The following is a 115343-nucleotide window of genomic DNA, read 5'->3' on the forward strand; positions in this document are numbered from 1 at the left end:
GACAAACGTTTTGCCGGCGTCGGGAGATGCGTCGGTGATGAAACTGCTGAACACACTATTGGGCTTTGAGACAACAGGCCCGTGCCCTCTTTGGGGGGTGGCATTCCGTTGGGGGTGTCGGCGTGTTGTTGCCTCACACTTTGGTGGTGGGGTGTGGTGTTTGATTTGTGGATAGTGGTTGCGAGCATCTAGCACGCAAAATGTGTGGCGCCGGCCTTTGAGGTGGGTGCTGTCTTTTTGTGTGTATTGATGTGCAATTTCTTTTGAAACTCATTTTTTGGTTTTTGTGTTGTAAGTGTTTAAGGGCGCATGGTGGATGCCTTGGCACTGGGAGCCGATGAAGGACGTTGGAGGCTGCGATATGCCTCGGGGAGCTGCCAACCGAGCGTTGATCCGAGGATGTCCGAATGGGGAAACCCAGCACGAGTGATGTCGTGTTACCTGTATCTGAATACATAGGGTGCAGGGGGGAACGCGGGGAAGTGAAACATCTCAGTACCCGTAGGAAGAGAAAACAAAAGTGATTCCGTGAGTAGTGGCGAGCGAAAGCGGAGGATGGCTAAACCGTATGCATGTGATACCGGGTAGGGGTTGTGTGTGCGGGGTTGTGGGACCTGTTTTTCCAGTTCTACCTGGCTGGAGGGTAGTGAGAAAATGTCGTGGTTAACGGAAGTGGTTTGGGATGACCTGCCGTAGACGGTGAGAGCCCGGTACGTGAAAACCTGACATCTGCCTTGAACAGTGTTCCCGAGTAGCAGCGGGCCCGTGAAATCTGCTGTGAATCTGCCGGGACCACCCGGTAAGCCTGAATACTTCCCAGTGACCGATAGCGGATTAGTACCGTGAGGGAATGGTGAAAAGTACCCCGGGAGGGGAGTGAAATAGTACCTGAAACCGTGCGCTTACAATCCGTCAGAGCCTTCGACTTTGTCGTGGGGTGATGGCGTGCCTTTTGAAGAATGAGCCTGCGAGTCAGGGACATGTCGCGAGGTTAACCCGTGTGGGGTAGCCGCAGCGAAAGCGAGTCTGAATAGGGCGTATCCAATCCAGAGGGGTTGGTGTAGTGGTGTGTTCTGGACCCGAAGCGGAGTGATCTACCCATGGCCAGGGTGAAGCGCGGGTAAGACCGCGTGGAGGCCCGAACCCACTTAGGTTGAAGACTGAGGGGATGAGCTGTGGGTAGGGGTGAAAGGCCAATCAAACTCCGTGATAGCTGGTTCTCCCCGAAATGCATTTAGGTGCAGCGTCACATGTTTCTTGTTGGAGGTAGAGCTACTGGATGGCCGATGGGCCCCACAGGGTTACTGACGTCAGCCAAACTCCGAATGCCGACAAGTCCAAGAATGTGGCAGTGAGACGGCGGGGGATAAGCTCCGTGCGTCGAGAGGGAAACAGCCCAGATCGCCGGCTAAGGCCCCTAAGCGTGTACTAAGTGGAAAAGGATGTGCAGTCGCGAAGACAACCAGGAGGTTGGCTTAGAAGCAGCCACCCTTGAAAGAGTGCGTAATAGCTCACTGGTCAAGTGATTGTGCGCCGATAATGTAGCGGGGCTCAAGTACACCGCCGAAGCCGCGGCAGCCAAACTTGTTTGGCTGGGTAGGGGAGCGTCCTGCATCCGGTGAAGCAGCAGAGTGATCTAGCTGTGGAGGGTGTGGGAGTGAGAATGCAGGCATGAGTAGCGAATAGGCAAGTGAGAACCTTGCCCGCCGAAAGACCAAGGGTTCCTGGGCCAGGCCAGTCCTCCCAGGGTGAGTCGGGACCTAAGGCGAGGCCGACAGGCGTAGTCGATGGACAACGGGTTGATATTCCCGTACCCGTGTATGTGCGTCCATGATGAATCCATTGTGCTAACCATCCAAAACCGTCGTGACCGATCCCTTCGGGGTGAGGCGTTGACGGGGCTGCGTGGGACCCCGGTGGGTAGTAGTCAAGCGATGGGGTGACGCAGGAAGGTAGCCGTACCAGTCAGTGGTTGTACTGGGGTAAGCCGGTAGGGCGAAACGTAGGCAAATCCGCGTTTCATGTGCCTGAGAGGTGATGCATAGCCGTTTGAGGCGAATTCGGTGATCCTATGCTGCCAAGAAAAGCCTCTAGCGAGGACATACACGGCCCGTACCCCAAACCAACACAGGTGGTCAGGTAGAGAATACTAAGGCGTACGAGTGAACTATGGTTAAGGAACTCGGCAAAATGCCCCCGTAACTTCGGGAGAAGGGGGACCCCCATATCGTCAAGGCTTTTACGGCCGGCAGCGGGAGGGGGTGGCACAAACCAGTGAGAAGCGACTGTTTACTAAAAACACAGGTCCGTGCGAAGTCGCAAGACGATGTATACGGACTGACGCCTGCCCGGTGCTGGAAGGTTAAGAGGACCCGTTAACCCTTCGGGGTGAAGCGGAGAATTTAAGCCCCAGTAAACGGCGGTGGTAACTATAACCATCCTAAGGTAGCGAAATTCCTTGTCGGGTAAGTTCCGACCTGCACGAATGGCGTAACGACTTCTCAACTGTCTCAACCATAGACTCGGCGAAATTGCACTACGAGTAAAGATGCTCGTTACGCGCGGCAGGACGAAAAGACCCCGGGACCTTCACTACAACTTGGTATTGGTGCTCGATACGGTTTGTGTAGGATAGGTGGGAGACTGTGAAGCTCACACGCCAGTGTGGGTGGAGTCATTGTTGAAATACCACTCTGATCGTATTGGGCCTCTAACCTCGGACCGTATATCCGGTTCAGGGACAGTGCCTGGTGGGTAGTTTAACTGGGGCGGTTGCCTCCCAAAATGTAACGGAGGCGCCCAAAGGTTCCCTCAACCTGGACGGCAATCAGGTGTTGAGTGTAAGTGCACAAGGGAGCTTGACTGCGAGACATACATGTCGAGCAGGGACGAAAGTCGGGACTAGTGATCCGGCACCTCTGAGTGGAAGGGGTGTCGCTCAACGGATAAAAGGTACCCCGGGGATAACAGGCTGATCTTCCCCAAGAGTCCATATCGACGGGATGGTTTGGCACCTCGATGTCGGCTCGTCGCATCCTGGGGCTGGAGCAGGTCCCAAGGGTTGGGCTGTTCGCCCATTAAAGCGGCACGCGAGCTGGGTTTAGAACGTCGTGAGACAGTTCGGTCTCTATCCGCCGCGCGCGTCAGAAGCTTGAGGAAATCTGTCCCTAGTACGAGAGGACCGGGACGGACGAACCTCTGGTATACCAGTTGTTCCACCAGGAGCACCGCTGGATAGCCACGTTCGGACAGGATAACCGCTGAAAGCATCTAAGCGGGAAACCCCCTCCAAGACCAGGCTTCTCACCCTTTTAGAGGGATAAGGCCCCCCGCAGACCACGGGATTGATAGACCAGACCTGGAAGCCCAGCAATGGGTGCAGGGAACTGGCACTAACCGGCCGAAAACTTACAACAACCAACAAACACCAATGTTTGATGAGTTTCAGTAAGACGCACATCTGTCTCGCAACCACACCACAAAACACACCCACACTCACTTTGTGTGCGGACGTGCAACCCACGCCCCACCACCAAAACACAAAGATTCACACTCACAAACGAGTGAATAGAGTTACGGCGGTCCATAGCGGCAGGGAAACGCCCGGTCCCATCCCGAACCCGGAAGCTAAGCCTGCCAGCGCCGATGATACTACCCAGTCGGGTGGAAAAGTAGGACACCGCCGAACACAAATTAAGAATCGCCCCCCACGTTCTACGTGGGGGGCGATTCGCTTTTATTTTCAAATCCCGCCGTCGAAATTCGAGCGAAATTCGGACGGTATTCATGGTGATATTCGATGCACCGGCGCCGGCATGATTATGTCGGCGCAGGCCCGTGCCAGTATCCTTTGCGAGAAGGGCGGGTAGAAAGGCACACGTGGTCGGAGACAGACAGGGCGGCGCAGAGCGTCGTCCGCGGCGTGCATCGAACGACCGCACATCGAACAATTCAGGTCATCACCGCCCCCGCGATCAACGGGGCAGGGATCAGCACGCAGGTGCGCCCCGCCAGTCCGGCCCCGGCCGCGCCCGTCCGGTCCAGCCCGGCGATGACGCCGAGCCGAGAAATGACGGCCCAAAGCTGCCTTCCGATGTCGAAGCCAGAGAGCTGGCGCCTGATGTGCGCCGGGAGCTGGTGACACTGGACAAGGCCACCGCCGATTTCGTTGCCCGCCATCTCGTCATGGCCGGCAAGCTGCTGGATGAGGATCCCGACGCTGCTCTTGCCCACGCCCGCGCCGCCCGCAGCCGGGCAGGCCGGATCGCGGTGGTGCGTGAGGCGGTCGGTATCGCGGCCTACCACAACGGAGATTGGGCTCAAGCGCTCGCCGAGTTGCGCGCGGCCCGGCGTATGGGCAGCAAGTCGGCCCTACTGGCGATGATCGCCGATTGCGAGCGCGGTGTCGGTCGGCCCGAACGGGCCCTGGAACTGGCGCGCAGTGACGAGGCCGTCGCGCTCACCGGTGAAGACGCTGACGAGCTTCGGATCGTCACGGCTGGTGCGCGTTCCGACCTCGGGCAGTTCGAGCAGGCGTTGGCGATTCTGTCGTCCCCGCCGCTGGACCCGACCAAAGTGGGGCCGACTTCGGCCCGGCTGTTCTACGCATACGCCGACACCTTGTTGGCCCTCGAACGGGGTGACGAGGCCCTGCAGTGGTTCGTCCACGCCGAGCAGGCTGATATCGAGGGCATCACCGACGCGGAAGACCGGATCGCGGAGCTTTCCTGACGTGACCACGCTTGCACGGCAACATGATTGCCTGCTGCTCGATCTCGATGGCACGGTGTTCCGTGGCCACGAGCCCACTGCCGGTGCGATAGAGAGCCTGGCCGGTCTCGATGCCCGGCTGCTGTATGTCACCAACAACGCGTCGCGTGCCCCAGAGCAGGTTGCCGGGCATCTGCGGGAGCTCGGCTTCGTCGCTTCGGCCGACGATGTGGTGACCAGCGCGCAGAGCGCCGCACATCTGCTTGCCGGCCGATTGGCCACGGGTTCGGCGGTTCTGGTCGTGGGAACGGATGCGCTCGCCGGCGAGGTGAGCAACGCCGGACTGAAGCCGGTCCGGATGTTCGACGAGGGACCCGTCGCAGTGGTGCAGGGGCATTCGCCGAGCACCGCGTGGCCGGATCTGGCCGAGGCAGCGCTGGCCATCCGCGCCGGAGCGTTGTGGGTGGCGGCGAACGTGGACCTGACCCTTCCTTCGGAACGTGGACTGCTTCCGGGCAACGGCTCGATGGTGGCCGCACTGCGCGCGGCGACAGGGCAGGAGCCACTGGTCGCGGGCAAGCCCCAACCGACTCTGATGCACGACGCGTTGAGCCGCGGAACGTTCACGACCCCGCTCGTGGTGGGCGATCGGCTCGACACCGACATCGCCGGCGCCGTCGCGGCCGGACTGCCGAGCCTGATGGTCCTCACCGGCGTCAGCACCGCGAGCGAGGCGGTGCACGCCGTTCCCGCCGAGCGTCCCGGATATCTCGCGCCGGACCTGCGGGGCCTGCATGCCGATCCCGAGTCGCTGCGCATCGGGCCCCATCCGGCCTGGCGGATCGACGTCGACACCACCACAGTCACGGTGCACGCCACCGGGCAGGATCCCGCCGACGAGCTGTCGGTGGTACGGGCGACGGCGCACGCGATATGGACGGCCGAGGCGAACCACCGGCCATTCACGGTGGAGGCCGGAGACGACACGGCGCGACAGGCGCTGCAACGTTGGTCGTTGCTGTCGGCACCGATCGACTAGCGTGAGTGGCGCTATGACTATCGATCCCGACCAGTTGCGTGCTGAGGTCGCCCAAGTGCTGGCAGGCGTGCCGGATCCGGCGGGTGATCCGTCCGCACTCGAAGGCATGGACATCGACGTGGTGGCTGCGCGGCTCGAGCAAGCCCACGATCTGCTGGTGCAAGCCCTTGAATCCGTCGACAGGGGGCAGCCGAGCGGACCGCAGGCGACCGGAAGGTGAGCGCCGGTGGCGCGGCGCGCCCGCGTTGATGCCGAGCTGGTGCGACGTGGTCTGGCCAGGTCTCGCCAGCAGGCAGCCGAGCTGATCGAAGCCGGCCGGGTGCGGATCGATGGCATGCCGGCGGCAAAACCGGCCACGGCCGTCGCGCCGGATACCAACATCACCGTGATCGCCTCCGAGGAACGCAGCTGGGTATCGCGGGGCGCGCACAAGCTGATCGGTGCGCTCGACGCGTTCGACGTGACTGTGGAGGGCCGGCGCTGTCTGGACGCCGGAGCTTCGACCGGGGGCTTCACCGAGGTCCTGCTCGACCGTGGGGCCGCCGAGGTCGTGGCCGCGGACGTCGGATACGGCCAACTGGCCTGGCCATTGCGTTCCGATGAACGCGTACAGGTGCTGGAACGCACCAATGTGCGCGAGTTGACCCCCGAGGCGATCGGCGGACCGGTACAACTGATCGTGGCTGACCTGTCGTTCATCTCGCTGGCCACCGTCCTTCCCGCGCTGACCGCCTGTGCGGCTGCCGACGCGGATATCGTTCCGATGGTGAAACCGCAGTTCGAGGTCGGCAAGGATCGCGTGGGCGCGGGCGGTGTGGTGTCCGATCCCGAGTTGCGCATCGACGCGGTGTGCACGGTCGCCCGCAAGGCGGCCACATTGCAGTGGCATGCTGTCGATGTGACGGCCAGCCCGCTCCCGGGACCATCCGGCAATGTCGAGTACTTCCTGCACCTGCGTGCTCACAGCGACCGCCCACTGGACGGCGAGTCGCTCGAACTGGCAGTGCGGCGGGCGGTCGAGGAGGGCCCGCAATGACGGCTGAACGCACGATACTTCTGGTCGTACACACCGGCCGGGACGAGGCGACCGAAGTTGCCCGCCGGGTGGAAAAGGTGCTCGGCGACAACGGCATTGGTCTGAAGGTGCTCTCGGCGGAGGCTGTGGACCGCGGCCCGCTGCATCTGGCGCCCGACGACATGCGTGCCCTCGGCGTCGACATCGAGGTGGTGGACGCGGACGAGCGTGCGGCCGAAGGCTGCGAAATGGTGCTGGTACTCGGCGGGGACGGCACGTTCCTGCGCGCCGCCGAGCTCGCTCGCAATGTCGAGATCCCGGTGCTCGGAGTCAATCTGGGTCGCATCGGATTCCTGGCGGAAGCCGAGGCCGAGGCCATCGATCACGTTCTCGAACGTGTCATCGAGCGTGATTACCGCATCGAGGAACGGATGACCCTCGACATCGTGGTGCGGGTGGGAGCCGATGTGGTGAACCGCGGCTGGGCACTCAATGAGGCCAGCCTGGAGAAGGGGCCCCGGCTAGGGGTGCTCGGCGTGGTGCTGGAGGTCGACGGCCGCCCGGTGTCGTCTTTCGGCTGCGACGGGGTGCTGGTGTCGACGCCGACGGGTTCCACCGCTTACGCGTTCTCGGCAGGCGGCCCGGTGCTGTGGCCGGACCTGGAGGCGATCCTGGTGGTGCCCAACAATGCTCACGCGCTGTTCGCCAGGCCGATGGTGACCAGCCCTGTGGCCAGTATCGCCATCGAGATCGAAGCCAGTGGCAACGATGCCTTGGTCTTCTGCGACGGGCGTCGCGAGATGGTGGTGCCGGCCGGTGGCCGGCTCGAGGTGACCCGCTGCGGTACGCCGCTGAAGTGGGTGCGGTTGGACTCCGCGCCGTTCACCGATCGGTTGGTCCGCAAGTTCAGGTTGCCGGTCACCGGATGGCGAGGACAGTAGATACCTGTGCTGTCAGAGATCCGTATCGAGTCGTTGGGCGCGATCAGCGCCGCCACCGCGGAGTTCGACCGCGGCTTGACGGTGCTGACGGGTGAGACCGGCACCGGTAAGACCATGGTGGTGACGAGCCTGCACCTGCTGGGCGGAGCGCGGGCGGACGCGACCCGGGTGCGGTCGGGTTCCGACCGCGCCGTGGTGGAAGGTCGCTTCAGCACAATCGAACTCGGTGAGGACGTGTCCGCGCGGGTCGAGGAGATCCTGGATACCTCCGGTGCCGAGCGCGACGACGATGGCAGCGTGATCGCGGCCCGCTCGGTCAGTCGGGCCGGGCCGTCGCGGGCGTACCTCGGCGGGCGCAGCGTGCCGGCGAGATCCCTGAGCAACTTCACCGCCCAGGTGCTGACGTTGCACGGCCAGAACGACCAGTTGCGGTTGATGCGCCCCGACGAGCAGCGCGCGGCGCTGGACCGGTTCGCCGAGGTGGACAAGCCGCTGATCCGCTACCGGCGCATCCGCGACGAGTGGCTGACGGCGCGTCGTGATCTGGCCGACCGACGTCGGCGAGCCCGGGAACTGGCCCAGGAGGCCGACCGGCTGAGCTTCGGAATCCACGAGATCGACGCGGTCGCACCGCAACCCGGTGAGGACGAGGCGATCGTCGCCGATATCCGCCGGCTCTCGGAACTCGATGCGCTACGCGAAGCCGCCCATACCGCCCGCTTCGCGTTGGCCGGCGAGCTCGACGAGGCCACGCCGGAGTCCGCCTCGGCGGCCGACGGCGTGGGTCGCGCGCAGGCGGCACTCGAGTCCACCGACGATTCCGCACTGCAGTCACTGGCCGTCAGGTTGGCCGAGGCGATGGCGGTGATCGGCGACGTGTCCGGCGAACTCGGTGACTATCTGTCCGAATTGCCCAGTGATGCCAGCACTTTGGAAACCAAACTGGCGCGGCAGGCCGAGCTGCGCACGCTCACCCGCAAGTACGCCGCCGATATCGACGGGGTATTGGAGTGGTCTCGCGAAGCTGCCGAGCGATTGGCGCAGCTCGATGTGTCCGAGGAGAGCCTGGCCGCCATGGATCGCAAGGTTGCTGAGCTCGAGGCACAACTGATCGCGGCGGCAGGCGAACTCACCAAGGCCCGCACCAAGGCCGCCAAGGGACTGGCCAAGGCGGTGACAGCGGAACTGACCGGGCTGGCCATGGCCAACGCCGTGTTCACCATCGGGGTCGCTCCGATGACGGCGCGGGCCGACGATTCTGCACCGGTGACCATGCCCGACGGCGAGACCCTCCACGCCGGTCACGACGGCGTCGACGCGGTCGAGTTCGGGTTCACCGCACACCGAGGCGCCGATGTGCTGCCACTGGCCAAGAGTGCCTCCGGTGGTGAGCTGTCCCGCGTCATGCTCGCTCTCGAGGTGGTGCTGTCGGCATCGACGGCAGGCACCACGATGGTGTTCGACGAAGTCGACGCCGGTGTCGGCGGCCGGGCCGCGGTACAGATCGGCCGCCGTCTGGCCCGGCTGGCGCGCACCCACCAGGTCATCGTGGTGACCCACCTGCCGCAAGTCGCGGCCTTCGCTGACGCGCACCTCGTGGTCGACAGCGGCAACGGCCGGGCCAAGTCCAGCGGTGTGCGCCGCATCGAGGATGAGGACCGGATCGCCGAGTTGGCCCGGATGCTGGCCGGGCTGGGGGAGTCCGACAGCGGCCGGGCCCACGCGCGGGAGCTCTTGGAAGCCGCTCAACAGGAGCGCAGCGCACCCTGACGGTGCTCGATGAACAGCCCAGGTTTGGAAAGGTTCCGTCGCCGGGCAGAACTGCCGTATGACTCACGTGGTCGATACCCCGGATTTGCAGGTGGCCTACGAGGTCAGCGGGCCTGACACCGGCCGGCCGTTGGTCGCTGTTTCGGGCATTTTCCTCCGCGGAGACACCCGAGAAAGGTAGCTGAGGCGATTGTCGCCGGGCGTCCTTCGTCGCCAACAGGGCTCGATGTTTGAACTGACAGATAGTGGCAATCAACGCTTATGTCGCCTAAGTGGCCAGACGACGCGGAGCGACAACCGGCATACCTGAGGGTTTGCCCGTCGCCGCCGGAACCGAAGCGATGCCACGGGATATGGGTGTGCCATGAAAACCAAGCGAATCTCTGGAAGAACCGCCGGTGTGGTGGCTGTCGGTGTCGCACTGGTGATGACCGGCGGCGCCTATTCGTCGGCCGCGCCGAACACCACGGCATTCGGCGCCGAGCAGCGCATCGCTGACGCGAACGGTTCCGTCGGCGGGTACACGGTCACGGATGTGCGACCCGGTGGCAGCAAGGCGATGAATGTGCCACTGACGGGTGAAGTGAGGCTCTCTGGCGAATTGTGGTTCGCCCCGGCGACGGTGTCGGCAGTGAAGGGGGAGGTCGTTCCGGCGATGAAGTTCTTCAACGCCCGCGCGGATGGCGGCCAGAACTATCCGGTGCTGGTTCAGGCTCTCGCGCCGGACCTCGACGTCTCTCCACTGAGCCAGGATCAACTCTCCGCCGGCAACCTCTATTTCGATGTCACCGGGCCCGCGCCGACGTCGATCGTGTACAACGACGGAGGGCAGGATCGGGCGATCTGGACCGCTTCCCGCTAACCGTCGGCGGCCCCGGCGAGCAGCGGAATCGAGACCGGATTGGTGTTACTGATGTGACTAAAGCCAACTTGTGGGGCTGGTGTTACGGCGCGCCTCCGCCGCCTCACAGGCGATCCCCGACAGAATCGGCGCATGAAGATGTCCACGTTGCTCACCCGCAATGCCAACACGCGTCCGGGAGTGACCGGCACTGCTCGAGTGGACCGCGATATCGACCGGCTTCTGCGGCGCGTCGGCCCCGGTGACATCGTCGTCCTCGACGCCCAGGATCTGGACCGGATCACCGCCGACGCGCTGGTGGAAGCGAATATTGCCGGTGTCGTCAACGCCTCGCCGTCGATCTCCGGCCGGTATCCGAATCTGGGCCCCGAGGTGCTCGTGGCCAACGGTGTCGTACTGATCGACGAGGCCGGACCCGATGTCTTCAAGAAGATCAAGGACGGGGCGCGGATCCGCCTGAACAACGGCGGCGTGTACTCGGGTGACCGCCGCATCGCCGTGGGCACCGAGCGCAACGATCAAGAGATCCACGAGTTGATGCACGACGCCAAGAGCGGTCTGGTCGCGCACCTCGAAGCCTTCGCCGGCAACACCATCGAGTTCATCCGCAGCGAGAGCCCACTGCTCATCGACGGAATCGGAATCCCGAACGTCGACGTGGACCTGCACCGCAGGCACGTGGTCATCGTGGCCGAGGAACCCGACGCCGCCGAGGACCTCAAGGCGCTCAAACCGTTCATCAAGGAGTACCAGCCCGTGCTGGTCGGCGTCGGAGCCGGAGCGGATGTGCTGCGCAAGGCCGGTTACCGGCCCGCGCTCATCGTCGGCGACCCGGACAAGATGAGCGTCGAGGTGCTGCGGAGCGGGGCCCAGGTCGTGCTGCCTGCCGATGCCGACGGGCACGCCGCGGGCCTGGAACGCATCCAGGATCTCGGGGTCGGTGCGATGACATTCCCGGCGGCCGGATCGGCCGCGGACCTGGCACTGCTGCTGTGCGACCACCACGGGGCGTCGCTGATCGTCACAGCCGGTCACACGGCCTCCATCGAGGAGTTCTTCGACCGCTCGCGCCAGCGCAGCAACCCGTCCACGTTCCTGACCCGGTTGAAGGTGGGGGAGAAGCTCGTCGACGCCAAAGCCGTGGCGACGCTGTACCGCAGCCGGGTGTCCGGCGGGGCGATCGCGCTGCTGGTCCTCGCGATGCTGGTGGCCGTGGTCGTCGCGCTGTGGGTGTCGCGCGCCGACGGTGCCGTTTTGGACTGGGTCGCCGACTACTGGAACCGCTTCACGCTCTGGATACAGGGTCTCGTCAGCTGATTGGGTCGGTGAGCTGTGATCACGCTACGCGCACACGCGATTTCGTTGGCATCGGTGTTCCTGGCGCTGGCCATCGGGGTGGCCCTGGGTTCGGGACTGCTGTCGAACACCGTGCTGTCGGGCCTTCGCGATGACAAGAAGGAACTGCAGCACCAGATCGACACCCTCACCGACGGCAAGAACGCGTTGAACGAAAGGCTCAATGCCGCAGGCGAATTCGATGCCCAGATGGCGCCGCGGATGCTGCACGACGCGCTGAAGGACAAGTCGGTGGTGGTATTCCGCACGCCGGACGCCGTCGACGGTGACGTGGACGCGGTGTCGCGATTCATCCGCGATGCGGGTGGCGCGGTGACCGGGAAGATCTCGCTCACGAGCGAGTTCGTCGAGGCGAATTCCGCCGACAAGCTGCTGTCGGTGGTCAACTCGCCGATCGTGCCGGCGGGCAGGCAACTGAGCACGGCGGCGGTGGACCAGGGGTCCCAGGCCGGCGATCTGTTGGGTATCAGCCTGTTGATCGACAAGAACCCGGCCGCGTCACCCGTGGATGACATGCAGCGCCAGACCGTGCTCACGGCCCTTCGGGACACCGGGTTCCTCACGTATGACGATCCGCACATCGGGGCGGCCAACACGGCGCTGATCGTGACCGGAGGCGGGCTCGGCGAGGACGGCGGCAACCGCGGCGCGACCATGGCCAGGTTCGCCGCCGGGCTGGCCCCTCATGGCGCCGGTACCGTGCTCGCGGGGCGCTCCGGTTCGGCTTCTGGAACTGGCCCGGTGGCGGTGACCAGGTCAGATGCCGGTCTGACCGCTGTGGTGAGCACCGTGGACGACGCCGATTCCAGCGCCGGTCAGATCACTGCCGTCCTGGCGCTGAGCGATCTCGTCGGCGGGGGCAAGCCCGGCAAATACGGCACCGGGCAGGGTGCGGCATCGGTGACCGTCCCGCAGTAGGGCCCCGAACCGCCCGCTGGTCGGGCGCGTGCCGACGGCGCGTCAGCGACGGCTTGTCGTCGTCGGTGTTAAGGTGAACTTCCGTGGGTCGGCAGGCCACAGCCCGTTTATTGATTCCCTGCCAGTCGTCACGGAGGATGCTTTTGCCCGCCTTACGCAAGCACCCGCACACCGCCACCAAACACCTCTTCGTCACCGGTGGTGTGGTGTCTTCATTGGGTAAGGGGCTGACCGCCTCAAGCCTCGGTCAGCTGCTCACCGCGCGGGGGCTGCAGGTGACGATGCAGAAACTCGATCCTTACCTGAACGTCGATCCGGGCACCATGAACCCGTTCCAGCACGGTGAGGTGTTCGTTACGGAGGACGGCGCGGAGACCGACCTCGACGTCGGCCACTATGAGCGGTTTCTGGACCGCGATCTGTCGCAGTCGGCCAACGTGACCACCGGTCAGGTCTACTCGTCGGTGATCGCGAAGGAACGCCGCGGCGAGTATCTGGGTGACACCGTGCAGGTGATTCCGCACATCACCGACGAGATCAAGAGCCGCATCCTGGCGATGGCCGAGCCCGACGCAGCCGGCCGCCGCCCCGACATCGTGATCACCGAAATCGGCGGCACGGTCGGCGATATCGAATCGCTGCCGTTCCTCGAGGCTGCCCGCCAGGTACGCCACGAGGTCGGCCGGGAGAACTGCTTCTTCCTGCATGTGTCGCTGGTGCCCTACCTGGCTCCTTCCGGCGAGCTCAAGACCAAGCCGACCCAGCACTCGGTGGCCGCACTGCGCAGCATCGGTATCACCCCCGACGCGCTGATCCTGCGGTGTGACCGTGATGTTCCCGAGCCGCTCAAGAACAAGATCGCGCTGATGTGCGACGTCGACGTCGACGGCGTCATCTCCACCCCGGACGCACCGTCCATCTACGACATCCCCAAGGTGCTGCACCGCGAGGAGCTCGACGCGTACGTGGTGCGCCGGTTGAACCTGCCGTTCCGCGACGTGGACTGGTCGGAGTGGGACGATCTGCTGCGCCGGGTGCACGAGCCTCAGGAAACCGTCCGAATCGCGTTGGTGGGCAAGTACATCGACCTGTCGGATGCCTATCTGTCGGTGGCCGAGGCGCTGCGCGCCGGTGGGTTCAAACACCGCGCCAAGGTGGAGATCCGGTGGGTCGCCTCCGATGACTGCGAGACCGACGCCGGTGCGGTGGCGGCGTTGTCCGACGTCGACGGGGTGTTGATCCCCGGCGGCTTCGGTATCCGGGGCATCGAGGGCAAGCTCGGAGCCATCTCCTTCGCCCGCAAGCGTCGGCTGCCGGTCCTCGGGCTCTGTCTGGGACTGCAGTGCATCGTGATCGAGGCGGCCCGGTCGGTCGGTATCTCCGACGCCAACTCCGCCGAGTTCGATCCGTTGACACCCGATCCCGTGATCTCCACGATGGCCGATCAGAAGGACGCCGTCGCCGGCGAGGCGGACCTGGGCGGGACCATGCGACTGGGTGCCTATCCGGCTGTGCTGGAAGCGGGATCGATTGTGGCACAGGCATATCAGGGCACCGAGGTGTCCGAACGGCATCGGCACCGCTTCGAGGTCAACAATGCCTACCGGGACCGGATCGCCGAGAGTGGACTGCGGTTCAGCGGCACCTCGCCCGACGGTCACCTCGTCGAGTTCGTCGAATACGACGCGAAGCTGCACCCATTCCTGGTCGGCACCCAGGCTCACCCCGAACTGAAGAGCCGCCCGACGCGGCCTCATCCGCTGTTCGCGGCGTTCATCGGTGCGGCGCTGGATTACAAGGCCGAGGAGCGGTTGCCCGGCATGGACCTTCCCGAACACTTCGCCGAGGAGGCCGAGGACGGGCAGATCCCGGTGGACGAAGCCGAAGCCCCTTCTCTTGGCTGAACACGAGTTCGAGACGCTGGCGAGTGAAACCGTCTATGTCGGAAACATTTTCGCGTTGCGCGCGGACGAGGTCAGCATGCCCGACGGTGGTTCGGCCCGGCGCGAGGTCGTAGAGCACTACGGTGCGGTGGCCGTGGTGGCCCTCGACGAGGACGGCAACGTGGTGCTGGTGTACCAGTACCGCCACCCGCTGGGCCGTCGACTCTGGGAACTGCCCGCGGGCCTACTCGACCTCGGGGGGGAACGACCCGAGGTGACCGCGGCTCGCGAACTCGCCGAAGAGGTCGGCCTGGCCGCCGCGCACTGGCAGGTTCTGGTCGATCTCGACTCGACACCGGGGTTCTCCGACGAAAGCGTGCGGATCTTCTTGGCCACCGGGCTCACCGAGGTCGGACGGCCCGAGGCCGAGCACGAGGAAGCCGACATGGCGGTTGAGCGGATACCACTGAAGGAAGCCGTGCGGCGGGTGTTCTCCGGCGACATCGTGAACGGCATTGCGGTGGCCGGCATTCTGGCCGCGCATGCGATGCCCGGCGCCGAGGTCCTGCGGCCCGTCGAGGCGGAGTGGACCGACCAGCCGACAGCGTTCAGGCGGCGCAAAGGCCTGTCATGACAGTTCCGGCCCCGCTCCGATCGGCTCTGGACGACCAACTCCAGGGCTACCTCGATCATCTGACGATCGAGCGGGGCGTGGCGGCCAACACCTTGAGTTCGTACCGGCGCGACCTGCGTCGCTACGCCGAACATCTGAGACAGCGCGGAATCGACGATCTGGCCAAGGTGGCCGAGACCGATGTCAGCGACTTCCTGATCGCGCTGCGCCGCGGTGACCCCGACGCGGGCGTGGTTGCGCTGTCGGCGGTTTCGGCGGCCAGGGCGGTGGTCGCGGTCCGCGGCCTGCACCGGTTCGCCACGGCCGAGGGCATGACCGATCTCGATGTGGCCCGTGGCGTGAAACCCCCTACACCCAGCCGGCGGCTCCCCAAGAGCCTCACCCTCGACGAAGTCCTTGCGTTACTCGAAGCCGCGGGCGGGGACAGCGAGGCCGACGGTCCGCTGACGCTGCGTAATCGTGCGCTGCTGGAATTGCTGTACTCGACCGGGGCGCGAATCTCTGAGGCCGTGGGTCTCGACGTCGACGACATCGACACCCACGCGCGCTCGGTGCTGCTCCGCGGCAAGGGCGGCAAGCAACGGCTCGTGCCCATCGGCCGTCCGGCCGTCAGCGCACTCGACGCCTACCTGGTCCGGGGGCGTCCGGATCTGGCCCGTCGGGGCCGCGGCAACCCCGGCATCTTCCTCAACGCCCGTGGCGGACGGCTGTCGCGGCAGAGCGCCTGGCAGGTGCTGCAGGACGCGGCCGAGCGCGCCGGCATCACCTCGGCGGTGTCGCCGCACACGCTGCGGCACTCGTTCGCGACGCACCTGCTCGACGGCGGCGCCGACGTCCGCGTCGTCCAGGAACTGCTGGGCCACGCCTCGGTGACCACTACGCAGATCTACACCATGGTCACCGTGCACACGTTGCGGGAGGTCTGGGCCGGGGCGCACCCAAGGGCGCGTTAGCCGCCCAGGTACTCCGACTCCAGCACCAGGTCCGGCAGGAGGGTCTGGTACTCGGCGTGCGTCTTGTGATGTTTCGTATCCCAGAGCGAGCCCTGATGCTCCCGCATGTAGGCGAGGTACTTCGGCGCTCCCGGCAACTTCACGTTGTCGGCGACCACAATCGAGCCCGGATGCAGCCAGCCGCGATCCAGCAGGCTCTGCAGGTCCGGCAGGTAGGCGTTCTTGTCGTGATCGAGGAACACGAAATCCAGCCCGCCAACGTCGAACCCGGCCGCCGCGAGCGCGTCCAGCGTGTGTCCGCCGTCGCCGATGGTCCCGACCACGCACGAGATGCGGTCGGCCACCCCCGCGTGGGCCCAGATGCGCCGGGCGATCTCGGCGTTGGTGGGGGAGAACTCGACCGAGAACACCCGGGCGACGGGCGCGGCACGGGCGATTCGCATCGCCCCGTAGCCACAGTAGGTACCCAGTTCCAGGGCGAGTCGCGGGCTGGACCGGGTGACCGCGGCGTCGAGCAGCGCGCCCTTCTCGTCGCCGACGTTGATCAGAAATGACTTCTCGTAGGCGAACTTGTCGATGGTGGCGATGGCATCGTCGAGGTCGCCCGCGCGGGCGTTGGCCACCACATAATCGGCGGCCGCGGCCTCCCGGCCATCGCCCCATTGACCGGTGCGGGTGAAGTGCCTGGCGCCGATTCCCATCCGGATGAACGACCACCGCAACAGCGGTAGCCGCTGTTTGAGACTCATGACGACAGCCTAGGACGGGCGACGCCCGCGGGTCAGGGTTCCGTCGGTGTGTGTCAGCCGAGGAGTTCGGACTCCAGCACCAAATCGGGAAAGACCGAACCGTACTCGCCATGCGTCTTGTGCTCGACGGTCCGCCATCTCGCACCCTGCTGCTCGCGCATGTAGGCGCGGTACTTGGGAGCGCCGGGAATCTTCACGTTGTCGGCCACCACGATCGTGCCGCGGTGTAGCCAACCACGGTCAAGGATGCTCTGGAGATCGGACAGATAGGCGTTCTTGTCATGGTCGAGGAAGACGAGATCGACTGAGCCGGAGCCGAACCCGTGTTCATCCGCCAGCGTCTCGAGAGTGCGGCCACCATCGCCGATGGTCCCGACCACGCAGGTAACCCTGTCATCGACGCCCGCGTGTTCCCAGATGCGTCGGGCGTTCTCGGCGTTGTCGGGCGACAGCTCGATCGAGTACACCCGGGCGGCCGGCGCCGCCCTGGCGATCCGAAGTGCCCCGTAGCCGCAGTAGGTTCCGAGTTCGAGCGCCAGCGCGGGCGCCGCGCGGCGTACCGCGGCATCGAGCAGCTCGCCCTTCTCGTCGCCGACGTTGATCAGGAACGACTCGGTATAGGCGTATCGGTCGATGGCGGCCAGAACGTCGTCGATGTCGCCCTGGCGAGCGTTCGCGAGCACGTACCGCACCGCGGCGGCTTCTCGTCCGTCGCCGATCTGTCCGGTTCTCGTGATGTTTCGACTGCCCAACGCCAGTCGCCAGAAGGACCATCGCAGCAGTGGCACGCGTTGCTTCAAACTCATGATTCCCAGCCTCGTTTCGTATCGGGTGGTGGCGGTAGCTTGCGGACGACGTGCAACCTGATGGGTCGGTTCGGTACCGCGGCGACGCCGCGGGGAATCGACCGTGGCTGTTTGCGGATTCGATCGCAGTCCGGCCGCTTCAGTTCGACCCGGCTGAGTAATGTGCCCAGAACGATCGACAGCTCCAGTGAAGCGAAAGCTGCTCCAGGACAACGTCGGTGCCCGTAGCCGAACGGCGAGTACTCAGCAGGAGGTGGCTTGCGTTCCAGGAATCGGTTGGGATCGAACCGGCGCGGATCCGGCCAGACGGCCGGATCGGCATGCAGCGCCGGCAGTGACACGCCGATGACGTCGCCCGCAGCCCTCGGGATCTGCCAGGCCTGAATGGCCGACTTCAGCTGGCGCACCACGATCGACACCGTCGGATGCATCCGAAGCGTCTCCGCGATGACGGCGCCGAGATAGGGCAGTTTGGGCATGTCCTCGGGAGCTGGATTGCCCGCCAGCTCGGCGAGTAGCCTGCCGCGGACGACGTCGTCATCGTGGATGTGGAACAGGGCCCACGCCACCGTAGTCGCCGATGTCTCGTGTCCGGATACCAACAGCGTCCGGAGCTGCTGCAGCACCTCGTCATCGCTGCGATTGCCGGCCTGGTCATCGGACAGCAGGACGCTGAGGACGTCGTCGTAGCCGGCGGTGCCGGTCCGTCGTCGTATGGCGATCTGCTCGGACAGTAGACCGTCGAGCTCCGCGCGTCGCTGTGAGAAGCGTCGCCAAGGACCGAGGCCGAACGGGGCGCGGCGCAGCGCGGGGAAGAACATGAACGGCGCGACGTAGTTGCGCATCATCGACTTGACGGTGTGGACGAATTGGTCGGTGCGCACGTGGTCCTCGATGCCGAAGACGGTCCGGATGATGATGCGCAGGGTTATCGACTGCGCCGCGTCCCGGGCGTCGATCGGTGTGCCCGGCCCCCAGGACTCGATCTCTTCCTCGGCCGCCTGCGCCATCGCACCGGCATAACGGCGAATGCGTTCACCGTGCAGCGCGGGCAGAAACCGGGCCCGTTCCCGCTTGTGGGGCATTCCGTCGAGCAGGATTATCGATCCTTCGCCGACCACCGGCTCGATCGGATTGGGCATCGGCGGAGTCAGTACCGATGACGGAATGGTGAGGAATTCGCGGACGTGTTCGGAGCGGGCGGCGAAGAGCACCTCGCCGAGGCCCGGTATGGCCATGCCGAAGGGGCATCCGCGACGAGACCGCCTGCGGAAGTAGGCTTCAGCGTCGTACCAGGCGGCGACGGCGTGGGCGAACCGCATTCGCGGGGTGATCCCGGACTTTGCCATGTGACTCCTTCGTGCCTCGGGTGGCATCGCCTCGTCACGCACCCGCGGCGACCGACTTGCCGATGGCAGCCAGCACCGCGACGGTCGAGGGGCGGCCGGCGACGGTGATTCGCACGCCACCGTCGCTGTAGGAGCGCACCTGCAGACCGGTTCCCTCGAATGCTTCGCGCCACGGTTTGCCTGACGGAGGCAGGTAGACGAAGTTTGCATGCGAATCAGTGCTGGACACACCGAGGTCCCTGAGTCGGGCGCGCAGATAGGCCCGCTCCGCAGTGATGAAGCGGATGCGTTCCTGCAGTTGGTCTTCGGCGGCATAGGACGCCGCGACCGCGGCGAGGCTCGTGAAGGTGGAGCCGAACGGCAATTGCATCGCCCAGAGCGCTTGCGCCGACCGCGGTGAGCAGATGCCGTAACCGGTACGCATGCCGGCCAGTCCGTACGCCTTCGAGAAGGTACGCACCACGATGACGTTGGCGTGCCGGCGGACCAACTCTCGGTGATCGAGGCGGTACGCGGGATGTACGAATTCGATGTAGGCCTCATCGACTACTACCACGACGTCGGACGGCACCCGGTTCAGGAACCGCTGCACCTGTGAGGCGGCTTCGACCGTACCGGTCGGGTTGTGGGGCCGGCAGATCACGACCACGCGGGCATGGGTGGCTTCCTCGGCCATGGCCTCGAGATCTTGATGCCCACGCCGATCGAGCGGCACCGTAACCGGCGTCAGTCGAGCCATCTGGGCCAAGATCGGGTAGCCGTCGAACGTCGGGGTGGCAAAGACGATCCGGTCACCCGGTGAGGTCACCGTATGCAGGACCTGCATCATCACGCCCGTCGCTCCGGCAGCGACGATCACCTGTTCGTCTGGCACCCCGACGTGTGTGGCGATCAGGCGACGAAGCCGTTCCGGCAGGAACTCGGGATAGCGGTTCGCCGCCGCGGTGGCCTCGACTATCGCCGTGTGCACGGCAGGCAGTGGCGCGAAAGGATTCTCGTTGAGCGACAGTGCCAACGGGTTGTCCGATTCTGGCACGACCTCGCGTGGTCGGGCGGTGACCTGAGTCAGCGGTTCCACGTCGGCCTGCCGCCCCAGCGAACCGCGGCCGCGGCGGCGAAGTCGCCGGCGTGGGCAAAGGCCGCCATCAATACGGTGTCACCGGCGCTCACCTGACCGGTCTGGATGGCGCGGTCGAGATTGACCGGGATGCCGGCGGCGAAGAGGTTGCCGCACTCGTCGAATGTGTGGACATGCCGCTCGCTCGGCAATTCGAGCGCCTCGCTCCAGTTGCGGAGGAAGACCCGATTGGGCTGATTGGTGACCAGCAGGTCGATATCTTTGGGGTGCATGCCGATTCGGTCACACACCGCATAGGAGACCTCCGGCACCTGGCGGTTTCCCCGAGCCAGTACTTTGGTGATCTTGGATTCGGTGAAGCCGATGTACCCTTCGCCGGGGCCCGGCTGCCACCATTTGCGGGGCGGGTCGACCGCGATGGCCATGTCGCCGGCGTACTCACCGTAGGTGCGGCACTCGACGTCGAGGATCGGCGATTGGTCCGAGATCGTCAGTAACCCGACCGCTGCGCCGTCGCCCGGCACGGCGGCCTGCGCCTTGCGTCGCACCCCGGGTTGGTCGAACACCTGGCCGGCCGCATTCTGCGCGACCGCGACCAGCGCGGTGCTCCCTGCGCCCGACGACAACAGCCGGCGGGCGGTCTGAAGGCCCAGAATGAACGCGGCGCAGCCGCCGTTGTGCAGATCGAGGACCCAATCCGGGTGCATGCCCAGCCGGTGCGCGATGCCCCCGCCGGAGCCGTAAAACGGTATGTCGGGCATCTGGGTGTGGGTGATGAGGATGTCGACGTTCGCGACGACGTCCTGGCCGTGCCGTTCGACGAGTCCAGTTGTAGCGCGTTCGATCATGTCGACCGCGGTTTCATCCGGGGCGACGTGGTGGCGGAATTTCGGTGCCCGGAACATGAGGTTGTCGCGCAAATCGTCGGAATCGGCGAACTGCGCGTAATACTCGGCGCTGATGGGTTCTCCGGGGAGATAGGTGGAGACGTCGACCAGGCTGACGGTGTTTTGGCTCATCGTTGTTCTCATTTCATCCAGGCTGGTGTCACGGGCAGTCCGTTGCGGTGGCGGTATTCGGCGATCGCCTTGAGGTTCTTGAGTTCCAGGAGATGGCCGGCTCCGAACATGTCCCAGAAGTCACCTACCCACACCGGCCGTTCGGGTGGGGCAGCTTCGGGGTAGGGGTTGTTGTCATAGAACGGGTGACGGCAATTGGTCCACAGCACAACGGAACCGGGCTTGTTCAAAACTGTCTGTGCATCGACCACCCGCATGAGATAGACCATCCAAAGGTGCTTGCCCTGATCCCAGGCACAGTGATAGTCGACCGTCATGGCCTGCGCATTTGCCGTTGTGCGAGTGAAGATTTCAGTCTCGGTGCCCAGACGGTCATAAGCAGCCCACAGTCCGGGCTCATCGGTGGGACGGAATCCACGCAGACTGTAGGTCCATTCCTCGAGGCAGCGGGTGTCCGACAGGTAGTCGAACAGATCCTCAGGCGGGCAATCGATGTAATCGTTGACGGTGCAGTATTCGCCGAACACCTGGTCGTGTGGATACACCGACCGCATCATCTCCATGATGATCGGGGTGGCGTTCTCCCGTGGCGACGTCTCGATTCGGACAACACCTTCGATGGCAGCAGTGGTTCCGGAGTGGAAGGCGATGTCCTCAAGTGCGGGCAGCGACATTTGACTGATCCTTCTCTGTGCTCGAAATGGGTTGGGGTGGAGCTAAAAAGGGTGAGAACGGGGGAATCTCATCGGCCGAACATTCGATGCTGACGACAGATGGGCCGTCGGCGGCCAGAGCGCGTGCCAGTGCTTGCGGAAGGAGCTCGACCGCGTCGACATCCTCGGCTGCCAATCCGGGAAACATCGACGCCACACCGCGGCCGAGGAAACTGGCCGCGAATCGGTTGTAGCTGTAGCGGTCTTGGTAGAAGAGCTGTTCGCGGGTGACACACATCGCGTGAGCGTTGTTGTTGAACAGCACGAAAGTGATGGGCAACTGATACTGCACAGCGGTGTGGATTTCCATGCCGTGCATGAAGAAAGCGCCGTCACCGGCTATGACGACGACGCGCCGCTTGTCGCGAGCGAAGGCCATGCCGATGGCAGCGCCGAAGCTGTAGCCCATCCCACCCATGCCCAGGGCGACCACGAACCGCCCCGACCGCCGTGCGGGGAGATGGTGAATAGCCGAGGCCCCGGTGTTGCCTGCGTCGACCACCAGGTCGGCATCTTCGGGCAAGACCTCGTCGAGCAGTCTCATCGCATCCCCATAGCGGACACCGGCTCCGTGAAACGGCGGTGGGGTCAGCTTGGCCGCCTGGCCGGGAAGTTCTCGTCGGCGTGGTTCGGATTTCCTACGCACGGCGCGGGTCAACTGCGCCAGCGATGCCCTCAGGTCATCCGTGTGGACGTGGCGGCACGGTGGATAGGGGACCGCCGACCCGATCGAGAACGTCGGGACCGACGCCAGCGGTTCGTCGAGTCCGGCGCAGGCGGTGAGCGGCAGCCGCGTACCGATCACGAGACACAGCGCGCTGTCCGCGATTGCCTCGGCCACACCGCGATGGCCCATGACACCTGTCACGCCCAGGTCGGCGGCGGACACATCCTTGGCGTCGGGCACCGTTGCCACCCGCGCGCCGGTGGCAAGGCGTAACTCTTCGAGTTCGATGCGGGCGTCGTCACGGGCGATTTGTTCGCCGGCGATGATCGTGACGAGGCCGTCGAGAGCCCCCAGCGCATCCGTGATGGGATCGAGTTCGGTAGCCGACTGATGTGCGTCGATCCGCTCGACGGGAGCGGCAGCGATCCTGCCCTGTTGGACGTCCTTGGGAATGAGCAGGACGGCAGGGCCGCCGGTTCGCGCAGCATCGACGGCCAGTGGCAGCTCCACTCGGAGGTCGTCCGGGCTGAGCACCCGCCGGCAACGCACCGAGACCTCGGTGAACAAGGCTTCGGCGTTGAGCGAGCCGTTGCGCCCACTGGTGTCTTGAAAGCTGCCCCGCCCGTCCTGCGTACTGGGCGGCTGGCCAACCAGGGCCAGGACCGGAACCCGGCTGGCCAAAGACTCGCCGAGTCCGGGAATCAAGTTGAGGCTCGCACCGCCGGAAGTTGCGGCGACGACGCCGAGCCCGGCGCCCGCACGGCCGTACCCGTCGGCCATCGTGGCGGCGGAGAACTCGTGCTTGGCCAGTACCGCGGTGATCCCGGTATGGAAGTACGCGGCGTCATAGAGGTCTTCGATGTTCGCGCCGCCCACGCCGAACAGGTGGCGAACACCCGCATGCGCGAGGTGGTCGACGATGAAGTCGACGACTCGGACAGTTGAGGTGTCCCCGAGCGCCCGCGGCTGGTCCATAACGGTACTTCGGAGCCGACGGCCCGGCGGATGGGACGAATTGACGATGCCGGCGGATTTTTGTCGTCGGACGGGCAAAACTGCCGGCTGCCCGCGGGTCTGCCCGTCCTGGCAGCGTAGCGACGTTAAACTTGCCGGGATATGTGCGCCGAGACTGCGGGAAGCCTGACTGAGGCCGCTACGGGCGTGGCCGACGAGCGCTTGCGCGAGGAGCTGACAACCTCAGACGAGCGCTTGCGCGAGGAGCCGACGTGACAGACGACGGCGGACACGACGGTCTCTTCGAACACAGTTCCCCGGAACTCGGACTGACCGGACGGCCACAGCGCGAGATTCCCGAACCGCAGGCCCGTTCCACGCACGGCCCGGCCAAGGTCATCGCGATGTGCAATCAGAAGGGCGGGGTCGGCAAGACCACCTCGACCATCAACCTGGGCGCCAGCCTGGCCGAATACGGTCGCCGGGTATTGCTGGTCGACCTGGATCCGCAGGGCGCGCTGTCGGCGGGCCTCGGGGTCCCGCACTACGAGCTCGAGCACACCGTGCACAACCTGCTGATCGAGCCGCGGGTGTCGATCGACGACGTGGTGATCAAGACCCGGGTCAGCGGCATGGACCTCGTGCCCAGCAACATCGACCTGTCGGCCGCCGAGATCCAGTTGGTCAACGAGGTGGGCCGCGAGCAGTCGCTGGCCCGGGCCCTCTACCCGGTGCTCGACCGCTACGACTACGTACTGATCGACTGCCAGCCGTCGCTGGGGCTGCTCACGGTCAACGGACTCGCCTGCGCCGACGGTGTGATCATCCCCACCGAATGTGAGTACTTCTCGCTGCGCGGGCTGGCGCTGCTGACCGACACCGTCGACAAGGTGCACGACCGGCTCAACCCGAAGCTGTCCATCAGCGGCATCCTGGTGACGCGCTACGACCCGCGCACGGTCAATGCGCGCGAGGTCATGGCCCGCGTGGTGGAGCGGTTCGGCGATCTGGTGTTCGACACAGTGATCACGCGCACCGTGCGCTTTCCCGAGACCAGTGTGGCCGGCGAACCGATCACCACGTGGGCACCTAAGTCCGGCGGCGCCGTGGCCTACCGATCGCTGGCGCGCGAAGTCATCGACCGGTTCGGCGCGTGAACGATGTCCTGAACACCCCGACCACCGATGGTGCCGAACCAGCTGCCGCGGTCGGGGCAGAGCCGCCCGCCGGTGAGCAGCAGAACCGTTTCCAGGTTCGGCTCACCAACTTCGAGGGGCCGTTCGACCTGCTGTTGCAGCTGATCTTCGCGCACCGCCTCGATGTCACCGAGGTGGCATTGCACCAGGTCACCGACGACTTCATCGCCTACACCAAGGAGATCGGCGCCCGGCTGGAACTGGACGAGACCACGACGTTCCTGGTGATCGCGGCCACGCTGCTGGATCTGAAGGCCGCTCGGTTGCTGCCCTCTGGCGAGGTTCACGACGAGGAGGATCTCGCTCTCCTCGAGGTCCGCGACCTGTTGTTCGCGCGGCTGCTGCAGTATCGCGCCTTCAAACATGTCGCGTTGATGTTCGCCGAACTCGAGGCTGCGGCGCTGCGCAGCTATCCGCGGGCGGTGTCTCTGGAAGACCGATACTCCGACCTGCTGCCCGAGGTGATGCTCGGCGTCGATGCCGGAAAGTTCTCCGAGATCGCGGCCGCTGTGTTCACCCCGCGGCCGGTGCCGACGGTCGGCATCGACCACATCCACGCGCCGAAGGTGTCGGTGCCCGAACAGGCTCACCGGATCATCGCCCTGCTGGAACAGCGCGGGGTCGGCGAATGGGCAACTTTCTCCGAACTCGTGGCAGAGTGCACCGACGGACTCCAGATCGTCGGCCGCTTCCTGGCACTGCTCGAACTGTTCCGCGCCAGGGCGGTAGCATTCGAGCAACCAGAACCGCTTGGAGTGCTCCAGGTTTCGTGGACCGGAGATCGGCCGACCAGCGAACATCTGGCAACCGCGGATGCGGAAGAATAGCGAGAACAATGACTGACGAGATCTCCGATTCCGGAGTTCGGTCCGATGATGCCCCGGGTGATGTGTTCCCGGTCGGAGATGACCTGGGCATCGATGTGGGGACGGTTCCCGAGCTCGAAGACGGTGAACTCGGTGCCGTGCTGGAAGCGTTGTTGCTGGTGGTGGACACGCCGGTGACGGTCGACGCGCTGGCATCGGCCACCGAACAGCCCGCCTACCGGGTGATGGCCAAGCTGCGCCTGATGGCCGAGGAGTTCGCCGCCCGCGACAGCGGCATCGACCTGCGCGAGGCCGCGGGCGGCTGGCGCATGTACACCCGGGCCCGGTACGCCCCGTATGTCGAGCGGCTGCTGCTCGACGGCGCCAGGACGAAGCTCACCCGGGCTGCTTTGGAGACGCTGGCCGTGGTGGCCTACCGGCAACCGGTGACCCGGGCGCGGGTGAGTGCGGTGCGCGGCGTGAACGTGGACGCGGTGATGCGCACGCTGGTGGCCCGCGGCCTGATCACCGAGGCGGGCACGGACCCCGATTCCGGCGCGGCGGCGTTCGCGACCACCGAGTTGTTCCTGGAGCGGCTGGGGCTGTCCTCACTGAGCGACCTGCCCGACATCGCGCCCCTGCTGCCCGACGTCGACGTGATCGACGATCTGAGCGAATCACTCGGTGACGAGCCGCGTTTCGCCAAACTCAACGGTGGTACTTCCGGCAGCAATCAGCCGCTGGCCTTCGACGTGGACAAGGACTGACATGGCTGACGACAGTGGTGTGCGATTGCAGAAAGTGTTGTCGCAAGCGGGAATTGCCTCCCGTCGCGTGGCCGAACGGATGATCACCGACGGCCGCGTGGAGGTGGACGGCCGGGTGGTGACCGAGCTCGGCACCCGCGTCGACCCGGCGGTCGCCGAGATCCGGGTGGACGGTTCACGTGTCGTGATCGATGACACCTTGGTGTACCTGGCGATCAACAAGCCGCGCGGCATGATGTCGACGATGTCCGACGAGAAAGGCCGCCCCTGCGTCGGCGATCTGGTCGAACATCGGGTGCGGGGCAACAAGAAACTGTTCCATGTCGGCCGGCTCGACGCGGACACCGAGGGACTGCTGCTGCTGACCAATGACGGCGAGCTCGCCCACCGGCTGATGCACCCGTCCTATGAGATCCCCAAAACCTATGTGGCGACGGTGATGGGCACGGTGCCGCGCGGACTCGGCAAGAAGCTGCGCGACGGTGTCGAACTGGACGACGGCCCGGCTCATCTCGATGACTTCGCGGTGGTGGACACGGTCCCGGGCAAGACCCTGGTGAAGGTCACGCTGCACGAAGGCCGCAACCGCATCGTGCGGCGGATGCTGGCCGCCGTAGATTTTCCGGTGCAGGAGCTGGTGCGCACCGACATCGGTTCGGTTTCGCTGGGTGAGCAGCGGCCCGGCAGTATCAGAGCGCTCAGCCGCAAGGAAGTCGGCGAGCTTTATCAGGCGGTGGGAATGTGAGCGGATCTCTCGTGGTGTCGGTCGATGGACCGGCGGGAACCGGAAAGTCCTCGGTTTCAAGAGGTTTGGCTCAGGCGCTGGGGGCCAGCTACTTGGACACCGGCGCGATGTACCGCATCGTCACCCTTGCGGTGCTGCGGGCCGGCGTTGATCTGGACGATGCCGCGGCCATCGAGGCGGTGGCATCGGGGGCGGTGATCGGTGTCGGTTCGGATCCGGGAGAGGACCGCGCCTACCTGGCCGGCGAAGACGTCTCGACCGAGATCCGGGGCGACGAGGTGACTCGCGCGGTGTCGGCGGTTTCCGCGGTGCCCGGTGTGCGGGCCCGGCTGGTCGACCTGCAGCGCGAGCTGGCGTCGACCGGCGGGCGTGTGGTGGTCGAGGGCCGCGACATCGGAACAGTGGTGCTGCCCAAGGCGGACGTCAAGATCTTCCTCACTGCTTCAGCCGAAGAGCGGGCCCGGCGCCGCAATGCCCAGAACGTCGCGAGCGGCCTGCCCGACGACTACCAGACGGTTCTCGCCGATGTGCAGCGCCGCGACCACCTGGATTCCACCCGGGCAGTGTCGCCGTTGCGGGCGGCCGAGGATGCCCTGGTGGTCGACACCAGCGATATGGACCAAACACAGGTCGTGGCGCACCTTCTCGACCTGGTGACTCAGCATGCGGGAGTGCGGCGATGAGCGTCTCTGACGGCGATGGCACCTGGTCGGACGAGGGCGACTGGGAGCTCAGCGACGAGGTCGCCGAGGTCCTCGAGGAGGCCGCCTCGCCGCCTCCGGTGGTGGCCGTCGTCGGTCGGCCCAATGTCGGGAAATCGACACTGGTGAACCGGATCCTGGGTCGTCGCGAAGCCGTCGTTCAGGACATTCCCGGTGTCACGCGTGACCGGGTGTCCTATGACGCGCAGTGGCTGAACCGCCGGTTCATGGTGCAGGACACCGGGGGATGGGAGCCCGACGCCAAGGGCTTGCAGCAGCTGGTCGCCGATCAGGCGCTGGTGGCGATGCGAACCGCCGATGCCATCATCCTGGTGGTCGACGCGGTCGTCGGGGCCACCTCGGCCGACGAGGCGGCGGCTCGGATGCTGCGCAAATCGGGCAAACCGATCTTTTTGGCGGCCAACAAGGTTGACACTCAACGCGGCGAGTCCGATGCCGCGGCGTTGTGGTCGCTGGGTCTCGGTGAGCCGCACGCGATCAGTGCCATGCACGGCCGCGGCGTGGCCGATCTGCTGGACACGGTGATGGAGAAGCTGCCCGAGGTGTCGGAGGTGGGCGGCAGCGGTGCGGGCGGTCCGCGCCGCGTGGCGCTGGTGGGCAAGCCGAACGTCGGCAAGAGCTCACTGCTGAACCGGCTGGCCGGCGACGAGCGTTCGGTGGTGCACGACGTCGCGGGCACCACGGTCGATCCGGTTGATTCGTTGATCGAATTGGGCGGCAAGACTTGGCGTTTCGTCGATACCGCGGGTTTGCGCCGCAAGGTCGGACAGGCCAGCGGTCACGAGTTCTACGCTTCGGTGCGCACCCACGGCGCGATCGATGCGGCTGAAGTGGCGATCATGCTCGTCGATGCCTCCCAGCCGCTGACCGAGCAGGACTTGCGGGTGCTGTCGATGGTGATCGAGGCCGGGCGTGCGCTGGTCATCGCGTTCAACAAATGGGACCTGGTCGACGAGGACCGGCGGTACCTGCTGGACAAAGAGATCGACCGGGAACTGGTGCAGGTGCAGTGGGCGCCGCGGGTCAACATCTCGGCCATGACCGGCCGCGCGGTGCAGAAGCTGGTGCCGGCCCTTGAGACGTCACTGGCGTCCTGGGACAAACGGATCTCGACCGGGCAGCTCAACAACTTCCTCAAAGAGGTGGTGGCCGCGACACCGCCGCCGGTGCGCGGCGGCAAGCAGCCCAAGATTCTGTTCGCCACCCAGGCGGCGACCCGGCCGCCCACTTTCGTGCTGTTCACCTCGGGATTCCTGGAGGCCGGCTACCGCAGGTTCCTGGAGCGCCGTCTGCGTGAGACGTTCGGTTTCGACGGCAGCCCGGTGCGGATCAATGTGCGCATCCGCGAGAAGAGGGGCGCACAGAAGAAGCGTTAGCGGTTTGTGGAGTCCCAGCCGCCTCAGGTGCGGTTAAGACTCCACAAGTCCGGCCGATAGGGTGACCCGAGTGTCTGTCGCCCACATGATCCTGATCGCGCTGGCCGGTGTCGGCGCGGGCGCGATCAACGCCATCGTCGGGTCCGGCACCCTGATCACCTTCCCCACGTTGGTGGCGCTCGGCTATCCACCGGTCACCTCGACCATGTCCAACGCCGTCGGCCTGGTCGCCGGGGGCATTTCGGGCACCTGGGGTTATCGGCGTGAACTGCGCGGGCAGTGGAAACGGCTGCGGTGGCAGATTCCCGGATCGCTGATCGGGGCTGGGCTGGGTTCCTGGTTGCTGCTGCACCTGCCGGAAAAAGTGTTCGTCACGGTGGTGCCGATCCTGCTGGTCCTGGCGCTGGTGCTGGTGGTCGTCGGTCCGCGAATCCAGGCGTGGGCGCGGCAGCGCGCCGAGGCCTCCGGTCAATCTGTCGATCACCTGAGCACCGGCCGGTTGGCGATCCTCGTGATCGGCACGTTCGCAGTCGGTGTCTACGGCGGATACTTCACGGCGGCGCAGGGGATCCTGCTGATCGCGGTGATGGGTGCGTTGCTGCCCGAATCGATGCAGCGCATGAACGCCGCCAAGAATCTGCTGTCGTTGTTGGTCAACATCGTCGCGGCGCTCGCCTACACGATCGTCGCTTTCGACCGAATCAGCTGGGAAGCGGCGGGACTGATCGCGGTCGGTTCGTTGATCGGCGGCTTCCTGGGGGCTCACTACGGCCGCCGGCTGTCGCCCAATGCGTTGCGCGCCGTCATCGTGGTGGTGGGCTTGATCGGCCTGTACCGGTTGTTGACGGTGTGAGAACCCGTCGTCGGGATCCGGCAAGCCTCTTGTAGGCTTGATCAGTCTGTCTGACGACGAGGGAGAGGGCGACCGGTGGCCGAACGTGCATACCGCACCGCACCGTCTGCTCTTGCTGCACTCGAGCCGTTCTGGCCTTCGCGCCGGTTGATGGCTTTCGACGAATGGTGTCGCGCGCGCATCTGATCCGCGCCCGTCAGTCCGTCAGGTCGCCCGGCGACCACAATCGAAAGCAGCCGAACCATGCGTTCGCTCCTGATCTTCACACTCGTCGGCCTCGGGGCCCAGTTGGTCGACGGCGCGCTCGGGATGGCCTTCGGTGTCACCGCCTCAACCCTGCTGGTCCTCAGCGGGGTGGCTTCGGCGCAGGCAAGCGCCGCGGTGCACCTGGCTGAGGTGGGCACCACGCTGGCGTCGGGCCTGTCGCACTGGCGGTTCAAGAACATCGACTGGCACATCGTGCTCAAACTGGGTGTGCCCGGGGCGATCGGCGCATTCCTCGGCGCCACAGTGCTCTCCTCACTGTCCACCGAGGACGCCGCGCCGTTGATGGCGGCGATCCTGCTCGCGATCGGTGTGTATGTGCTGCTGCGGTTCTCGTTGCGCACGCCGCCGGCATTCCGCTCCGGAAGCACGCCGCACACGGCGAAATTCCTGACCCCGCTGGGCTTGTTCGGCGGTTTCATCGACGCCACCGGTGGCGGCGGCTGGGGCCCGGTGACCACCAGCACGCTGTTGTCGCGCGGCAAGACCGCACCGCGCACCGTGGTGGGCTCGGTGAGTGCCTCAGAGTTCCTGGTCGCTGTATCGGCGTCGTTGGGCTTCCTCGTCGGCCTGCGGGCGGATTTCCTGCACAACCTTCCGGTAGTGCTGGGCCTGGCCCTGGGCGGTGTGCTGGCGGCACCGCTGGCGGCCTGGCTGGTGTCGAAGGTGAGTCCCGCGCTGTTGGGTACCGGGGTCGGCGGTGTCATCGTGCTGACGAATGCCCAGAAGCTGCTGAAGTACTTCGGCATTCACGGGACGGCCTCGACGGCCGTCTACGTCACGATCGTCGTGGCCTGGGCCGGGTTGGTGCTCTACGCCTGGCGCACGTCCCGGGCGCCGGAGTACCTGCCCGAGACGATCGACTCCGAACTCGAGTCCGAGGAGCCTGCCGACGAACAGCTGGCAGAGGAGCCGGACACCGCAGCGCGGTGACGCGCAGGGGGAGCGATTGGGGCGAAACCGGATCGCTACGGTAAGCTTTCGACTCGCTGCCGGTGCAAGCCGGAAGCACGCGGGCTGTGGCGCAGCTTGGTAGCGCACTTGACTGGGGGTCAAGTGGTCGCAGGTTCAAATCCTGTCAGCCCGACAGATGAAGTAGCAGGTCAGAGGCGGTTTCGGAGAAATCCGGGGCCGCCTCTCGGCCTTTCTCCGACCGCTGTACGCCATCGCGTACGCCAACGTCACAACCCGAGCTTCGCCGCCTTCGCGGCAGCCTCGATCACGCGAAGCAGATTGCCCGGTTCGACGGACCGCCGAACTCTGTCGTGAAAACCAAGCCCCGTGATCGAGTGCCGCTGCTGCGGTGAACCCAGTCAGCGCGGTCGCCGGGGACATCTGGTTGAAGCCGAACAACGCGCTGCTGAACGCACACAGACCGGTGACTGATGGTTCGTGGCGCCCTCCACCGACAGTGAAATCGAATGCAGCAGCGCCTGCCGCCGAGTATTGCAGCATCCTCCCGCGAGGAATATAGTACGAGTTACGTATTATCCGAGTTGCGTATTAAGTCAGGGGGAGACGCACAGTGCCTGACGACTATCCGCCGCCGCCATTCGGTCACGTCGTGAACGAGGTGTTCATCTACGCGGGCTGGCGCATCGACCCGGTGCGGGTCGGCCCATTCCTGCGCGTCAGCACTGCGCGTGCCGACGCCCTGGATCGACTGTGCGAGGTGGCCCGCAATGTGGCCGAGCGTGCAGACGTCTTGGCTGTGAATCTCTTTGAAACCACTGCCATCGTGCCCATCCCAGGAGCGCCGCCCTACGACATCGTCATGCTGATTCGCGTCCGCGATGTGCCGGCTGCTACCGAGCTGCTCCACGGCGCCACCTTCGCCGACACCCATCCGGCGATGACTTTCACGGCCCGCAACGGCGCGCGGTTCGGTGTCACCGACAACGGGTCACCCGAGTCCAACATCCTGCTGAACCATTTCTGCGGTGCGGTCGAAGAGGCATCCGCCATAGAAACCTGGCGCACGTTGTCCGCGTGGTTCGCCGCCAAAACCGGCATCGACAACTCGACGCTGCTGGTTCCTGACACAACCGCACCGTATGTGTTGGTCAACTACGCTCGCATCCCCGGCACCGTCGCGGGGTTCATGGCCCGCCAACTGCTTCAGCCCAGCTTCTACCGATATGTCCGCCCGCTGTTGGCGCGACACCACCTCACCTCCCTGCCCATCTTCGTGCGGACCATCGATCTGCGGGGACGGCCGCGATGAAGCCACGCCGCCAAACCGCCGATGATGCCGCTCAGCTGCGAACCGCGCTGCAGGACTTGCGAATCGCGCTGGCTTTGAGCACACGCAAGGTGGCCACGATCGCCGGTCTGAAAGAGTCCGATCTGGAGGTCCTTGACGTTCTGACGCGCGGTGGCCCGCAGTCACCAACAGCGTTGGCACGCAGGCTCTCGATACAGCCGGCCACCATGACCGGCGTGCTACGCCGTCTGGAGGATGCAGGCTGGGTCGTCCGTCGCCACCGGGATCACGACCGCCGAAGCGTCGAGATCGAATCCGTCGGGCACGCCCGCCTCGCCGACATCTATCGCGACGGCAGCACCCGTCTGGACGCACTTCAAGCCGGGATGACGCCCGCGCAGATCAGCACCGTGCTCACATATCTCACCGCAGCCTGCGAAGAGGTCACCGAAGCCACAGCAGCACTGGATGTTTCGCCGCTCCCGGACTCCGCCGCGGTAGAAGGTGCATCGTGAAAGTCACCCTGCTCGGCGGGAGCGGCCCCACTGGTCGCTTGCTCCTGGACAATCTGCTCTCCGAGGGGCACGACATCACTGCCCTGGCACGGCGGACTCATGACTTCCCCTCACCGACGCGCCGGCTGCGGGTTCTCCGTGGCGACGCCACCACGCCGTCGGATGTCTCGGCGGCCGTCACGGGTGCCGACGCCGTGGTATCCGTCCTGGGCACGGGCTTCAGCCGGCGACCCATCCACTTGTATTCCGCGTCAGCAGAGGCCATCTGCTCTGCGATGACCCAGGCCGGCACCCACCGGCTGATCGTCACCAGCTCAGCAGTCCTCAGCACTTGGACCGACCCGGATTGGAACTGGGCTGAACGAGTCGTCGGTCGGCGGATTCTCGGGTATCTGGGTGGCACCCTGTACGCCGACATGGCACGTATGGAAGCCATTGTGAGCGCCAGCGCCCTGGACTGGACGATCATGCGTCCACTCGGGCTGGCGACCCTGGATCCACCCACCACCTACCGCATCGCTGAGGACCACGTCTCGGGCCGCCAGACCGCACGCCGTGACCTGGCCGCCGCCATCGCCGACCAACTCACCAGAACCGACTACCTCCACAAGACCGTGGCCGTGGCGACCACCGACAAGCATCAGTCCCTGGCCCGCACCCTCTGGCGAGAAGGAATCAAACCCAACCTGACCGGCGCCGCACGGTGCTGACCTATCGCAAGACAGCCGCCGCCACCGGGTGAAAGGAACAGAAATGACATTGTCCGACAACACTTCTGAAGGTCCGGACGGGGTCGTAACCTTGATCAACGCTGTGGATGTTCCCGCCGACCGGGTCGATGAGTTCCTCGCTGACTGGCAGGAGCGCGCCGACTTGATGAGCACCCTGCCCGGGTTCCTCGACTACACGCTGCACCGTGCCATTGCCGCGGACACCCACTTCCAGCTCATCAACGTCGCGCACTGGGAAAGCGCCGAGGCGTTCCAAGCGGCGCTGAGCAATCCCGAGTTCAACGAGCTGCGCGACACGGTCCGACGCCAGTTCGATTTCACCGTGACAGCCAGCCCCGCGCTGTACCGTCCGGTGGCCAGCGCCAATGCTCAGCGCGATGGCTAGGCAGCGAACCTCTGTCGTGGCCGGCCCAGCCGCCGGGGCCGGGGCCTGACCATGCTGGCCATCCGCGCGCATGCCGGTTCCGCGGCAGCACATCTCGACGAGATCGACATCCCTGAACTCGGGCCTGACGATGTTCTGGTCAGGGTCGCCGCAGCCGGCATCTCACCCGGCACGCTCCGTGTCCTGGAGATGGGCCGGTTCTCGCACCTGCCCTCGACGCTGGGCCCGGATGGCGCAGGCACCGTCGTCGCAGTCGGGCCCCGGGTGGAGACGATCCAGGTTGGGGAGCGGGTGCGGCTGCATCCAAACCTGAACTGTCGCAACTGCACATACTGCCGGAGCGACCGCGACATGATGTGCCCGCGCCTAGGGATCATGGGGCACGGTGCATTCGGCCGTGGGCCGCTGCCCATGTATGCCCGGTACCACGATGGTGCCCTGGCTGAGTACGTACGCGCTCCGTACTGGCTGATCGACCGTTTGCCGGACAACGTGAGTTTTGAGGTGGGCGCCAAGGTCAATCATCTGGCAACCGCGGCCCGAGCCTTGTGTTGCGCGCGAATCGCACCGGGTGCCACGATCGTGGTCACGGCTGCCACCGGCAGCATCGGCGCCGCGACGGTGTTGCTCGCGAGTACTTTCGGTGTTGCCCGAATGATTCTGGTGGGACGCAGCGCACCGGCACTGCGCGCGGTCAGCACTCTCTCCGGCGGTGTCACCACCGACCTCGTCGCCACCGAGAACCTACCTGGAGGCTGGACCGCCACCGGCGGCCTGGCGACGGCGGTTCACAATCTGGTCCCGATCGGGGCGGACGCGGTCATCGATTACATCCCGACCGGGCCCACCGGAGAACAGTGCCTCACTGCCATGGCCACCGGGGGAGTATTCGTGCACCTGGGCTCCAACACCGCTCCCGCGACATGGTCGATGGGCACCCTCATGATGAACTGCTGGACCGTGACCGGGATGCGGGGCGCCACCCGCACCGACTCGGATCGCATCCTCGCCGTACTGGGCAGCGGTGCCGTCAACGCCGAGGCGCTCATCACCCACCGATATCCCTTGCGCGACAGTGCTGACGCGTTCGCGGCACAAGCAGCACGTCGCCGCGACACACCGATGTGGATGGTCGTCGCGCAACCCTGATCGGTCGCACGTGTGCCGGAGAAGTAGCGAGCCGGAGGCCGAATTCGAGGACACGATGACGCACAGTCACTCACGCGAAGCGGGCGGGTGACCGCGCCGGTCTTCTGTCCGGTGCAGACCTGGCTTTTTCGGCTCACCCTTTTCGGATGAGAGGCAACGATTTTGGCGATGCGACACGCGGATATGCGATCTTCTTTCGCCGACCCAGGATTGATGGCAAGGTGACGGGGGTATGAACCAGTCCAGGCGTGTCTTCCCGCCATCGGCAGGGTGCTACCGCTGCCGTGGACTCGCCTGCGAGTTCTTCTTGCCCACCGCCTCGTCGCGCGATGAGGACAATCTGCAGCCAGCGAACTGACTGCACGTCACCGGAGGTACACATGGCACCGACGTCAGAGAACAGCAAGCCGAACATTGTCCTCATCGTCTCCGACGACTTCGGTTACGGCGATGCAGGCGTGTACGGCGGTGGTGAGAACCGGGGAATGCCCACTCCTCACCTCGACAAGATGGCCGAGGAAGGCATGCAATTCATGTCGTTCTACGCGCAACCGAGTTGCACACCCGGACGGGCGGCGATGCTCACCGGTCGGATCCCGAATCGCAGCGGCATGACGACGGTGGCATTCCAGGGCCAGGGCGGCGGGCTGCCTGCGGCCGAGTGGACTCTTGCCTCAGTGCTCAAGACCGCCGATTACAAGACGTTCTTCACCGGCAAGTGGCACCTCGGTGAGTCCGACTATGCGCTGCCCACCGCACACGGCTACGACGAAATGCGGCACTGCGGGCTGTATCACCTCAACGCATATACCTATGCCGACCCGGAGTGGTTCCCGGACATGGACGAAGAGCTGCGTGAGATGTTCGCGCGCGTGACCCAGGGCGCATTGTCGGGCAAGGCCGGCGAGAAGGCGAAAGAGGACTTCAAGGTCAACGGCCAGTACGTCAACACACCTGAGAAGGGTGTCGTCGGAATTCCGTTCTACGACGAGTACGTCGAGCAGGACGCGCTCGAGTACCTGGACGCCAACGCGAAGTCCGAAAACCCGTTCTTCTTACACGTCAACTTCATGAAGGTGCACCAGCCGAACATGCCGCACCCGGATTTCAAGGGCAAATCGCTCTCGAAGTCGAAGTACGCCGATTCGATCGTGGAGAACGACAACCGGATCGGCAACATCATGGACAAGATCCGGTCGCTGGGACTCGACAAGAACACGTACGTGTTCTGGACGACTGACAATGGCGCCTGGCAGGACGTCTACCCGGACGCGGGCTATACACCGTTCCGCGGTACCAAGGGCACGGTGCGCGAGGGCGGCAATCGCGTTCCGGCGATCGCCTGGGGTCCGGGAATCAAGCCGGGATCGCGCAACTCCGACATCGTCGGCGGCCTCGATTACCTGGCCACTTTCGCCAAGCTCGCCGGAGTGGAACTGCCGGAGAAGGACCGTGAGGGTGAGCCGATCATCTTCGACAGCTATGACATGTCACCGGTGTTGCTGGGATCCGGCAAGTCCGACCGCAAGTCGTGGTTCTACTTCAGCGAGAACGAACTGACGCCGGGGGCGGTGCGCGTCGGCCATTACAAGGCCGTCTTCAACCTACGCGGTGACAACGGTGCGAGCACGGGCGGCCTGGCGGTCGACACCAACCTGGGTTGGAAGGGTGCGGAGTCCTACGTCGCGACGGTGCCGCAGATTTTCGACATCTGGCAGGATCCGCAGGAACGCTACGACATCTTCATGAACAACTACACCGAACACACCTGGACCCTCGTGACCATCAACCAGGCGGTCCAGGAGCTGATGCAGACCTATCTGAAGTACCCGCCGCGAAAACTTCAGAGTGAGGGCTATTCGGGCCCGATCACCGTCACGCAGTACCAGAGGTTCAAGTTCGTGCGCGAACAACTTGCCGCCGACGGCGTGAACATCGCACTGCCCACCGGCAACTGAGAACCAAGCTGCTGCACCGGACGCGCGGCCGGATTGTCGGCCGCGCGTCCGTCTTTCACCAGATCTCCCCGGACGCCGCCCGACGGGACTCGCCTTCGGCTGGGACCAATTCGAGGCTGTCGCCGACGTCTACGGTCACCACGGCTGTTGCCTGGAACAGCCCGTAGAAGTCATCGGTCCTGGCGAATGTGTGTGCGCGGGAGAACAGCGGCTGTACATCGAACACTCGTACCCGAAGCTTCTCGCGCGTGAGTCTGCCCAATTCCCGGCCGGATTCAGGATCGGTGATCACCTGATCCGAGTCGGACTGGACCGCGAAGATCATGCCCGGCAGCACACCTGCCTCGGCGCCGCGATTGATGACCAAGGTGTAGTCGTCCTCGATGAGGGCGACCTGGCCGGAGAGGGTGTGCTCGTCGTTCATGACGCCTGCAGGGAATTGTTTTCTCTCAACGACTTGGTCGCGGAGCCGGCCCGGATTCGCGGCCGCGCGTCGTGGCCTTCCACAGACAGCAGCGCATCGATGTGGCTCACCGCGTCCTGCTCCGTTCCGAGGGTCAGTTCGACGGCAGTCTTCGCCTGGAACAGCGCAATCATCGCGTGTTGTTGCCGTTCGGCTCCGAATGCGTTGAGCGCAACCGTGAGCTTCTTGTCGACGTATTCAACGGAACGCTGCAGATCCGGCGTCGATGGTCGTGCGGTCGGGTGGTCGGCTCGCTGCCTGGGCTGATCGCCCAGCTCGCTGTACCAACGGTGTCCGAGCGCGCCGACAGCGATCGAGCACACCGGGACGACCACGATGACGCAGAGCAGGCCGAGAGTGTTGTGCAGGGCAATGGCGCCGACGACGCCCAGGAGTATGAGTACGCCCAGCACGGTCAACAGGCGAACGGTCGGCGGCACTGCCTGGATCGTGCGGGACAGCTGTCTCAACGCGCGGGCGAGACCTCGAGTGATGGAGGCGATGACCCCGACGGCGGCCGTGCCGGCATCGAGAGCGATCCGCCGCACCTCGTCAGCCTGCTTGCGGGTCACGGGTGCCTTGGGCATCGACCACACGCGCTGCTCCGACGGTGACCCGGCAACCGGCTGTGCTTCACCCTGCTCCGCGTCGGCTTCCGGCCCGGGAGCTTTGGGCTCCGGCACGACGTTCGTCACATTCGCATCATCAACCACATCTGCATCATCGCGCCGGTTGCGTCCGATGCCGGTTCCGGCGCGCCGGAGAGCTGACATTTCAGGGTGTTCACCGCCTGGCAAAGGTGAACAGCGACTACGTCAGGTACGTCTCGTGCCCGGTCGGGAAGCCGCCGCCGTTGGTGGCGATGTGGACGTGGTCGTAGTGGTTGGCGGTGATGCCGCCGCGGTCCGACATCATTCTCGGTGCCCTACCGCGCGAGTAGATGTGCTGGCGGAAAATTACGTGGTTGACGCCGAACCGATCCGCATTGTCGAGGACGTATGTGACGATTCGGTCGCCGAGCGCCTTGCCCTCGGGAGTGGCGTAGTTCGGGATCATCACGTCGATCGCCAGTCCGTTCGGGTGCCACTTCATGGAATCGGCGCGGACTCCGCCGATGTCGAGGATCTCGGGGAACCGTGCACTGACGGCGCGCGCCGCGAGGATGGTCTCGACCTGTAGGCCTTTTTCGGATGCCCGGCCGGCAGGCAGCGGGAACCGCATGTTGCGGCGCACGGCACGGTCAGCCCGCTCAGCGGATGCCGCCGGCGCGGCCGACGGCTGGGCTGCCGGCGCTGCCACCACCTCGGCGTGTGCGTCGTCCTTGGCGGACGGCGCTGCATCCGCGCCGACGACGACGAGTGCGGCGGCAGGTGCGACGACCGCAGCCATGACGGCAGACCGGCGGCGCCGGTCCTTTTTCAACTGGTGTCTGCCCACGAGGACCGGACCCTACCGACGGTTCGGCCGATTCCCGGCATCGCGAAGTTGTCTGGTTCGGCTAACGGCAACCAGATGGACACCCTTCGTCAACCTTGGTTTGACGCAGTAGAGTAACCGGCGATCTCCGGACGCCCGGGCTGCCCTCATCGAGGAACCGGCTGGTCAACAACAATCTCTGGGTTGTCCGATTCGCGAGTCCGAGAGCGTCGGGACGTTTTCGCCGCTGTGGCGGAGGCCACCGCTTCGTTGTGATCTACGACGGCGCCGGCAAAATCTATGCCGTTTACCACACATCGCATAAATCGGGCGTTCAACGGGCGGGCGAGCGGGCTGCGCCCGTTGTCCGCCAACCGCCCGCGGAACGCCTTTGCAGGGGCTACCGTGCGAATTGTCCGCACACGAAAGACGTGCGGAATCGCTGGGCCCCAGCCTGCGGCGAGGAGATGTCGAGTGCACAGCGGTGAGTTGGAGCGTCGGCGGGCGCGCACGCTCGACGAGTCCATGCTCGTCGACCTCGACGAGCCGGACCGCCCCATCGTCGACTTTCTCCGCGCCACGCCAGGCCGGATTGCGTTGATGGCTGTCGTCCTGATCGCGGCGGTGCTGGCGGTGGGTGTGGCAGCGTCGGCCACGGTGTCCGACCGGCAGCAGCGACTGGAGGCCCTGCGGTCGCACACCGAGCCGCTGGCGGACGCCGCGCAACGCATCTACAGCGCCTTGTCGTCGGCCAATACGACTGCGGCCACCGCGTTTCTGGCCGGAGGTGTCGAGCCGCGCAGTGTCCGCGATCGTTACGACGCCGCCATCGGGCAGGCGTCGGCAGGGCTGGTAACTGCGTCGAATGGTGTGGCCGCCAACGACATTCAGTCACTGACGCTCCTCACCGACGTCTCCAACCAGCTCGCGGTGTACACCGGGATGATGGCGACGGCCCGTACGAGCAATCGGGACGGCCGCCCGCTCGGCGTCGCCTACCTGACCGAATCCTCCACTCTGCTGCAGCAATCGATCCTTCCGGATGCCGAGCAGTTGTACCGCAACCAGGCGGAGGCCGTCATGGCAGCGGAACGTTCGGTCAGTCCGTCGCGAGCGGTGATCGCCGGAGCGGTACTCGGGCTGGGAATGTTGGTGCTCGCGCAGGTTTTCCTCGCCAGGCGCAGCCGCCGTCGGGTCAACCCGGGGCTGGTGTCGGCGTCGGTGTTGATGATGATCTTGGCCGTTTGGCTGGCTGTCGCCGGATCGGTGTCGACGCAGGCGGCCAACGGTGCCCGCGTCGACGGTGGAGCACCGCTGGGTGTGGCGGTGGCCGCACGGATCCTGGTCCAGCAGGCGCGGGCCGACGAGATTCTCGGGCTGCTCAATCGTGGGTCCGACACGGCATCCGGCATCAGGTTCGAGCAACGGACCGCACAGGTCGCCTCGCTGCTCGCCGAGCATCCGGTCGACGGGGCCCAGGATGCGCTGAGGGGCTGGATCGGCGCCCACGACCAGATCGAGAACAAGCTCGGCAGCGGCGACTATCGCGGAGCCGTGGCGATCGCGAGAGACGATGGGGCGCAGCGCTCGACGGCCCAGTTTTCCCGATTGGACCAGGCATTGGGGGATGACATCGCGAGACTGCGCGACCTTCAGCGGACCGGCATCACGCATGCGTACGTGGCGTTGAGCGCGCTTCCGGCCGGTGCTGCGGCCATCAGTGTGCTGGCCGCGCTGGCGGTCGCGGCAGGCGTCGCGCCCAGACTGAACGAGTACCACTGATGCGTGCGGCTGTCGGAGGTCTCGTCCTCACAGCGGTTTTCGTGGCGGCATGTTCCGCGGCGCAACCACTCGTCGAGATTCCGGCTTCACTCACCACACTGCCGACGCCGAGCGGCGCCGCTGTGGTTCCGAACGTTCCCGGGGCCGCCGTCGAAAGCTGCGACGCCACAGCGAGTTTGCGTCCATCGACAGAACCGGGCCCGACCGTGGAGGCGATCCGGAAACGCGGTCGGCTGGTGGCGGGGATAGATCAGAGCACCAATCTGTTCAGCTTTCGCGATCCGGTGTCGGGTGAATTGCAGGGTTTCGACGTCGACATCGCGCGTGAGGTGGCCCGCGACCTGGTCGGCAGCCCGGACGCAGTCGAATTCCGCCTCCTGACGTCGCCCGAACGCATCAGCGCCCTGCAGGACAAGACGGTTGACATCGTCATCAAGGCGATGACGATCACGTGCGCCCGAGCGGAGCAGATCGCTTTCTCCACCGTCTATTTCGATGCCGGCCAACGGCTTCTGGTGCCGAGGGATTCGCCGATCCGCGGTCCGGCCGACCTGGCCGGAAAACGGGTGTGCTCGCAGGTGGCCACCACATCGCTGGCCACGGTCGCGCGAGTGGCGCCGGAGGCAACGCTGCTCGCCGTTCGGAATTGGGACGATTGTCTGGTGGCGCTGCAACAGGGGCAGGCCGATGCCGTCAGTACCGACAACTCGATACTCGCCGGCATGGCCGTACAAGACCCGAGCCTGCAACTGGTGGGGCCCAGCCTGGAGGCCGAACCGTACGGCATCGGCGTCAACAGATCCCAAGACGATCTGGTCAGAGCAGTGAACGCGAGCCTGGAACGGATCCGCGCTGACGGCACATGGTCGTCGCTGTACCGCAAGTGGCTGGCCGTCCTCGGCCCGTCGCCGAATCCGCCGCGACCCAAGTACCGGGATTGACATGGCGCGCGACGACGGAACCAGGGCCGTGCTGGTCACCGAATCCTCACCGGTCAAGGTGGAGGGCACCCGGCCGCGGTTGCGGACGGGGCGCCGGCGTATCGGTGACGGTTTGGTCGAGATCCCGATCCGGGAAGACATCGAGCCGGCCAGCGCAATCCTCACCAATCCCGTTGTCGCCGAGTCGAAACGCGAATGCGGTGGCTGCGGACAGCCGGTGGGCCGGGGGAGAGACGGCGGGCGGGGGCCCAGCGAAGGGGTATGTCCGCACTGCGGCACGCTGTTCTCGTTCTCACCGCAGCTGGACGCCGGGGAACTGGTCGCGGGCCAGTACGCGGTCCAGGGGTGTATCGCCCACGGTGGCGTTGGTTGGATCTATCTGGCGATCGATCGCAATGTCAGCGACCGCTGGGTGGTGCTCAAGGGTCTGCTCCAACCCGCGGCGCAGCAGGCCGAGGAGATCGTCGTCGCCGAACGCCAGTTCCTTGCGATGGTGAACCACCCCGGCATCGTCAAGATCTACAACTTCGTCGAACACCCGGGCTTCGACGGTCGTCCGGTCGGTTACATCGTGATGGAGTACATCGGCGGAACCACGTTGCAAGCCATTCTGGCCAAGCATCAGGAGGAGGGCGCAGCACCCGAGCAGATGATGCCCGTCGAGCAGGCACTCGGCTATCTGCTCGACGTCATGCCGGCGTTGTCCTATCTGCACTCACTCGGACTGGTCTACAACGACCTCAAGCCCGACAACATCATGCTCACCGAAGACAACGTCGAGTTGATCGACATGGGTGCGGTATCGGGTGTCGGCGACTTCGGATACATCTATGGCACCAAGGGATTTCAGGCACCCGAAATCGTCCGGACCGGTCCCACCATTGCTACCGACATCTACACGATCGGCCGCACGCTGGCCAAGCTGACCGTTGACCTGCCCAACGATCGCTACGCCGAATCCCTGCCCTCCCGCGACGAGGTACCGCTTTTCGAACGGTACGAGTCCTTCTACCGACTTCTCGTTCGTGCCACCAATATTCGTCCTTCGCAACGATTCTCGTCGGTCGAGGAGTTGGCCGGCCAGTGCAGGGGAGTGTTGCACGAGATCCTGGCCGAGCAGACGGGCGCACCGAGCCCTTGGACCTCCACATTGTTCAGCATGCCTCGAGCCACCTTCGGTGCCGACCTGGCGCTACGGCGCACCGACGTGTTCGCCGACGGCCGAAGGCGCAACGTCCGGCTGAGCGCACGAGACGTCGCCCATGCGCTTCCGGAACCGCTGGCGACCGAGGAAACCGGCGATGACTGGCGGGACGGCTGGGACGACGGCATTGCCGCGCTCGAGTCCGGTGATCCCGGGGCAGCGTTGCCATTTTTCGAGGGGGTGGTCGCGTTGCTCCCGGGCGAGGCGGCGCCGAAATTGGCGGCAGCGGCGGCAGCCGAACTCCAGCTCGACACCGGCCAGGTGCCGGACGGGGACCGATTGCGATCGTTGGCCGAGCGGTATTACCGAACCTTGTGGCGAACCGACCCGTCGATGGTGAACGCCGCGTTCGGTGTGGCGCGTCTGCTCGCCGGACGTGGCGACCGGCTGGGCGCCATCGCCGTGCTCGACCAGGTCCCGGTGACGTCGCGCCATCACGGTGAGGCTCAACTGACGTCGGTGGTTACGCTGCTCGACGGGCGCGCGTGCGCCGAGATCACCGAGGCCGACCTCCGCGACGCGGCATTGCGGGTGAGCCGCCTGGCGGACGCCGAGCCGCGGGCCCTGCAGATACGCGCACTCGTGCTCGGCATAGCGCTGGATTGGCTCCGATCGGGCGGCGCCACGTCAAGCGACGACCCGATCTTCGGGCATGCATTCGACCAGTGCGGTCTTCGTATGGGCATCGAAGAGGCGCTTCGCGAACTGGCGCGGCACTCGCCGCGGCGGCGTCACCGGTACACCCTTGTCGACGTCGCGAATGCGATCCGGCCGCCCACGTGGCTCTGAGCACGTCGGGCGTGAGCACCGACAGGCTCGTCACTATTTGCTGATTCTGAATTTCCGCGCTGCGATCGGCGTAGCTTGAGCGCATCTGGCCCGCCAAGAACGGGGAGGCGACCATGGCGGATGTCGATTGTTGCGTAGTGGGTGCCGGGTTCGCCGGCTTGGCTGCCGCATTGCGGCTCAAGCAGGCAGGGAGCTCGGTGGCGTTGCTCGAAGCGCGGGACCGCGTCGGAGGACGCACCTACACCGAGGTGCTGGACGACGGGACCTGGATCGACCGCGGTGGAGCGTGGATAGGTCCGGGGCAGGACCGCATCAAAGCCTTGATGACCGAGTTCGGTGCGGCTGAGTACAAAGAGTACGTCGACGGTGACGCCATGATGATTCTCGACGGCAAACAGCACCGGTATTCGGGCACGATCCCCTGGGCGATGAGTCCGTGGGCGATCGCGAATCTCGGTGCCGGACTCCTCGAGGTGGAGTTGATGTGCAGGTCTATCCCATTCGACGCTCCCTGGGAGGCGAAGAAGGCGGTCGAGTGGGACCGGATCACGTTGGGGGAGTGGATCAATCGTCATATGCGATCCAAGCAGGCGCGGGAGATGCTCGATATGGCGTTCGCCGGCATCTACACCTCGGCGGCCTCGGAGGTGTCGTTGCTGTGGGCGCTTCACCAGATGGGGTCCGGCGGCGGGCCGGTCTTCGTCATCTCCAACAAGGACGGCGCGCAGGACGCACGTGTGCACGGAGGTATGGCGGCCATCTACGGGCCGATGGCCGCCGAAATCGGTGACGCGCTGCATCTTTCGCTGCCGGTGCGGCTGATCACGCACGACGATCGCGGCGTGACCGTCCATGCCGACGGTATGACCGTGCGGGCGCGGCAGGCGATCATCGCCGTTCCGTTGGCCGTGGCCGGCCAGATCGCCTATGAGCCAATGCTTCCGGTGGACCGGATGTTGCTCCATCAGCGGATGCCCGGCGGCGCCGTCTTCAAGATCTCCGTTGTCTATGACACCGCGTTCTGGCGTGCCGACGGGCTGTGTGGACAGTCGGCGGCGCCCGGCAGCCCCGCCACACTGACCATCGACGCCTGCACCGACACCGGCACTCCGGGGATCATGTGCGTCATCACCGAAGGTCCTGCGGCACGGCGGCTCGGACGTTTGGACGTTGCCGAGCGCAAGGCTGTGGTGATCGCTGAGCTGATCGATCGGTTCGGCCCCAAAGCCGCATCACCTATCAGCTATCACGAACAGAACTGGACGGTCGAGCGGTATTCGGGTGGCGGGATGATCAGTCACGCCCCGCCCGGTGTGCTGACTGAGTTCGGGCATGCGCTGCGGGCGCCGTGTGGCCGAATCCACTGGGCCGGTACGGAGAGTTCGGCCATCATGTGCGGCTGGATCGACGGGGCGGTCCGGTCTGGCGAACGTGCTGCTGCGGAGGTGATGGCGGCTGACAGTGTGGTGCCGGCATGACCGGCTCAACCGTCGGAACTGCGCGCCTCGGCCCCCGTCTGCCCGCTGTCGAAATCGTCGTCTGAGGACGCCCGTCCCACATAGCTGCCGTCGGAATCGCGGCCGGCACGCGATGTGGCCACATGGCTGTCTTGCTCGACATCGGACTCGCGTTCATCCGAATTCGGATGGCTCATCAGAGGGCCTCTCTGTTGGTGGTATCCCGATCACCTTCAGAGTTGCCACCGCAGCTCGGGTCAAACACCAGCGGGAAACGCTAGTCGCTGCTGTGGGTGACGCCGCGCACCACGGCGACACAGAGGTCGGCGCACTCGGCCGCCAGTTCCTCGGTGGTCTCGGTCGGGTCGGCCAGCCAGGCTTCGATGATCTGATTGACCCCACCGACCATGAACTGTGCGCCGCGGCGCAACTGGGGAAGGCTCGGTGTCGCGGAAGGCAGGACATCCGGCGCGTGCTGGACGATCAGGCCGGTGATCATGTCCAAGATGTGGGTGCGGTGTTCTGTCAGGCCGGGGACGCTGCTGACATCGCCGGTCGCGATGCGGTGGATGTGCGGGTCAGCCGCGATGATGTCGAGAAACGTGGTGAGTGCTGATCGCAGTTTGTCGGTCAAGGTGCCCGGATGGCCGACGCCGGCGTTGACCAAGGCGGTGAGCAACTCGTCCCGCACATCGTCGGAGATGGCGAACAGCAATGCGTCTCGGCTGGGGAACTGCTCGTAGAAGTACCGCGACGTCAGTCCGGCGGCGGTGCAGACGGCGCGGACGGTCACCTCGGTGATACCGGATTCGCCCCAGATCTGACGTCCGGCGGCGAGCAGTTTGCTCCGTCGTTCGGTGCGGCGGTCGGCCGCGCTCATGCCGCCGTAGCCACGCACAACCTGTACGCGCTTCATTGACAGCACCCTACCCGCCGCTCAAATTCTGACTACATACGTAGTCGGCCAGGCTGGTCGGGCCGCCCCAGGAGTTGACGGATGAACACCCCGGCGCGCCATCCCGAACTTGCATTGCAGCACAACATCATCGGTGACACCACGCCACGATCGGCGAGTCCGCCGCACACGTGGACAGCGTCGCGTAGCGGACCCGCCGACCGCAAAACGGGGCTAAATCCGGACGAATACTCCTGCTTGTGCATCCCACACACCCCAGGCGCCGAGATCGGGATTCCAGAACACCGGCAACCCGGCTGCCCAGTCAGGCAGCGGCGGCGCGGGCGGCGCGCCCATCGGCGGCATGACCGGCATCAATACCCATGGAGGCGGCGCCGCGAACGAAATGCGGTCCTGCGGCATAGGGCCGCCGTGCCCCGGAGGTGGGAGGAAGCCCTGCCCGGGTGGCAGCGGGTTGCCGGGCACACCGACATTCACGCCAGGCCCTGGCACGGGTGGCATCGGTGGCGGAAACGGCCCGGGCGGGTCGGCTTGGGCCATGCCCGCCCCCATACCGGCACCTGCGAGCAGCAAAGCGGCCGTCGTAGCGGCTTTGGCCGCGGCATTCTTGATCGTCATTTCTGGACTCCTCGCCAAATTGTGTTCAGTAAAGGAATCCCTGGCGGGTTCATGGGCTGAAGATCGCCGGGGTCCTAGCGACCCCCCGTGCCGCGGATACATACCCGCTCGTTCGGCGGCCAAACGCGCCGATCGACCGTCATATAGGACCGGGTGGAGATCTCAGATGGACGCCACGCGCGCTATTTGGACATGGAGCCCATGAAGTATGTTTCGTGGCCCGTGGGATAGCCGCCGCCGTCGGTGGCGATGTGAACGTGGTCGAAATGGTTGAGCGTTTCGTTCCCGTAATCGGCGGTCCAACTCGGTGCGCCGATACCGGGATAGAAGCCTTGACGCCAGATCACATGCAGCACACCCCAGCGCTTGGCGTTGGCCAACGCGAAACCGGCGATCTGGTTACCGAGTTCGATACCGTCCTTGGAGTGATAGTTCGGAATCATCACGTCGATCGCCAGACCGTTGGGATGCCACTTCAGCGCATCCTGGCGAAACCCGCCGATGGTGCTGATCTCCGGGAACATCACGGCGATGGCACGGGCCACCCAGATGGTCTTCACTTGTAGACCGCCCTCGGGTGCCGGGCCTTTGGGCAGCGAGAACTGGAAGTCGCGGGCCACGACCGGCGCGCTGGCGGCGACCAACGCGGCTTGAGGTGGCGCCGGCGCAGGCTGCTGGCGGCTGGTGGGCGAGGTGGCGGCAGGGGCGTCCGGGCAACATGTCGACTCGGTGTTCTGCACGTAGACCATGCCGGCGGCAACGGCGATCGACACCGCGAGGGCCAGCAACCGGCCCCTGCCGTCGGCCAACAGTCGTTTCCCCACGCCAGCAATTTACTGCGCTTGCAAGCCCGGCGGGACAGGAACCGCGTCCGGCAACCGCATGTCTTTCTCGATGGCACCCCGAATTGGCAGAGCTAGCGGACCAGAGGCGTGCAAACCGAGCTCGCCAGGCCAAACGTCTGCGTCCGATCGCTGTCCACGACACGGGTCCGGCGCGCGCATCATCCGCGTGGCCCCGCTCGTCCGCCATGGCTCGGATCGGCCTGATTCGATCGGGCTGAGCCGAACCCGCGCAAACCTCGCAGCCTGCGAGTATCGGTAATTAACGGCGGCGTTTCCCGGAGATGTGCGTTGACAGCTAACCCAGCTCACTCCTAACGTCCCGCCCAGGGTCGGCGACGATGGGAATGAATGTGGGATCCGCACGGGAGTGCTCGCGCAGTGCGGCAACGACGCCGCTGCAGTCGTCATGCGTCGACGCCCCACGGCGATCGGGGTAACCCGTGTATATCGTCCTCGCCGGTCGGTCGTGATGGGGACCGCCTGGGTCAAACCCGCTTTCGCGGTCGGCGATTTCGTCGTCCTGGCCGGTGAAACTTTCGCCGCCATGGTGCGCCCGCCATTCGCCTGGCGCGAGTTGCTCGATCAGATCTGGTTCGTGGCACGGGTTTCGATCGTGCCCACCGTGGTGCTGTCCATCCCGTACACGGTGCTGATCGTGTTCACCCTCAACATCGTGCTGCTCGAGGTCGGTGCCGGTGACCTGTCCGGCGCGGGCGCGGCCCTGGCCTCGGTGACCCAGGTCGGTCCGGTGGTGACTGCGATCGTCGTGTCGGGCGCGGCCGCCACCGCGATGTGCGCCGACCTGGGCGCCCGGACCATCCGGGAAGAGATCGACGCGATGAAGGTAATCGGGGTGAACCCGGTCCAGGCGCTGGTCGTGCCACGGGTGATCGCAGCGACTTTCGTTGCGCTGATGTTGTATTCGGTGGTGGCAGTGGTCGGTCTCACCGGCAGCTACGTTTTCGTCGTCTACGTCCAGCACGTCACACCCGGAGCCTTCGTGGCGGGCCTGACGCTGCTGACCGGCCTGCCGCAAGTCGTGGTGTCTCTGGCCAAGGCATTGCTGTTCGGGCTCTCGGCCGGCCTGATCGCCTGCTACAAGGGCCTTTCGGTGGGCGGGGGCCCGACAGCTGTCGGCAACGCGGTCAACGAGACCGTGGTGTTCGCCTTCATGGCGCTGTTCTTCATCAACATCCTCGCCACCGCCTTCGGCGTGAAGGTGGCTCCGTGACAACCACTTCCGAGGACCGTGGGCCCGAAATCCTGAACCGAGCCGTGGACGGCACCCGCCGCGTGGGGGAGCAGACCGCGTTCTACGGCCAGGCGTTGTTGTCCACCGGTGATGCGTTGCGGCGCTATCCGGGCGAGGTTCTTCGGCTGATCGCCACGATGGGCATGGGTACCGGTGCGCTCGCGGTGATCGGCGGCACCGTCGTGATCGTGGGATTCCTGACCCTGACCACCGGTGCGCTGATCGCCGTCCAGGGCTACAACACGCTGTCCAACGTCGGAATCGAAGCTCTCACCGGGTTTCTGGGCGCCTTTCTCAATGTCCGGTTCATCGCTCCCGCGACCGCGGGTGTGGCACTGGCCGCCACCATCGGCGCCGGTGCCACCGCGCAACTGGGCGCCATGCGGATCAACGAGGAGATCGACGCGCTGGAAGTGATGGGCATCCGGGCGATCACCTACCTGGCGTCCACCCGCATCGTCGCGGGAGTGATGGCCGTGGTGCCGATCTACACGGTCGCGGTGTTGATGTCGTTTCTGGCCACCAGGTTCGGTACCACGATCATCTACGGCCAGTCACGGGGTGTGTACGACCACTACTTCACCACGTTCCTGCATCCAGCCGACCTGGTCTGGTCGTTCACCGAGGCGCTCGCGATGGCGGCCGCGGTGATGGCGATCCACACCTATTACGGCTACACCGCCACCGGTGGACCCGCCGGCGTCGGGGAAGCGGTCGGCCGCGCGGTCCGCACCTCGATCACCGCCGGGGTGTTCATCCTGTTGACCATCACACTGTCCGTGTACGGGCAGTCCGGAAACTTCCACCTGTCGGGGTAGCCGCGATGACCAATTCACCCCGGCGAGAAAAGATCGACCCGATCTGGTGGGCTCCGGTCCTGGTCATCGTGATCGTGTCCGTGATCGCCCTGACCGCACTGCTGTTCACCGGCGCACTCCGCCGTACCGTCCCGCTCACCCTGATCTCCGATCGGGCCGGCCTGGTCATGGAGGACGGCGCCAAGGTCAAGCTGCGAGGTGTCCAGATCGGCGAAGTAGCGTCCATCGCAGCCGAAGCCACCGCGGGGGACGCAGGCGCGAGACTCAGACTCAAGATCGATCCCGACGATTTCGCCTACCTCCCCGGCAACGTCGAGGCGGAGATCAAATCCAGCACCGCCTTCGGCGCCAAATACGTCGACCTCATCGTCCCGGAGGGCGGCGCGAGTCCCGAGCCGCTGCGACCGGGCGCGGTGCTGCACTCGCGCAATGTCACCGTCGAGGTCAACACCGTGTTCGAAAACCTGCAATCCGTTGTCACCGCGATCGACCCGGCGAAACTCAATGCGATCCTCGCCGCCGTCGGCGAATCCCTGCGCGGCAAAGGGGAAGTCATCGGCCAGGCCATCACCGACGCCAACAATGTGTTGCTCGCGGTGAATCCCCGGCTGGACACCATCCGTCGGGACTGGCAGTTGTTCGGAGCGACCGCTCAGGCATACTCCGTTGCCGCGCAAGACATCCTGTCGATCCTCAACTCGTTCTCGACGACGGGGAACACCATCAGCACCCACGCCGGGGCGCTCGACGAACTGCTGCTGTCCGCGGTCGGCTTCTCCCGCTCGGGCATCGACACTCTCGGAGCCAACCAACCCAGCCTCGTGCGTGCGCTGAACCTGCTCGATCCGACCACCGCACTGTTCATGAAGTACTCGCCGACCTACACCTGCCTGTTCCAGGGGGCGGTCTGGTTCCTCGAACACGGCGGCCGGGATGCACTGGGCGGTAACGGAAAATCGGTGATCATGGACGCCGCCCTGCTGGCCGGCGACGATCCCTACCGGTATCCGGACAACCTTCCGGTGGTCAACGCCACGGGCGGGCCCGGTGGCAGGCCGAGTTGCGGCTCGCTGCCCGACGTCAGCAAGAACTTCCCGGTGAAGTACCTGGTGACCGACACCGGGTTCGGCACGGGACTGGATGTCCGGCCCAATCCCGGCATCGGATTTCCCGGCTGGGCCAACTATTTCCCGGTCACGCGCGCGGTGCCAGAACCGCCGAGCATCCGCTATCCGGGCGCGCCGGCACCGGGCCCGTTGCCGCCGTATCCGGGTGCGCCCGCCTACGGCGCACCCGAATTCGGACCGGACGGAGCGCCGCTCTACCCACCGCCGCCGGGGCCTCCGCCAGGTCCGCCGGCACCGCAGGAGGGACAACCATGAGGCGCGCGACTTTCCGCGTCGCGACGCGGGTGGTGCTGTTCACCGCATTGAGCCTGGTCTTCACCTTCATCCTGGTGACCGTGTTCGGACAGTTCCGGTTCGATTCACGCGCCTCCTACAGCGCGGTGTTCACCAATGTGTCCGGGCTCAAGGGCGGCAATTTCGTGCGGATCGCCGGCGTCGAGGTCGGCAAGGTCAAGGACCTCACGCTGCACAAGGACGGGACAGTCACCGTCGACTTCGCCATCGACAAGACGCTGACGCTGACCGAGGGAACCCGCGCCGCGGTGCGTTACGAAAACCTGATCGGCGACCGCTACCTGTCCCTGGACGAGGGGCCCGGATCTGTTCGTAAACTTCGGCCGGGACAGTCGATTCCACTGGAGCGCACATCGCCCGCGCTGGACGTCGACGCCCTGATCGGCGGATTCCGGCCGTTGTTCCGCGCGCTGGATCCGGATCAGGTCAACGCGCTGTCCGGGGAACTGCTGAAGGTGTTCCAAGGGCAGGGCGGCACCATCTCATCGGTACTGGCCCAGACCTCGGCGTTGACCACCACGCTGGCCGGGCGCGATCAGCTGATCGGTCAGGTGATCACCAACCTAAACACCGTGCTCGGCACGTTCGCCAAACGCGACGAACAGTTCGCCGAAGGCCTCGACAAGCTGTCGGAGCTGGTTGCCGGACTGGCCGAACGTAAATCCGACATCGCAACCGGGACGGCCTACATCAACGCCGCCGCCGGCTCGGTGGCCGACCTGCTGACCACCGCGCGTGAACCCATCAAAGAAGCCGTGACCCAGACGGATCGGTTCTCGGGGCAGATCATGGCCGATCGGGACTACGTGGACGACCTGGTCAAGACGCTGCCCGACGCGTACCAGGTGCTCGCCCGGAACGGGCTCTACGGCGACTATTTCGGCTTCTACTTGTGCGACGCGATTCTCAAGCTCAACGGAAAAGGCGGCCAGCCGGTGTATGTCAAACTCGCCGGCCAGGATTCGGGACGGTGCACGCCGAAATGACGCGACTGACACTCAAAGGGTTCACCATCAAACGGCCCACGATCAAGCCGCTGGCAGAGCGCAGCCGGCCGGCCGTCGGTGCGGCGGCCATCCTCCTGCTCGCTGCCGCGGTGGTGGCGGCCTTCTCCTACGACAAGATTCCGTTCATCAAGGGCACCTCCGACTACTCTGCGTACTTCTCAGAGGCCGGCGGCATCAAATCCGGTAGTGACGTGCGGGTTTCGGGACTGAGCGTGGGTCGGGTCTCGCAGGTCCGGCTCCAGGGCGCCCGGGTTCTGGTGGACTTCACCGTCCGTGACGACGTCGAACTGGGCGAGCGCACCGAGGCGGCAATCAAGACCGAGACCGTGCTCGGAACCAAGGTGCTCGAGCTGACCTCCCGAGGCGACGGCACTCTCGCCGCACCGATCCCCATCGAACGGACCACCTCTCCCTACGACCTGCCGTCCGCGCTCGGGGATCTGACCACCACGATCAGCGGACTGGACACCACTCAGTTGTCCTCGGCGCTCACCACCTTGGCGGACACGTTCCGCGACACCCCGCCGGATCTGAAACTCGCGCTGGAAGGCGTGGGCCGGTTCTCGGACACCCTCAATGCCCGTGACCACCAACTGCGCAACCTGTTGGCCAACGCCAACAAGGTCACCGGGGTACTCGCCAAGCGCAGCGACCAGATTGCCAATCTGGTGGTGACCACGAATGCACTTCTGGCCGAACTGCTGTCCCAACGGGACTCGGTTGACGCGTTGATGAACAACCTCACCGCGGTGTCCCACCAGATCTCGGGCCTGGTCGCCGACAACCGCACGCAACTCAAACCCGCCGTCGACAAGCTCAACGGGGTGCTGGAGATCCTGGACAACCGCAAGGGCGAATTGCAGCGCACGCTGTATCTGCTGCGCCGCTATGCGATGTCGTTCGGCGAAGTACTCGGGGCCGGACCGTTCTTCAAGGCGTCGCTGGTCAATCTGCTGCCCGGGCAGATCGCCCAGCCCTTCGTCGATTCCGCGTTCTCCGATCTGGGCCTGGATCCCAATGTGCTGTTGCCGTCGCAACTTGTCGACCCGGGTACCGGCCAGCCGGGTACCCCGCCGCTGCCGATGCCGTACCCGCGCACCGGACAGGGTGGGGAACCGAACCTCAACCTGCCCGACGCGATCACCGGCAAGCCAGGAGATCCGCGTTATCCCTACCGGGAACCACTGCCCGCTCCGCCGCCTGGTGGGCCGCCGCCCGGACCACCCGCATCGGCCCCCGCGCCAGGGGAACTCCCGCCGCCCAGTTTCGGGCCACCGGTACCAGCAGAAGGCGGGCGGTGACCATGTCGACACGCGTACTGCGGATCGCAATCGCCTCGGCGCTGAGCGTCATCCTGGTCGTCGCGATCACCGTGGTGGCCTCCCCATGGTGGGATCGGGTCAGGGACAACACCTTCACCGCGTTCTTCGCCAACACCAACGGGCTCTACACCGGGGACGAGGTGCGCATCCTCGGCGTGGCGGTGGGAACCGTCGAGAGCATCGAGCCTCAGCCTGACGCCGCCAAGGTCACCTTCACGGTCGACAGGCAATACCCGGTTCCCGCCGACGTCCAGGCGGCGATTCTGTCGCCGTCGCTGGTCAGCGCCCGCGCACTCCAACTCGTTCCGGCCTATGAGGGTGGTCCGAAACTGGCCGACGGTGCGGCGATTCCACGGGGGCGTACCGCGGTTCCCGTCGAATGGGACGACCTGCGTCAGCAGTTGGAGAAGCTCACCGGCTCCCTGCAGCCCACCACCCCCGGCGGGCCCAGCGCGGTCGGCGAGTTCGTCAACAGCGCGGCAGAGAATCTGCGCGGCCAGGGCGATACCGCCCGGGACACGGTGATCAAACTGTCGCAAGCGGTCTCGGCACTGGGCGATCACAGCACCGACATCTTCAGCACCGTCCGCAATCTGCAACTGCTGGTATCCGCGCTGACCTCGAGCAGCGATCTGCTGGCGTCGTTCAACACCAACCTGGCCGACATCAGCACCGTGTTGAGCAACAGCCCCGACGAGGTGGCCAACGCCACCCAGGCCCTCGACGTAGCGGTCAACGACCTGCGCGGGTTCATCGCCGAGAACCGCGAGGGTCTCGGCGTCACGTTCGACCGGCTCAACGCGATCACCACCGCACTCAACGACAGCCGCGCCGACGTCAAGCAGGTCCTGCACATCGCCCCGACGGTGTTCCAGAACTTCATGAACATCTACCAGCCCGCGCAGAGCGCGGTGACCGGGATCCTGGCACCGGTCAACTTCGCCAACACCGTCCAGTTCATCTGCAGCGCAATACAAGCGGCGTCCCGTAAGGACTGGGAGCAATCGGCGAAGTTGTGCGTGCAGTACCTCGCGCCGATCATCAAGAACCGTCAGTACAACTTCCCGCCGCTCGGGATCAATCCGTTCGTCGGGGCGTCAGCGCGGCCCAACGAGATCACCTACAGCGAGGACCGGCTCAATCCGCACCTGCCGCCACCGGCTCTCGCGCCGCGTGCAGCGGAGATATCGCAGGGACCGCAACAGGCGCCGATCCAAACCGATCCGGCACTGGGGCTGCCCGGGCTGATGCTCCCGGGAGGGACGCCATGAGGCGGCCGGTGGTCGCGGCGCTCGTCATCGTGTGCCTCTCGGTGATCCCGGGATGCGAATGGCGCGGGCTGAATTCACTGAGCCTGCCGGGAACCGAAGGCAATGGCGACGGCTCGTATACCATCCAAGCGCAGTTGCCCGATGTGGTGGTGATCCAGCAGAACACCCGCGTGCGCGTCGGAGACGTCAACGTAGGCAACGTCACCAAGATCGAAGTCCAGGACTGGCACGCCCTGGTGACCATGCGCATCGACGGCGGCGTCCACCTCCCGGCCAACAGCACAGCCAAACTCGGACAGACCAGCCTGCTGGGCTCCATGCACATCGAGCTCGCGCCGCCGATGGGCGAGGCGCCGCGCGGAGAACTCACCGACGGCTCGGTGATCCCGCTGTCGGCCGCCGCCACCTATCCGACCACCGAGCAGACTCTCGCGTCGGTATCGGTGCTACTCAACGGCGGCGGGCTGGCCCAGCTGCAGGAGATCAACCAGACCTTCGCGAAGGCGCTGGCGGGCCGCGAGAACGACATGCGCAGTCTCCTCGGCCAATTGGACACCTTCATCGCGGGGCTCAACGCACAGACCGACGACATCATCACCGCCACCGAGCGGCTCAACTCGCTGGCCGGTCAGGTGGCGGCCCGGGACGACACCGTCGACACCGCGCTCACCACGATCCCGAAGGCGCTCGCCGTGTTGTCCGAGCAGCGCACCAAGATCGCCGACGCGGTCGACGCACTCGGAAAGTTCAGTGCGATCGCCACCTCGACCGTCGCCCAGACCAAGGAATCGCTCGTCGACAACCTGCGCAACATCGCGCCGGTGCTGCGGGAACTCGCCAACGCCGGGCCCGCACTCACCCGGGGCCTCGACTTCCTGTCGACATATCCGTGGGTGAAGAGCACGCTGGCCAACTGGTTCCGCGGCGACTTCGCCAACATCACGCTGGTGGTCGATCTGACCTTGAGCCGGATCGACAGCAGTCTGTTCACCGGAACCCGGTGGGAAGGCAACCTCACAGAACTCGAAATGCAGTGGGGCCGCACGATCGGTCAGATGCCAAGCCCGTACACGGCGGGCAACCCGTTGATCGCTCCTTACCGATGGGGGGCGTACTGACATGATCCGGCTGTCCCGTTCGGTATGGATCCAGTTGGCGATCCTGACCACGATCACCGTCGTCGCGGTGGGCATCATGGCATTCGGTTTCGTCAACGTCCCGGCTCTGCTCGGATTCGGCCGGTACACGGTCACGGTCCAACTCCCTGCTGCGGGTGGGTTGTACCCGACCTCTGTGGTCACCTACCGCGGTACCGAGGTCGGCAGGGTCAAATCGATCGGCGTCACCCGTGCCGGAGTCGATGCGGTGCTGACCCTGGACTCGGACATCGCAGTGCCGTCGCCGGTTTCGGCTGCCGTCCACAGTCGGTCCGCGGTCGGGGAGCAGTTCCTCGAACTGACTCCTGACCGCGGCGCGACCGGTACCTTGCGCGACGGCGACGTCATCGGCGTCGACAAGGTGCGCATCCCGGCCGACATCGGCAACCTGCTCGATGCGACCAACAAAGCGCTGCAGGCCATTCCGCCGGACAATCTGCGCACGGTGGTGGACGAGTCGGCCAAGGCCGTCGGGGGGCTGGGACCTGAGTTGTCTCGCATCGTCGACGGTTCGACCGCTCTGGCCATCGAAGGCGGCAAGACTGTCGATCCGCTCGCGCAGTTGATCGACCAGTCCCCACCGGTGCTCAATTCCCAAGTACAGACGGCCGATTCGATCGCGACATGGGCGCAGCGGATGGCCTCGATCACCGGCCAACTCAAAACCCGGGACGCCGCATTCGCGGACCTGCTGACGAAAGGCGCGCCGGCACTGGGGGAGGGCAAGGCGCTGTTCGAGCGGGTGGCCCCCACCCTGCCCGTCTTGCTGGCCAACATGGTGAGCCTCGGTGACATCGCGGTCACCTACCGCAACGACCTGGAACAGTTGCTGGTTCTGTACCCGCAGGGGACCGCCGTGATGTCGGCGATCACCCTGGCCAACGCCGACACCAAACAGGCCTACCGGGGCATCTACCTCGACTTCAATCTGAACCTCAACCTGCCGCCACCATGCAACACAGGCTTCCTACCGGTGCGCCAACAGAGGTCACCGTCCGACCAGGACTACCCGGAACGGCCCGCAGGCGAGTTGTACTGCCGGGTGCCGCAGGACTCGGCCCTCAATGTTCGTGGCGTGCGCAACATCCCGTGCGAGACCAAGCCGTGGAAGCGGGCGCCGACCGTCGAACTGTGCGAAAGCGACCAGGAGTATGTCCCGCTGAACGACGGCCTGAACTGGAAGGGCGATCCCAACGAGACGCTGTCCGGCCAGGGAGTGCCTCAGTACGCACCGGGCACCGATCCGCGACTGCCGCCCCCGCAGGGCAGCGGCACAGCGCCGCCGCCCGTGGCCTTCGTCCCCTACGACCCGGCCACCGGAACCTACCTGGCGCCGGACGGCCGGTCCTACACCGACTCCGACCTCGTCGACAGTACGAAAGGCAAGACATGGCAGAGCATGCTGACACCGCCGAGCGGCTAGACGAGCCCGGCACCGGCAACCCCGGTGTCCGTAGCCCGATCGCGTTGGTGCTCGTCGTCGTGGTGGCGCTGGGTGCCCTCACCGGCTGGCTGAGCTTTCGCGACCAGCGATCCCATGCCGCCCAGGAGCAGCGCGAACGGTTCGTGCAGGTGGCACGCCAGGCGGCGGTGAACCTGACCTCGATCAGCCACGCTGAAGCCGACGCCGACATGCAGCGGATCCTGGATTCGGCGACCGGTACCTTCCGAGATGACTTCGAGAAGCGGTCGGGGCCGTTCGTCGAGATCGTCAAGCGGACCCAGTCGACATCCCGTGGCACCGTCGCCGAGGCCGGCCTCGAGTCCGAGACCGATGACGAGGCGCGGGTACTCGTCGCCGTCTCGGTGAAGACCTCTACCGGCGCTGTACCCGAACAAGATCCACGTCGCTGGCGCATGCGCATCAGCGTCGAGAAGGTTGGCGACGACGTCAAAGTGTCGAATGTGGAGTTCGTGCCATGACCACAGATACCGCAGCGGAGCTCTCCGATCCGAAGGTCGATGAGCTGGAGGCCGACGACCCGGTCGTCGAAGAACAGATCGAGGACAAGGCCGGACTCGCAGAGCAGGGCCCATCCGGACGCCGGTCCATCTCGTGGACGCGGGTGCTGGCCTTCGGTGCGCTGCCTGCCGTGGCGTTGATCCTGGCGTTGGGAGCGGGCTTCCTGAAATGGCAGGATGGGGCCGCGCGAGCGACCCAGGCGGCAGGGGTCGAGTCCGTCCGTGCCGCGAGCGAGAGCACCGTGGCGATCCTGTCCTATCGACCCGACACCGTCGACACCGCGTTGCCTGCGGCAGTGGACCGGCTCACCGGTGAGTTCCGCGACCAGTACACGCAACTGATCGACGATGTCGTCATCCCAGGGGCCAAGCAGCAGGTGATCTCGGCGGTCGCTTCGGTGCCGGCCGCCGCCTCCGTATCGGCATCGTCCCGGCACGCGGTTGTCCTGGTGCTCGTCGACCAGACCACCACGATCGGCACCGGTCCGCCGACGAAATCCACCTCAAGCGTGCGGGTTACCCTCGACAAGGTCGAAAACCGATGGCTCATTTCGCAATTCGAACCGGTCTGATCGCGGCCGTCGCGACCCCTTTGGTGCTTTCCGGAGCATGGGGTCCGGCGCCCGCGCACGCCGACAACCAGCGCTTGAACAGCGGCGTGATCGCGAACGTGTTCACGATCCAGCGCCAGGCGGGCTGCAGCACGAATGTGACGGCCGACCCGAAACTGCGGTTGGCAGCCGAATGGCACACGAACGATCTGCTCGCCAACCGCAGCCTGGACGACCATGCGGGCTCCGACGGATCGACGCCGCAGTCGCGGGCCGAAGGTGCCGGATTCCGCGGCCGGGTGGCCGAAACGGTCGCCATCAACCCGGCGTTGGCGATCAACGGCATCGAGATCCTCAACCAGTGGTACTACGACCCGGTCGATTTCGCGATCCTGTCCGACTGCGCCAACACCGCTATCGGTGTGTGGTCGGCCAATAGTTTGGACCGATCGGTGGTGGTGGCCGTGCTGGGTCAGCCGGCGGACACGTAGTAATACCCATCCCGACCCGGCGTTCGGACCGGCAGACTGAGGTCATGCCAATCGACGAGGCTGTGCCCTCCCCGGACACCGTCACCCGGGACAAAGTCACACAGGACACCAAGCCGGACCGTGACCGTGCGGTCGATGTCGCGCGCCTGGGCGCCCTGCTGGTCGTGATCTTCGGGCACTGCGCCCTGCTGCTGGCCACCATCGATTCCGGGGGTGTACGGGTCGGCAACATCCTCGGTGCACTTCCGGCGCTGGCCCCGATCACGTGGGTGATGCAGGTCATGCCGCTGTTCTTCCTGGCCGGCGGGGCTGCGGGTGCCTACAGCTGGCATTCCGGTCGCTCGTGGGGCGGATGGTTGTTCGCGCGCGCCCAGCGGTTGTGCCGGCCGGTGTTCTGGTACCTGGCGGTGTGGGCCGTGGTTCTGGTCGTGGTGCACGCGACGATGGGCGCCGCGTCCGCCTCGGCACTGGGGCGCGAATGCGTGGCCCTGCTGTGGTTCCTCGGTGTCTACCTGCTGACGCTCGCCTTCGTCCCCACGTTGATGCGCCTGCGGACCGGCCGCGCATTGGCATGGGTGGTCGTGGGACTCATCGCCGCCTCGGGCGGTGTCGACGCCGTCCGGTTCGCGGTCGGCACACCGGAGGCCGGCACCGCCAACCTGATCATCGTGTGGCTGATCCCGGTCGTGATCGGGGTGGCCTATGCGCGGCGCCTGATCTGTGCGCGACGGGCGCTGGCGATCGCCGTCGTCGCATTCGTTGCGCAGGTAATCGTCGCTCTCACAGGCATTTACGATGTGTCCCTTGTGGTCACCGGAGCCGATCGGGTGTCCAATGTATCGCCCCCGACGCTGCTGCTGGCATTGCACTGCACCTGGATGCCGTGCCTGTTCATCGCCGCTGCGAACCCGATCCGGCGCTGGGCATCCCGTCCGCGGGTCTGGTACGTGATCGCGACCGGCAATGGGGGAGCGATGACGCTGTACCTCTGGCACATCCCGGTGATCGCTGTCGCCGCATTCAGCTTGCACGCCCTCGGCTTGGACGCGTTCGACCCGCACGCCCCGGGCTTCTGGGCTCATCTGGCCTTGCGCGCCGTGGTTTTCGCCGCCGTCATGGCGGTAGCCTTCCGGCTGCTGTCCCCGCTGGAGCACCGCCCGCTGCCATGGTGGGACGACCGGGTGCAGATCAGCGGCGCGCGGTCCGAAGTCACAGGTGCGCTGTTGTGTGTTGCCGGCGCCGCCTTGACCCTGATGGCCAAGACCGGGCTCGACGGTGTGCTGGGCTGGTCGGCGCTCGGCGGATTCGCCGTTGCAGCGGTGGCTGCACGGGTGAGTGCCGGGCCTGTCAAGCTTTAATTCCCTTGTGGGGCAGGATCTGTGGATAGATCGTGCGCTGTGGATAACCGCTCCGGGTGTCCGTGACTGGCGGTAGAATTCGAACATGCTTGCGAACACTGTCTCCGATCGGGAGACGGTGCTGGCCGCCTACGACGAGTACGACGCGGTGTGCGCGAAACTGGCCGCGCTCAACTTCCAGGGCCTGAGCCTGCCCGACCTACTCGATCTTCAGTCGCGCCGGGAACATCAAGTCCGGCGCGCGCCCGCGGTGGACCATGCCTTGTTGGCCGAGATTCAAACCCGGGCCACCCCAGCCGAGATGGGCGCCAAGAGCTGGGCCGATGTGCTGGCGATCCGGCTACGCATCAGCACCAAAGAAGCCAAACGCCGCGTCACCGAAGCCGCCAATCTGGGTCCACGGTTCACGGTAACCGGAGAATCGTTGGAGCCGGTGTTGCCGGCGGTGGCCGCCGGCCAGGCCGCCGGATTGATCAACACCGAGCACGTCGCCATCATCAGTAAGTTCTTCGCCAAGCCGCCCGTGCCGCTCGATGCGGCCACCCACGCCCAGATCGAGACCGATCTGGCCCGCATCGCCGGTGACAACAGTCCGGAAATCCTGAAACAGTGTGCTGATCGGATCGCGTTCCTGCTCAACCAGGACGGCACCGAACCTGTAAACGACGAATGCCAATGCCAAGGTGAGATTTTCATCGGGCCTCAACGCGCCGATGGCACCAGCGAAATCCGTGGCCGGCTCACCCCCGAAGCCCGCGCCACCCTCGCCCCCATCCTGTCGCGCTACGGCGCCCCCGGCATGTGCAACCCCGCCGATGAACACCCCTGCACCACCGGCACTCCCAGCGCAGAGGCGATTGCGGCCGATACCCGCACCCCGGCCCAACGTAATCACGACGCTCTGGTCGCCATCGGCCGCAGCGTGCTGTCCTCAGGGGAACTGGGTGAGCACAACGGGCTACCGGTATCCATCGTGGTGTCCACCACGCTCCGGGAGCTGGAAACCAGGACCGGCACCGGACTGACCACCAGCGGCATCCATCTGCCGATCGGCGATGTCATCCGAATGGGCGCCCATGCCCACCACTACCTCGTGGTCTACGAGAATCACCGTGAGGTTCCGCTGTATCTGGGACGCGCCAAGCGCGTCGCCACTCCCGGGCAGCGGATCGTGCTGCACAACCGTGACCGTGGGTGTACTCGGCCCGGTTGTACTTGTTCCACCGACCGCAGTCAGGTTCACCACGCGCGAAAAGACTTCAGCCGAGGTGGTTTAACCGACATCACCGACCTCACCCTGGCCTGCCCGAAAAGTAACCGTCTCGTCCACGACAAAGGCTGGCGCACTCGCATCCGTGACGACGGCCGCGTCGAATGGATCCCGCCGCCACTCCTGGACACCGGCCAAGACCGCATCAACCACTACTGGCACCCCGAAGACCTCTTCCATCCACCGGTGGATGGAAAGGGAGATGACCCCTAGGTGCCGATCCATGGTGGACACCGACACCCACACTGACACTGACACCGACCCGCCTACGCCCGACCGGCCGGCGGGAGTCGGTGCCGTCGTCGCGCGCGCCAATGTCCTTGTGGCGGAAGTGATTGGCGGGAATCCTCGGCGAGCATCAGGGTCGCGGTGCTGGCATAGGGGACGGGCTCGGCATCATCGATGAGTTGTGGTCGGGTCCCATCATCCCGTTGCCGCCCATCGGGCAGGAACTCGTGGGCCGGTCGTCGGACAGGCCGCGGTAGCCCCAGTTGTGATAGCCGTGGCCCGCGCCGATCATCAGCCCGCTGAAGAAGATCACGGCGACGATGAAGAGGACACCGGCGACGATGCCCACCACGGCCGCCGCCTGGCCGAGTCGGTTGGGGCGGCTGACGGATCCGTCGTTTCGCGGTTGAGGTGCTTCGGTCATGTCTGCGGCCCTCCTGAACGAGTGTGGCTGCCGTCAGTATGTGCTGGCTCCGGAATCGCCAATAGGGACGTTGGTCCTCAATTCGGAGTGCCCCAGCCAAGCGTCAGCCGCACATGGAAGTTCCGGAGCCCACGACGGCACGGTTTTCTACCCGGAGGCTGCCGACCCACGCCGGTCACCACCCTGCGGTAGGAAGCGGCGCGGCAGAAAGCGGCGCGGTAGAACGTGGCGCGGTCACCCGCGCCACCCCCCGCGAAAACCTCAGTCCTCCTTGCGGATCAACCGTCCGAGCGCCTCGCGATCGGGTGCCAGCAGTTCGTCGATGCGGGCCTGGTTCACGTCGGCAACGATGATCTCGCCGACCTCCTGGTACACATCGCTGAAGAGGCCATGGGCCTTCATCTTCTCGGTCTGATAGACGTTGTCCTCCGTCGGCGTCACGTAGTAGACGATCTCCGGCTTGAACCGGTGGATCAGCCACACGTGGATCAGATCCATCAGGCGCTTCTTACGCAGCTTCTCGGCGAAGGTGTTCTGGTCGCGCACCGTCAGGATGTTGCGGCCATGCCGGTCTTTGATCGGGTCGACGACGACGTTGGCCAGCGGCTCCTCACCCTCACCGTAGATCCCGAGGTCGAGGACATCCGACCCGGCACGACGCGGCCGGAGCTGCACGCGCAGATTCTCGCCGATCTTGTAGTAATCGCTCCACATCGCCAGCCACTCCTCGAGCAGCTTCTTGGGCACCTCGGTCTGCACCAGATGCTGGTGCTGCGTGGAGCCGGCGCCCATTGCCTTGGTGGTGGCGGTGCGGCCGGATGACGCGGCCAGGGCAGCATCGCTGCGCGGGCCGCCGACCAGGGTTTGCGGTGTGCGGTAAGGAGATTCGACCAGGCGCATCTTGCGTTGCAGCCGGGCCAGTGCCAGCATGCCCTCCTGCTGCAGGGATGTCGCGAACTCCTCGCAGGCCACGCCGTCGACCTGGTGACCGCCATAGGTGATGAAGTTGAAGACGAACCCCATCTTGCCGAGTTCCGCGGGGAAAGCACGCATCTCGTCATCGGTCATGCCGGTGGTGTCCCAGTTGAACGACGGAGAAAGGTTGTACGCCAGCATCTGGTCGGGGAACTCGGCGTGGATCGCATCGGCGAATTGCTTGGCGTCGGCCAGATCTGCGGTCTTGGTCTCCATCCACAGGATGTCGGCGAACGGCGCCGCCGCCAACGACTTCGCGATCGCATACGGGATGCCGCCGCGGACCTGGTAGTAGCCCTCGGGCGTCTTGACCCGCTCACAGTCCCAGGCCACGTCGGCGCCCAGCTCATGGGCCTTCTGCTGCGCCGAGTACAGGGATGCCCGTGCGGCGAAGGCGCGCCAGTCGGCGGCACTCATCGCGGCGGGCTCGCCCTCACGTTCCCGGAACTCCAGCAGTTCGGCGACGGCCTCGCCGTAGGTGTTCAGACCGGCGTCGGCCTGCCACGCCTCCACGAAGGCGGACTCGACCTTGTCGAACATGGCGTCCACCGAATCGCCGGCGGTGTGGCCCTTGGCGGCCTCGGCGATCGCGCTCGTGATGCCTTGGCGTTCCAGCCAGGCGTCCGCGGTCGCGTACTCGCCCTCGGGCAGCGCGTAGAGCAGGTGGCCGTTGAGATCGGTGACGCCGAGGTCGTAGAACCGGCGCACCATCGCCAGGAAGCACGACTTGTAGGTCGGCACGGACAAGTTCGTCGCCCCCAGCAGGAACGGTTGATCGCGCTCGTCGGCCCGGCTGTCGATCAGGTTGGCGGCCTCGGCGTCGGTACGCGCGACGATGATGCCCGGCACCCGCATGATGTCCAGTTGGAACCGGGCGGTGTTGAGCCGTTTGATCTGCTCATCTGAGGGCACCAGCACCTTGCCGCCCTGGTGGCCGCACTTCTTGGTGCCGGGACGCTGATCCTCGATGTGATAGCCCGGCACCCCGGACTCGACGAAGCGGCGAATCAGATTGCGTACGTGCGGATCGCCACCGTGGCCGGTATCGGCATCGGCGATGATGAACGGCCGGTAGTCGTATACGGGCGTTGTACTGCGCTGCTCCGCAGTCATCCGCAGCCGTAGGTACTGCTGATTGCGATCGGCGGTCAGCAGCGCCCGCACCAGACCCGCGGCCTCGTCGGGCACCTGGCTGAGCGGATAGCTGGCCAGATCGGGTCCTGGATCCTCGCTGATCGACCCCTTGGCCGAGGTCGCCCAGCCGCCCAGATAGATGCCCCCGATGCCCATCCGTTTCATCGCCACCGCCTGGCCCGGCGAATACGGGCCGAATGTGGTGATGCTCTTCTTCTGTGCGAAGAGCTCGCGAAGGTACGGATAGAACGCGGTGGCGGCCTCGCGGGCCACCGGATAGTCGGACGGGATCGTGCCGCGTTGCTCGGCGACCTGACGCGCCGAATACAGCCGGATGATGCCCTCGAACCTGGGGCTGTCGATGTAGGCCTGAGTGGCTGCGACATCGTTCTCGAAAGACGAGTCGGTCTGTGCGTTGGCTTCGATTGTGGCCATGTGTGCGCTCCTGAACTCGGGTACCCCAATCATTGCTGGCAAGTCGCGGCACCGGAGCCGGTTGGGAGATTTCTCAGGAGTTCCGCCCGCGGCAGGCCCCAGGTCCTAGGCTGCACGACATGTCGATCGACCGGGCCGCGTTGGCCGCCGGTGCCATCCGATTCGCGTCGGGCGTCTCCTTTCTCGTCGACCCGAAGCGGGCCGACAGGCTATGGGGTTCAAAGGATTTGCCTGATGCAACCGCACAGCTGCTGTGGCGGTCGATGGGATATCGCGATGCCCTGATCGGCGGGCTGCTGCTGGCGGCCGGGCTGCGGGGCAAGGACACCCGCGGATGGTTCCTGGCCTCCGGCGGCGCCGACGCCTCCGACCTACTGGGCGGGCTCGCGGTCCACGAGCAGCTGCCACGCTCACAGCAGGTCATCGGCCTCGGCGGTGCCGTCGTCGGTATCGCGGTCGGATTGTGGGGCGCCACGCGCCGCCGGGAGCCTGCGACGGAACATCGCAGGGGCTAGGCCCGGCTAGGCATCCGTTTCGACGATGTCGTCGCGGTACCAACGGGTGGCCATCAGATAGCAACCCATGGCCAGCAGTTGCAGCACCGGGACCAGGACCAGCAGGGCCCGGCCCAGCGCGTGGACGCCGAGATCAGGGGTCAGCGTGTCACTGATCAGGCCGGTGACGAAGGGGCCGACGGCTCCGAGCGTGGCATTGAAGAACAAGAAGATCGCCGATGCGGTTGCTCGGTGCTGGGGTAACACGAGACGGTGGATCGCCGCGATCGACGGGGCCATGTAGGCGGTGCCGATCACGTAGCTGAGCGCCAGGAACCACACGCATGCGGCGCGGCTTTCGACGGTGAACGCCAACACCGAGGCCGGAAGCAGCAGGACCGTGGTCAGTATCACGATCCACAGCAGCCAGCGTGGATCGCGCACGGCCAGCCGGTCGGCCATCCGGCCCACGATCACCAGGCCCAACACGCCGGCAAGTCCGGTGGCCACGCCGTATTCGAGCCCGACCTCGCTGAGCGACATGGACTGTGTGCGCATGAGGAAGGCGGGGGAGAAGGTGGTCAGCGAGTAGCCTGCGGCCGCGATGAACGCCGTGCCGCCGACCAGGAACAGGAAGCTGCGTTTGCGCAGCAGTGCCCACCACTCGTCCGGTGCTACGTGTTCTCTCGGCTTCGCGACCGGCAGCGCCTGATGCGCGCCGACCACCAGCAACACCAGTGGGGCGAACACCACGCTGAGCCCGCCCATCACGACGAAAGCCGTTCGCCAGCCCAGGCTTTCGGCCAACAATCCGCCGCCGATCAGGCTGGCGCCGCTGGCCAGCGGGATCGCCAGGGTGATGACAGCCAGCGGCGCGGCGCGGCGATCCTGCGCGAAGTTGCGGGCCACGTACGCGTGGGCGGCCGGGGTGCTGCCCGCCTCGCCCACCGCTACCCCCACCCGCGTGAGCGCGAGCTGGAAACCGGACTGCACGGCCCCGCCGAGCATGGTCATGCTGCCCCACAGTGTCAGGCAGGCGGCGATCACCGCACCGTACGTGCCACGGTCGGCGACCCGCGCCACCGCGATGCCCAGCACGGCGTACACGATCAGGAAGCCGAACCCGTTGATCACCCCGATCGCGGTGTCCGACAGGGCGAGGTCATGTTTGATCGGTTCGGCCAGGACAGAGGGCAGGAACCGGTCGACGTAGTTGAGGGTGCCGACCAGGGTCAGCAGCCCGACCGCCGCCCATGCGCGCCGCGGCCCGTGTACGTCGGTGGGTCCGGGCGACACGGTGACCAGTGGTGCGTCATCGGTCTCACTCATGCGATGGCCTGAAATGCCATGCCGGATGCCGACCGGGTAACCGCGTACGTGCCGATGATCGCCTCCTTACCGCCCGTCGCCGGGGCGGCTCGGCGGCCAAAGATAGCATCCGAAGGGTGACCGACCTTGCCAAATACGGACCATGGGCGGTGATCGCCGGCGGCTCTGAGGGGGTCGGCGCCGAGTTCGCCCGCATGCTCGCCGAAGACGGCTTCAACCTGGTGCTCCTGGCGCGCAAGACCGGTCCGCTGGAAGCCACGGCGCAGCGCTGCCGGGACGTGGGCGTACAGGTGCGGACGGTGACGGTGGATCTGGTGGACGCCGCGTCCACCGCGCAGATCGCCGATGTGACTGCCGGTCTGGACGTCGGGCTGTTGATCTATAACGCCGGCGCCAACACCTGCAGTGAACGGTTCCTGGACGCGCCGCTGGCCGATTTCCACAAGGTCGTGGACCTCAATGTCACCAGGATGATGGAGCTGGTCCAGCACTTCGGCAGGCCGATGGCTGCGCGGGGGCGGGGCGGCATCCTGCTGGTGGGTTCGCTGGCGGGCTATGCGGGGTCGATGCGGCACACCGTCTACGGCGGGGTGAAGGCCTACGGCCGGCTGTTCGCCGAAAGCCTGTGGCTGGAGCTGCGGGAGTACAACGTCGACGTGCTCGAACTGGTGCTCGGGGTGACCCGCACCCCGGCGATGGAGCGCGCCGGCCTGAACTTCTCGGCACCGGGTATGCGGATCAGCGACCCCGCCGAGGTTGCCCGCGAAGGCCTGGACCACCTCGGGGCGGGGCCGGTGCACGTGGCCGGTGGCAACGCCCGACGGGCCGAGATGAACAGTGCGCCCGACCGGGCCCAGGTGGTGCTCAAATCGGACGCCGCGATCCGCAACCTGATCAATGCGCGGGCGCCGCAATGATTTTGGGAACGCGGCACCCGGTTGATCGTCTACGCGATACCGCGGCGCATCGGCTGCTGACCGCCGGAGTGGCGGGAGAGCCCCTGAGCAGACCCAGGTGAATTCTGGGTGCCCATACGGTTACCGATCGTTCCCACGGGATGCCGATGCGTGCCGGGCGGCTTACGCTCGTCGCGGTCGGGTCGCGCGAGAGAAATCGAGGTCGCAGGGTGAGGACAGTGCTGGGCCTGTCGGTGACTCCGCACGGCATCGCCTGGGCCCTGGTCGACAGCCGCTCCGCGGACGCGACCCCGCTCGATGACGATGCCTTCGATGTCGATTCCGCCGATCAGCTGACCGTCCGGGCCGCCGCCGCGGCTCGCAGCGCCCAGGCCATCGCCGCCTCCAGCGGTCAGCATGTGGACTCGATCGGGGTATGCGCCGACGACCTCGTCGCCGATGATGCCGACGACGGCCGCATGGCCGAACTTCTCGACCTGCTTGCCGCCGCCGGCTTCGACGATGTGCGCGTCGTGCCGGAACCGTCCGACACGACCGAACCCGACGACCGCGGGACGCAGGCGCGTCTGGGGGCCGCCCGGTCCGCCGCGCTCGCCGTCGCGACCAACGTGGTTGCCCGGGCACCCAGACCTGTCGCGGTTCGGGTTGCCTCGCCCCGCAGGTACACGGCGGCGCGGGCAGCGGCCGCCGCTGCCGCGGCGATTGCCGCCGGCCTGCTCACGGTGGGGTCGCAGTACGTCGAACCCGTGCCGGGTCCGGTCACCGCCGACGACGGTGCCATCACCGCGGCCGCGGAGCCTCAGCTCGTCACTGTCGCCACGCCACGCGAGGCGAGCCGATCGGTGGCGGTGACCGAGGAAGAACTCGTGGCCGAGCGGGCCGCCCGGACACCGATCGCCGAACCGGTCGACCCGTCGGTGTCGGCGGCGTCCGCAGTGTCGGCGGAAGCGGTTCAACCCGTAGCCCACACCGAACCCCCTGTACCCCAAGCGATTCCGGTGGTTCGGCAGCCGGCGCCGGCCGTCGTCGCGGCGCCCGTCGATCCGCGTCCGGTCCAGCAGCCGGTGGCGATGGCCATCCCCGCCAGTGCCGTCCCGGTGCAGCACATTCCGGCGGCGGTCCCAGGCCCGGTCGTCGGCCCACCGGCAGCCGAGCCGCACCTGGCCACAGATCCCGCGCCTGGCCCTGCGGCGCTGCCACTACCGGCGTCGGCGCCCGTTCCCGTACCGACACCGGCGCCAGCGCCCGCGCCCGCGCCTGCGGGTCTGTGGTTCCTCGGAGCGATGCCGTAGCAGGGACCGCCCGAATTACGGCATGGTCGCGACGTTGTTCCAGAAATGCCTGAGACTGTCGGTGCCGCCGAACAAGGTCGTGAAATTGGTGGAATCGACCAGGACGATATCGCCGGCCCGACCGGCGGTCGGCGGCAGCCAGATCAGCGCGTTGAATTCGGAGTTGCCCGACTCGGTGAACGGATGGGGCCGGGTGGGGTCGACGAGCTGGCGCCCCAGCACCCGCAGTGCGCTGCTCTCCGGTTCGGTGAGTGCATAGTGCGGCAGGTGCGGGTGGAAATTGAAGGTGCGGACATCGGTGAGCAGGCCGGGAGAGTCCAGATCGCGCACAGCCGTCAACGGTGCGATCTCGGTGGTCCCCGCGACGACCGCTGGACGTAACCCCCAGACGTTGTGCACGGGGACGTCGAGCGCCGCCATCAGTGAGCGGGTGTATTGCCCGAAGCGCTGCTGCCGGGGCACCAGCGGATCGCCGTGATGCATGTACTCGATCTGGCGCCGGGCGTAGTCGTCGGTGTCACCGACATCGTGATGTGGCGCCAGCAGCAGGCAGGTGCCCTCGCGCTGCAGCCAGCGACGGATCGCCTCGACCTCGCCCGGGTCGGCCTCTTGTTCGGACAGGATGTGGTCGAGGCCGAACACCATCAAGGTGTCGCAATCGTCGAGGATCCGCTCATCGATCGGAAGCCGGTAGCCGGCCTGGTCGATCCGCTGGAATACGGCCACCGGATGACCGGTGACCTGGCCCGCCAACTCTTGAAAGGCCAGCGTCGATCGGTGGAACAACTCCAGCGTGCCGGCGATGCCCTGGAGGAAGGCGGCTGCGGCGTATTCGGGTGTCTCGTATGCGGGCCACAGCACGTTGCGGACCTCGGTCATGGTGGAGAACCGGTTCTCCATCGCCGCGGGATCGCGCTGGGCTTCCCACGGGTAGCTCCAGGTCCAGTAGATGCTGATCCGCCTGCGCCCGTCGTGGCGGCGGGCGATGTGCGTCTGGTTGTACGTGCGGGCGCCGGTCATGAGGCTGCAGCTCCGGTGCCGGTGGCCAGATAACGTAGTCCCGCCATGCCCGGCAAGAAGAAATAGGCGCCACCTCGTAGCGTGGTGAACGCGGGGATTCCCTTGTGGACCTTACGTATCGGCCGTTTCGGGACGGTGAAGTCCAGTGTTCCGTCCTGGGTGCCGCAGATCGGGTCGTGCTCGTTGCCGAGTTCGTGGAACGTCTTGTCGTTGATCCAGACGTTCTGCGCGAACTCGAACTGGCGCACCAGGTCGGCACAGATTATGAATGCCGCGATCCCGCGTTCCACACCGTCATCGGGTGCACCGTCCGGAAGGGCCGGACCGTACGTGGCGCCGCGCCGGATCATCCGCCGACGATTCATGTAATGCCCCGTGTCACGTGGATTGAGCCGACGCGCGTGCGACCCCAGCGGGCAGGCATAGCCGAACGGATCCATGTGCTTGTAATCGAAATCGTTGTTGCGCATGGGATCTGAACCCAATTCGGGATCGTCCCGCTCGGGCGCCAGCACCAGGGGAGCGCCGCTGCGCCAGCGACCCATGAACTTCGCTGCCAGCAGCTCCTCGGCCTCCGGAGAATCCGACCGTTCACGAATGTAGTCCCGAAACCGTGCGACATGCTCCTCGAGCCTGCGGTAGGCCAGGTAACTTCCGTTGCGCGAAAGCGTCTCCGGTTTGGGCAGATTGGGGACAGATCCATCCTCATCGGGATAACCCAGGATGAACTCACCGGGCTCGAGTGGGTCGCCCGAACCAGGCGTCGGCTCCTCCCCGGAACCCTTCATGACCGGCTGGGACAGCCTGTCGCGGAATCCGAAGTGGTCGTGGGCGTAATTGAACGGCGGGGTCGCATTCAGGTCCAGGTACGACAGGCTGCGCACCCCGGCGGTTCTGTTCAGCAGCTGGTCGTGCTCCTCGATGGAGCGCCGGCACTGTTCGTCGGTGCGGGCGAACAGGATTGCGATCGCATGCAGATCTCCACCGGCCAGACCTCCCAACCAGTGTTCGGGTGCGGCCTCGCCGGTGTCCCCGAGGATGGTGGCCCGCTGTGCCATGCCTTCCCGGAACGCCGCCGGAAAGGTCGCCAGCGACTCCTCGTCGACGCCGAGTGCCCGCAGCCCATTCCAGGTGAAGGCCAACGTGACCCAGCGGTCGGATTCGTCGATCGTGGCTACGGCCGCCGCGGCCGAGGACACCTTGTCCAGCAATGCGGTGACCCACGCCCGGCCGCCCTCCGGGGTGTCGAACGTCAGGAATTCGTAGCGCCCGGTGATGGCCGGGGTGCGGGTCAGCAGGATGTGCTGGATCTCATCGAACTCGAGCACGGCCGGCTACTGCATCTGATCGAGCATGGTGGAGAACGCAGCCTTGAGCCGCAGCGCTTTCTTGATCTCGTCGGCGGTCACGTACGGGTACTCGCCATATTCCAGGAAGCTCGGAACCTGATGAGCTCGGACAAAATCGATGAAAGCCTTGGGGTTCTCCTTCCAATCGTCGGGAAAGCCCTCCAGATTTGTGAACACCGTGGTGATTCCCGTGCTGCTGAACAATTGCACCGCGTCCTCGGTGTACTTGTCGAAATCCGTGTCGAAGATGCCCTGGTATTGAAAATGCAGGCCCGATCCGACATCGAAAAGTACCCAACGCAAATAATGCAGCCGCAGTGGCGCCAATACATCCGGGCTGCCGGCGATCGCCTGTTCGATCTGCTTGCCGTACGCGCGCACCACCTCCTCGCGGCCTTCCTTCACCTTCGCGATGATCGAGAAGCCGTGGCAGGCAGGTGTTCTCGGATAAGTCGGGCCGTACCGGCCTTCCTCGAGCTCGAAGTAACCTTCCGGCGGAATCGCCATTGCGGCCGGCTTGGTCCAGTCAGGATTTGTCGTTGTCAATTGGGGGCCTCCAGGTGGAATTCGTAAAACTGAACACAAGCGGCCCAACGTATCCCGGAACGGGCATGGCATGGCGGCTTGTCAAATTTACCGCGATATGTGGTGGAAAACCCGGCAAACGTCCGCACTGGGCGTATCGTCCGTTGTGTCGCGGCCGTCTGAGGGGTTGGCCGCGGCCATCTCCGGAGATGGTTTGCCACCCGACGGTCGACTGAGCGTGATGGAGGCCGTTCTGCTACGAGTTCTCGGCGCCGTTCAGCACAGCGGCGCGCGCGAAGGCGCGAACGTGCTCCTTCGCCACTTTCCCGTTGCCGGTCAGCGGTAGCGCGTCGGTGAACAGTACTACCCGCGGTCGCTTGAAACCCGCGATCTTGCCGCGCACGTGGCCGATCAGTTCCTCGGCGGTCGCTTGGCGTCCCCGAACCAGAACGACCACGGCGCAGACCGCCTCACCCCAGTAGTCGTCGGGCACCGCGATCACGGCTACCTGGTCAACCGCGGGGTGATCGGACAGCGCGTCCTCGACCTCGCGGGAGGACACGTTCTCGCCGCCGGTGACGATGATGTCCTTGAGCCGGTCGACCACGAACAGCCGTCCGTCCGCATCGGTGCGGCCCAGGTCACCGGTGTGCAGCCAACCGCCCTCGGTGCTGGCACCGTCGGGCCAGTAGCCGGGCGTCACCTGCGCGCCGCGCACCAGAATCTCGCCCACCTGCCCCGACGGCAGCAGATCTCCTGATGGCGCCGCGATTCCGATCTCGACTTCCCGGTGCGGGTAGCCGGCACTCGTGAGTAATTCCGGGCGGTCCGTCGCTCCGGTCCGGTGATCGTCGGGGCCGAGAAACGTGATGTTCCCGCCGGTTTCGGTCATCCCGTAGCCCTGGTGGAAGTCGACCCCGAGTCTGTCGATCGCGCGGCGCAACAGGTCCAGCGGCATCGCCGCAGATCCGTAGGCGATCGCGGTGAGAGAGGGTAGATCGGTGCCGGTGCGGTCGAGATGTGCGAGCAGTGCATGCAGCATGGTCGGTGCCAACGAGCACGAGGTCACGCCGTGGCTGCGGACCAGTTGCGCGAAACGCTCTGGGCGGAATTGCGCGCACAGCACGACGGTGGCGGCAACCGCATGCTGGACCAACATGTTGTAACCGGCGATATGGCACATCGGAAACGGCAGCAGATACACCCCACCGGGCCGCACCGAGCGGCCCGCCACCGACCCCCGCACCGCGGTGAGGATCGAACGGTGGCTGTGCACAACAGCTTTCGGTACTCCGGTAGAGCCGCTGGTGAACAGCAGCCACGCCGGATCATCTGGACCGGCGTCATCACCGAAGGGCAGAGCGCTTGCGGGTGCGGCCTGCCACGCTGCGGATTCGAACGCGACCGCCGGGGTAGCGGCACCGGTCAGGGCCGACAGATAACGCTCGTCGCCGAGCAACAGGGCGGGCGCGGCGGTGGCCAACTGCGCGGCCTGCTCACTCGGACCGAGACGCTGGTTGATCAGGGTCAACACGCGTCCACTGCGCGGCACGGCGTAATACAACTGGGCGTAGGCGGCGCTGTTGTCGGCGACCACGGCCACCCGGTCACCCGGAGCGGTCCGCGCGGCCACCCAGCCTGCGACGCCGCGGACCTGTCGGTCGAACTCGGCGAAGGTCACGGCGGTGCCGTCGTCGGTCACCACCGCCTGGCGCGCAGGCGCATCGGCGGCTGCCGCCGAAATCAACTCGTGCAGAAGCCTCACGGCTGACCGCCAGGGGGAAGTTCGAACCGGTCCAGATAGCGCCGCACGAAATCCTCTGCCTGCGTATGACCGCGGCTGATGCCCAACCCCTTTTCGAGCACCAGGGTGCGGGCCAGGCTCGCCACGATCATCGACATCACCACGGGTGGGAACTCGTCGGTGTCGACCCCGTGGGCTCGCAGCGCAGACGCCATCGCGGCCTCCTCGAGCTCGCGGAACCGATCGGCGTAGCCGGCGATCTCGCTACGGATGGCCTTGCGGTGGTTGGCAAGGGCCATGAATTCCATCCACAGCGCCGCCCCCTGGGTGCTGTTGAGCTCCCACAGTGCGTGCAAGGGCGAATCGTCGGCGAAGGCCTCCTGCTGCGTACTGAGGTTGGTGTCGGCGCCGGCCTGCAGCACAGCGACGAAGAGGTCGTCCATGCTGGGGAAGTAATAGTGGACGAGAGCGGGCTTCACCCCGGCCTGCGCGGCCACCCGCCGCGATGTCGCCGCCGCGTATCCCTCGTCGAGCATGACCTGGGCGGTGGCCCGGATCAGTGCCCGGCGCGTGGTCGATTCGCGTCCGGAAGCGGCCTTTTGCGTACTCATCGAACCCTTGACCACGCGCGGCGACGGCTGCTAGACATGGCCTGAGTGTAATTATTGGGCGATTGCCCAAAGTCGGCGGAGGGTGGGCGATGACAGGACGGGTCGACGGCAAGGTCGCACTGATCACGGGAGCGGCACGCGGGCAGGGGCGCAGCCATGCGGTGCGACTGGCTGCCGAAGGCGCCGACATCATCGCCGTGGACATCTGCGCCACGTTCGACCGGTCACCGGCTGCGGGTGCGACGGCCGAAGACCTCGCCGAAACCGCGAACCTGGTCAAGAACCTCGGGCGCCGCATCGTGACCGCCGAGGTCGATGTGCGCGATTTCAGCGCCCTGGCGGCGGCGGTCGACAGCGGCGTCGAGCAACTGGGGCGGCTCGACATCATCGCGGCCAATGCGGGCATCGGCACCACCGGAGTCAAGCTGGACCGGATGGACGAGGACCTCTGGCAGGAGATGATCGACGTCAATCTCAGCGGCGTCTGGAAGACTGTCAAAGCCGGTGTGCCCCATATGCTCGCGGGCGGGCGTGGCGGCTCGATCATCCTGACCAGCTCCGTGGCGGGGTCGAAGGCCTACCCGTTCACCGGGCACTACGTCGCGGCCAAACACGGCGTCGTCGGGCTCATGCGCAGCTTCGCCGTGGAGTTGGGGCAGCACTCGATCCGGGTGAATTCGGTACATCCGACCCACGTCAACAGCCCCATGCTGATGAACGAGACGACGTACCGCATGTTCCGCCCGGATCTGGAGAACCCCGGACCGGAGGATCTGGCCCCGATCTGCCAGACCTTCCACATGCTGCCGATCCCATGGGTCACGCCCGAGGACATCAGCAATGCGGTCCTGTTCCTGGCGTCGGACGAGGCCCGCTACATCACCGGGGTCACCCTGCCGGTCGACGCCGGGAGCTGTCTGAAATGACCGTCTATTACGACCCGTACGACGTCGGCATCGTCGCCGACCCGTACCCCGTGTACGCCCGGCTGCGCGACGAGGCCCCGATCTACCACAACGAGCGCTACGACTTCTGGGCGCTGTCCCGGCACGCCGACGTGGAAAAGGCGTTGTCGGACTGGGAAACCTTCTCCAACAGCCGAAGTGACATTCTCGAACTGGTCAAGTCGGACTTCGACATGCCGCCGGGCGTGATGATGTTCGAAGATCCGCCGATGCACACCCTGCTGCGCGGGTTGATGTCGCGGGTGTTCACGCCGCGCCGGATGGCCGAGATCGAAGATCAGATCCGGCAGTTCTGCGTACGTTGCCTGGACCCTCTGGTCGGCTCAGGCGGGTTCGACATCATCGCCGAACTGGCATCGATGATGCCGATGCGGGTGATCGGAATGCTGCTCGGCATACCCGAATCCGAGCAGATCGGGGTTCGTGACGCCAACGACGCCAATCTGCGTACGAAGCCGGGCACGCCGATGAAGGTGGTGCAGGCCGACCGCATCGCCGACGGCCGGATCTATGCCGACTACGTCGAGTGGCGGGCCAACAACCCCTCCGACGACCTGATGACGGCGCTGCTCAACGTCGAGTTCACCGATGAGTTCGGAGTCACCCGCAAGCTCGAGCGCAAAGAGGTGCTGCACTACACCCAGGTGGTGGCCGGCGCCGGCAACGAGACCACCGGGCGGCTCATCGGATGGCTGGCCAAAGTGCTCGCCGAACATCCAGACCAGCGTCGCGAGGTGGCCCAGGATCGCTCACTGCTGACCCGCGCGGTCGATGAGACGCTGCGCTTCGAACCCACCGGGCCGCACGTGGCGCGCTGGGTGGCAAGAGATTTCGAGTACGACGGCACCACGGTGCCGGCGGGGAGTGCGATGCTGCTGCTGTTCGGCGCGGCCAACCGCGACCCTCGTCGCTACCACAACCCCGACACGTTCGACATCCATCGCAACAACATCAGCCACCTCACCTTCGGCAAGGGTTTGCACTACTGCCTGGGCGCCAACCTGGCCCGCCTGGAGGGCCGTGTCGCGCTCGACGAACTGCTCAACCGGTTCCCCGAATGGGAGATCGACTACGACAGTGCGAAACTGGCGCCCACATCGACGGTCCGCGGTTGGGAGCATTTGCGCGTCGTCGTCAGCTGACTGTGGTGAACTGAGCACCGTGAGCTGGTGGATCGGACAGGCGCGGCGCAGGGTCGGTGCCGAGGTGCCGGCACCGCCGGATCCGGTGCGGGCCTTCTATGTCGACCTGGGCAACATTTCGCAGGTGCACCCGCTGGTGCAGTGGGTCCGAAGCACCTCCCGGGTGGACCTGGCCGACGGGTACCGCCAGGACTATCAGGTGCGCGACCGGATCCCGTTGGGGCCGTTGGCACTTCCGATCACCTACCGCGCGCGGCTCATCGTTCCCGCCGCAGGCCCGGTGAGCGCGCAGGCCCGCCAGTTTCCGCAGGTGCAACTGGACAGCCGGGTGGTGTTCGCGGCGACCGAGGCCGGAACCCGGATCACCGAGGACTTGACCATCGCGGCCCCGAGGCCGTTGTTGTCGATCACCGTGGAGCAGGCGGTTGCGGCCCACACCGAGATGCTCGCCACGATCGCGAAGCTGTTCGCGCCGGACTAGTTTCGAGGCGCACCCTCGAGCTACGAGGCGCTGACCGCTTCGGCGTGCTCGGTGGCCACCGACTTGGCCCAGCGGTAATCGGCCTTGCCCGCGGGGGAGCGCACGATCTGCGGTGACCGGATGAACGCCTTCGGGATCTTGTAGCGGGCGATCGCGCTCTCACACACCGTCACAAGCTCTTCGTGGGTGGCCGACGCGCCCTCGGCGAACTGCACGACGGCCACCACCTCACTGCCCCAACGTTCCGACGGTCGTCCGACCACCACCACGTCGTACACGGCCGGGTGCGCGGCGATGGCGCGCTCGACCTCCTCGACGAAGATCTTCTCCCCGCCGGAATTGATGGTCACCGAGTCACGGCCCAGAAGCTGAATACGCCCGTCTTCCAACACGTTTGCCCGATCACCGGGAACCGCCCAGCGGACACCGTCGATCGTGGGGAAAGTGCGCGCGGTCTTGGCCGCATCTCCCAGATAGCCCAGGGGGATCAGATCGCGCCGCGCCAGCCAGCCTCCGCCCTCGCCGGGGCCGAGCACCCGGGTCAGATCCTCGGCCACCACAGCCGTATCGGACTGGGCGTTGAAGGTCGCCGCCTGGGAATCGGTACCCGCGGTGGATGCGGTGCTCATCTGAGTGCCCGACTCGGAGGACCCCACGGCATCGAGCAGCATCAGATGCGGCAGAGCGGCCAGGATCCGCTCACGCACGGTCGGTGAGAGCGGCGCGCCTCCGTTGCTGATGGTGAACAGGCCGGACAGGTCGTAATCGCCCTTCTCGATCTCGTCGATCAAGGGGCGGGCGATCGCATCGCCCACGACCGGGATGCTGAGCACCCGTTCGCGTGCGGCGAGTGTCAGGACATTGTCGGGGCGCATCCGCACGACATCATCGGGGATCACGAGCTTTCCGCCCATCGTGATGGCGTTGTAGGCCGCCCATTGCGCGGCGCCGTGCATGAACGGCGGGATCATCAGCAGCGACAATCCACCACCCGCGGTGCGGGCGCGCTCGGCGAGTTCCTCGTACGAACCGATGAAGGTGTCGCTGCCGAACGGCCGTCCACCCATCGAGGACAGGAAGATGTCGTGCTGACGCCACAGCACGCCCTTGGGCATGCCGGTGGTGCCGCCCGTGTAGAGGACGTAGAGGTCGTCGCCCGACGGAGTCGGCATGCCGGCCTCCGGAGCGGAGGTCTTCAGGATCGTCTCGTAATCGACGGCGCCCGGCAGGAGTTCGTTGCCCGATTCGTCGGCGACCTGGATGAGCACCTGCAGATCGGGCAGCTGATCGCGGATGGCGGCCACCCGTGGTGCGAACTCGGCGTTGAAGATCACCGCCCGCGCGTTCGAATCTTTCAGCAGGTAGAGGAGTTCCTCTTCCACATAGCGGTAGCTGACGTTGAACGGTGCCACCCGAGCGCGGTAGCTGCCGATCATCGACTCGAGGTATTCGTTGCCGTTGCGCAGGTAGATGCCGAGGTGGTCCTGACCCGACTCGTGTCCGGCGAGTGCGTCGCGCTCGGTATGCGCGCCGAGACCGGCCGACACCAGATAGTGGGCGAAGCCGTCGACGCGGGCGTCGAACTCGGCGTAGCTCAAGCGTCGGTCCCGCCACACCAGGAAAGTCTGATCGGGCACGGCTTTGGCCACCGTGGAGAACACTGTGGACAGATCGAACTTCACGTCGGCGCTCATGGCACTCCTGATGTGCGCGGATTTCGGGCCCCACGACCATACATGCATCGCTCAGCTGTATGGCCGCCGGTGTGTGACCCGCGCCTCAGGCCGGACGGACGTATCAGACCGGGAAGAACCCGTCGCCGGTCAGCACGCCGGGCTGCCAGCCCTGCGCTCCGAGGCACAGCATCGGCCGGCCGTCGGGGGACTGTGCCGCTTCCTGCGGCCCCGGGCATGGTGAGCCGATCTCCTGCACGCCGTTCAACGGATAGGCGTAGGTCCAGAAGCCGGTGTAGACCGGCGGCCACTGATTGGGAATCCACTTGCACTGCATGGCCGTACCGCCCGGGCCGCGGCCGAATACGTTGCGCTCCCAGCTGAAGCAGGGCGCGCCGTTGGAAGCCTCGTAGCTCATCCCCGGGACATCGGTGGGGTAGCGGCCCGGATTGTCCGGATACATGTTGCTGTTGTCATCGGCCAAGGCACCCGGTGCCGCCGAGAGTGCTGTTGCCAGTGCCGCCGCGGCGACCGCCGTCGCACCGAAGAGTTCGCGAATCATGTTCCACCCTCAGCATTGCCGGCCGCCAGTCGGATGAGGCCGGCCAGTTCGTTGACTTTGGGCCAGAATCCTAGCCGGTCGCCGCGGCGAGCAGTCGGCATTTCGCACCGTTGTTACTCGCCGGTATCGGTGTCGAGCACACTGACCGCGATGCCGTACGGCAAGAACCGCACCCGGCGGCCCGGATCGGTATTGCTCGCGTTGGCCCGGAGGGCTTCGAGCTCGTTGGGGAAGACCTGCTCGATGTGGGCGCCGCCGGCGTCATCGACGCTATAGATCGCCCACACTCCGTCGCCCTTCTCACCGGTGGTCTCCGGTTCGGTCCTGGGCCGGGAGAACCGGGTCACCTCATCCAGCAGCCCTGCCCAGCCGGCGCCCTGGCCAGGATTGCCCAAGAATTTGCCCAAACCGTCGAGGGCGTCGCGCAAGCCTTCGCCGGCCTCGCGGGCCACCCGATCGAAGTCCTCTGGGTCGAAGCCGAACGGTCCACTGCCACTCATGGCGCACTCCTCGGTGGTTGTGGGTACAAAGTGTCCAAACACCAGTGTGCGCGCACGCGGCGCCGGGCGGGATGGTAAACGATCCATATGGTCTTCACACGGGACGAGCTGCTGGCCACCGTCGAGTTGTCACCGCAGGCAGCCGGTGCACACGACCGACAGGGATGGGTCGGACTGTTCGCTGCGGGCGGAACGGTCGAGGACCCGGTGGGCTCACGGCCACACCGCGGGGCCGCGCAGATCGAGCGGTTCTACGACACCTTCATCGGCCCGCGCGACATCACCTTTCACCGCGACGCCGACATCGTCAGCGGCTCCACCGTGATCCGCGATCTCGAACTCGAGGTCGCCATGAGCGCATCGGTCACCATGCGGATTCCGGCGTACCTGCGCTACGCCGTCGTCCCCGCCCCGGCCGGTCCGCGCATCGCCGAACTGCAGGCGTACTGGGAGCTGCCGTCGATGATCGGCCAATTCGCCTCGGCCGGCGCCGGCGCGGTGCCGGTCGGGCTGCGCCTGGCCGGTGCGCTGCTGCGCAACCAGGGCCCGTCGGGGTCGCTGGGCTTCGCCAAGGGAATGATCGGAGCGGGGCGGGCGGGCAAGCGTCTGACCGCCGGCCTGTTCGACGACTTGTGTGGCGGCGACGAGGTGGCGGTGCAACGCCGGCTGGGCGAGCACACCGTCATATCCTCCGGTGAGGACGAGCCGTTGAGTACATCCGGATTGGTGGAGCGCACCGCGGGCGCGTCCTGGCACAAGATGATCGCCTCCGGGTCGAGCGTGGTGGCCGGCCTGGAACGCGACGGACACCGGTCCGTACTGATCGCCGAACTCGGTCGCGGACCGCGCGCGGTCGCGCGGTTACGGCACTTCGCCGACCCGACGTGAACGGGCAAACCGGCCCGGCGTCGCAGTTCCCGCACCCTGTCGTGAGACCGTAGAGGGATCATGGCTGATCACGCTTACATCACCTACGAGGAATTCGGTCGCCGGTTCTTCGAGGTGGCCGTATCCGAGGACCGGGTCGGCGACGCCATCGGGGCGATCGCCGGCGATGAGTTCGAGCTCGGCCCGATCGCCCAGGGCCCGGGCAAGATCGCCAAGGTCACCGCTCGGGTCAAGATCCAAAAGCCGCGGGTGAGCCGCATCGTGGGCGAAACCATCACGTTCTCCATCCGGATCCCGCTGGAGATCGACATGGTGATCGACCTGCGCATCGACAGGCCCAAGTTCATGGTCTTCGGCGAGATCGCCCTGCGGGCTTCGGCATTGGCGGCCGAGCCGCTGTTGCTGATCCTCGACGTCAAGAAGCCGCGTCCGTCCGACATCTCGATCCACGTCACATCGAAATCGCTGCGGGCCGAGGTGCTGCGCATCCTGGCCGGAGTCGACGCGGAGATCAAACGCTTCATCGCCGCACACGTGGCCGGTGAGATCGACAGCCCGGAATCGGAGCAGGCCAAAGTGATCGACGTGGCCAAGGAACTCGATTCGGCCTGGGGCGGGATCTGACACCGGGCACTGGCTGCGGGCGCACTCCGAGACGCCCCGTACCATTACCGCCATGCAGCGCAACGTGATCCGGACCGGTCGAGCGGTCGCGGCCTCGGTGGCGACGGCGATCGCCAAGGCCGGCGAGGGCGACCTGACGGGCGGCCCGGCCGATCTCGCGTGGTCGATCCTCGGCTTCGGTTAGGCGCTCAGGCACATCAGAGCGGGGCGTCTGGGCGAGCGGCCGTTGCCGCCGGACTGGCCGCGAAGGTGACGCCACAGCCACGGCATGAGCATGTTCTGCGTCCACAACACCTGTGAGTAGGCCCGGGACCGAAACGTCTGACTCTGATCCCGGCCGGTGGCCAGCGCCCAATCATGGTTACTGCCAGGCAATCCGAGTGCCTCAGCAGCGGCGTCGGCGAAGAGGCCGTGTCCCTTCGCCGACCCGTGCACGCGATCAGGACTCCACGTCTCCGGTTCGCACATCGATGGAGCCGAGTACAGATCGACAAGCTGGAACCCGTACCGATCGGCGGCATCCCTGATCGCATCGTTGATCTGCACCACCCGCCTTCCCAGCAGTCGGCCCACCGGCAGGATCTCGGTGATGTCGGGGAACGTGGTCGTGACGACCGTGGCTCCGGATTCCGCGAGGTTGCGGTAGACCTGCTCGAGATCGCCCAGCGCCCGCGTGAACGCGCGCCCGGGCCGGGTCACGTCATTCATCCCGATGCACACGGTGACCAGATCCGGCCGCATCGACAACGCGGTGGGCAACTGGGTGTGGAGCACATCGCCGATACGGTGGCCGCGAATGGCGAGGTTGGCATAGCCCAAACCTGGATACAGCCCGTCGAGGCGCACCGCGAGCCGATCGGCGAAGCCCATCAGGCCGATGGTGTCGTCGCCATCCCACAGTCCTTCGGTCTGGCTGTCGCCGAGGGCGACATACCGGGTGAAACGTCGCACGCTGGCGACTCTAGCGCGCCCCGAATCGGGCGTTGCACCCAGACACGTCGAAGGGGCGCCCAAAAGGACGCCCCTCCTTGATGTTTCACGAAATTTGGACTTACTTCACGTCCACGTAAATCGTTTTGTTGACAACGTTGGTCTGCAAGCTGTCGCCCGGGTTACCGGAATCTGTCCGGGTGTAGGTCTGCCCGGGCCGCACCGCGACCACCGAAGCCTTGTCCAGTGGGGTCGAGCCGACGTGGTTGACGACGACCTTGTAACCCTGAGCCTGCAGTTCGCTGATGGTCTGCTGGGCATTGCCCGGTCCGGTAGGAGCGGCCTGTGCCGGTGCGGCAAGACCGACCACGGCTGCCGCTGCAGCGCCCGCCAGTGCTGTGGCAAATCCGATTCTCATCATCTTTGGTGCCTTCTTTCGCTGTTCTGTTGTGTCGCACCCGGCGCACCGGCGGCGCACTGTCGCTGGGCGTCGTCGCTAGTCCTTATAGGTGTTACACAAGGGTTAACCTGCAGTTCACAGATAAAATTCCGGCTGTCCGAAACCGTTGACGAGGGCTGCGTCACACTCGGGAACCGGGCCACCGCGCTCCGCTCGCCGCCCCGCTGTACCGGCTCTGGAGTGACCCGGATTACGCTGCGGTGGCAAAGTGGTTCACAACACCCGTGTCATCGGAACGGCATCGCCGCGTAGCGTGCAACCCGTGGCCAAACTGAGCGCCGGGATATTGCTGTACCGCCTCGCCGGATCCGATGTCGAGGTGCTGATCGCCCATCCGGGGGGACCGTTCTGGGCCCGCAAGGATGCCGGCGCGTGGTCGGTACCCAAGGGCGAGTACGCCGCTGACGAAGACCCCTGGCTTGCGGCGCAACGGGAATTCACCGAGGAACTCGGCGTCGCCCCGCCCGCGGGCCCGCGTATCGACCTCCTCCCGGTACGCCAGGCCGGAGGCAAGGTGGTCACCGCGTTCGCGGTACGCGGGGACTTCGACGCCGCTTCGGCGGTGAGCAACACATTCACCGTCGAATTGCCGAAGGGTTCCGGACGGTTCGTCGAATTCCCCGAAATCGATCGTGTCGCTTGGGTTTCAGTGGCCGTGGCGCGCACCAGATTGCTGACTGGACAGCGTCCGTTGTTGGACCAGCTGATGGCCGCGCCGGAACTCGCGGGCTATGGCGAAGGCCGCCCGGACAGCGGCTAGCGACTCAGAGATCCAGCGTCAGCCGCTGCCCGGCTTCCGCTCGTGACACGCAGGTCAGCAGATAGCCCGCGTCGCGCTCCGGGTCGGTCAGCAACGTATCCCGGTGCTGCACAACCCCGTCGGAACCTGGCGCGGTGCGGATCCGGCAGGTGCCGCAGAACCCTTGCTGGCATGAGTACGGCGCGTTCACGCCGGCCCGTCCCAGCGCGGCGAGCAGTGTCTCATCGGCTCCGACCGTCATCGTGGCACCGGTGGAGGCGATCGTGACCGAGAATTCGGCTCCGTCGACAACCGGTGGCGCCGCGAATCTTTCGAAGTGCAGTTCGACGTCGTCACGGCCGGTGAGCGCAGCCCGGATTCCGGTCAGCATCGGGGCCGGCCCGCACGCGTACACCGTGGTGCCGTCGGGACAGTCGCCCAGCAGATCGTCGGCACTCGGCAGTCCGTCGACATCGTCGGTGCGGATCTCGATACGGTCGCCGAACCGGGAGAGCTCACCCAGGAACGGCAGGCTGTCGCGGCTGCGCCCGGCGTACACCATCGACCAGTCGACTCCCAGCCGTGCGGCCAATCCGAGCATCGGCAGGATCGGCGTGATGCCGATTCCGCCGGCGATGAAACGGAACCGCTGAGCAGGCGACCCGTAGCCGGGCACGGTGAGGGCGAACGCATTCCGCGGGCCGTGGGTGCTCACCGTGCTGCCGACCCGCAGGCTGTCGTGCACCTCGACCGAGCCGCCGCCGCCATCGGGGATGCGCCGCACCGCAATTCGATAACTGTCGGTGACCGCGGGGTCGCCGCACAGCGAGTACTGCCGAACCCGTCCGCTGGCCAGATGCAGGTCGAGATGCGCGCCCGGATACCACTGCGGCAGCTCACCGCCGTCCGCAGCAGCAAGAGTCAGTGCGATGACGTCCTGATCGTGGGCGACCACCTGCCGGTCCGTCACCGTCAGAACGATCGTGCGATCCAGCTCGGGTGGCGGACCGGGCCGACGCACCAGCCGGCCCACGGTCCATAGGGTGGCGATGGCGACGTCGGCCGCGCCGAGCATCGGGTCATGGCGGAAACGGCCTGAAATACTCGGCGGAATCCGGCGGTATCGGGATATCAGTGAAAGCGTCGGCACAATTGTGCCCGTCACAGGTGAGCGGCTCGAGCCGCGGGCGAGCTGGCCAGGTATGCGACCGCCTGCGCCGTCGAACCCATCTCCTCCGGTGAGAAGCTCGGCCGGCAGTAGGCCAGCGTGCTGGTACCGAACATCCGGGAGAACTTCGGCAGCAGTCCCAGCTTGGAATCGTGCATGCGCATCCTGTTCATCCGCCACCAGCCGATGTCGAGGGTCGGGTCACTCTTCACCATCGCCCAGCAGCCGCGCTGGAAGAACAGATAGACCGCGGTCGCGGCGATCGACATCGCCCGCACCCGGCTGAAATAGCTGGGCTGGAAATACATCGCGACGTCGTGGGCGACGCTGCGGTGCTCGACCTCTTCGCTGCCGTGCCAGCGGAACAGATCAGTCATCGTCGGGTCCGCGTCGTAGTCCTCCCACGAGCAGTTCAGCACGAAGTCGCCCAGCACCGCGGTGTAGTGCTCGATGGCCGCGATGAGCCACAGCCGGTCACAGAGATTGGACAGCCTGCGACGCGGATCCGTCGACCCGGCCGGTGCCAGGGTCCGGGTGAACACATGCTCCACCAGTGACAGGACCGGCCGGTAATCGACTCCGTGGTTGGTCAGGAACTCGTCGAGCACCTGATCGTGTGTCTCGGCGTGGGTCGCTTCCTGGCCGATGAAACCCCGCATGTCATCGGCCAGTTTGGGATCCCGCACGTACGGCAGGGCTTCGTTGAACGTGGCGACGAACCAGTGCTCGGCCATCGGCAGCACCACATTGAACAGGTTGACCATCGACGAAGCCACCGGATGGCCGGGGATCCAGTGCAGTGGAATGTTGTCGAGATCGAAATGAACCTTGCGGGCCTGGATCTGAACCGGGCCGGGATCGATCTCGTGGTCGAACCGCAACGGACGCAGCATCGAGAGCCTCCCTGGGAATGAGTGGACTCTCAGCAGTGTACGGATTTAGGTGGGAACGGCGGTACCGGGTTGCCTGTGTCGGGTCAGACCGGGTTCTGATCAGGCCGGCGGCGGCGTGCCCGCGCCCGGCGCCCCGGCGATCGGAACCACCGGGGTGGGCGTCACGGTGGTGACACCGTTGCTGCCGACCCTCGGGCCGCCCGGAACGGCCGAATCGGCGGCCTGATCGGCCGCGGCCGCGCTGCAGTCCAGCATCAGGATCATCTTGCCGTTGGAGTTGACCTTCTGGGAGTCGACCAGGCACTCGGACTGCGGCAGGGCACTGCCGAAAGACCCGCCGAAGGTGGCCTTGACGCCCTGGCTTTTCAGGATCGCCAGCGCCTTCAGGTAGGGCTCGCCGACCACGTTGACCGAGGACGAGCTCGGCTGTGAGGTGGCGGTGCCTGCGGCCAACAGGGCGATCGAACCAGCGGCGAGCAGACCGCCGCCGAGCGCAACAAGCTTCTTCACGTGAACTCCGTCAGTCGGGTGCGTTTGCGAACATATCGCAGCTGTGACGAATGTGAAACCGGAGCAGACACCCGGAGCGTTACATCCCGGCCCGGCCGGTATGGGCGGTGATCGACCTCATCACATCGCACAACGCCGACGCCCGCGCATCGGGGAAGACATCCTCCAGAAGAAGCCGGCGACCGTCCGGACCGGCCAGTGGAATGCGCCAGTTCGGGTATTCGTCGGTGGTTCCCGGCTGGTTCTGAGTGCGCACCTCGCCGACCGCATCGGCCAGCGACAGCGCAAGCAGTTTCGACGGGGTGCGGCCCAGATACCGGTACAGAGCCGACACGATCTCATCGGTGTCCGGGTCCTGCCCGAGCAGGCCGACGCGGCGCAACTCGTCGAACCAGGCGGTTTGGGCGGCGCGGTCCGCGGCCAGCTCCTGATCGGCGGGCCGGGTCAGCAGGCCCAGTTGCTCGCGCAACCGCACGTGCTCGCCGGCCAGATAGCCGGGCGTCGGCGGCAGGTCGTGAGTGGTCACCGAAGACAGGCAGTACTCCCGCCACCGTTCGGCGGGCAAGGGTTTTCCGGAGCCGTCCGACTCGAACCACAGGATCGAGGTGCCGAACAGCCCCCGCTCCTGCAGATAATCGCGTACCCACGGTTCGACGGTGCCCAGGTCCTCACCGACCACCACGGCGCCGGCCCGATGTGCCTCCAGCGCGATGATGCCGATCATCGCGTCGTGGTCGTAGCGCACATAGGTGCCCTCGGTAGGTGCGGCACCCTTCGGGATCCACCACAGCCGGAACATGCCGATGATGTGGTCGATGCGCACGCCACCGGAATGCCGCAGCGCCATGTTGACCACTGTGCGGAACGGTTCATAGGCCTGCTCGACGAGGCGGTCGGGCCGCCACGGCGGCTGTGACCAGTCCTGCCCGAGCTGGTTGAACTCATCCGGCGGTGCGCCCGCGGTGACCCCCAGTGCCAGCACATCCTGCAGAGCCCAGGCGTCGGCGCCATCGGGATCGACCCCCACCGCCAAGTCGCTCATCACTCCGAGTTCCATACCGGCCTGCACCGCCGTGGCCTGAGCGGCGGTGAGTTGATCGTCGAGCACCCACTGCAACCACCGGTGAAAGTCCACCGCCTGCGGATTGGCCGCGGCGAATGCGGCCACCTCAGGATTGGCCGGATGCTGCAGCGGCTCGGGCCAGCCATGCCAATCGGCGCCGTACTGTTCGGCAAGCGCACACCAAATCGCGAAATCCTCCAGGCTGCGGCCCTGACGGGCCCGGTAGGCGGCGTAGGCCACCTGGCGGCCCGCCGAACGCTCGACCCGGTACACCTGCTCCAGAGCGGTGCGTTTGGCCTGCCAGGCCGCGTCGCGATCGATGGTGGGGTGGCGGTCGGCCCGCTTGTTCAGCACGGAGCGCAGCGCCCGGATACGGCCGCGGTGACGGACCTCGGCGAACTCCGGGATGGCTTCGACCCGTAGATAGAGCGGGTTGCCGAAGCGGCGGGAAGTGGGCAGATACGGCGACGGCTCCATCGGCGCGGTGGGGGCGGCCGCATGAAGCGGGTTGACCAGGATGAACCCAGCCTCGTGCTCGGCCGCCGACCACACCGCGAGGTCGGCCAGATCTGTCAGATCGCCTGTGCCCCAAGAGGATTTGGACCGAACGCTGTAGAGCTGGACGGCCAGGCCCCAGGCGCGGCGCGGGCCCAGCCGGGCGGGCAGTTCCAGCGTGGCAGGCGAGATCACCACCGGGGTCCCGACATCAGAGTCGCCCAACCGCAGCCGGTGATAGCCCAGCGGGAGGTCGGCGGGCAACTCGAACGTGGCCTCACCGATCAACCGGTCCCCGAGCTCGTACGGGGGGCGGTTGTTCTCCAACTGCCGCAGGCCGGTGCGCTCGGTGCCGTCCTCGAGAAGCAGGGTCAGGTCGACGGGATCACCGTGCGGGACATGCACCCAGAAACTCGATGGCACCGTCGCCCGGCCCAGCACGATGGGTGGCAGGCTGCGCTGCCAGTACTCCCGGTCGTGGGCGGCCAGGGAATCGATGCGGTCGGCTTCGGTGCCTGCCGGGACGCCGAGCGCATCCAGCACGGCCACCAGCGTGGACTCGTCGACAGCGGTGCGCCGGCCGCTCCAATCGTCGAACTCGGCGGCCACGCCGTAGCGGCGGGCCAACTCCAGCAGAGCCGATGAGGTCATGAGACCAATCTTGGTGCCCAGGACGCGATCGTGTCAGTCGACATCGCGGGACAGCAGGTCATCCCAGGTGTCACGGCGCACGACCAGCCGGGCAGTTCCTTTGTGCGCGAACACAACCGGAACCCGGCGGGCACCGTTGTACTGATTCGACATGGTGTAGCAATACGCCCCGGTGACCGGTACCGCCAGTAGGTCGCCGACCTTCGGTTCGCGCAGCGCCACGGCGTCGATCAGCTGATCGCCGGACTCGCAGTGCCTGCCGACGAGGCTGACCGGCTCGCCGCCGCCGACGCGGTCGGCGATGGTGGCCTCGAACCGCTGCCCGGTCAGCGACACCTCCAGGTTGTCGCCCATCCCGCCGTCCACCGCCACATGGGTGATCGCCCCGTGTTTGACGGTGGTGACGCGGTACAGCGTGCAGGCGTTGGCCGCCACCATGCTGCGACCGGGTTCGACGATGATCCGGCTGTCGGGCGGCAGCAACTCACGGGCCTGGGTCACCATCGCCTCGGCGTAGTCGTCCAGGCTCGGCGGGTCCTCGTCGTAGGTGTAGCGCGCCCCGAGTCCGCCGCCGAGGTCGTAGACCTCGAACGTGCCAAGAGCCGCGATCGGTTTCACCGCCGCGGCCAGTTGCTCGACATCGAGCAGTTGCGATCCCACGTGGGTGTGCACACCGTCCAGGCGTAGCCGCGGACTGGCCTCGATACGCGCGATCGCCGCCCGGGCGTCCGCGGGCATCAGGCCGAACTTGGACCCGGCATGGCCGGTGGCCTGCGAGGCGTGCGTGGCGGCCTCGACGCCGGGGATCACCCGGACCAGACACGGTTGCTTGTGGCCGGCGGGCACGATCCGCTCCAGCCGGTCGATGTCGTCGAAGTTGTCGACCACTACGAGACCCACACCGTGGCCGACGGCCAGCGTGAGTTCCTCGTCGGTCTTGGCGTTGCCGTGCAGCACCAGCCGGGCCGGATCGGCACCGGCCTTGATCGCCGACAAGACCTCGCCTCCGCCCGCGACGTCGAGGTGCAGCCCTTCGGATGCCATCACCCGCTGGACCGCGGTGCAGGGGAAGGACTTCGACGCGAACGCGACGTCACTGCGCGGCCAGCGAGTGCGGAACGCCGAGAGATAGTCGACGGCCCGCTGCCGCAACGCGCTCTCATCGACCACGATCGCCGGGGTGCCGAACTGCCCGGCGACGGAATCCAGCCGGCAGCCGCCGACCAACAGCATGCCGTCGCTGTCCTGCCGTGTTCCGGGCGGGAAGAGCCCGATCAGATCGTCGGCGGTGGTCTCGCTGTGGATCGTCACCGGTTCAGCGTGCCACTGGCGACGCCTCCCCGAGCGCTGTTAGATTGTCTGTAACGATCCTTACAGAGGCAGGTGTACATGCCCAGCGCATCCACGAAGCGACAACAGCAGGGCGCGGGTTCTCGCGAGCAGATCCTCGACGCCACCGAGCGATTGATGGCCACGCGCGGTTATGCCGCCACCTCCATCAGTCACATCCGCGAGGCCTGCGGTCTGCCGGCCAGCTCGATTTACTGGCATTTCGGGTCCAAGGACGGAGTCCTCGCGGCGGTGATGGAACGCGGAGCCGACCGTTTCTTCGCGGCCATACCCAGCGGGGGCAGCATCGGCGAACAGTTGGCGGTCCTCGCGGGCCTGCAATCACAGCGTCCCGAGTTCCTCCGCATCCTCTACCTGCTGTCCCTGGAACGCAGTGATGACCCGACGGTGACAGCGGTGGTGCGCCGCGTGCGGGACACCGCCATCGCGCGCTTCTCCGCCGCAATCCGCGGCCAATTGCCCGCAGATGTAGCACCACGCCGTGCGGAGCGGGTGGTCGCCGAACTCACGGCATTCGCTGTCGCGCAATCCGACGGCGTCTTCTTCGCCCGCCATCTCGAGCCCGACAGCACCGACGTGGCGCGCATGTACCGGCGGCTGTGGCAGGCCGTCACCGCCCTCATCCCGATACTCCTGGAGGAAATGTGACGGGCAAGACCGCGATCATCACCGGTGCGAACACCGGGCTCGGATTCGAATGCACGCGGGCACTGCTGGCCTCCGATCCGGAGTGGCATGTGGTGATGGCGGTGCGCGACACCGCGCGTGGGGCCGACGCGGCCGCCCGGCTCGACTCTCCCGGACGCGTCACCGTCGGCGAGCTCGACCTGGCATCGCTGCGGTCGGTGCGTGACTTCGCCGACAGATTGCCGCATCTGGAGGTTCCGCCGTTGGCCGCGCTGGTGTGCAACGCCGGCCTGCAGGTGGTCTCGGGGTCACCGATAACGGCGGACGGCCATGAAATGACGTTCGGCGTCAACCACCTCGGTCACTTCGCCCTGGTGCGGCACGTGCTGGGTGCGTTGACGGCCCCGGCCCGGATCGTGGTGGTCAGCAGCGGCACCCACGATCCGGACAAGTTCACGGGAATGCCTGTGCCGCAATATAATTCAGCTGAGGAACTACTGTGTCCAGCGGTGGGCGGCCTGACGGGCGAAGAGGGCCGGCGTCGCTACACCACTTCCAAACTCTGCAACATGCTCTTCACCTACGAATTGGACCGGCGGTTGGGGCACGGGGCCCGCGGAATCACCGTCAACGCATTCGACCCGGGGCTGATGCCGGGTTCTGGGCTGGCCCGGGACTACCGGGGCGTCCAGCGACTGGCCTGGCGCCTGCTCATGCCGGCACTGCGGGTATTGCCCAATGTGAACAGCACCAGGCGTTCGGGAGCCAACCTCGCCGCGCTCGCCGCCGATCCCGCCCTCGAGGGTGTCACCGGGGAGTACTTCGAAGGAACTCGCAGGATCCGCTCCTCCCGCGATTCGTACGACGCGGGCAAGGCGGCCGATCTGTGGCAGGTCAGCGAACGGTTGGTGGCCGCGGTCGGCTAGCTTTGCCGGGGCCTTTCCGCGGACACAGTGGTTTCGTGGGCACAGTAGTGTCGCCTCAGTGGTATCCAGGCCGGTCTCACCGAATCGCGATTCCGCCGCCTTGCGCCGGGCCCGCATCGCGGTGGGAGCTCTGTTTCTGACCAACGGAGCGATCTTCGCCAATCTGCTGCCGCGCTATCCGGAGATCAAAACCGATCTGCACCTCGGCAACGCGGTGTACGGCGCTGCCGTCGCGTCGTTCTCCGCCGGGGCACTGGTGGCGGGACTGACCGCGGCGACGCTGATTCGACGGTTCGGCAGCGCACGGGTCGCGGTGATCGGCACGGTCGGCCTGGCCGCGTTCGTCGTCGCAGCCGGTGTCGCGGACACGGCACTGCTGCTCGCCGCCGCCCTGTTTGTGGCCGGGGCGTGTGATTCTGTGGTCGACGTCGCGCAGAACGCACATGGGCTGCGGGTGCAACGCGAACACGGCCGCTCGATCATCAACTCGCTGCACGCCGTGTGGGCGGCCGGTGCGATCCTCGGCGGGCTCACGGGTGCCGGTGCGATCGCGCTCGGAATACCGCGCGGAATCCAGCTTTCGGCGGTCGGAGTGCTGTTGAGTGCGGTGGCTCTGGTGGCCTACCGCTACCTGTTGCCCGGCCCCGACCATGACGACCACCCTGCGGCGCACGCCTCCGCCGCGATGACCAAGGCCGGCCCGCGGGTGTACCTGATCCTGGTGGCGCTGGTGCTGATCGCCATTGCCGGCGCCACGGTCGAGGACTCCGGAAGCTCGTGGGCCACGCTGTATCTGCGCGACTCCCTGCACGCGCCACCCGCGCTGGCCGTCTTCGGGTACATCGCACTGGTCGGGTTCATGTTCATCGGCCGGTTGGCCGGTGACCGGCTGGTCGATCGGTTCGGCGAGGCCGTCGTGGCGCGCGCGGGCGGCATGATCGCGGCCGCCGGGATGGGCCTCGCATTGGCCTTCCCGAGCATCCCCGCCACGATCGCCGGTTTCGCGCTCGCGGGCCTGGGGGTGGCCACGCTGGTGCCGGCCGCCATGCACGGCGCCGACCAACTGCCCGGCCTGCGCCCCGGCACCGGGCTCACCGTGGTCACCTGGCTCATGCGGGTCGGATTCTTCGGGGCGCCACTACTGGTCGGACTCGTCGCCGATGCCGCCGGGTTGCGGGCCGGCCTGCTGGTGGTGCCATTGGCAGGGCTGCTGGCAGTCCTTCTGGCCGGCGTGCTCCCGCGTAGGCCGGCGCCGACTCAAGATTCAGTGGCTGTGCCCGACGCCGGCGAGCTCGATCGTGAACACACCCGACACGATTAGGGCGATGCCGAGCATCATCACCGGTGTCAGCGGCTCCTTGAACAGGAACTTGGCGACGACGGCGACCAGGGCTACACCGCACGCGGTCCAGATGCCGTAGGCGATCCCCACCGGTACACCGAACGACAGCGCCAGCCACAGCAGATAGAACGACATCAGATAACCGGCGACGACCGGCGCGATCCAGACCTTGCGGCGGAAACCGTCCGATGCCCGCAGCGCGAGCGTGGCGCACACCTCGACCAGGATCGCCCCGGTCAACGCAAGCCACATCATGATTCGGCCTCCCGCGGGTGCGACCCGAGTTCGACAAGCAGCACGCCCGCGATGATCAAACCGATGCCTGCCGCGATCGGCCAGGTGAAGGGGTCATCGAACAAAAATGCGGCGAGTACGGCCGTCGCGGCGGTACCGAGCGCACCCCAGATTCCGTAGGCGACGCCGACGGGCATGCCGGCTCGCAGCACGAGGGTCAGCAACACGAACGCGGCCAGGTAGCCGGACGCCACCAGCACCAGCCACCCCGGATGATCCTGGGACGCGCGCAGCGACAGTGTGGCGGTGACTTCGGTGGCGACGGCCGCTATCAACAACACCCACGTCCGCACTCGACAAACCTATCCGAGCGCCCGAAGGCGGGTGAGTACCGTGGGGGAGTTCGCCCAGCTTCACCGAGGAGTTCGCATGACCGATTCGACGACGCGCGCCCACGCCAGGAGTTTGCCGGTCGCCGACGAACGGCCGGTCCGGTGACCGCGGCCGGCGGTCCGGTCGTCGACACCGCCTACGGACCGGTGCGCGGGACCGACCGCGGAACGGTCAAGCAGTGGCTGGGTATTCGGTACGCGGCCGCTCCGGTCGGTGAGTTGCGGTGGCGGTCACCACAACCGCCCGCGCGTTGGCAGGAGATCGCCGACGCGACCGCGCCCGGTCCGGTATGCCCGCAGATGACGGATCCGAGGCTCCCGCTCGACCTGGGCGGCCGCCAAGGTGAGGACAGTCTGGTGCTCAATGTCTGGGCGCCCGGCGGAACAGGAGCCGGCGACGCCAAGCCGGTCATGGTCTGGGTCCACGGTGGCGCCTATGTCCTCGGCTCGGGAAGCCAACCGCTCTACAACGGGTCGGTGCTGGCCGCCGAAGGCGACGTCGTCGTGGTCACGCTCAACTACCGGCTAGGCCCGTTCGGCTTCCTGGACCTGTCCGAATTCAACGGACGGGCCGGTGCGAAGGGACTGCGTTTCGACACCAACGTCGGCCTGCGCGACGTGCTGTCGGCATTGCACTGGGTACGCGACAACATCGCCGCATTCGGTGGCGACCCGCAACGGGTGACGCTGTTCGGCGAGTCGGCCGGCGGCGGCATCGTCACCACCCTGCTGGCCAGCCCGGCCGCCGAAGGGCTGTTCAGTGCTGCGATCGCGCAGAGTTCGCCTGCGACATCGGTGTACGACGCGGAGCGGTCCCGGACGGTGGCAGCACAGTTCCTCGAGCGCCTCGGCATCGCGGGCGACGACGTCGCGCGGTTGCCGGGCATGCCGGTACCGGCCATCCTGGCCGGCGCCAAGGCCGTGTTCGACGCGGTTCCCACCCAGACCCCGGGCCTGCTGGCATTCGCCCCGGTCGTCGACGGTGACATCGTCCCCGAGTACCCGGTGGCCGCCGCGCAGGAGGGACGCACCCACGCGGTGCCGCTGATCATCGGGACCAACGAGCACGAGGCCACGGTGTTCCGCTGGATGAAGTCACCGCTGATGCCGATCACCCCCGACGCTCTGCGTTCCATGTTCGCCGCGATCGCCGCCGAACAACCCGGCCTGCAGTTGCCGACCGAAGCCCAGATCACCTCGGCCTATGCGGGTTTGCGTCCCAAGGCGATCGGATTGGGCATGGCGCGTGACATCGGATTCCGGATGCCGACCCTGTGGTTCGCCGAGGGGCACAGCGCCGTCGCTCCGGTGTACCTGTACCGCTTCGACTTCACCACCCCGATGCTGCGGTTGCTGCGGCTCGGCGCCGCCCACGCCACCGAGCTGCCGTACGTGTGGGGCAATCTTGTTGCCGGACCGAAGGATCCGACGTTCAAGATGGGTGGGCTCAAGCACGGACGCGCGGTATCGGCGCGGGTACGTCGCCGCTGGGTCAACTTCGCCACCACCGGACAGCCCGCGGGTGCGCTCGGAGAACCGGTGTGGCGGCCGTACCGCCGCGAGGACCGGGCCACCCTGGTGATCGACAAACATGACAAGACCGTCGCCGACCTGGACCGCGACCTGCACACCGCGTGGGGCAGCCAGATCCTCAATTTCCGCTAGGGCGAATCCGACATGGACATGATCCGGTCCGTTCTGGACTTTCTGCCTCCGCCGATGCGGGACCCGGTGTTCTTCGCGATCCCGTTCTTCCTGGTGCTGTTGACGGTGGAATGGGTTGCGGCGCGGCGCCTGGAGCACCTCGAATCCGGACGTATGCCCGCCGGTTCGTTCCACACCCGCGATGCCTGGGCGAGCATCTCGATGGGACTGGTGTCGATCCTCACCACGGCCGGGTGGAAACTGCTGGCGCTGTTGGGTTATGCCGCCATCTACGCGTACCTGGCACCGTGGCACCTGCCCGGAAACCGGTGGTACACCTGGCTGATCGCGATCGTCGGGGTGGATCTGCTGTTCTACGGATATCACCGGGTGGCGCACCGGGTGCGGTTGGTCTGGGCCACGCATCAGGCACATCACTCGAGTGAGTACTACAACTTCGCCACCGCACTACGGCAGAAATGGAACAACAGCGGCGAGATCCTGGCCTGGATTCCGCTGCCGCTGCTCGGCGTCCCGCCGTGGCTGGTGTTCGCCGCCTTCTCGGTGAACCTGGTCTATCAGTTCTGGGTCCATACCGAACGTGTCGGAAAGTTGTGGCGGCCAATCGAATTCGTGTTCAACACGCCGTCGCATCATCGCGTTCACCACGGACGCGACCAGCTCTACCTCGACCGCAACTACGGCGGAATCTTCATCGTGTGGGACCGGATGTTCGGTACGTTCCAGCCGGAGGTGTTCCGCCCGCACTACGGGCTGACCAAACAGGTGAACACCTTCAACATCTGGAAGCTGCAGACTCACGAATATGTGGCGATCGCCCGGGACGTGCGGCAGGCGGACCGGATGCGGGACCGGCTGGGGTATGTCTTCGGCCCGCCGGGCTGGCAGTCCACCGAGGTTTCCCGGTCCGAGCCGGTCGGTTAGCGGGTTCGCCCACCGAAGCTGGTCTGCCGTGGTGACGTTCGGCCGTGAACGGCAAAATGTTGCGCCACAACCATTGCCCGGCAAAACAATTGACGCGACCCGTTATTCGGCCCGGCTCTCGAATTGCGACACGCCGCGCAGGTGCGATTCGGTCCTACTGGCGGCGAAATTCCCGGTGTTTCCCAGAGTTTGTGTGACGTTTGGATTCGGGCCGAGCCGAATAGCACCAAAGCAAACATCAAGTCAGTAAGGTCGACGGAACCGGGCGCACAGCCCGGGTCACGGTTCAGAAAGGGGCATTGCGTGGGAGACACACTGACCGAAGGACAGAAGCTGGAGAAGGGGGGGTCGCTCACCTCTAACAACGGCGCATACACGCTGACGTTGCAGGACGACGGCAACCTCGTGTTGTACGCACGCGACGAAGCGGTCTGGTCGACTTCCACCAACGGCCAGGACGTGGTGCGGGCGGAGGTGCAGACCGACGGTAACTTCGTAGTGTACACCGCCGAGAAGCCGGTCTGGCACACCGACACCAAGGGCAAGAAGAACGTCAAGCTGGTTCTCCAGGACGACCGCAACTTGGTGCTGTACGCCGCGGACGGGCCCGCGTGGTCGTCCAAGACCGAGACCTCCGAGCCGCCGCCACCGGCCCCCGAGGCTCCCGCGCCCGAGGTCGAGGTTGCCCCGGCCGCTGTCGAGGAGCCGGTTGCCGCGCCCGAGCCGGCCGCGCCGCCGCCACCCCCGCCACCGCCGCCCGCGCCTGAGCCGCGCACCTACACGGTGGTTTCCGGCGACACCCTGTGGGCCATCGCCGAGCGGTTCTATGGAGACGGCAACAGGTACCAGCAGATCGCCGATGCCAGCGGCATCGCCAATCCTGACCTGATTCACCCAGGCCAGGTCTTGACGATTCCCTGACCTGTTCGGATGCACGGCCCGGACCCTCGTGGTCCGGGCCGTCGTCGTTTTCCGCCCGGGGATACGGGTACCCCCGGTAACGAAGTTGCCGTGGGACCGATATTGATGTCGGTAGGGTGACGTGCACCACGTCCGATAACGAGGGAGGCCGGCCATGCAGAGGTGGCTTGGTGGGGTGATGAGGACGTTGGTCGTGGTTCCGGTGGCTGGACTGCTCGTCTGTCCGGTACCGGTCGCCTCTGCGGCGGGTTCGCTGGTGTATCCGGGCATGGAGATCCGGCAGGACACCAACGTCTGCACGTTGGGCTTCGTGGATCCCGGGAGCCGGATGGCGTTCACGGCGGGGCATTGCCGCGGCGCCGGGCCGGTCAGCGACCGGGACGGCAACTTCATCGGGCACATGGGGTCCTTCCGCGACAACACGCCCGACGGCGCCACGGTGGACACCAACCACATGATCTCCGATTGGGAGACCATCCAATTGGCCGGCGACGTCGTGGTCAACAACGTCCTTCCTGGCGGGCGGATGCTGACGGAGGATCCCGCGGTGACACCGACACCTGGGGCCCCGGTCTGTCACTTCGGTGTCGTCACCGGAGAGACCTGCGGCACCATCCAAGCGGTCAACAACGGCTGGTTCACCATGGCCAACGGTGTGGTCAGCCAAAAGGGCGATTCCGGTGGCCCGGTGTACGTGATCACGCCGGACGGCCGGGCCGCCATCGTCGGGATGTTCAACAGCACGTGGGGCAACTATCCGGCGGCCGTGTCCTGGCAGAACGCCAGCGGACAGGCGCGGAGCGACGGAGGACCTCTGTCCGGCGAGGTGTCCAACCTGGTCGGGCAGCCCTGACCGGTACGAACCGGACACCCGGCGGTGCGGTTTGCCGGCGGGACGAATCGCAGAACTAGAACACGTTCTAGCTTTCGCGCCGAGTCGGCGATATTCTCATGGCGATGCTTGATCAGACACCTGTCCAGATCGCCTGGGTTACCGACGATCTGGACGCCACCGAACAGGCCCTGAGCACGCTGCTCGGGGCACGCCGGTGGGTACGTATGCCCGCGGTGCATTTCAGCCCCGAAAGCTGCACCTACCGCGGCCGGGCCGCCGATTTCGTGGCCGACATCTCGCTGAGCTACGCCGGTGACACCCAACTGGAACTCATCGCACCGGTGCGCGGAGACAGTGTCTACAGTGAGTTCCTCGACCAGCACGGCGCGGGCCTGCACCACATCTGCATCGAGGCGGCCGACGCGCACGCATTCGATACGAAACTGCGCGACGCCGAAGCTGACGGGACACCGGTTGTGTGCCAGGGCGTCATGCCGGGGGGTATGAGGTTCGCGTACGTGTCTGCCGTCGCGGCCGGCGTGCCGTATCTGGAGATCGCTTACATTCCGCCCGAGATCCGGGCGTTCTTCGAGTATGTGAAACAGGAGCAGCAGTGAAGGAAATCCCCGAGGTCTTGGCGGCTGCGGATGTCCAATCCTGGTCCGACGAGTTCGACGTCGTGGTGATCGGGTTCGGCATCGCCGGAGGCTGCGCAGCGGTCAGCGCCGCCGCAGAGGGCGCCCGCGTCCTGGTGTTGGAGAAGGCGGCGGCCGCCGGTGGCACCACGTCGATGGCAGGTGGGCACTTCTATCTCGGCGGCGGCACGGCAGTGCAGGAGGCGACGGGGCACCCCGACACCGCCGAAGAGATGTACAAGTACCTGGCCGCCGTGTCTCGGGAACCCGATCTGGACAAGATCCGCGCCTACTGCGACGGCAGCGTCGAGCACTTCGATTGGCTTGAGGCACTGGGGTTCCAGTTCGAGCGCAGCTTCTACCCGGGCAAGGTGGTGGTACCACCCGGCACCGAGGGACTGTCCTACACGGGCAACGAGAAGGTGTGGCCGTTCATCGAGCAGGCCAAGCCGGCTCCGCGCGGACACTCGGTGCCCGTGCCGGGGGAGTTGGGCGGGGCGGCGATGGTGATCGATCTCCTGCTGAAACGCGCTGAGACGCTGGGTGTCACGATCCGCTACGAGGTCGGTGCCACCAACCTGATCGTCGACGGCAGTTCGGCTCAGCGCGACGTCGTCGGGGTGAAATGGAAGCACTTCGGCGAAACCGGTTGTGTCAAGGCGAAATCGGTCATCATCACCGCCGGTGGCTTCGCCATGAACCCCGAGATGGTCGCCGAATACACTCCGGCACTGGGCAAGAAGCGCCGCACCAAGCACCACGGTGAGGTCGAGCCCTACATCCTGGGCAATCCCAACGACGACGGCCTGGGTATCCGGATGGGTGTGGCCGCGGGCGGCGTGGCGAACGGCATGGATCAGCTGTTCATCACCGCCGCGGCCTACCCTCCGGAAATCCTGTTGACCGGCGTCATCGTCAACAACCAGGGGCAACGCTTCGTCGCCGAGGACTCCTACCATTCCCGTACCTCGGCGTTCGTGCTGCAGCAGCCCGATCAGCAGGCCTACCTCATCGTCGACGAGGCGCACATGGAGATGCCTGCCATGCCGCTGATCCAGTTCATCGATGGATACGAGACGATCGCCGAAATCGAAGAAGCACTGGGTATTCCGGCCGGAAACCTGGCGGCGACGCTGGACCGCTACAACAAGAACGCGGCCGACGGCGAGGATCCCGACTTCCACAAGCAACCCGACTACATCGCCGCACAAGACACCGGGCCGTATGCCGCGTTCGACCTGTCGCTCGGGGTCGCCATGTACTCAGGCTTCACCATGGGCGGGCTGACGGTATCCATCGACGGTGAGGTACTGCGGCAGGACGGCAGCGTCATCCCCGGCCTGTACGCGGCGGGCGCCTGTGCGTCCAACATCGCCCAGGACGGCATGGGATACGCCAGCGGTGTCCAGCTCGGCGAAGGCTCCTTCTTCGGGCGCCGCGCCGGAGCGCGTGCGGCGGCGCGTTAGGCCGGCGAACCGACCGGCGTCAGCTCCCACCGACCGTCGCCGAGTAGTTCCAGGCGGCGCTCGTGGAGCCGGTTGACGCTGTCGCGATGGCTGATGCTGACCACGATGCAGTCCGGTAACTCGGTGGGCAGCATCGTGTACAGCGCGTGCTGCTGGCCGGCGTCGAGAGCAGAGGTGGCCTCGTCGAGGAACACCGCCGACGGCTTGGCCAGCAGTACCCGGGCGAAGGCGATCCGCTGCTGTTCGCCGGGGGACAGCACCTTCCCCCAGTCGGCATCCTCGTCCAGCCGGGAAACCAGATTTCCCAGGGCCACCGCGTCGAGTGCCGCCCGGATCGCATCGTCGCCGTAGGTGCCCGCCGGTGAGGGGTAACAGGCCACGGTCCGTAGATCGCCCAGTGGGGCATAGGGCAGCTGGGACAGGAACATGACCCCGCCCTTCTCTGGATAGCGCACCGTGCCCGATCCATACGGCCAGAGCCGGGCCAGGCTGCGCAGCAGCGTCGTCTTCCCGGTGCCCGACGGCCCCGTGATGACCAACGAATCGCCGGGCACCAGCTGCATGTCCAGATCCTGCAGAAGCAGATCACCGTCGGGCGACCGCACCTCGACATCCTCTAGCTCGACCCCGCCGTTGGTGCTCACCCCGGTATCCAATCGTGGTAGCGCCCTTGCCTGTTCGTTCGCGGTGACAAGCCCGTCGAGCCGGATGATCGCGGCCCGGTACCCGGCGAATGCGTCGTACACGGAGCGGAAGAAACTCAACGAACTCTGCACTCTGCTGAACGCGCTCGCCGACTGCAGGACATCGCCGTACGTCAACTGACCCGCGAACAACCGGGGCGCCTGGATGATCAGCGGCAGCGGGTCGATGATCTGGTTGATGGACCTGTTCCAGCCGAGAAAGGCCACGCCGCGCACGACGAGCCTCCGGTAATTCGCGATGACGTTGGCGAACCGATCTGCCAGTGTGCCGCGTTCGGCACGTTCGCCGTGATAGAAGCCGACCGCCTCGGCGCCGTCGCGGACGCGCACCAGCGCGTACCGGAACGCCGCATTGGTCAGCGAATTGCGGAACGTCAGGCGGATCATCGGTCGGCCGATCCAGATCGCCACCACTGTCGTCATCAACACCCACAGCAACGCGATCCAGAACAACGCCTTCGGCACCGTCACGCCCAGAATCGTCAAGGGCCCCGCCAGATTCCACAGAATCGGGGTGAACGCGACCACCGAGACGATCGCGTACACCGATCCGAACAACAGCGTCTGCGCGGTGGCGACGGTCGGCGTATTGGTTTCGGGGCCGGTGCCCGTGGTGAACACATCGATGTCCTGCTGGATCCGCTGATCCGGATTGTCGATCGGGGTACCGCCGAAGCCGCCGATGAATCGCCCTCGGTAGTAGGCCCGTTGATCCAGCCAGTCGCCGGTGAGCCGGGTGGTGAGCCAGACCCGCCACCGAACGATGAAGTACTGCATCAGATACAGGTCGAGCACCGTGCGGGTGATGTCGGCCGTCACCAACATCGCGAAGATCATGATCGACCGCCAGAATCCGTCAATTCCCGAGCGGCGCACCGCATCATTGCCCGAGCCCGCGCCGGAGAAAGCCACTTGCAGCGCCGTGGTCTGATCGTTGAGGTAGTAGCTGAACAACACGTCCATCCGCACCGAGAGCATCACCGAGAACAGCAACACCCCGAGCAGTCCCCACACCGGAAGGCTTTGGCGCCCAACGAAATAACCGCTGGTGACCCGCCAGAACTGACGGCCCCACGTGGTGATGCGGGCCAGCACCGCCGCGACCGCGACCAGCGCCACCGCGCCGATCGCCCAGGCCTTGAGCACCCAGAACAACGACGCAAGGATCTCGTTGCCCCAGTCCAGCGACTGGGTGAACATCTCCATACCCCGGGAAGTTACCGGGAACGGCCGCTCACGGTTGCTTGATCAGGTCGGCCTCGTCATCTTCGACGCGTCCCAGCCGCCATTCGCCTTCACCGAGCAGCTCTAGTTCATGCGTGTGGTGCTGCTCGACGGTGGTGCGGTGACTGACGCTGACCAGGATGGTGTCGGGCAGGTCGGTGCGCACCCGTTGATACAGCATGAATTCGAGACCTTCGTCGAGCGCGGAGGTCGACTCGTCGAGGAACACCACCTTGGGCTTGACGAGCAGGATGCGGGCGAACGCGATTCGCTGCTGCTCACCGGGGGACAGCACCTTGGCCCAGTCCTGCACCTCGTCCAGCCGGCTGACCAGATGAGGCAGCGCCACCTCGTCGAGAGTCCGCCTGAGTGCCTCGTCGTCGACGGAACCCTCCTCGCCCGGGTACGTGACCACCGCCCGCAGGTCGCCGAGAGGGACGTAGGGCAACTGCGAGAGGAACATGGTTTCGTTGGGGCCGCACGGACGGGTCAGAGTGCCCGAGGTGAAGGGCCACAGTTCGGCGAGGCTGCGCAGCAGGGTCGTCTTGCCGCTGCCCGAGGGCCCGGTGATGACCAACGTGTCGCCCACCTGCAGGTGCAGGTCGAGGGGGTTGATGAGCTGCCTGCCGTCGGGTGTGCGGACCTCGACGTCGGTGAGCTTCACCGTGCCGTCCACACATGGCAGCGTGGTCACCTCAGGCAGCGCCCTGCCCTCTTCGTTGGCCACGACCAGCCCGTGGAGACGCATGACCGCGGCCCGGTATCCGGCGAATTGGTCGTAGGCAGTACGGAAGAAGGACAACCCGTCGAGCAGGCTGCGGAAGGCGCTGGCGGTCTGGTTCAGCGCGCCCAGGGTGATCTCGCCGCTGTAGAACCGCGGGAACTGCACGATGTAGGGGATGAGCTCCTGGGCCTGGTCGATCGAGTTGTTCCAGCCCTGGAACTTGATCATCCGGTTGATGTAGTTCTGATAGTTCGACACGACCGGTGCGAACAGCTTCCGTAGCCCGGTCCGCTCGGCGATCTCTCCGCGGTAGAAGGCCACCGCTTCGGAGGCATCGCGCAGCCGCACCAGCGCGTAGCGGAAGGCCGCGTTGTACTTCTCGTTGTTGAAGGCCAGCTGGATGATGGGCCGGCCGATCCAGAACGCCACGACCGTGGCGAACAGGACGTAGACGATGCCGATCCAGAAGATCGCCCGGGGCAGGTCGATGCCGACCAGCGGCAGGGTGACGCGACCGGACAGGTTCCACAGAATCGCGGTGAACGAAATCATCGAGGCCACCGAATAGATGGAGCCGAACAGCAGGGTGTTCGTGGAGCCCGCGCTGGGACGGTTCGGCAGCGAGTCGATGCCCGCGGTGAACGTGTCGATGTCGGCCTGGATGCGCTGGTCCGGGTTGTCGATGGTGTCGTCGATGAAGCGTGTGCGGTAGTAGGCCTTGCCGTCCAGCCAGTCACCGGTGAGCTGGCTGGTCAGCCAGGCCCGCCAGCGCAGCATGAACCGTTGGGCCATATAGATGTCGAGCATGATCCGGGCGATATGGACGGCTGCCAGCAGTGCGAAGACGGCCAGCGACAGCCAGAACCCGTCTTTACCGGACGCCTTGACGGCCTCGTTGCCGCCGGAGATACCGCCGGCGATCACCTGGAAGCTGGTCATCATGTCGTTGCCCTGATAGCTGAACAGCACCGACAGGCGCACGCCCGCGATCACCGAGAGCAGCAGCGCCGCCAGCCACAGCCACACGATCACGCTGTCGCGGCCGACGAAGTATCCGCGGGTAATCCGCCAGAACTGCCTGCCCCACGGGGTGAGCCTGGCGAGCAGAACCAGGATCACCATCGTGGAGATCGCCGCCATCAGCCACCCTTTGGCGATCCACACCAGCGACGTCGCGAGCTCATTGCCCCAGTCCAGGGTCGGAGTGAACATCTCCATGCGGGCAAGGTACCCCGCGCGACCGCGACGAGCCTGTGGGACACCGTCCCGGTGTGCTGCGCCGATCCTGTTCGGGGTCACGCTCAAAGGCAACCGCCGCGTCCGCGTACCGTGAACATGTGCCGAAGACGTCCAGCGCCAAACCGGGCCGCGTGAGCAGCAAGTTCTGGAAGCTATTGGGGGCCACCACCGAGCGCAACGAGGCTCGGTCGCTCTCAGAGGTCAAGGGAGCAGCGGCGTTCGAAGACAAGGCCGCCGGGCTCGACGACGAGCAGCTCACCAAGGCCGCCAAGCTCCTCGAACTCGAGGACCTGGCCGCATCCGCGGACATGCCCCAGTTCCTCGCGCTGGCCCGCGAAGCCGCCGACAGAACGACGTCCCTCAGACCCTTTGATGTGCAGCTGCTCGCCGCGCTGCGGATGCTTGCCGGCGACGTCGTGGAGATGGCCACCGGTGAGGGCAAGACCCTGGCCGGGGCGATCGCCGCGGCCGGCTACGCGATCGGCGGCAGGCACGTCCATGTCATCACCATCAACGACTATCTGGCGCGTCGCGACGCCGAGTGGATGACGCCGCTGCTGGAGGCCCTGGGATTGACGGTCGGCTGGATCACCGCCGATTCCACCGCCGAACAACGGCGCGAGGCCTACGAGTGCAACGTCACGTATGCCTCGGTCAACGAGATCGGGTTCGACGTACTGCGCGATCAGCTGGTCACCGACGTCGCCGACCTCGTCTCACCCAATCCCGACGTGGCTCTCATCGACGAGGCCGACTCCGTGCTGGTCGATGAGGCGCTCGTTCCGCTCGTGCTGGCCGGCACCAGCCATCGTGAGCAGCCCCGCGTCGAGATCATCAGGATGGTCGGCGACCTGATCACCGGCCCCGACGCGCACGAGAATTTCGCGACCGACGACGACAACCGCAACGTGCACCTCACCGACACCGGTGCACGCAAGCTGGAGGCCCGCCTCGGCGGGATCGACCTGTACTCCGAGGAACACGTAGCGACCACGCTCACCGAGATCAATGTCGCACTGCACGCGCACGTGCTGCTGCAGCGCGATGTGCACTACATCGTCCGGGATGGCGCGGTCCACCTGATCAACGCGTCGCGCGGACGGATCGCCTCGCTGCAACGCTGGCCCGACGGCCTGCAGGCCGCCGTCGAGGCCAAAGAAGGTATCGAGACCACCGAGACCGGTGAGGTGCTCGACACCATCACGGTCCAGGCCCTGGTCAACCGCTACCCGACCGTGTGCGGCATGACCGGAACCGCGTTGGCCGCCGGCGAGCAGTTGCGTCAGTTCTACAAACTCGGGGTGTCGCCGATCCCACCGAACAAGCCCAACATCCGCGAAGACGAGACCGACCGGGTGTATCTCACCGAGGCGGCCAAGAACCACGCCATCGTCGAACACATCGCCGAGGTACACGCGACCGGTCAGCCGGTGCTGGTCGGCACGCACGACGTCGCCGAATCCGAGGACCTGCACCGCAGGCTGGTCAAGGCGGGTGTCCCCGCCGTCGTGCTCAACGCCAAGAACGACGCCGAAGAGGCCGCCGTCATCGCCGAGGCGGGCAAGTTGGGCTCGGTGACCGTGTCGACCCAGATGGCCGGTCGCGGCACCGACATCCGGTTGGGCGGATCCGACGCCGGCGACGACTCGCCGGAGAAGGAGAAGGTGGCCGATCTGGGCGGGCTGCACGTGGTCGGTACCGGCCGGCATCACACCGAACGGCTGGACAATCAGCTGCGCGGGCGCGCCGGGCGCCAGGGCGACCCGGGCTCGACGGTGTTCTTCTCCAGCTGGGAGGACGAGGTCGTGGCCTCCCACCTCGACGGCACCAAGCTGCCCACCGAAACCGACGAAGACGGCCGGATCATCGCGCCCAAGGCGGCGGGTCTGCTCGACCACGCGCAGCGCGTCGCCGAGGGCAGGCTGCTCGACGTGCACGCCAACACGTGGCGCTACAACCAGCTGATCGCGCAGCAGCGCGCCATCATCGTGGACCGCCGTGAAACTCTGTTGCGCACCGACACCGCCCGCCAGGAGCTCAAAGAGCGGTCACCCGAGCGGTACGAGAAGCTCGTCGAGGAGCTCGGGGACACGCGCACGCGAGGAGCACAAGAAGATGATGCCGAGGAAAAGCTGGAGAAGATCTGCCGGCTGATCATGCTCTACCACCTGGACCGCGGCTGGTGTGATCACCTGGCGTTCCTCGCCGACATCCGGGAGAGCATCCACCTGCGGGCCCTGGGCCGTCAGAACCCTCTCGACGAATTCCACCGGATGGCCGTCGACGCGTTCGCGTCACTGGCCGCCGATGCCATCGAGGCTGCCCAGCAGACCTTCGACACGGCGGACTCGATCGAAGACGAGCCCGGCATCGACCTGTCCAAGCTCGCGCGGCCGACATCGACGTGGACCTACATGGTCCACGACAATCCGCTCAACGACGACACCATGTCCGCGCTGAGCCTTCCGGGTGTGTTCCGCTAGGTTTTAGGCATGGACCACGCGCCTGCTCCTGAGGGCAGGAGTGCTCCGGCGCCGATTGACTCACGGGACCGGGTGCTTACGGTGCCCAATGCGCTCAGTGCGCTGCGCCTGGTGCTGGTACCGGTGTTCCTGTGGCTGCTGTTCGGTGCGCATGCCAACGGGTGGGCCGTCGCCATCCTGATGTTCAGCGGCTTCTCCGACTGGGCCGACGGCAAGATCGCGCGGCTGGTCGACAATCAATCGTCCCGGCTCGGCGAGCTGCTCGACCCGCTCGTCGACCGGATCTACATGATCACCGTTCCGGTCGCGCTGGCGCTCTACGGCGTGGTGCCGTGGTGGCTGGTCCTGACGCTCCTGGGCCGCGATGCACTGCTGGCCGCCACGCTGCCCCTGTTGCGGCGCCGCGGACTGACCGCGCTGCCGGTGACGTATCTGGGCAAGGCTGCGACGTTCGCGCTCATGTCGGGTTTCCCGTGGGTGTTGCTCGGCCAGTGGGATGCGACGTGGAGCCGGGTGGCGCTGGCGTGCGGATGGGCCTTCCTGTTGTGGGGTGCGGCGTTGTACCTGTGGTCGGCGGTGCTGTACCTGATCCAGGTGACGATGGTGGTGCGACAACTGCCCCTCAGATCATGAGCACCCTGGGCGGCTACGCGTCGGGGGCAGGGCTCAACGATCATGAGGCCCACGCACCCAAGCGCCTTCCGCTGCCCTCCCTGCTGCGGTCGTTGCTGTCGGAGCATCTCGATCCCGGCTACGCCGCGGCGGCCGCCGCGCGTGAGGCCGATGATCGTCCACGTCGACGCGTCCGCGACATCGGCTGGTTGCTGTTGGGCGCAGGCGCGATCGCCACTGTGTTCGCAGTCGCCGCTGGTCAGGCCCAGACGGCGGCCCCGGCGGCCAGAGAAGCCCAGCACACCATGGCCGGGCGGGTGCGTGCGGCTCAGATCAGTGCCGACCAGATCAGTACCGAGCGCGACGCACTCGTCGATCGGCTGGACGCCGAGCGGCGCAGCAGGCTCGGCATGGACGAGAACGGCCAGCAACTGCTCGGCAGTCTGGATACGGCCAACATCGCGGCCGCCGCCATTCCGATGATCGGTCCCGGGCTGACTGTCACCGTCACCGACCCCGGTCTGTCGAAAGACCTCAGCGACGTGTCCAAACAGCGGGTCGCCGGTGGCCAGCAGATCATCCTCGACCGGGACCTGCAGCTGGTGGTCAATTCACTGTGGGCCAGTGGGGCAGAGGCGGTTTCGGTGGGCGGCGTACGGGTCGGCGCCGGTGTCACGATCCGCCAGGCGGGTGGCGGGATTCTGGTCGACAACCAGCCGATCACGAGTCCGTATGCCATTGTGGCCATCGGACCGCCGAAAGGTATGGCCGATACCTTCGACCGCACCCCGGGTCTGCAGCGGCTGCGGCTGCTGGAGACTTCTTACGGCGTCGGGGTGAACGTCACCGCGGGAGACGGTCTGACCGTGCCCGCGGTTTCGGTACGTGATGTCAACTTCGCCAAACAGATTGGATAGGCCTGACGTGCACAGGATTGACCGTTAGATGATCGGGATCGTCGCACTGGTCGTCGGGATCGTGCTCGGCTTGGTTTTCCACCCGAGCGTTCCCGAGTTCGTCGAGCCATACCTTCCGATCGCCGTGGTGGCGGCACTCGACGCGGTGTTCGGCGGGTTGAGGGCCTATCTGGAGCGGATATTCGACGCCAAGGTCTTCGTGGTGTCGTTCGTGTTCAACGTGTTGGTGGCGGCGTTGATCGTCTACGTCGGCGATCAGTTGGGTGTCGGTACCCAGCTGTCGACGGCGATCATCGTGGTCCTCGGTATCAGGATCTTCGGTAATGCCGCCGCACTGCGGCGCAGGTTGTTCGGCGCCTGACATGACCGAACCGGAATCCACACCTCCGACCGAGCCGGAACCGCCGGCCGACACTGCTGCGCCGGCCGACAGTGCCGCGCCGGCCGACACGGCTGCGCCGGCCGAGGCCGAAGCCAAGCCGGAACCTGACGTCCCGCCCGAACCGGAGCCGGAAGCTCCTCCTGAACGCCAGGCGGAGCACGCACCGGAACATCACGCCGAGCACCACGGCCGTCACGAGATGCCGGCCGATGTCTCGCCGCGCCGGTTCCGGAACCTTCGGATCGTGCGCCGCAGCCGTTCACAGCTCGTTTTCGGCGGTCTCGGGGTGCTCTTGTGCGTTCTGCTCGGCATGGCGATCGTCACTCAGGTCCGCCAGAACGAGTCGGGGGATTCGCTGGAGACGGCGCGGCCGGCGGATCTGCTGGTGCTGCTCGATTCCCTGCAGCAACGTGAGGGCTCGCTCAACACGGAGGTGTCCGACCTGCAGCGCACCCTGCAGCAGTTGCAGGCCTCCGGCAGCAGTGATCAGGCCGCGATCGAGAACGCCCAGTCCCGGCTGGAAGCGCTGTCCATCCAGATCGGGACGGTGGCCGCGACAGGCCCGGGAGTGACGCTCACCATAGAAGACAATGCGCCCGGGGTTCCCGCCGAGACGATGCTCGATGTGATCAACGAGCTGCGCGCGGCCGGAGCCGAAGCCATCGAGATCCGCGGTGGAGATCAGCAATCGACCGTGCGGGTGGGCTTGGACACCTGGATCATCGGCACGCCCGGCCAGCTCACCGTCGACGACGTGACCTTGCGGCCGCCGTATTCGGTTCTGGCGATTGGGGATCCGCCGACGCTGGCTGCGGCGATGAACATTCCCGGCGGCGCAATGGACAGCGTCAAACGTGTCGGCGGCACGATGGTGGTACAACAAGCCGAGCGCGTCGACGTCACCGCCTTGCGGCAACCGAAACCACGCCAATACGCTCAGCCCGTCAAGTGAGCTTCAAATGAGCAGAGCAACCAACTCCACGAATGAAGGAGCGCCGTGAGCGACATCCCAGCCGACCTGTACTACACCTCGGAACACGAGTGGGTGTTGCGTACCGGTGATGACACGGTGCGGGTCGGCATCACCGATTACGCGCAGTCCGCGCTGGGCGACGTGGTGTTCGTCCAACTGCCCGATGTGGGTGCCCAGCTGGCCGCGGGAGACGCGTTCGGCGAGGTCGAGTCGACCAAATCGGTGTCGGACCTGTACGCCCCCGTGGCAGCGAAAGTCGTTGCGGTCAACGGGGATCTGGATGGCAGTCCGCAGCTGGTCAATTCGGACCCTTACGGCGAAGGCTGGCTGGTCGATCTGCGCCTCGAGGCGGGCACGCTCGAGGACGCCCTGGCAGGTTTGCTCGACGCGGACGGCTACCGCGCCGCCGTGACCGAGTAACGAATTGTTAGGGTTTCGGGGGCCGGTCGCCAAGACCGGCTGGGCCGTGCCCGGCGCGCAGATATCTTCCCCATCGGATCCGGCGGTGGTGGACCCAATGATGCCTGATGCGCGGTACGGTCGACGTGAGACCGACGATGGGCTGGGGCCACGCCGGGCGAACGCCACAGCAGCCAGTGAGGAGCAGCGGGTGACGGACAAGGACAGCAATTTGGGGGCCGACCAGTCGGAGGACGTGACGGTGGAAACCACATCGGTTTTCCGCGCGGACTTTCTGAACGAACTGGATGCGCCCGCAACGGCCGGTGCCGAAGGCTCCGTTTCCGGTGTCGAGGGCTTGCCCGCGGGTTCGGCATTGCTCGTCGTCAAGCGCGGACCGAACGCCGGATCGCGCTTCCTGCTCGATCAGCCGACAACGTCGGCGGGGCGGCACCCGGACAGCGATATTTTTCTCGATGACGTCACGGTGAGCCGCCGGCACGCCGAGTTCCGGTTGGAGAGCGGCGAGTTCCAGGTTGTCGACGTGGGCAGCCTCAACGGGACCTACGTCAACCGTGAGCCGGTCGATTCGGCCGTACTCGCCAACGGTGACGAAGTGCAGATCGGGAAATTCCGTCTGGTGTTCCTCACGGGCCCCCGGTCTGACGACGACAGCGGCCAGACCAGCTAGCCGATGACTGCCCCCGACAGACCTGCACTGGCCGGGATGTCGATCGGTGCAGTCCTGGACCTGCTCCGGGGTGACTTTCCGGACGTCAGCATCTCCAAGATCCGGTTTCTTGAGGCCGAGGGGTTGGTGACACCGCAGCGCACCGCGTCGGGTTACCGGCGGTTCACCGCGTACGACTGTGCGCGGTTGCGGTTCATCCTGACCGCCCAGCGTGACCAGTATCTGCCGTTGAAGGTGATCAAGGCTCAACTGGACGCTCAACCGGACGGGGAATTGCCGCAGACCGCATCCCCGTACGGGGTTCCGCGTCTGGTGCCCGTATCCGGCGACAACGACGATGTCGCCGGTTCCGGCGCAGGCGTCGTGGCGGCGGTCGGGCCACCCCAGGTGCGACTGTCCCGCGAAGACCTGTTGGCCCGGTCGGGTATCGATGAGGAGACGCTGGGAGCGCTGGTCCGCAACGGCATCATCACGCCCGGGCCAGGCGGGTTCTTCGATGAACATTCCGTCGTGATCGCCCAGTGCGCACGGGCCCTGGGCGACTACGGCGTCGAGCCCAGACACCTGCGGGCGTTCCGCTCCGCGGCGGACCGGCAATCGGATCTGATCGCCCAGATCGCAGGCCCAGTGGGCAAGGCGGGCAGGGCAGGAGCGCGCGACCGCGCCGACGACCTGGCCCGCGAAGTGGCCGCCTTGGCGATCACTTTGCACACGTCTCTCATCAAGTCCGCCGTACGCGACGTTCTGGATCGCTGAGGACTAGACTCGTTTTGACGGCCAGTTCGTCCAAGTCGGGACCCCCTGCCGATTGGTAACGGCGGACTGCGCGAGGACGAAGTTACGACGAAACGGCACGGCGGTGCGGAGGGCAGGCACAGATGGCTGAGGTTCGCGTGGTCGGCATTCGGGTGGAACAGCCACAGAACCAGCCCGTGTTGCTTTTGCGGGAGTCGAATGGTGATCGCTACCTACCGATCTGGATCGGGCAGTCGGAGGCCGCGGCGATCGCCCTGGAGCAGCAGGGTGTCGAACCCACCCGGCCCCTCACGCACGACCTGATTCGAGATGTCATTGCCGCCCTGGGGCATTCGCTCAAAGAGGTGCGGATCGTGGACTTGCAGGAAGGCACGTTCTACGCCGATCTGATCTTCGACCGCGACATCAAGGTTTCGGCGAGGCCGTCGGACTCGGTGGCCATCGCGCTACGCGTCGGCGTGCCGATCTACGTGGAGGAGGCGGTGCTGGCCGAGGCCGGCCTGCTGATCCCCGACGAGAACGACGAAGAGGCCGCAGGCACTGTCCGTGAGGACGAGGTGGAGAAGTTCAAGGAGTTCCTCGACAGCGTTTCGCCGGACGACTTCAAGGCGACATGACGCCCGCCCGCCCGGCCGTGCAGTCGCAGATCACGGCAACGTCTCAACTGGGTATACCGGTGTCGACACGCGGCGCGGGAGACAATGGGGCGGGAATTCGGGCGCCATACTTTCTTCACAGCGGGCAATCAGGGCCCGACGGGAAGCGTATGCTCGACACATTCGAGCGCGCAGCAAACCGTCGCGGTAGAGATTGCCGCGGTGCAGGACCTAGAAGTTCGGTGCGGGCGAGTTCGATCGGCGAGAGGATTCACAGTGGGTGACACGCCACGGCAGGAAGAGCTGGATCTGACCACCAGGGGCGGCGCGGAGCCGCCGGTCAGGCCGTCTGGCGAACCCGTGCAGGGCGGCCTGTTCCCCGACGATTCGGTACCCGACGAGCTGGTCGGTTACCGCGGTCCCAGCGCATGCCAGATCGCCGGTATCACCTACCGGCAGCTCGATTACTGGGCTCGCACGTCACTGGTGGTCCCCTCCATCCGGGGTGCGGCCGGTTCGGGCAGCCAGCGCCTCTACTCGTTCAAGGACGTGCTCGTCCTCAAGATCGTCAAGCGGCTGCTGGACACCGGTATCTCGTTGCACAACATCCGCGTTGCGGTCGACCACCTCCGCCAGCGCGGCGTGCAGGATCTGGCCAACATCACCCTGTTCTCCGACGGCACCACGGTTTACGAGTGCACCTCGGCCGAAGAGGTTGTCGACCTGCTGCAGGGTGGCCAGGGCGTCTTCGGCATTGCGGTATCGGGCGCCATGCGTGAGCTGACCGGCACCATCGCCGACTTCCCGGGCGAGCGCGCCGACGGCGGAGAGTCCATCCCGTCCCCCGAGGACGAGTTGGCGTCGCGGCGCAAAAGTCGCGACCGCAAAATCGGCTGATTCTCCTTCCCCGACAGACATCTAGCGGCTTTGCGGGGGTGCCCCGCGTGGGCCAGTGGTTCCGTGTGCGAGGCACTGTTCGTGGCGTGCTGAGCAGCCGGTAGAAGCCCGGTAGGATGAGGGACGCATCGCCCTCGTGCGGGAGAGCTTCGTGACAGCCAGCCACGGACGCCGAAGGAGCAATACCTCTCCGTCAACCTCTCAGGCACCCAGGACCGCGCCAGGCCCCGATGCCTCTGGAAAGTGGTGCCCGCTGGGTACCCGCCCATGGGGAAAGGTCCTGCACCGGGGCTGAATCTCTCAGGCGCCCGGACCGGGTCGACGACAGAGGGAGAGGGACGCCTACGACGTCTCAGCACGTCTGCGCCTCAGGAGAGTGTCGTGTCCGACCAGCACACATCGCGTTTCGCCGATCGTCACATCGGCCCCGACGCCGCCGCCGTCAACACCATGCTCGAGGTGATCGGCGTGGCCTCCCTGGACGAGCTCGCCGCCAAGGCGCTGCCGGCAGGCATCCTCGACGCGCTCTCCTCCGACGGGATCGCCCCAGGCCTGCAAGGCCTACCCGCGCCGGCCACCGAGGAGGAGTCTCTGGCCGAGCTGCGTGCCCTTGCCGATTCCAACACCACCGCGGTCTCGATGATCGGCCAAGGGTATTTCGACACTTTCACCCCCGCCGTGTTGCGGCGCAACATTCTTGAGAACCCCGCCTGGTACACCGCGTACACGCCGTACCAGCCGGAGATCAGCCAGGGCCGCCTCGAGGTGCTGCTGAACTTCCAGACCATGGTGTCGGACCTGACCGGCCTCGAAGTGGCCAACGCCTCGATGCTCGACGAGGGCACCGCCGCGGCCGAGGCCATGACGCTGATGCACCGCGCGACCAAGTCCAAGACCAACCGGCTGGTGGTCGACACCGATGTGTACGCGCAGACCGCTGCCGTGCTGGCCACCCGCGCCGAGCCGCTCGGCATCGAGATCGTCACCGCGGATCTGCGCCAGGGACTTCCTGACGGAGAGTTCTTCGGCGTCATCGTGCAATTGCCCGGGGCAAGCGGCCGTGTCGACGAATGGTCGGAGCTGATCGGCGCCGCCCATGAGCGCGGTGCGCTCGTCGCCGTCGGCGCCGATCTCTTGGCGCTGACCCTGATCACCCCGCCGGGGGAGGCCGGAGCCGACGTGGCCTTCGGGACGAGCCAACGGTTCGGTGTACCAATGGGATTCGGCGGCCCTCACGCGGGTTACCTTGCCGTACACGCCAAGCACGCCCGTCAGTTGCCGGGCCGGCTGGTCGGCGTGTCCGTGGATGCGGACGGGGCGCCGGCCTACCGGCTGGCCCTGCAGACCCGTGAGCAGCACATTCGCCGGGACAAGGCGACCAGCAACATCTGTACCGCTCAGGTTCTGCTGGCGGTGATGGCGGCGATGTACGCCAGCTACCACGGTGCACAGGGATTGACCGCGATCGCCCGCCGCGTGCACGGCCACGCCTCGGTGATCGCGGCCGCGCTCGGCGATGCGCTGGTGCACGACAAGTACTTCGACACCGTGCTGGCCCGAGTGCCCGGGCGCGCCGATGATGTGATCTCGGCGGCCAAGGCCGAGGGGATCAACCTGTGGCGTGTCGATGCCGACCATGTGTCGGTGTCCTGCGACGAGGCGACCACCGACGAGCACGTGGCCGCGGTGCTGCGGGCATTCGGAGCCGCCCCGGCGACCGATCCGCTGAATGCCGGCATCGCGACGCGTACATCGGAATTCCTGACGCATCCGGCGTTCAACGCCTACCGCACCGAGACGGAGATGATGCGATACCTCCGGTCGTTGGCGGACAAAGATATTGCTCTGGACCGCAGCATGATTCCGCTGGGCTCCTGCACCATGAAGCTCAATGCGGCCGCTGAGATGGAGCCGATCACCTGGCCCGAGTTCGGCCGCCAGCACCCGTTCGCGCCGGCGTCGGACAATCCGGGGCTACGCAAACTGATCGCCGATCTGCAGGACTGGCTCACCGGGATCACCGGCTACGACCAGATTTCGTTGCAGCCCAACGCCGGTTCGCAAGGTGAATACGCGGGCCTGCTGGCCATCAAGGCTTACCACGTCTCCCGCGGCGACACGGATCGCGATCTGTGCCTGATCCCGTCGAGCGCACACGGCACCAACGCGGCGTCGGCAGCGCTGGCCGGCATGCGGGTCGTGGTGGTGGCCTGCCGCGAGAACGGCGATGTCGACCTCGACGACCTGCGAGCGAAGATCGCTCAGCACGCGGACCATATCGCGGCGCTGATGATCACCTACCCCTCGACTCATGGGGTGTACGAGCACGATGTCGCCGAGATCTGCGCGGCGGTGCACGATGTGGGTGGGCAGGTCTACGTGGACGGCGCGAACCTCAATGCGCTGGTCGGGTTGGCCCGGCCGGGCCGCTTCGGCGGTGATGTCAGCCATCTGAACCTGCACAAGACGTTCTGCATCCCGCACGGCGGCGGCGGTCCCGGTGTCGGACCGGTCGCGGTGCGATCGCATCTGGCGCCGTTCCTGCCGGGCCATCCGCTGGCCGATGAGCTGCCCGACGAGCACACCGTGTCGTCGGCACCGTACGGGTCGGCGTCGATCCTGCCGATCACGTGGGCCTACATCCGGATGATGGGTGCCGAGGGCCTGCGCGCGGCTTCGCTGACCGCGATCGCGTCGGCCAACTACGTGGCCCGCCGGCTCGACGAGTATTACCCGGTGCTCTACACCGGCGAGAACGGCATGGTGGCCCACGAGTGCATCCTCGATCTTCGCGCGATCACCAAGGACACCGGCGTGACCGTCGACGATGTGGCAAAGCGGCTGGCCGACTACGGTTTCCACGCACCCACCATGAGCTTTCCGGTGGCGGGCACCTTGATGGTCGAGCCGACCGAGAGTGAGAGCCTGACCGAGGTCGACGCGTTCTGCGACGCGATGATCGCGATCCGCGCCGAGATCGACCGCGTCGGTTCGGGGGAGTGGCCGGTGGAGGACAACCCGCTGCGCGGCGCGCCCCACACGGCCGAGTGCCTGTTGGTGGCGGATTGGGATCACCCCTACACCCGCGAACAGGCCGCGTACCCGCTGGGCAAGGGCTTCCGTCCGAAGGTCTGGCCGCCGGTTCGCCGCATCGACGGCGCCTACGGCGACCGGAACCTGGTCTGCTCCTGCCCGCCGGTGGAGGCGTTCGCCTAGCGCGCGAAAAGGCTGGGCGCTTTTATGCGTCGATTTCTATCCCGGGGCTGTGCACGATCGCTTCGGCCCACCCTGGGGTAGAAAACGGCGCGCCGCGGAACATCCGATGCGGCGTGTGCTCAGCGTGCCGCGGCTCAGCCCAGCATGGTGTTGACGGCGTTGGTCAGGTCGGGCGACGCGGAGCTGGAAAGATGTTGGTAGGTGCCGCTACTCGCCTGCGCGACCCCTTCCCATGCGGCCCGGTCCGACCCGCTGCCGAAATCGATGACATTGACCGCGATCGGCCGGGCGGGATCGTATGCGCCGCGGATGAAATCCTGCAGGCCCGACCCGTCCAGGCTCTGATCGGTGTGCGGGCCGGTGGTGATCACCAGAATTGAATTGGTCTGGCCCTCACGGTATTTCGACAGCGCCTCGTTGTAGAGCATGCGCAGCGTGGTGAACGAGACCGCGCCGCCACCGGAAGCGGACTGCTCGTCCAAGGTCGAGGTCAGCGCCTCGGAGCGGCGCTGACCGCTCACCGGCTCGGCCAGCGGCCCGGTCGACACCTCTGACCGGCCTTCGGTGCCGTCGAAGGTCCACAGGCCGACGGCGG

The 115343-nt window shown here is 66.1% G+C and carries 110 protein-coding genes, 1 tRNA gene, 2 rRNA genes and 1 riboswitch (1 of these 114 running past the window's edge); of the genes, 76 read left to right on the forward strand and 37 right to left on the reverse strand.

The genetic code is table 11. The annotated features are described in order from the left end of the window. Positions 1–289: 289 nt before the first annotated feature. From H977_RS0118675 to xerD, 14 genes are all read left to right on the forward strand, one after another. Positions 290–3416, forward strand: a 23S ribosomal RNA gene (locus H977_RS0118675). Between the two features lie 158 nt (positions 3417–3574). After that, positions 3575–3688: ribosomal RNA gene (rrf, locus tag H977_RS0118680) — 5S ribosomal RNA — on the forward strand. 191 nt (positions 3689–3879) lie between these two features. Beyond that, positions 3880–4731 carry a tetratricopeptide repeat protein gene (locus tag H977_RS0118685; protein ID WP_081681777.1) on the forward strand — a complete coding sequence of 284 codons (852 nt, stop codon included), beginning with the start codon at positions 3880–3882 and terminating at the stop codon, positions 4729–4731. Position 4732: 1 nt separating this feature from the next. Further along, positions 4733–5749 (forward strand): HAD-IIA family hydrolase, encoded by a 1017-nt coding sequence (locus tag H977_RS0118690; RefSeq protein ID WP_029109285.1) that lies wholly within the window; start codon positions 4733–4735, stop codon positions 5747–5749. 13 nt (positions 5750–5762) lie between these two features. Continuing rightward, positions 5763–5969, forward strand: a complete 207-nt coding sequence (locus H977_RS0118695) for a hypothetical protein (protein ID WP_029109286.1) — start codon at positions 5763–5765, stop codon at positions 5967–5969. A 6-nt stretch (positions 5970–5975) separates the two neighbouring features. Continuing rightward, on the forward strand, positions 5976–6785 hold the full coding sequence (locus H977_RS0118700; RefSeq protein ID WP_029109287.1) for a TlyA family RNA methyltransferase: 810 nt from the start codon (positions 5976–5978) through the stop codon (positions 6783–6785). Next, positions 6782–7705 carry an NAD kinase gene (locus H977_RS0118705; protein WP_029109288.1) on the forward strand — a complete coding sequence of 308 codons (924 nt, stop codon included), beginning with the start codon at positions 6782–6784 and terminating at the stop codon, positions 7703–7705. The genes H977_RS0118700 and H977_RS0118705 overlap by 4 nt, the downstream gene beginning before the upstream one ends. A gap of 6 nt (positions 7706–7711) precedes the next feature. Continuing rightward, positions 7712–9475, forward strand: coding sequence for a DNA repair protein RecN (recN, locus tag H977_RS0118710; protein WP_029109289.1), 1764 nt, complete (start codon positions 7712–7714; stop codon positions 9473–9475). A 364-nt stretch (positions 9476–9839) separates the two neighbouring features. After that, entirely contained in the window at positions 9840–10337 is a 498-nt protein-coding gene (locus H977_RS33475; RefSeq protein ID WP_051288944.1) for a DUF1942 domain-containing protein, read from the forward strand. A 132-nt stretch (positions 10338–10469) separates the two neighbouring features. Next, on the forward strand, positions 10470–11654 hold the full coding sequence (steA, locus tag H977_RS0118720; protein ID WP_029109290.1) for a putative cytokinetic ring protein SteA: 1185 nt from the start codon (positions 10470–10472) through the stop codon (positions 11652–11654). Positions 11655–11669: 15 nt separating this feature from the next. After that, complete coding sequence (locus tag H977_RS0118725) at positions 11670–12611, forward strand: copper transporter (protein ID WP_029109291.1); 942 nt, start codon at positions 11670–11672, stop codon at positions 12609–12611. Positions 12612–12748: 137 nt separating this feature from the next. Next, on the forward strand, positions 12749–14515 hold the full coding sequence (gene pyrG, locus H977_RS0118730; RefSeq protein WP_196808273.1) for a CTP synthase: 1767 nt from the start codon (positions 12749–12751) through the stop codon (positions 14513–14515). Further along, positions 14508–15128, forward strand: coding sequence for an NUDIX domain-containing protein (locus H977_RS0118735; protein ID WP_029109293.1), 621 nt, complete (start codon positions 14508–14510; stop codon positions 15126–15128). Before pyrG ends, H977_RS0118735 begins: the two co-directional genes overlap by 8 nt. After that, positions 15125–16081, forward strand: coding sequence for a site-specific tyrosine recombinase XerD (gene xerD / locus H977_RS0118740; RefSeq protein WP_029109294.1), 957 nt, complete (start codon positions 15125–15127; stop codon positions 16079–16081). The genes H977_RS0118735 and xerD overlap by 4 nt, the downstream gene beginning before the upstream one ends. On the opposite strand, the gene H977_RS0118745 is transcribed toward xerD, so the two are convergent. The 7 genes from H977_RS0118745 to H977_RS0118775 are packed head-to-tail and all read right to left on the reverse strand — an operon-like array spanning position 16078 to position 23437. Further along, entirely contained in the window at positions 16078–16830 is a 753-nt protein-coding gene (locus H977_RS0118745; protein ID WP_029109295.1) for an O-methyltransferase, read from the reverse strand. The two genes, xerD and H977_RS0118745, sit on opposite strands and share 4 nt — an antisense overlap. Before the next feature lie 53 nt (positions 16831–16883). After that, complete coding sequence (locus H977_RS0118750; RefSeq protein WP_029109296.1) at positions 16884–17636, reverse strand: O-methyltransferase; 753 nt, start codon at positions 17634–17636, stop codon at positions 16884–16886. Next, entirely contained in the window at positions 17633–18985 is a 1353-nt protein-coding gene (locus tag H977_RS33480; RefSeq protein ID WP_196808274.1) for a cytochrome P450, read from the reverse strand. The genes H977_RS0118750 and H977_RS33480 overlap by 4 nt, the downstream gene beginning before the upstream one ends. A 34-nt stretch (positions 18986–19019) precedes the next feature. After that, positions 19020–20063, reverse strand: coding sequence for a pyridoxal phosphate-dependent aminotransferase (locus tag H977_RS0118760; protein WP_051288946.1), 1044 nt, complete (start codon positions 20061–20063; stop codon positions 19020–19022). After that, complete coding sequence (locus H977_RS0118765) at positions 20051–21082, reverse strand: 3-oxoacyl-ACP synthase III family protein (RefSeq protein WP_155946717.1); 1032 nt, start codon at positions 21080–21082, stop codon at positions 20051–20053. Before H977_RS0118765 ends, H977_RS0118760 begins: the two co-directional genes overlap by 13 nt. 8 nt (positions 21083–21090) lie before the next feature. Beyond that, complete coding sequence (locus H977_RS0118770; protein ID WP_029109299.1) at positions 21091–21756, reverse strand: hypothetical protein; 666 nt, start codon at positions 21754–21756, stop codon at positions 21091–21093. Beyond that, positions 21737–23437: a thiamine pyrophosphate-binding protein gene (locus H977_RS0118775; protein ID WP_036476435.1), complete on the reverse strand. Its 1701-nt coding sequence runs from the start codon at positions 23435–23437 to the stop codon at positions 21737–21739. Before H977_RS0118775 ends, H977_RS0118770 begins: the two co-directional genes overlap by 20 nt. Before the next feature lie 251 nt (positions 23438–23688). Between H977_RS0118775 and H977_RS0118785 the strand changes: the two genes are divergently transcribed. The 15 genes from H977_RS0118785 to H977_RS0118855 all read left to right on the forward strand — a co-directional run bounded on the left by H977_RS0118785 (position 23689) and on the right by H977_RS0118855 (position 37086). Then, on the forward strand, positions 23689–24573 hold the full coding sequence (locus tag H977_RS0118785) for a ParA family protein (RefSeq protein ID WP_029109301.1): 885 nt from the start codon (positions 23689–23691) through the stop codon (positions 24571–24573). Further along, positions 24570–25439 carry a segregation/condensation protein A gene (locus tag H977_RS0118790; protein ID WP_029109302.1) on the forward strand — a complete coding sequence of 290 codons (870 nt, stop codon included), beginning with the start codon at positions 24570–24572 and terminating at the stop codon, positions 25437–25439. Before H977_RS0118785 ends, H977_RS0118790 begins: the two co-directional genes overlap by 4 nt. A gap of 8 nt (positions 25440–25447) precedes the next feature. Beyond that, positions 25448–26185: an SMC-Scp complex subunit ScpB gene (gene scpB, locus H977_RS0118795; protein ID WP_029109303.1), complete on the forward strand. Its 738-nt coding sequence runs from the start codon at positions 25448–25450 to the stop codon at positions 26183–26185. 1 nt (position 26186) lies between these two features. Beyond that, positions 26187–26930 carry a pseudouridine synthase gene (locus H977_RS0118800; RefSeq protein WP_029109304.1) on the forward strand — a complete coding sequence of 248 codons (744 nt, stop codon included), beginning with the start codon at positions 26187–26189 and terminating at the stop codon, positions 26928–26930. Continuing rightward, complete coding sequence (gene cmk, locus H977_RS0118805; protein ID WP_029109305.1) at positions 26927–27613, forward strand: (d)CMP kinase; 687 nt, start codon at positions 26927–26929, stop codon at positions 27611–27613. The genes H977_RS0118800 and cmk overlap by 4 nt, the downstream gene beginning before the upstream one ends. Beyond that, a complete protein-coding gene (gene der / locus H977_RS0118810) occupies positions 27610–29028 on the forward strand; it encodes a ribosome biogenesis GTPase Der (RefSeq protein ID WP_029109306.1) in 1419 nt (472 codons plus the stop codon). Before cmk ends, der begins: the two co-directional genes overlap by 4 nt. Before the next feature lie 85 nt (positions 29029–29113). Then, positions 29114–29881 carry a sulfite exporter TauE/SafE family protein gene (locus H977_RS0118815; RefSeq protein ID WP_502691188.1) on the forward strand — a complete coding sequence of 256 codons (768 nt, stop codon included), beginning with the start codon at positions 29114–29116 and terminating at the stop codon, positions 29879–29881. A gap of 243 nt (positions 29882–30124) precedes the next feature. Beyond that, complete coding sequence (locus H977_RS0118820; protein ID WP_029109308.1) at positions 30125–31078, forward strand: sulfite exporter TauE/SafE family protein; 954 nt, start codon at positions 30125–30127, stop codon at positions 31076–31078. 80 nt (positions 31079–31158) lie between these two features. Next, positions 31159–31232: transfer RNA gene (locus H977_RS0118825), tRNA-Pro, on the forward strand. A 438-nt stretch (positions 31233–31670) separates the two neighbouring features. Continuing rightward, positions 31671–32369, forward strand: a complete 699-nt coding sequence (locus H977_RS0118830) for a hypothetical protein (RefSeq protein ID WP_029109309.1) — start codon at positions 31671–31673, stop codon at positions 32367–32369. Beyond that, positions 32366–32863 carry a MarR family transcriptional regulator gene (locus tag H977_RS33485; RefSeq protein WP_051288947.1) on the forward strand — a complete coding sequence of 166 codons (498 nt, stop codon included), beginning with the start codon at positions 32366–32368 and terminating at the stop codon, positions 32861–32863. The genes H977_RS0118830 and H977_RS33485 overlap by 4 nt, the downstream gene beginning before the upstream one ends. Next, positions 32860–33573, forward strand: coding sequence for an NAD(P)-dependent oxidoreductase (locus tag H977_RS0118840; RefSeq protein ID WP_029109310.1), 714 nt, complete (start codon positions 32860–32862; stop codon positions 33571–33573). The genes H977_RS33485 and H977_RS0118840 overlap by 4 nt, the downstream gene beginning before the upstream one ends. Before the next feature lie 43 nt (positions 33574–33616). Further along, complete coding sequence (locus tag H977_RS33490; RefSeq protein ID WP_036476437.1) at positions 33617–33979, forward strand: antibiotic biosynthesis monooxygenase family protein; 363 nt, start codon at positions 33617–33619, stop codon at positions 33977–33979. 51 nt (positions 33980–34030) lie between these two features. Further along, a complete protein-coding gene (locus H977_RS0118850; protein WP_036476439.1) occupies positions 34031–35128 on the forward strand; it encodes a zinc-dependent alcohol dehydrogenase in 1098 nt (365 codons plus the stop codon). A gap of 380 nt (positions 35129–35508) precedes the next feature. Continuing rightward, positions 35509–37086: an arylsulfatase gene (locus H977_RS0118855; RefSeq protein ID WP_029109312.1), complete on the forward strand. Its 1578-nt coding sequence runs from the start codon at positions 35509–35511 to the stop codon at positions 37084–37086. 55 nt (positions 37087–37141) lie between these two features. Here H977_RS0118855 and H977_RS0118860 read toward each other — a convergent pair whose 3' ends face one another. The 3 genes from H977_RS0118860 to H977_RS0118870 all read right to left on the reverse strand — a co-directional run bounded on the left by H977_RS0118860 (position 37142) and on the right by H977_RS0118870 (position 38986). Continuing rightward, a complete protein-coding gene (locus H977_RS0118860; protein WP_029109313.1) occupies positions 37142–37510 on the reverse strand; it encodes a hypothetical protein in 369 nt (122 codons plus the stop codon). Beyond that, positions 37507–38244, reverse strand: coding sequence for a hypothetical protein (locus H977_RS0118865; RefSeq protein ID WP_029109314.1), 738 nt, complete (start codon positions 38242–38244; stop codon positions 37507–37509). The genes H977_RS0118860 and H977_RS0118865 overlap by 4 nt, the downstream gene beginning before the upstream one ends. Before the next feature lie 115 nt (positions 38245–38359). Beyond that, a complete protein-coding gene (locus tag H977_RS0118870) occupies positions 38360–38986 on the reverse strand; it encodes a VldE C-terminal domain-containing protein (protein ID WP_029109315.1) in 627 nt (208 codons plus the stop codon). A 453-nt stretch (positions 38987–39439) separates the two neighbouring features. Between H977_RS0118870 and H977_RS0118875 the strand changes: the two genes are divergently transcribed. The 4 genes from H977_RS0118875 to H977_RS0118890 all read left to right on the forward strand — a co-directional run bounded on the left by H977_RS0118875 (position 39440) and on the right by H977_RS0118890 (position 45159). Beyond that, positions 39440–40747: a GlnX family signal transduction membrane protein gene (locus H977_RS0118875; RefSeq protein WP_029109316.1), complete on the forward strand. Its 1308-nt coding sequence runs from the start codon at positions 39440–39442 to the stop codon at positions 40745–40747. Beyond that, positions 40747–41688: a glutamate ABC transporter substrate-binding protein gene (locus tag H977_RS0118880; protein WP_036476442.1), complete on the forward strand. Its 942-nt coding sequence runs from the start codon at positions 40747–40749 to the stop codon at positions 41686–41688. The genes H977_RS0118875 and H977_RS0118880 overlap by 1 nt, the downstream gene beginning before the upstream one ends. A gap of 1 nt (position 41689) precedes the next feature. Next, complete coding sequence (locus H977_RS0118885) at positions 41690–43681, forward strand: serine/threonine-protein kinase (protein WP_029109318.1); 1992 nt, start codon at positions 41690–41692, stop codon at positions 43679–43681. A 113-nt stretch (positions 43682–43794) separates the two neighbouring features. Next, positions 43795–45159, forward strand: a complete 1365-nt coding sequence (locus H977_RS0118890; RefSeq protein WP_029109319.1) for a flavin monoamine oxidase family protein — start codon at positions 43795–43797, stop codon at positions 45157–45159. A gap of 5 nt (positions 45160–45164) precedes the next feature. Here H977_RS0118890 and H977_RS35655 read toward each other — a convergent pair whose 3' ends face one another. The 4 genes from H977_RS35655 to H977_RS0118910 all read right to left on the reverse strand — a co-directional run bounded on the left by H977_RS35655 (position 45165) and on the right by H977_RS0118910 (position 47505). After that, positions 45165–45335 (reverse strand): hypothetical protein, encoded by a 171-nt coding sequence (locus tag H977_RS35655; RefSeq protein WP_196808275.1) that lies wholly within the window; start codon positions 45333–45335, stop codon positions 45165–45167. An 80-nt stretch (positions 45336–45415) separates the two neighbouring features. Beyond that, entirely contained in the window at positions 45416–46054 is a 639-nt protein-coding gene (locus H977_RS0118900; RefSeq protein WP_029109320.1) for a TetR/AcrR family transcriptional regulator, read from the reverse strand. 213 nt (positions 46055–46267) lie between these two features. Then, positions 46268–46672 (reverse strand): hypothetical protein, encoded by a 405-nt coding sequence (locus H977_RS33495; protein WP_036476445.1) that lies wholly within the window; start codon positions 46670–46672, stop codon positions 46268–46270. Between the two features lie 182 nt (positions 46673–46854). After that, entirely contained in the window at positions 46855–47505 is a 651-nt protein-coding gene (locus H977_RS0118910) for a VldE C-terminal domain-containing protein (protein ID WP_231396015.1), read from the reverse strand. 481 nt (positions 47506–47986) lie between these two features. Between H977_RS0118910 and H977_RS0118915 the strand changes: the two genes are divergently transcribed. The 13 genes from H977_RS0118915 (at position 47987) to H977_RS33505 (ending at position 61610) form a co-directional block, all read left to right on the forward strand. Further along, a complete protein-coding gene (locus tag H977_RS0118915) occupies positions 47987–48748 on the forward strand; it encodes an MlaE family ABC transporter permease (RefSeq protein WP_029109322.1) in 762 nt (253 codons plus the stop codon). Further along, entirely contained in the window at positions 48745–49587 is an 843-nt protein-coding gene (locus H977_RS0118920; RefSeq protein WP_044518893.1) for an ABC transporter permease, read from the forward strand. The genes H977_RS0118915 and H977_RS0118920 overlap by 4 nt, the downstream gene beginning before the upstream one ends. A 5-nt stretch (positions 49588–49592) precedes the next feature. Continuing rightward, positions 49593–50969, forward strand: a complete 1377-nt coding sequence (locus H977_RS33500; RefSeq protein ID WP_036476447.1) for an MCE family protein — start codon at positions 49593–49595, stop codon at positions 50967–50969. Then, entirely contained in the window at positions 50966–51994 is a 1029-nt protein-coding gene (locus H977_RS0118930) for an MCE family protein (RefSeq protein ID WP_029109324.1), read from the forward strand. Before H977_RS33500 ends, H977_RS0118930 begins: the two co-directional genes overlap by 4 nt. Then, a complete protein-coding gene (locus H977_RS0118935; protein WP_155946721.1) occupies positions 51991–53316 on the forward strand; it encodes an MCE family protein in 1326 nt (441 codons plus the stop codon). The genes H977_RS0118930 and H977_RS0118935 overlap by 4 nt, the downstream gene beginning before the upstream one ends. Then, positions 53313–54608, forward strand: coding sequence for a virulence factor Mce family protein (locus H977_RS0118940; protein WP_029109326.1), 1296 nt, complete (start codon positions 53313–53315; stop codon positions 54606–54608). The genes H977_RS0118935 and H977_RS0118940 overlap by 4 nt, the downstream gene beginning before the upstream one ends. Then, positions 54605–55726 (forward strand): MCE family protein, encoded by a 1122-nt coding sequence (locus tag H977_RS0118945; protein WP_029109327.1) that lies wholly within the window; start codon positions 54605–54607, stop codon positions 55724–55726. Before H977_RS0118940 ends, H977_RS0118945 begins: the two co-directional genes overlap by 4 nt. 1 nt (position 55727) lies before the next feature. After that, complete coding sequence (locus H977_RS0118950; protein ID WP_029109328.1) at positions 55728–57188, forward strand: MCE family protein; 1461 nt, start codon at positions 55728–55730, stop codon at positions 57186–57188. After that, positions 57155–57688, forward strand: a complete 534-nt coding sequence (locus H977_RS0118955; protein WP_051288949.1) for an Rv1363c family protein — start codon at positions 57155–57157, stop codon at positions 57686–57688. Before H977_RS0118950 ends, H977_RS0118955 begins: the two co-directional genes overlap by 34 nt. Beyond that, entirely contained in the window at positions 57685–58299 is a 615-nt protein-coding gene (locus H977_RS0118960; RefSeq protein WP_029109330.1) for a hypothetical protein, read from the forward strand. Before H977_RS0118955 ends, H977_RS0118960 begins: the two co-directional genes overlap by 4 nt. Next, entirely contained in the window at positions 58269–58769 is a 501-nt protein-coding gene (locus tag H977_RS0118965; protein WP_029109331.1) for a CAP domain-containing protein, read from the forward strand. Before H977_RS0118960 ends, H977_RS0118965 begins: the two co-directional genes overlap by 31 nt. Positions 58770–58813: 44 nt before the next feature. After that, on the forward strand, positions 58814–60127 hold the full coding sequence (locus H977_RS0118970) for an acyltransferase family protein (RefSeq protein ID WP_029109332.1): 1314 nt from the start codon (positions 58814–58816) through the stop codon (positions 60125–60127). An 85-nt stretch (positions 60128–60212) separates the two neighbouring features. Beyond that, positions 60213–61610, forward strand: coding sequence for an HNH endonuclease signature motif containing protein (locus H977_RS33505; RefSeq protein WP_051288950.1), 1398 nt, complete (start codon positions 60213–60215; stop codon positions 61608–61610). 145 nt (positions 61611–61755) lie between these two features. On the opposite strand, the gene H977_RS33510 is transcribed toward H977_RS33505, so the two are convergent. Together H977_RS33510 and aceA are read right to left on the reverse strand one after the other, a co-directional pair. After that, on the reverse strand, positions 61756–62049 hold the full coding sequence (locus H977_RS33510; protein ID WP_036476450.1) for a hypothetical protein: 294 nt from the start codon (positions 62047–62049) through the stop codon (positions 61756–61758). Between the two features lie 261 nt (positions 62050–62310). After that, a complete protein-coding gene (aceA, locus tag H977_RS0118985) occupies positions 62311–64593 on the reverse strand; it encodes an isocitrate lyase ICL2 (protein ID WP_029109333.1) in 2283 nt (760 codons plus the stop codon). Between the two features lie 119 nt (positions 64594–64712). On the opposite strand from aceA, the gene H977_RS0118990 reads away from it, so the two are divergent. Next, complete coding sequence (locus H977_RS0118990; RefSeq protein ID WP_029109334.1) at positions 64713–65108, forward strand: DUF4267 domain-containing protein; 396 nt, start codon at positions 64713–64715, stop codon at positions 65106–65108. A gap of 6 nt (positions 65109–65114) precedes the next feature. Here the strand turns inward: H977_RS0118990 and H977_RS0118995 are convergent, their stop codons facing one another. Further along, complete coding sequence (locus H977_RS0118995; RefSeq protein ID WP_051288951.1) at positions 65115–66416, reverse strand: spinster family MFS transporter; 1302 nt, start codon at positions 66414–66416, stop codon at positions 65115–65117. Positions 66417–66532: 116 nt separating this feature from the next. On the opposite strand from H977_RS0118995, the gene H977_RS0119000 reads away from it, so the two are divergent. Both H977_RS0119000 and H977_RS0119005 read left to right on the forward strand, forming a co-directional pair. Beyond that, on the forward strand, positions 66533–67333 hold the full coding sequence (locus H977_RS0119000; protein WP_029109336.1) for an SDR family NAD(P)-dependent oxidoreductase: 801 nt from the start codon (positions 66533–66535) through the stop codon (positions 67331–67333). A 209-nt stretch (positions 67334–67542) separates the two neighbouring features. Beyond that, entirely contained in the window at positions 67543–68625 is a 1083-nt protein-coding gene (locus tag H977_RS0119005) for a DUF7159 family protein (protein WP_155946722.1), read from the forward strand. A gap of 15 nt (positions 68626–68640) precedes the next feature. Here the strand turns inward: H977_RS0119005 and H977_RS0119010 are convergent, their stop codons facing one another. The 5 genes from H977_RS0119010 to H977_RS0119030 form a co-directional block, all read right to left on the reverse strand. After that, positions 68641–69645 (reverse strand): hypothetical protein, encoded by a 1005-nt coding sequence (locus tag H977_RS0119010; protein WP_029109338.1) that lies wholly within the window; start codon positions 69643–69645, stop codon positions 68641–68643. Further along, positions 69642–70973, reverse strand: coding sequence for a Dyp-type peroxidase (locus H977_RS0119015; RefSeq protein WP_029109339.1), 1332 nt, complete (start codon positions 70971–70973; stop codon positions 69642–69644). Before H977_RS0119015 ends, H977_RS0119010 begins: the two co-directional genes overlap by 4 nt. Before the next feature lie 6 nt (positions 70974–70979). Beyond that, positions 70980–71501: a hypothetical protein gene (locus H977_RS0119020; RefSeq protein ID WP_051288952.1), complete on the reverse strand. Its 522-nt coding sequence runs from the start codon at positions 71499–71501 to the stop codon at positions 70980–70982. A 274-nt stretch (positions 71502–71775) separates the two neighbouring features. Then, positions 71776–73284, reverse strand: a complete 1509-nt coding sequence (locus H977_RS0119025; RefSeq protein ID WP_029109341.1) for an AMP-binding protein — start codon at positions 73282–73284, stop codon at positions 71776–71778. Further along, positions 73281–73874, reverse strand: coding sequence for a TetR/AcrR family transcriptional regulator (locus tag H977_RS0119030; RefSeq protein ID WP_081681788.1), 594 nt, complete (start codon positions 73872–73874; stop codon positions 73281–73283). The genes H977_RS0119025 and H977_RS0119030 overlap by 4 nt, the downstream gene beginning before the upstream one ends. Positions 73875–73963: 89 nt before the next feature. Between H977_RS0119030 and H977_RS0119035 the strand changes: the two genes are divergently transcribed. From H977_RS0119035 to H977_RS0119045, 3 genes are read left to right on the forward strand one after another with little or no spacing between them, the layout of a single operon-like run. Further along, positions 73964–74800: a mycofactocin-coupled SDR family oxidoreductase gene (locus tag H977_RS0119035; RefSeq protein ID WP_029109343.1), complete on the forward strand. Its 837-nt coding sequence runs from the start codon at positions 73964–73966 to the stop codon at positions 74798–74800. After that, positions 74797–75981, forward strand: a complete 1185-nt coding sequence (locus tag H977_RS0119040) for a cytochrome P450 (RefSeq protein ID WP_051288953.1) — start codon at positions 74797–74799, stop codon at positions 75979–75981. Before H977_RS0119035 ends, H977_RS0119040 begins: the two co-directional genes overlap by 4 nt. A 19-nt stretch (positions 75982–76000) precedes the next feature. Further along, a complete protein-coding gene (locus H977_RS0119045) occupies positions 76001–76462 on the forward strand; it encodes an SRPBCC family protein (protein WP_029109345.1) in 462 nt (153 codons plus the stop codon). A gap of 20 nt (positions 76463–76482) precedes the next feature. On the opposite strand, the gene H977_RS0119050 is transcribed toward H977_RS0119045, so the two are convergent. The 3 genes from H977_RS0119050 to H977_RS0119065 all read right to left on the reverse strand — a co-directional run bounded on the left by H977_RS0119050 (position 76483) and on the right by H977_RS0119065 (position 79197). After that, positions 76483–78156 (reverse strand): acyl-CoA synthetase, encoded by a 1674-nt coding sequence (locus H977_RS0119050; RefSeq protein WP_029109346.1) that lies wholly within the window; start codon positions 78154–78156, stop codon positions 76483–76485. 103 nt (positions 78157–78259) lie between these two features. Further along, on the reverse strand, positions 78260–78697 hold the full coding sequence (locus tag H977_RS0119055; protein WP_029109347.1) for a hypothetical protein: 438 nt from the start codon (positions 78695–78697) through the stop codon (positions 78260–78262). Positions 78698–78810: 113 nt separating this feature from the next. After that, positions 78811–79197 (reverse strand): Rv0313 family protein, encoded by a 387-nt coding sequence (locus H977_RS0119065; protein WP_029109348.1) that lies wholly within the window; start codon positions 79195–79197, stop codon positions 78811–78813. 87 nt (positions 79198–79284) lie between these two features. On the opposite strand from H977_RS0119065, the gene H977_RS0119070 reads away from it, so the two are divergent. The 3 genes from H977_RS0119070 to H977_RS36070 are packed head-to-tail and all read left to right on the forward strand — an operon-like array spanning position 79285 to position 80893. Continuing rightward, a complete protein-coding gene (locus tag H977_RS0119070; RefSeq protein WP_029109349.1) occupies positions 79285–80085 on the forward strand; it encodes a nuclear transport factor 2 family protein in 801 nt (266 codons plus the stop codon). A 60-nt stretch (positions 80086–80145) separates the two neighbouring features. Next, complete coding sequence (locus tag H977_RS0119075) at positions 80146–80709, forward strand: hypothetical protein (protein WP_029109350.1); 564 nt, start codon at positions 80146–80148, stop codon at positions 80707–80709. 52 nt (positions 80710–80761) lie between these two features. Beyond that, a complete protein-coding gene (locus H977_RS36070; protein ID WP_286162648.1) occupies positions 80762–80893 on the forward strand; it encodes a hypothetical protein in 132 nt (43 codons plus the stop codon). Here the strand turns inward: H977_RS36070 and H977_RS0119085 are convergent. Both H977_RS0119085 and H977_RS0119090 read right to left on the reverse strand, forming a co-directional pair. After that, positions 80890–81660 (reverse strand): SGNH/GDSL hydrolase family protein, encoded by a 771-nt coding sequence (locus H977_RS0119085; protein ID WP_029109351.1) that lies wholly within the window; start codon positions 81658–81660, stop codon positions 80890–80892. The two genes, H977_RS36070 and H977_RS0119085, sit on opposite strands and share 4 nt — an antisense overlap. A gap of 100 nt (positions 81661–81760) precedes the next feature. After that, positions 81761–82060 (reverse strand): hypothetical protein, encoded by a 300-nt coding sequence (locus H977_RS0119090; RefSeq protein ID WP_029109352.1) that lies wholly within the window; start codon positions 82058–82060, stop codon positions 81761–81763. A 301-nt stretch (positions 82061–82361) separates the two neighbouring features. On the opposite strand from H977_RS0119090, the gene H977_RS0119095 reads away from it, so the two are divergent. Beyond that, the gene (locus tag H977_RS0119095) at positions 82362–82859 is read left to right on the forward strand and encodes an NUDIX hydrolase (RefSeq protein WP_029109353.1); all 498 of its coding nucleotides are present in this window, start codon (positions 82362–82364) and stop codon (positions 82857–82859) included. A gap of 4 nt (positions 82860–82863) precedes the next feature. Here H977_RS0119095 and H977_RS0119100 read toward each other — a convergent pair whose 3' ends face one another. The 5 genes from H977_RS0119100 to lysA all read right to left on the reverse strand — a co-directional run bounded on the left by H977_RS0119100 (position 82864) and on the right by lysA (position 88929). After that, positions 82864–83973 carry a PDR/VanB family oxidoreductase gene (locus tag H977_RS0119100; RefSeq protein WP_029109354.1) on the reverse strand — a complete coding sequence of 370 codons (1110 nt, stop codon included), beginning with the start codon at positions 83971–83973 and terminating at the stop codon, positions 82864–82866. Positions 83974–83999: 26 nt separating this feature from the next. After that, complete coding sequence (locus H977_RS0119105; RefSeq protein WP_029109355.1) at positions 84000–84899, reverse strand: metal-dependent hydrolase; 900 nt, start codon at positions 84897–84899, stop codon at positions 84000–84002. Positions 84900–84998: 99 nt separating this feature from the next. After that, complete coding sequence (locus H977_RS0119110; protein ID WP_029109356.1) at positions 84999–85409, reverse strand: hypothetical protein; 411 nt, start codon at positions 85407–85409, stop codon at positions 84999–85001. Positions 85410–85488: 79 nt separating this feature from the next. Then, on the reverse strand, positions 85489–87618 hold the full coding sequence (gene malQ, locus H977_RS0119115; RefSeq protein ID WP_029109357.1) for a 4-alpha-glucanotransferase: 2130 nt from the start codon (positions 87616–87618) through the stop codon (positions 85489–85491). Positions 87619–87651: 33 nt separating this feature from the next. Next, entirely contained in the window at positions 87652–88929 is a 1278-nt protein-coding gene (lysA, locus tag H977_RS0119120; RefSeq protein ID WP_029109358.1) for a diaminopimelate decarboxylase, read from the reverse strand. A gap of 78 nt (positions 88930–89007) precedes the next feature. Here lysA and H977_RS0119125 point away from each other — a divergent pair, with 78 nt between their 5' ends. From H977_RS0119125 to H977_RS0119135, 3 genes are read left to right on the forward strand one after another with little or no spacing between them, the layout of a single operon-like run. Continuing rightward, entirely contained in the window at positions 89008–89616 is a 609-nt protein-coding gene (locus tag H977_RS0119125) for a TetR/AcrR family transcriptional regulator (RefSeq protein ID WP_029109359.1), read from the forward strand. After that, complete coding sequence (locus H977_RS0119130) at positions 89613–90521, forward strand: SDR family NAD(P)-dependent oxidoreductase (protein WP_029109360.1); 909 nt, start codon at positions 89613–89615, stop codon at positions 90519–90521. The genes H977_RS0119125 and H977_RS0119130 overlap by 4 nt, the downstream gene beginning before the upstream one ends. A 58-nt stretch (positions 90522–90579) precedes the next feature. Next, positions 90580–91842, forward strand: coding sequence for an MFS transporter (locus H977_RS0119135; protein ID WP_051288954.1), 1263 nt, complete (start codon positions 90580–90582; stop codon positions 91840–91842). Here the strand turns inward: H977_RS0119135 and H977_RS0119140 are convergent. Beyond that, entirely contained in the window at positions 91786–92115 is a 330-nt protein-coding gene (locus H977_RS0119140) for a DMT family transporter (RefSeq protein ID WP_029109362.1), read from the reverse strand. The two genes, H977_RS0119135 and H977_RS0119140, sit on opposite strands and share 57 nt — an antisense overlap. Then, positions 92115–92450, reverse strand: a complete 336-nt coding sequence (locus H977_RS0119145) for a DMT family transporter (protein ID WP_029109363.1) — start codon at positions 92448–92450, stop codon at positions 92115–92117. Before H977_RS0119145 ends, H977_RS0119140 begins: the two co-directional genes overlap by 1 nt. 141 nt (positions 92451–92591) lie before the next feature. Between H977_RS0119145 and H977_RS0119150 the strand changes: the two genes are divergently transcribed. From H977_RS0119150 to H977_RS0119175, 6 genes are all read left to right on the forward strand, one after another. After that, positions 92592–94154, forward strand: coding sequence for a carboxylesterase/lipase family protein (locus H977_RS0119150; RefSeq protein WP_029109364.1), 1563 nt, complete (start codon positions 92592–92594; stop codon positions 94152–94154). A gap of 12 nt (positions 94155–94166) precedes the next feature. Further along, on the forward strand, positions 94167–95078 hold the full coding sequence (locus tag H977_RS0119155) for a sterol desaturase family protein (protein ID WP_029109365.1): 912 nt from the start codon (positions 94167–94169) through the stop codon (positions 95076–95078). A gap of 303 nt (positions 95079–95381) precedes the next feature. Beyond that, entirely contained in the window at positions 95382–95999 is a 618-nt protein-coding gene (locus H977_RS0119160) for a LysM peptidoglycan-binding domain-containing protein (protein WP_029109366.1), read from the forward strand. Between the two features lie 154 nt (positions 96000–96153). Continuing rightward, complete coding sequence (locus H977_RS33515; protein ID WP_036476453.1) at positions 96154–96852, forward strand: Rv1815 family serine proteinase; 699 nt, start codon at positions 96154–96156, stop codon at positions 96850–96852. Between the two features lie 104 nt (positions 96853–96956). Continuing rightward, entirely contained in the window at positions 96957–97451 is a 495-nt protein-coding gene (locus tag H977_RS0119170; protein ID WP_029109367.1) for a VOC family protein, read from the forward strand. Next, positions 97448–98935: an FAD-binding protein gene (locus tag H977_RS0119175; RefSeq protein WP_029109368.1), complete on the forward strand. Its 1488-nt coding sequence runs from the start codon at positions 97448–97450 to the stop codon at positions 98933–98935. The genes H977_RS0119170 and H977_RS0119175 overlap by 4 nt, the downstream gene beginning before the upstream one ends. Here the strand turns inward: H977_RS0119175 and H977_RS0119180 are convergent. Both H977_RS0119180 and H977_RS0119185 read right to left on the reverse strand, forming a co-directional pair. After that, positions 98932–100845, reverse strand: a complete 1914-nt coding sequence (locus H977_RS0119180) for an ABC transporter ATP-binding protein/permease (RefSeq protein ID WP_029109369.1) — start codon at positions 100843–100845, stop codon at positions 98932–98934. The two genes, H977_RS0119175 and H977_RS0119180, sit on opposite strands and share 4 nt — an antisense overlap. A 28-nt stretch (positions 100846–100873) precedes the next feature. Beyond that, the gene (locus H977_RS0119185) at positions 100874–102805 is read right to left on the reverse strand and encodes an ABC transporter ATP-binding protein/permease (protein ID WP_029109370.1); all 1932 of its coding nucleotides are present in this window, start codon (positions 102803–102805) and stop codon (positions 100874–100876) included. A gap of 119 nt (positions 102806–102924) precedes the next feature. Between H977_RS0119185 and secA2 the strand changes: the two genes are divergently transcribed. The 11 genes from secA2 (at position 102925) to gcvP (ending at position 114748) form a co-directional block, all read left to right on the forward strand. After that, on the forward strand, positions 102925–105309 hold the full coding sequence (secA2, locus tag H977_RS0119190; protein WP_029109371.1) for an accessory Sec system translocase SecA2: 2385 nt from the start codon (positions 102925–102927) through the stop codon (positions 105307–105309). Between the two features lie 9 nt (positions 105310–105318). Then, positions 105319–105942, forward strand: a complete 624-nt coding sequence (locus H977_RS0119195) for a CDP-alcohol phosphatidyltransferase family protein (protein WP_029109372.1) — start codon at positions 105319–105321, stop codon at positions 105940–105942. Further along, positions 105939–106838 carry a DUF881 domain-containing protein gene (locus tag H977_RS0119200; protein WP_029109373.1) on the forward strand — a complete coding sequence of 300 codons (900 nt, stop codon included), beginning with the start codon at positions 105939–105941 and terminating at the stop codon, positions 106836–106838. Before H977_RS0119195 ends, H977_RS0119200 begins: the two co-directional genes overlap by 4 nt. Positions 106839–106866: 28 nt before the next feature. After that, a complete protein-coding gene (locus H977_RS0119205; RefSeq protein ID WP_003882035.1) occupies positions 106867–107199 on the forward strand; it encodes a small basic family protein in 333 nt (110 codons plus the stop codon). A gap of 220 nt (positions 107200–107419) precedes the next feature. Then, the gene (locus tag H977_RS33520) at positions 107420–108172 is read left to right on the forward strand and encodes a DUF881 domain-containing protein (RefSeq protein ID WP_036476517.1); all 753 of its coding nucleotides are present in this window, start codon (positions 107420–107422) and stop codon (positions 108170–108172) included. Between the two features lie 45 nt (positions 108173–108217). Further along, complete coding sequence (gcvH, locus tag H977_RS0119215; protein ID WP_029109375.1) at positions 108218–108613, forward strand: glycine cleavage system protein GcvH; 396 nt, start codon at positions 108218–108220, stop codon at positions 108611–108613. Positions 108614–108803: 190 nt separating this feature from the next. Next, positions 108804–109283 carry a glycogen accumulation regulator GarA gene (gene garA, locus H977_RS0119220; RefSeq protein WP_029109376.1) on the forward strand — a complete coding sequence of 160 codons (480 nt, stop codon included), beginning with the start codon at positions 108804–108806 and terminating at the stop codon, positions 109281–109283. A gap of 3 nt (positions 109284–109286) precedes the next feature. Beyond that, positions 109287–110039, forward strand: coding sequence for a transcriptional regulator FtsR (ftsR, locus tag H977_RS0119225; protein WP_029109377.1), 753 nt, complete (start codon positions 109287–109289; stop codon positions 110037–110039). 122 nt (positions 110040–110161) lie between these two features. Then, the gene (locus tag H977_RS0119230; RefSeq protein ID WP_019346056.1) at positions 110162–110656 is read left to right on the forward strand and encodes a bifunctional nuclease family protein; all 495 of its coding nucleotides are present in this window, start codon (positions 110162–110164) and stop codon (positions 110654–110656) included. 255 nt (positions 110657–110911) lie between these two features. Continuing rightward, complete coding sequence (locus H977_RS0119235) at positions 110912–111532, forward strand: MerR family transcriptional regulator (protein ID WP_029109378.1); 621 nt, start codon at positions 110912–110914, stop codon at positions 111530–111532. Between the two features lie 129 nt (positions 111533–111661). Then, a riboswitch (glycine riboswitch) is annotated at positions 111662–111760 on the forward strand. 153 nt (positions 111761–111913) lie between these two features. After that, positions 111914–114748, forward strand: a complete 2835-nt coding sequence (gene gcvP / locus H977_RS0119240; protein ID WP_029109379.1) for an aminomethyl-transferring glycine dehydrogenase — start codon at positions 111914–111916, stop codon at positions 114746–114748. A 134-nt stretch (positions 114749–114882) separates the two neighbouring features. Here gcvP and H977_RS0119245 read toward each other — a convergent pair whose 3' ends face one another. Beyond that, on the reverse strand, positions 114883–115343 hold the 3' portion of the coding sequence (locus H977_RS0119245; RefSeq protein ID WP_029109380.1) for a substrate-binding domain-containing protein. Its footprint extends 1828 nt past the window's final position; the window shows 461 of its 2289 coding nt (coding positions 1829–2289); its start codon lies beyond the right edge, outside the window; it ends in the stop codon at positions 114883–114885.

The organism is Mycobacterium sp. URHD0025 (assembly GCF_000426065.1).
Taxonomy (GTDB): Bacteria; Actinomycetota; Actinomycetes; order Mycobacteriales; family Mycobacteriaceae; genus Mycobacterium.

Bases quoted from the DNA above. Each gene is read 5' to 3' on its own strand.
- H977_RS0118695 (WP_029109286.1), top strand. From the start codon at position 5,763: ATGACTATCGATCCCGACCAGTTGCGTGCTGAGGTCGCCCAAGTGCTG.
- H977_RS0118705 (WP_029109288.1), top strand. From the start codon at position 6,782: ATGACGGCTGAACGCACGATACTTCTGGTCGTACACACCGGCCGGGAC.
- H977_RS33475 (WP_051288944.1), top strand. From the start codon at position 9,840: ATGAAAACCAAGCGAATCTCTGGAAGAACCGCCGGTGTGGTGGCTGTC.
- steA (WP_029109290.1), top strand. From the start codon at position 10,470: ATGAAGATGTCCACGTTGCTCACCCGCAATGCCAACACGCGTCCGGGA.
- pyrG (WP_196808273.1), top strand. From the start codon at position 12,749: ATGCTTTTGCCCGCCTTACGCAAGCACCCGCACACCGCCACCAAACAC.
- xerD (WP_029109294.1), top strand. From the start codon at position 15,125: ATGACAGTTCCGGCCCCGCTCCGATCGGCTCTGGACGACCAACTCCAG.
- H977_RS0118745 (WP_029109295.1), bottom strand. From the start codon at position 16,830: ATGAGTCTCAAACAGCGGCTACCGCTGTTGCGGTGGTCGTTCATCCGG.
- H977_RS0118750 (WP_029109296.1), bottom strand. From the start codon at position 17,636: ATGAGTTTGAAGCAACGCGTGCCACTGCTGCGATGGTCCTTCTGGCGA.
- H977_RS33480 (WP_196808274.1), bottom strand. From the start codon at position 18,985: ATGGCAAAGTCCGGGATCACCCCGCGAATGCGGTTCGCCCACGCCGTC.
- H977_RS0118765 (WP_155946717.1), bottom strand. From the start codon at position 21,082: ATGAGCCAAAACACCGTCAGCCTGGTCGACGTCTCCACCTATCTCCCC.
- H977_RS0118770 (WP_029109299.1), bottom strand. From the start codon at position 21,756: ATGTCGCTGCCCGCACTTGAGGACATCGCCTTCCACTCCGGAACCACT.
- H977_RS0118775 (WP_036476435.1), bottom strand. From the start codon at position 23,437: ATGGACCAGCCGCGGGCGCTCGGGGACACCTCAACTGTCCGAGTCGTC.
- scpB (WP_029109303.1), top strand. From the start codon at position 25,448: ATGACTGACGAGATCTCCGATTCCGGAGTTCGGTCCGATGATGCCCCG.
- H977_RS0118800 (WP_029109304.1), top strand. From the start codon at position 26,187: ATGGCTGACGACAGTGGTGTGCGATTGCAGAAAGTGTTGTCGCAAGCG.
- der (WP_029109306.1), top strand. From the start codon at position 27,610: ATGAGCGTCTCTGACGGCGATGGCACCTGGTCGGACGAGGGCGACTGG.
- H977_RS0118815 (WP_502691188.1), top strand. From the start codon at position 29,114: ATGATCCTGATCGCGCTGGCCGGTGTCGGCGCGGGCGCGATCAACGCC.
- H977_RS0118820 (WP_029109308.1), top strand. From the start codon at position 30,125: ATGCGTTCGCTCCTGATCTTCACACTCGTCGGCCTCGGGGCCCAGTTG.
- H977_RS33485 (WP_051288947.1), top strand. From the start codon at position 32,366: ATGAAGCCACGCCGCCAAACCGCCGATGATGCCGCTCAGCTGCGAACC.
- H977_RS33490 (WP_036476437.1), top strand. From the start codon at position 33,617: ATGACATTGTCCGACAACACTTCTGAAGGTCCGGACGGGGTCGTAACC.
- H977_RS0118850 (WP_036476439.1), top strand. From the start codon at position 34,031: ATGCTGGCCATCCGCGCGCATGCCGGTTCCGCGGCAGCACATCTCGAC.
- H977_RS0118855 (WP_029109312.1), top strand. From the start codon at position 35,509: ATGGCACCGACGTCAGAGAACAGCAAGCCGAACATTGTCCTCATCGTC.
- H977_RS0118860 (WP_029109313.1), bottom strand. From the start codon at position 37,510: ATGAACGACGAGCACACCCTCTCCGGCCAGGTCGCCCTCATCGAGGAC.
- H977_RS0118880 (WP_036476442.1), top strand. From the start codon at position 40,747: ATGCGTGCGGCTGTCGGAGGTCTCGTCCTCACAGCGGTTTTCGTGGCG.
- H977_RS0118885 (WP_029109318.1), top strand. From the start codon at position 41,690: ATGGCGCGCGACGACGGAACCAGGGCCGTGCTGGTCACCGAATCCTCA.
- H977_RS0118890 (WP_029109319.1), top strand. From the start codon at position 43,795: ATGGCGGATGTCGATTGTTGCGTAGTGGGTGCCGGGTTCGCCGGCTTG.
- H977_RS35655 (WP_196808275.1), bottom strand. From the start codon at position 45,335: ATGAGCCATCCGAATTCGGATGAACGCGAGTCCGATGTCGAGCAAGAC.
- H977_RS0118900 (WP_029109320.1), bottom strand. From the start codon at position 46,054: ATGAAGCGCGTACAGGTTGTGCGTGGCTACGGCGGCATGAGCGCGGCC.
- H977_RS33495 (WP_036476445.1), bottom strand. From the start codon at position 46,672: ATGACGATCAAGAATGCCGCGGCCAAAGCCGCTACGACGGCCGCTTTG.
- H977_RS0118915 (WP_029109322.1), top strand. From the start codon at position 47,987: ATGGGGACCGCCTGGGTCAAACCCGCTTTCGCGGTCGGCGATTTCGTC.
- H977_RS33500 (WP_036476447.1), top strand. From the start codon at position 49,593: ATGACCAATTCACCCCGGCGAGAAAAGATCGACCCGATCTGGTGGGCT.
- H977_RS0118930 (WP_029109324.1), top strand. From the start codon at position 50,966: ATGAGGCGCGCGACTTTCCGCGTCGCGACGCGGGTGGTGCTGTTCACC.
- H977_RS0118935 (WP_155946721.1), top strand. From the start codon at position 51,991: ATGACGCGACTGACACTCAAAGGGTTCACCATCAAACGGCCCACGATC.
- H977_RS0118945 (WP_029109327.1), top strand. From the start codon at position 54,605: ATGAGGCGGCCGGTGGTCGCGGCGCTCGTCATCGTGTGCCTCTCGGTG.
- H977_RS0118950 (WP_029109328.1), top strand. From the start codon at position 55,728: ATGATCCGGCTGTCCCGTTCGGTATGGATCCAGTTGGCGATCCTGACC.
- H977_RS0118955 (WP_051288949.1), top strand. From the start codon at position 57,155: ATGGCAGAGCATGCTGACACCGCCGAGCGGCTAGACGAGCCCGGCACC.
- H977_RS0118960 (WP_029109330.1), top strand. From the start codon at position 57,685: ATGACCACAGATACCGCAGCGGAGCTCTCCGATCCGAAGGTCGATGAG.
- H977_RS0118965 (WP_029109331.1), top strand. From the start codon at position 58,269: ATGGCTCATTTCGCAATTCGAACCGGTCTGATCGCGGCCGTCGCGACC.
- H977_RS0118970 (WP_029109332.1), top strand. From the start codon at position 58,814: ATGCCAATCGACGAGGCTGTGCCCTCCCCGGACACCGTCACCCGGGAC.
- H977_RS33505 (WP_051288950.1), top strand. From the start codon at position 60,213: ATGCTTGCGAACACTGTCTCCGATCGGGAGACGGTGCTGGCCGCCTAC.
- H977_RS33510 (WP_036476450.1), bottom strand. From the start codon at position 62,049: ATGACCGAAGCACCTCAACCGCGAAACGACGGATCCGTCAGCCGCCCC.
- aceA (WP_029109333.1), bottom strand. From the start codon at position 64,593: ATGGCCACAATCGAAGCCAACGCACAGACCGACTCGTCTTTCGAGAAC.
- H977_RS0118990 (WP_029109334.1), top strand. From the start codon at position 64,713: ATGTCGATCGACCGGGCCGCGTTGGCCGCCGGTGCCATCCGATTCGCG.
- H977_RS0118995 (WP_051288951.1), bottom strand. From the start codon at position 66,416: ATGAGTGAGACCGATGACGCACCACTGGTCACCGTGTCGCCCGGACCC.
- H977_RS0119010 (WP_029109338.1), bottom strand. From the start codon at position 69,645: ATGACCGGCGCCCGCACGTACAACCAGACGCACATCGCCCGCCGCCAC.
- H977_RS0119020 (WP_051288952.1), bottom strand. From the start codon at position 71,501: ATGGCGATTCCGCCGGAAGGTTACTTCGAGCTCGAGGAAGGCCGGTAC.
- H977_RS0119030 (WP_081681788.1), bottom strand. From the start codon at position 73,874: ATGAGTACGCAAAAGGCCGCTTCCGGACGCGAATCGACCACGCGCCGG.
- H977_RS0119035 (WP_029109343.1), top strand. From the start codon at position 73,964: ATGACAGGACGGGTCGACGGCAAGGTCGCACTGATCACGGGAGCGGCA.
- H977_RS0119040 (WP_051288953.1), top strand. From the start codon at position 74,797: ATGACCGTCTATTACGACCCGTACGACGTCGGCATCGTCGCCGACCCG.
- H977_RS0119050 (WP_029109346.1), bottom strand. From the start codon at position 78,156: ATGAGCGCCGACGTGAAGTTCGATCTGTCCACAGTGTTCTCCACGGTG.
- H977_RS0119055 (WP_029109347.1), bottom strand. From the start codon at position 78,697: ATGATTCGCGAACTCTTCGGTGCGACGGCGGTCGCCGCGGCGGCACTG.
- H977_RS0119065 (WP_029109348.1), bottom strand. From the start codon at position 79,197: ATGAGTGGCAGTGGACCGTTCGGCTTCGACCCAGAGGACTTCGATCGG.
- H977_RS0119070 (WP_029109349.1), top strand. From the start codon at position 79,285: ATGGTCTTCACACGGGACGAGCTGCTGGCCACCGTCGAGTTGTCACCG.
- H977_RS0119075 (WP_029109350.1), top strand. From the start codon at position 80,146: ATGGCTGATCACGCTTACATCACCTACGAGGAATTCGGTCGCCGGTTC.
- H977_RS36070 (WP_286162648.1), top strand. From the start codon at position 80,762: ATGCAGCGCAACGTGATCCGGACCGGTCGAGCGGTCGCGGCCTCGGTG.
- H977_RS0119090 (WP_029109352.1), bottom strand. From the start codon at position 82,060: ATGATGAGAATCGGATTTGCCACAGCACTGGCGGGCGCTGCAGCGGCA.
- H977_RS0119105 (WP_029109355.1), bottom strand. From the start codon at position 84,899: ATGCTGCGTCCGTTGCGGTTCGACCACGAGATCGATCCCGGCCCGGTT.
- malQ (WP_029109357.1), bottom strand. From the start codon at position 87,618: ATGACCTCATCGGCTCTGCTGGAGTTGGCCCGCCGCTACGGCGTGGCC.
- H977_RS0119125 (WP_029109359.1), top strand. From the start codon at position 89,008: ATGCCCAGCGCATCCACGAAGCGACAACAGCAGGGCGCGGGTTCTCGC.
- H977_RS0119140 (WP_029109362.1), bottom strand. From the start codon at position 92,115: ATGTGGCTTGCGTTGACCGGGGCGATCCTGGTCGAGGTGTGCGCCACG.
- H977_RS0119155 (WP_029109365.1), top strand. From the start codon at position 94,167: ATGGACATGATCCGGTCCGTTCTGGACTTTCTGCCTCCGCCGATGCGG.
- H977_RS33515 (WP_036476453.1), top strand. From the start codon at position 96,154: ATGCAGAGGTGGCTTGGTGGGGTGATGAGGACGTTGGTCGTGGTTCCG.
- H977_RS0119170 (WP_029109367.1), top strand. From the start codon at position 96,957: ATGCTTGATCAGACACCTGTCCAGATCGCCTGGGTTACCGACGATCTG.
- H977_RS0119180 (WP_029109369.1), bottom strand. From the start codon at position 100,845: ATGGAGATGTTCACCCAGTCGCTGGACTGGGGCAACGAGATCCTTGCG.
- H977_RS0119185 (WP_029109370.1), bottom strand. From the start codon at position 102,805: ATGGAGATGTTCACTCCGACCCTGGACTGGGGCAATGAGCTCGCGACG.
- H977_RS0119195 (WP_029109372.1), top strand. From the start codon at position 105,319: ATGGACCACGCGCCTGCTCCTGAGGGCAGGAGTGCTCCGGCGCCGATT.
- H977_RS0119200 (WP_029109373.1), top strand. From the start codon at position 105,939: ATGAGCACCCTGGGCGGCTACGCGTCGGGGGCAGGGCTCAACGATCAT.
- H977_RS0119205 (WP_003882035.1), top strand. From the start codon at position 106,867: ATGATCGGGATCGTCGCACTGGTCGTCGGGATCGTGCTCGGCTTGGTT.
- H977_RS33520 (WP_036476517.1), top strand. From the start codon at position 107,420: ATGCCGGCCGATGTCTCGCCGCGCCGGTTCCGGAACCTTCGGATCGTG.
- ftsR (WP_029109377.1), top strand. From the start codon at position 109,287: ATGACTGCCCCCGACAGACCTGCACTGGCCGGGATGTCGATCGGTGCA.
- H977_RS0119230 (WP_019346056.1), top strand. From the start codon at position 110,162: ATGGCTGAGGTTCGCGTGGTCGGCATTCGGGTGGAACAGCCACAGAAC.